Origin of the sequence: Dickeya ananatis (assembly GCF_019464615.1) — a bacterium.
Taxonomy (GTDB): Bacteria; Pseudomonadota; Gammaproteobacteria; order Enterobacterales; family Enterobacteriaceae; genus Dickeya; species Dickeya oryzae.
Genome location: NZ_CP040816.1, coordinates 2,532,396 through 2,647,738, shown reverse-complemented (window position 1 = coordinate 2,647,738; position 115,343 = coordinate 2,532,396). Strand labels below are relative to the sequence as shown.

Annotated in this window: 110 protein-coding genes, 1 tRNA gene and 3 pseudogenes (2 of these 114 cut by a window edge); 47 read left to right on the top strand and 67 right to left on the bottom strand. The window is 48.5% G+C overall.

Going from position 1 to position 115,343, the window contains the following annotated elements:
* Positions 1–293: the 3' portion of a GntR family transcriptional regulator gene (locus FGI04_RS11785; protein WP_342698784.1), read on the top strand. The gene continues 403 nt to the left of window position 1, outside the view; only the last 293 of its 696 coding nucleotides appear in the window; its start codon lies off the left edge, out of view; it ends in the stop codon at positions 291–293.
* A 370-nt stretch (positions 294–663) separates the two neighbouring features.
* On the opposite strand, the gene FGI04_RS11780 is transcribed toward FGI04_RS11785, so the two are convergent.
* The 10 genes and pseudogenes from FGI04_RS11780 to FGI04_RS11735 form a co-directional block, all read right to left on the bottom strand.
* Positions 664–1,245 (bottom strand): type 2 periplasmic-binding domain-containing protein, encoded by a 582-nt coding sequence (locus FGI04_RS11780; protein WP_342698785.1) that lies wholly within the window; start codon positions 1,243–1,245, stop codon positions 664–666.
* Positions 1,246–1,524: 279 nt separating this feature from the next.
* A pseudogene (locus tag FGI04_RS11775) lies at positions 1,525–2,147 on the bottom strand (IS3 family transposase); the annotation flags it as partial.
* 69 nt (positions 2,148–2,216) lie between these two features.
* Positions 2,217–2,843, bottom strand: a complete 627-nt coding sequence (locus FGI04_RS11770; protein WP_342698786.1) for a LysE family translocator — start codon at positions 2,841–2,843, stop codon at positions 2,217–2,219.
* Positions 2,844–2,879: 36 nt separating this feature from the next.
* The gene (locus tag FGI04_RS11765) at positions 2,880–3,851 is read right to left on the bottom strand and encodes an ornithine cyclodeaminase family protein (RefSeq protein ID WP_342698787.1); all 972 of its coding nucleotides are present in this window, start codon (positions 3,849–3,851) and stop codon (positions 2,880–2,882) included.
* Between the two features lie 15 nt (positions 3,852–3,866).
* Positions 3,867–4,412: a carboxymuconolactone decarboxylase family protein gene (locus tag FGI04_RS11760; protein WP_038903920.1), complete on the bottom strand. Its 546-nt coding sequence runs from the start codon at positions 4,410–4,412 to the stop codon at positions 3,867–3,869.
* A gap of 13 nt (positions 4,413–4,425) precedes the next feature.
* On the bottom strand, positions 4,426–5,004 hold the full coding sequence (locus FGI04_RS11755) for a type 2 periplasmic-binding domain-containing protein (protein ID WP_038903921.1): 579 nt from the start codon (positions 5,002–5,004) through the stop codon (positions 4,426–4,428).
* A 21-nt stretch (positions 5,005–5,025) separates the two neighbouring features.
* A complete protein-coding gene (locus tag FGI04_RS11750) occupies positions 5,026–5,994 on the bottom strand; it encodes a branched-chain amino acid transaminase (RefSeq protein WP_342698788.1) in 969 nt (322 codons plus the stop codon).
* Positions 5,994–7,403 (bottom strand): phenylacetate--CoA ligase family protein, encoded by a 1,410-nt coding sequence (locus tag FGI04_RS11745; protein ID WP_407321148.1) that lies wholly within the window; start codon positions 7,401–7,403, stop codon positions 5,994–5,996. Before FGI04_RS11745 ends, FGI04_RS11750 begins: the two co-directional genes overlap by 1 nt.
* A gap of 104 nt (positions 7,404–7,507) precedes the next feature.
* Positions 7,508–7,930: a PTH2-like family protein gene (locus FGI04_RS11740; protein ID WP_342698790.1), complete on the bottom strand. Its 423-nt coding sequence runs from the start codon at positions 7,928–7,930 to the stop codon at positions 7,508–7,510.
* A gap of 29 nt (positions 7,931–7,959) precedes the next feature.
* Positions 7,960–8,316, bottom strand: coding sequence for a Dabb family protein (locus tag FGI04_RS11735; protein WP_342698791.1), 357 nt, complete (start codon positions 8,314–8,316; stop codon positions 7,960–7,962).
* A gap of 163 nt (positions 8,317–8,479) precedes the next feature.
* On the opposite strand from FGI04_RS11735, the gene FGI04_RS11730 reads away from it, so the two are divergent.
* A complete protein-coding gene (locus tag FGI04_RS11730) occupies positions 8,480–8,968 on the top strand; it encodes an Lrp/AsnC family transcriptional regulator (protein ID WP_038903927.1) in 489 nt (162 codons plus the stop codon).
* A 110-nt stretch (positions 8,969–9,078) separates the two neighbouring features.
* On the opposite strand, the gene FGI04_RS11725 is transcribed toward FGI04_RS11730, so the two are convergent.
* The gene (locus FGI04_RS11725; protein WP_407337412.1) at positions 9,079–9,981 is read right to left on the bottom strand and encodes a LysR family transcriptional regulator; all 903 of its coding nucleotides are present in this window, start codon (positions 9,979–9,981) and stop codon (positions 9,079–9,081) included.
* A 91-nt stretch (positions 9,982–10,072) separates the two neighbouring features.
* On the opposite strand from FGI04_RS11725, the gene FGI04_RS11720 reads away from it, so the two are divergent.
* The 4 genes from FGI04_RS11720 (at position 10,073) to FGI04_RS11705 (ending at position 13,128) form a co-directional block, all read left to right on the top strand.
* The gene (locus tag FGI04_RS11720; RefSeq protein ID WP_407336778.1) at positions 10,073–11,089 is read left to right on the top strand and encodes an NADP-dependent oxidoreductase; all 1,017 of its coding nucleotides are present in this window, start codon (positions 10,073–10,075) and stop codon (positions 11,087–11,089) included.
* Between the two features lie 61 nt (positions 11,090–11,150).
* Positions 11,151–11,453 (top strand): putative quinol monooxygenase, encoded by a 303-nt coding sequence (locus tag FGI04_RS11715; protein ID WP_342698813.1) that lies wholly within the window; start codon positions 11,151–11,153, stop codon positions 11,451–11,453.
* 567 nt (positions 11,454–12,020) lie between these two features.
* Complete coding sequence (locus FGI04_RS11710) at positions 12,021–12,587, top strand: TetR/AcrR family transcriptional regulator (RefSeq protein ID WP_342698814.1); 567 nt, start codon at positions 12,021–12,023, stop codon at positions 12,585–12,587.
* Between the two features lie 64 nt (positions 12,588–12,651).
* Positions 12,652–13,128 carry a nuclear transport factor 2 family protein gene (locus FGI04_RS11705; RefSeq protein ID WP_342698815.1) on the top strand — a complete coding sequence of 159 codons (477 nt, stop codon included), beginning with the start codon at positions 12,652–12,654 and terminating at the stop codon, positions 13,126–13,128.
* Positions 13,129–13,319: 191 nt separating this feature from the next.
* Here FGI04_RS11705 and FGI04_RS11700 read toward each other — a convergent pair whose 3' ends face one another.
* The gene (locus FGI04_RS11700; RefSeq protein WP_407274735.1) at positions 13,320–14,057 is read right to left on the bottom strand and encodes a type 1 glutamine amidotransferase; all 738 of its coding nucleotides are present in this window, start codon (positions 14,055–14,057) and stop codon (positions 13,320–13,322) included.
* A 115-nt stretch (positions 14,058–14,172) separates the two neighbouring features.
* Here FGI04_RS11700 and FGI04_RS11695 point away from each other — a divergent pair, with 115 nt between their 5' ends.
* Positions 14,173–14,940: an AraC family transcriptional regulator gene (locus tag FGI04_RS11695; RefSeq protein ID WP_407321164.1), complete on the top strand. Its 768-nt coding sequence runs from the start codon at positions 14,173–14,175 to the stop codon at positions 14,938–14,940.
* Positions 14,941–15,216: 276 nt separating this feature from the next.
* Here the strand turns inward: FGI04_RS11695 and yajD are convergent, their stop codons facing one another.
* On the bottom strand, positions 15,217–15,564 hold the full coding sequence (gene yajD, locus FGI04_RS11690; protein WP_342698817.1) for an HNH nuclease YajD: 348 nt from the start codon (positions 15,562–15,564) through the stop codon (positions 15,217–15,219).
* Positions 15,565–16,489: 925 nt separating this feature from the next.
* Here yajD and FGI04_RS11685 point away from each other — a divergent pair.
* Positions 16,490–17,575, top strand: a complete 1,086-nt coding sequence (locus FGI04_RS11685) for a DUF4297 domain-containing protein (RefSeq protein WP_407336777.1) — start codon at positions 16,490–16,492, stop codon at positions 17,573–17,575.
* 59 nt (positions 17,576–17,634) lie between these two features.
* Positions 17,635–19,368 carry a hypothetical protein gene (locus tag FGI04_RS11680; protein WP_407336776.1) on the top strand — a complete coding sequence of 578 codons (1,734 nt, stop codon included), beginning with the start codon at positions 17,635–17,637 and terminating at the stop codon, positions 19,366–19,368.
* A gap of 157 nt (positions 19,369–19,525) precedes the next feature.
* Here the strand turns inward: FGI04_RS11680 and FGI04_RS11675 are convergent, their stop codons facing one another.
* Positions 19,526–21,943 carry a hypothetical protein gene (locus tag FGI04_RS11675; protein ID WP_407336775.1) on the bottom strand — a complete coding sequence of 806 codons (2,418 nt, stop codon included), beginning with the start codon at positions 21,941–21,943 and terminating at the stop codon, positions 19,526–19,528.
* A gap of 379 nt (positions 21,944–22,322) precedes the next feature.
* Here FGI04_RS11675 and FGI04_RS11670 point away from each other — a divergent pair, with 379 nt between their 5' ends.
* The 3 genes from FGI04_RS11670 (at position 22,323) to FGI04_RS11660 (ending at position 26,983) form a co-directional block, all read left to right on the top strand.
* Positions 22,323–23,267: an ArdC family protein gene (locus tag FGI04_RS11670; protein ID WP_407336774.1), complete on the top strand. Its 945-nt coding sequence runs from the start codon at positions 22,323–22,325 to the stop codon at positions 23,265–23,267.
* 348 nt (positions 23,268–23,615) lie between these two features.
* The gene (locus FGI04_RS11665) at positions 23,616–25,529 is read left to right on the top strand and encodes an SIR2 family protein (RefSeq protein ID WP_407336773.1); all 1,914 of its coding nucleotides are present in this window, start codon (positions 23,616–23,618) and stop codon (positions 25,527–25,529) included.
* Complete coding sequence (locus FGI04_RS11660) at positions 25,526–26,983, top strand: argonaute/piwi family protein (protein WP_323604275.1); 1,458 nt, start codon at positions 25,526–25,528, stop codon at positions 26,981–26,983. Before FGI04_RS11665 ends, FGI04_RS11660 begins: the two co-directional genes overlap by 4 nt.
* Before the next feature lie 230 nt (positions 26,984–27,213).
* Here the strand turns inward: FGI04_RS11660 and FGI04_RS11655 are convergent, their stop codons facing one another.
* The 5 genes from FGI04_RS11655 to FGI04_RS11635 form a co-directional block, all read right to left on the bottom strand.
* Positions 27,214–28,197 carry a reverse transcriptase domain-containing protein gene (locus FGI04_RS11655; protein ID WP_407336772.1) on the bottom strand — a complete coding sequence of 328 codons (984 nt, stop codon included), beginning with the start codon at positions 28,195–28,197 and terminating at the stop codon, positions 27,214–27,216.
* A gap of 172 nt (positions 28,198–28,369) precedes the next feature.
* Positions 28,370–29,107 carry a hypothetical protein gene (locus tag FGI04_RS11650; RefSeq protein WP_407336771.1) on the bottom strand — a complete coding sequence of 246 codons (738 nt, stop codon included), beginning with the start codon at positions 29,105–29,107 and terminating at the stop codon, positions 28,370–28,372.
* Positions 29,100–29,624 (bottom strand): hypothetical protein, encoded by a 525-nt coding sequence (locus FGI04_RS11645; RefSeq protein ID WP_407336770.1) that lies wholly within the window; start codon positions 29,622–29,624, stop codon positions 29,100–29,102. Before FGI04_RS11645 ends, FGI04_RS11650 begins: the two co-directional genes overlap by 8 nt.
* A gap of 263 nt (positions 29,625–29,887) precedes the next feature.
* Positions 29,888–30,634, bottom strand: coding sequence for a MobC family replication-relaxation protein (gene mobC / locus FGI04_RS11640; protein ID WP_407336769.1), 747 nt, complete (start codon positions 30,632–30,634; stop codon positions 29,888–29,890).
* A 9-nt stretch (positions 30,635–30,643) separates the two neighbouring features.
* Positions 30,644–32,503, bottom strand: a complete 1,860-nt coding sequence (locus FGI04_RS11635) for a type IV secretory system conjugative DNA transfer family protein (protein WP_407336768.1) — start codon at positions 32,501–32,503, stop codon at positions 30,644–30,646.
* Positions 32,504–32,611: 108 nt separating this feature from the next.
* On the opposite strand from FGI04_RS11635, the gene FGI04_RS11630 reads away from it, so the two are divergent.
* Positions 32,612–33,052: a hypothetical protein gene (locus FGI04_RS11630; RefSeq protein ID WP_407336767.1), complete on the top strand. Its 441-nt coding sequence runs from the start codon at positions 32,612–32,614 to the stop codon at positions 33,050–33,052.
* Positions 33,053–33,198: 146 nt separating this feature from the next.
* Here FGI04_RS11630 and FGI04_RS11625 read toward each other — a convergent pair whose 3' ends face one another.
* The 13 genes from FGI04_RS11625 to FGI04_RS11565 all read right to left on the bottom strand — a co-directional run bounded on the left by FGI04_RS11625 (position 33,199) and on the right by FGI04_RS11565 (position 43,663).
* Positions 33,199–33,501 (bottom strand): TrbM/KikA/MpfK family conjugal transfer protein, encoded by a 303-nt coding sequence (locus tag FGI04_RS11625; protein WP_038908373.1) that lies wholly within the window; start codon positions 33,499–33,501, stop codon positions 33,199–33,201.
* A 40-nt stretch (positions 33,502–33,541) separates the two neighbouring features.
* The gene (gene virB11 / locus FGI04_RS11620; RefSeq protein ID WP_407336766.1) at positions 33,542–34,558 is read right to left on the bottom strand and encodes a P-type DNA transfer ATPase VirB11; all 1,017 of its coding nucleotides are present in this window, start codon (positions 34,556–34,558) and stop codon (positions 33,542–33,544) included.
* The gene (virB10, locus tag FGI04_RS11615; protein ID WP_407336765.1) at positions 34,548–35,750 is read right to left on the bottom strand and encodes a VirB10/TraB/TrbI family type IV secretion system protein; all 1,203 of its coding nucleotides are present in this window, start codon (positions 35,748–35,750) and stop codon (positions 34,548–34,550) included. Before virB10 ends, virB11 begins: the two co-directional genes overlap by 11 nt.
* The gene (gene virB9 / locus FGI04_RS11610) at positions 35,747–36,640 is read right to left on the bottom strand and encodes a P-type conjugative transfer protein VirB9 (protein ID WP_407336764.1); all 894 of its coding nucleotides are present in this window, start codon (positions 36,638–36,640) and stop codon (positions 35,747–35,749) included. The genes virB10 and virB9 overlap by 4 nt, the downstream gene beginning before the upstream one ends.
* The gene (locus tag FGI04_RS11605) at positions 36,637–37,320 is read right to left on the bottom strand and encodes a VirB8 family type IV secretion system protein (protein ID WP_407336763.1); all 684 of its coding nucleotides are present in this window, start codon (positions 37,318–37,320) and stop codon (positions 36,637–36,639) included. The genes virB9 and FGI04_RS11605 overlap by 4 nt, the downstream gene beginning before the upstream one ends.
* Entirely contained in the window at positions 37,313–37,453 is a 141-nt protein-coding gene (locus FGI04_RS11600; protein WP_162942923.1) for a hypothetical protein, read from the bottom strand. Before FGI04_RS11600 ends, FGI04_RS11605 begins: the two co-directional genes overlap by 8 nt.
* A gap of 88 nt (positions 37,454–37,541) precedes the next feature.
* Positions 37,542–38,552, bottom strand: a complete 1,011-nt coding sequence (locus FGI04_RS11595) for a TrbL/VirB6 family protein (protein WP_407336762.1) — start codon at positions 38,550–38,552, stop codon at positions 37,542–37,544.
* Between the two features lie 75 nt (positions 38,553–38,627).
* Positions 38,628–38,903 (bottom strand): EexN family lipoprotein, encoded by a 276-nt coding sequence (locus tag FGI04_RS11590; protein ID WP_038900923.1) that lies wholly within the window; start codon positions 38,901–38,903, stop codon positions 38,628–38,630.
* 10 nt (positions 38,904–38,913) lie between these two features.
* On the bottom strand, positions 38,914–39,633 hold the full coding sequence (locus tag FGI04_RS11585; protein ID WP_407336761.1) for a TrbJ/VirB5 family protein: 720 nt from the start codon (positions 39,631–39,633) through the stop codon (positions 38,914–38,916).
* A 24-nt stretch (positions 39,634–39,657) separates the two neighbouring features.
* Positions 39,658–42,405 (bottom strand): VirB4 family type IV secretion/conjugal transfer ATPase, encoded by a 2,748-nt coding sequence (locus FGI04_RS11580; protein ID WP_407336760.1) that lies wholly within the window; start codon positions 42,403–42,405, stop codon positions 39,658–39,660.
* A 10-nt stretch (positions 42,406–42,415) separates the two neighbouring features.
* A complete protein-coding gene (locus FGI04_RS11575; protein ID WP_407336759.1) occupies positions 42,416–42,697 on the bottom strand; it encodes a TrbC/VirB2 family protein in 282 nt (93 codons plus the stop codon).
* 6 nt (positions 42,698–42,703) lie between these two features.
* On the bottom strand, positions 42,704–43,360 hold the full coding sequence (locus tag FGI04_RS11570; protein ID WP_407337411.1) for a lytic transglycosylase domain-containing protein: 657 nt from the start codon (positions 43,358–43,360) through the stop codon (positions 42,704–42,706).
* A gap of 69 nt (positions 43,361–43,429) precedes the next feature.
* Entirely contained in the window at positions 43,430–43,663 is a 234-nt protein-coding gene (locus tag FGI04_RS11565; RefSeq protein WP_407336758.1) for a hypothetical protein, read from the bottom strand.
* 533 nt (positions 43,664–44,196) lie between these two features.
* Here FGI04_RS11565 and FGI04_RS11560 point away from each other — a divergent pair.
* A complete protein-coding gene (locus FGI04_RS11560) occupies positions 44,197–44,949 on the top strand; it encodes a DUF2971 domain-containing protein (RefSeq protein ID WP_407336757.1) in 753 nt (250 codons plus the stop codon).
* A gap of 168 nt (positions 44,950–45,117) precedes the next feature.
* On the opposite strand, the gene FGI04_RS11555 is transcribed toward FGI04_RS11560, so the two are convergent.
* The 5 genes from FGI04_RS11555 to FGI04_RS11535 all read right to left on the bottom strand — a co-directional run bounded on the left by FGI04_RS11555 (position 45,118) and on the right by FGI04_RS11535 (position 47,258).
* A complete protein-coding gene (locus FGI04_RS11555; protein ID WP_407336755.1) occupies positions 45,118–45,327 on the bottom strand; it encodes a TraR/DksA family transcriptional regulator in 210 nt (69 codons plus the stop codon).
* Positions 45,317–45,901, bottom strand: coding sequence for a DUF2857 domain-containing protein (locus tag FGI04_RS11550; RefSeq protein WP_407336753.1), 585 nt, complete (start codon positions 45,899–45,901; stop codon positions 45,317–45,319). Before FGI04_RS11550 ends, FGI04_RS11555 begins: the two co-directional genes overlap by 11 nt.
* A gap of 16 nt (positions 45,902–45,917) precedes the next feature.
* Entirely contained in the window at positions 45,918–46,112 is a 195-nt protein-coding gene (locus FGI04_RS11545) for an AlpA family transcriptional regulator (protein ID WP_042857869.1), read from the bottom strand.
* A gap of 496 nt (positions 46,113–46,608) precedes the next feature.
* Positions 46,609–46,866 (bottom strand): helix-turn-helix transcriptional regulator, encoded by a 258-nt coding sequence (locus FGI04_RS11540; RefSeq protein ID WP_012769229.1) that lies wholly within the window; start codon positions 46,864–46,866, stop codon positions 46,609–46,611.
* Positions 46,867–46,979: 113 nt separating this feature from the next.
* Positions 46,980–47,258 (bottom strand): helix-turn-helix domain-containing protein, encoded by a 279-nt coding sequence (locus FGI04_RS11535; protein ID WP_038904895.1) that lies wholly within the window; start codon positions 47,256–47,258, stop codon positions 46,980–46,982.
* A 133-nt stretch (positions 47,259–47,391) separates the two neighbouring features.
* Between FGI04_RS11535 and FGI04_RS11530 the strand changes: the two genes are divergently transcribed.
* From FGI04_RS11530 to FGI04_RS11505, 6 genes are all read left to right on the top strand, one after another.
* Entirely contained in the window at positions 47,392–47,661 is a 270-nt protein-coding gene (locus FGI04_RS11530; RefSeq protein ID WP_012884169.1) for a helix-turn-helix domain-containing protein, read from the top strand.
* Between the two features lie 703 nt (positions 47,662–48,364).
* The gene (locus tag FGI04_RS11525) at positions 48,365–48,883 is read left to right on the top strand and encodes an Hcp family type VI secretion system effector (RefSeq protein ID WP_407336388.1); all 519 of its coding nucleotides are present in this window, start codon (positions 48,365–48,367) and stop codon (positions 48,881–48,883) included.
* A 112-nt stretch (positions 48,884–48,995) separates the two neighbouring features.
* On the top strand, positions 48,996–50,849 hold the full coding sequence (locus FGI04_RS11520; RefSeq protein WP_407336389.1) for a type VI secretion system Vgr family protein: 1,854 nt from the start codon (positions 48,996–48,998) through the stop codon (positions 50,847–50,849).
* A gap of 13 nt (positions 50,850–50,862) precedes the next feature.
* Positions 50,863–51,270, top strand: a complete 408-nt coding sequence (locus FGI04_RS11515; protein ID WP_407321191.1) for a DUF1795 domain-containing protein — start codon at positions 50,863–50,865, stop codon at positions 51,268–51,270.
* A gap of 11 nt (positions 51,271–51,281) precedes the next feature.
* Positions 51,282–55,586, top strand: coding sequence for an RHS repeat-associated core domain-containing protein (locus tag FGI04_RS11510; RefSeq protein ID WP_434964866.1), 4,305 nt, complete (start codon positions 51,282–51,284; stop codon positions 55,584–55,586).
* Between the two features lie 9 nt (positions 55,587–55,595).
* Positions 55,596–55,946, top strand: a complete 351-nt coding sequence (locus FGI04_RS11505) for a hypothetical protein (protein WP_153508804.1) — start codon at positions 55,596–55,598, stop codon at positions 55,944–55,946.
* Between the two features lie 247 nt (positions 55,947–56,193).
* Here FGI04_RS11505 and FGI04_RS11500 read toward each other — a convergent pair whose 3' ends face one another.
* Positions 56,194–57,120 (bottom strand): hypothetical protein, encoded by a 927-nt coding sequence (locus FGI04_RS11500; protein WP_407339954.1) that lies wholly within the window; start codon positions 57,118–57,120, stop codon positions 56,194–56,196.
* A 1,021-nt stretch (positions 57,121–58,141) separates the two neighbouring features.
* On the opposite strand from FGI04_RS11500, the gene FGI04_RS11495 reads away from it, so the two are divergent.
* Positions 58,142–58,453: a DUF736 domain-containing protein gene (locus FGI04_RS11495; RefSeq protein ID WP_038926124.1), complete on the top strand. Its 312-nt coding sequence runs from the start codon at positions 58,142–58,144 to the stop codon at positions 58,451–58,453.
* A 159-nt stretch (positions 58,454–58,612) separates the two neighbouring features.
* Here FGI04_RS11495 and FGI04_RS11490 read toward each other — a convergent pair whose 3' ends face one another.
* The gene (locus tag FGI04_RS11490) at positions 58,613–59,896 is read right to left on the bottom strand and encodes a tyrosine-type recombinase/integrase (RefSeq protein WP_407336751.1); all 1,284 of its coding nucleotides are present in this window, start codon (positions 59,894–59,896) and stop codon (positions 58,613–58,615) included.
* 564 nt (positions 59,897–60,460) lie between these two features.
* Here FGI04_RS11490 and FGI04_RS11485 point away from each other — a divergent pair.
* From FGI04_RS11485 to FGI04_RS11440, 10 genes are all read left to right on the top strand, one after another.
* Positions 60,461–61,324: a DUF6387 family protein gene (locus FGI04_RS11485; protein WP_134526787.1), complete on the top strand. Its 864-nt coding sequence runs from the start codon at positions 60,461–60,463 to the stop codon at positions 61,322–61,324.
* 147 nt (positions 61,325–61,471) lie between these two features.
* Complete coding sequence (locus tag FGI04_RS11480; RefSeq protein WP_005969708.1) at positions 61,472–61,690, top strand: helix-turn-helix transcriptional regulator; 219 nt, start codon at positions 61,472–61,474, stop codon at positions 61,688–61,690.
* Positions 61,691–61,722: 32 nt separating this feature from the next.
* Positions 61,723–62,037, top strand: coding sequence for a hypothetical protein (locus FGI04_RS11475; protein WP_134526784.1), 315 nt, complete (start codon positions 61,723–61,725; stop codon positions 62,035–62,037).
* A gap of 80 nt (positions 62,038–62,117) precedes the next feature.
* A complete protein-coding gene (locus FGI04_RS11470) occupies positions 62,118–62,414 on the top strand; it encodes a hypothetical protein (protein WP_134526781.1) in 297 nt (98 codons plus the stop codon).
* A gap of 82 nt (positions 62,415–62,496) precedes the next feature.
* A complete protein-coding gene (locus FGI04_RS11465) occupies positions 62,497–62,733 on the top strand; it encodes a hypothetical protein (protein WP_407337410.1) in 237 nt (78 codons plus the stop codon).
* Positions 62,734–62,772: 39 nt separating this feature from the next.
* A complete protein-coding gene (locus tag FGI04_RS11460) occupies positions 62,773–63,123 on the top strand; it encodes a hypothetical protein (protein ID WP_249652008.1) in 351 nt (116 codons plus the stop codon).
* 69 nt (positions 63,124–63,192) lie between these two features.
* Positions 63,193–63,438 (top strand): H-NS family histone-like protein, encoded by a 246-nt coding sequence (locus FGI04_RS11455; RefSeq protein WP_191931183.1) that lies wholly within the window; start codon positions 63,193–63,195, stop codon positions 63,436–63,438.
* 822 nt (positions 63,439–64,260) lie between these two features.
* Entirely contained in the window at positions 64,261–65,025 is a 765-nt protein-coding gene (locus FGI04_RS11450) for a hypothetical protein (RefSeq protein ID WP_249652007.1), read from the top strand.
* Between the two features lie 162 nt (positions 65,026–65,187).
* Positions 65,188–65,499 (top strand): hypothetical protein, encoded by a 312-nt coding sequence (locus tag FGI04_RS11445; protein ID WP_122095477.1) that lies wholly within the window; start codon positions 65,188–65,190, stop codon positions 65,497–65,499.
* 64 nt (positions 65,500–65,563) lie between these two features.
* Positions 65,564–65,869: a hypothetical protein gene (locus FGI04_RS11440; RefSeq protein WP_407336748.1), complete on the top strand. Its 306-nt coding sequence runs from the start codon at positions 65,564–65,566 to the stop codon at positions 65,867–65,869.
* Between the two features lies 1 nt (position 65,870).
* Here the strand turns inward: FGI04_RS11440 and FGI04_RS11435 are convergent, their stop codons facing one another.
* Both FGI04_RS11435 and FGI04_RS11430 read right to left on the bottom strand, forming a co-directional pair.
* Positions 65,871–66,635 (bottom strand): hypothetical protein, encoded by a 765-nt coding sequence (locus FGI04_RS11435; RefSeq protein WP_122095475.1) that lies wholly within the window; start codon positions 66,633–66,635, stop codon positions 65,871–65,873.
* A 365-nt stretch (positions 66,636–67,000) separates the two neighbouring features.
* The gene (locus tag FGI04_RS11430) at positions 67,001–67,378 is read right to left on the bottom strand and encodes an SEN1984 family lipoprotein (protein WP_407336746.1); all 378 of its coding nucleotides are present in this window, start codon (positions 67,376–67,378) and stop codon (positions 67,001–67,003) included.
* A gap of 621 nt (positions 67,379–67,999) precedes the next feature.
* Between FGI04_RS11430 and FGI04_RS11425 the strand changes: the two genes are divergently transcribed.
* Entirely contained in the window at positions 68,000–68,554 is a 555-nt protein-coding gene (locus FGI04_RS11425) for a membrane lipoprotein lipid attachment site-containing protein (protein WP_407336744.1), read from the top strand.
* A gap of 15 nt (positions 68,555–68,569) precedes the next feature.
* Positions 68,570–69,229, top strand: a complete 660-nt coding sequence (locus FGI04_RS11420; protein WP_249652004.1) for a hypothetical protein — start codon at positions 68,570–68,572, stop codon at positions 69,227–69,229.
* Positions 69,230–69,338: 109 nt separating this feature from the next.
* On the opposite strand, the gene FGI04_RS11415 is transcribed toward FGI04_RS11420, so the two are convergent.
* Both FGI04_RS11415 and mobQ read right to left on the bottom strand, forming a co-directional pair.
* Complete coding sequence (locus FGI04_RS11415) at positions 69,339–70,436, bottom strand: hypothetical protein (RefSeq protein WP_407336743.1); 1,098 nt, start codon at positions 70,434–70,436, stop codon at positions 69,339–69,341.
* A gap of 221 nt (positions 70,437–70,657) precedes the next feature.
* On the bottom strand, positions 70,658–72,049 hold the full coding sequence (gene mobQ / locus FGI04_RS11410) for a MobQ family relaxase (RefSeq protein ID WP_407336742.1): 1,392 nt from the start codon (positions 72,047–72,049) through the stop codon (positions 70,658–70,660).
* Positions 72,050–72,779: 730 nt separating this feature from the next.
* On the opposite strand from mobQ, the gene FGI04_RS11405 reads away from it, so the two are divergent.
* The 8 genes and pseudogenes from FGI04_RS11405 (at position 72,780) to FGI04_RS11370 (ending at position 79,381) form a co-directional block, all read left to right on the top strand.
* Positions 72,780–73,061, top strand: coding sequence for a DUF3892 domain-containing protein (locus tag FGI04_RS11405; RefSeq protein ID WP_249652001.1), 282 nt, complete (start codon positions 72,780–72,782; stop codon positions 73,059–73,061).
* A gap of 285 nt (positions 73,062–73,346) precedes the next feature.
* Positions 73,347–73,586, top strand: coding sequence for a hypothetical protein (locus tag FGI04_RS11400; RefSeq protein WP_249652000.1), 240 nt, complete (start codon positions 73,347–73,349; stop codon positions 73,584–73,586).
* Positions 73,583–73,936 (top strand): conjugal transfer protein TraD, encoded by a 354-nt coding sequence (locus tag FGI04_RS11395; protein ID WP_407336741.1) that lies wholly within the window; start codon positions 73,583–73,585, stop codon positions 73,934–73,936. The genes FGI04_RS11400 and FGI04_RS11395 overlap by 4 nt, the downstream gene beginning before the upstream one ends.
* Before the next feature lie 477 nt (positions 73,937–74,413).
* Positions 74,414–75,499: a DUF4297 domain-containing protein gene (locus FGI04_RS11390; protein ID WP_407336740.1), complete on the top strand. Its 1,086-nt coding sequence runs from the start codon at positions 74,414–74,416 to the stop codon at positions 75,497–75,499.
* 59 nt (positions 75,500–75,558) lie between these two features.
* Complete coding sequence (locus tag FGI04_RS11385; RefSeq protein WP_407336739.1) at positions 75,559–77,292, top strand: hypothetical protein; 1,734 nt, start codon at positions 75,559–75,561, stop codon at positions 77,290–77,292.
* 107 nt (positions 77,293–77,399) lie between these two features.
* Positions 77,400–77,938: pseudogene (locus FGI04_RS11380) on the top strand (IS1 family transposase).
* Positions 77,939–78,060: 122 nt separating this feature from the next.
* Positions 78,061–78,990 carry a ParA family protein gene (locus tag FGI04_RS11375; protein ID WP_249651996.1) on the top strand — a complete coding sequence of 310 codons (930 nt, stop codon included), beginning with the start codon at positions 78,061–78,063 and terminating at the stop codon, positions 78,988–78,990.
* Between the two features lies 1 nt (position 78,991).
* On the top strand, positions 78,992–79,381 hold the full coding sequence (locus FGI04_RS11370) for a hypothetical protein (RefSeq protein ID WP_249651995.1): 390 nt from the start codon (positions 78,992–78,994) through the stop codon (positions 79,379–79,381).
* Between the two features lie 65 nt (positions 79,382–79,446).
* Here FGI04_RS11370 and FGI04_RS11365 read toward each other — a convergent pair whose 3' ends face one another.
* The 5 genes from FGI04_RS11365 to cuyB form a co-directional block, all read right to left on the bottom strand.
* Entirely contained in the window at positions 79,447–80,715 is a 1,269-nt protein-coding gene (locus FGI04_RS11365; protein WP_407336737.1) for a tyrosine-type recombinase/integrase, read from the bottom strand.
* A 180-nt stretch (positions 80,716–80,895) separates the two neighbouring features.
* Positions 80,896–80,971: transfer RNA gene (locus FGI04_RS11360), tRNA-Asn, on the bottom strand.
* Between the two features lie 214 nt (positions 80,972–81,185).
* Positions 81,186–84,296 carry a beta-galactosidase gene (locus FGI04_RS11355; RefSeq protein WP_407321199.1) on the bottom strand — a complete coding sequence of 1,037 codons (3,111 nt, stop codon included), beginning with the start codon at positions 84,294–84,296 and terminating at the stop codon, positions 81,186–81,188.
* A 189-nt stretch (positions 84,297–84,485) separates the two neighbouring features.
* A complete protein-coding gene (locus FGI04_RS11350; RefSeq protein ID WP_342701395.1) occupies positions 84,486–85,559 on the bottom strand; it encodes a LacI family DNA-binding transcriptional regulator in 1,074 nt (357 codons plus the stop codon).
* A gap of 87 nt (positions 85,560–85,646) precedes the next feature.
* Positions 85,647–86,363 (bottom strand): cysteate racemase, encoded by a 717-nt coding sequence (gene cuyB, locus FGI04_RS11345; RefSeq protein WP_342701394.1) that lies wholly within the window; start codon positions 86,361–86,363, stop codon positions 85,647–85,649.
* Between the two features lie 150 nt (positions 86,364–86,513).
* On the opposite strand from cuyB, the gene hypT reads away from it, so the two are divergent.
* Entirely contained in the window at positions 86,514–87,404 is an 891-nt protein-coding gene (gene hypT / locus FGI04_RS11340) for a hypochlorite stress DNA-binding transcriptional regulator HypT (protein ID WP_407337409.1), read from the top strand.
* 59 nt (positions 87,405–87,463) lie between these two features.
* On the opposite strand, the gene FGI04_RS11335 is transcribed toward hypT, so the two are convergent.
* Positions 87,464–88,753, bottom strand: a complete 1,290-nt coding sequence (locus FGI04_RS11335) for a dicarboxylate/amino acid:cation symporter (RefSeq protein ID WP_342701393.1) — start codon at positions 88,751–88,753, stop codon at positions 87,464–87,466.
* 913 nt (positions 88,754–89,666) lie between these two features.
* Here FGI04_RS11335 and flhA point away from each other — a divergent pair.
* Complete coding sequence (flhA, locus tag FGI04_RS11330) at positions 89,667–91,835, top strand: formate hydrogenlyase transcriptional activator FlhA (protein ID WP_407273705.1); 2,169 nt, start codon at positions 89,667–89,669, stop codon at positions 91,833–91,835.
* An 86-nt stretch (positions 91,836–91,921) separates the two neighbouring features.
* On the opposite strand, the gene fdhF is transcribed toward flhA, so the two are convergent.
* Together fdhF and FGI04_RS11320 are read right to left on the bottom strand one after the other, a co-directional pair.
* Positions 91,922–94,072 carry a formate dehydrogenase subunit alpha gene (fdhF, locus tag FGI04_RS11325; protein ID WP_016943623.1) on the bottom strand — a complete coding sequence of 717 codons (2,151 nt, stop codon included), beginning with the start codon at positions 94,070–94,072 and terminating at the stop codon, positions 91,922–91,924.
* Between the two features lie 34 nt (positions 94,073–94,106).
* Positions 94,107–94,649 (bottom strand): 4Fe-4S binding protein, encoded by a 543-nt coding sequence (locus tag FGI04_RS11320; protein ID WP_016943624.1) that lies wholly within the window; start codon positions 94,647–94,649, stop codon positions 94,107–94,109.
* A gap of 272 nt (positions 94,650–94,921) precedes the next feature.
* Here FGI04_RS11320 and FGI04_RS11315 point away from each other — a divergent pair, with 272 nt between their 5' ends.
* Positions 94,922–95,614, top strand: coding sequence for a GntR family transcriptional regulator (locus tag FGI04_RS11315; protein ID WP_342701391.1), 693 nt, complete (start codon positions 94,922–94,924; stop codon positions 95,612–95,614).
* On the opposite strand, the gene FGI04_RS11310 is transcribed toward FGI04_RS11315, so the two are convergent.
* The 4 genes and pseudogenes from FGI04_RS11310 to FGI04_RS11295 all read right to left on the bottom strand — a co-directional run bounded on the left by FGI04_RS11310 (position 95,611) and on the right by FGI04_RS11295 (position 99,881).
* On the bottom strand, positions 95,611–96,924 hold the full coding sequence (locus tag FGI04_RS11310; protein WP_342701390.1) for an aspartate aminotransferase family protein: 1,314 nt from the start codon (positions 96,922–96,924) through the stop codon (positions 95,611–95,613). The two genes, FGI04_RS11315 and FGI04_RS11310, sit on opposite strands and share 4 nt — an antisense overlap.
* 37 nt (positions 96,925–96,961) lie before the next feature.
* Positions 96,962–97,999 carry a phosphotransferase gene (locus FGI04_RS11305; RefSeq protein WP_407321200.1) on the bottom strand — a complete coding sequence of 346 codons (1,038 nt, stop codon included), beginning with the start codon at positions 97,997–97,999 and terminating at the stop codon, positions 96,962–96,964.
* Positions 97,992–98,726, bottom strand: coding sequence for an SDR family NAD(P)-dependent oxidoreductase (locus FGI04_RS11300; RefSeq protein ID WP_342701388.1), 735 nt, complete (start codon positions 98,724–98,726; stop codon positions 97,992–97,994). Before FGI04_RS11300 ends, FGI04_RS11305 begins: the two co-directional genes overlap by 8 nt.
* Before the next feature lie 126 nt (positions 98,727–98,852).
* A pseudogene (locus FGI04_RS11295) lies at positions 98,853–99,881 on the bottom strand (ABC transporter substrate-binding protein).
* 534 nt (positions 99,882–100,415) lie between these two features.
* On the opposite strand from FGI04_RS11295, the gene FGI04_RS11290 reads away from it, so the two are divergent.
* Complete coding sequence (locus FGI04_RS11290) at positions 100,416–101,144, top strand: hypothetical protein (RefSeq protein WP_342701387.1); 729 nt, start codon at positions 100,416–100,418, stop codon at positions 101,142–101,144.
* Between the two features lie 157 nt (positions 101,145–101,301).
* Here FGI04_RS11290 and hycI read toward each other — a convergent pair whose 3' ends face one another.
* From hycI to FGI04_RS11235, 11 genes are read right to left on the bottom strand one after another with little or no spacing between them, the layout of a single operon-like run.
* The gene (gene hycI / locus FGI04_RS11285) at positions 101,302–101,802 is read right to left on the bottom strand and encodes a hydrogenase maturation peptidase HycI (protein ID WP_342701386.1); all 501 of its coding nucleotides are present in this window, start codon (positions 101,800–101,802) and stop codon (positions 101,302–101,304) included.
* Positions 101,795–102,193 carry a formate hydrogenlyase maturation HycH family protein gene (locus FGI04_RS11280; RefSeq protein ID WP_342701385.1) on the bottom strand — a complete coding sequence of 133 codons (399 nt, stop codon included), beginning with the start codon at positions 102,191–102,193 and terminating at the stop codon, positions 101,795–101,797. The genes hycI and FGI04_RS11280 overlap by 8 nt, the downstream gene beginning before the upstream one ends.
* Positions 102,193–102,981, bottom strand: coding sequence for an NADH-quinone oxidoreductase subunit B family protein (locus FGI04_RS11275; RefSeq protein WP_038908496.1), 789 nt, complete (start codon positions 102,979–102,981; stop codon positions 102,193–102,195). The genes FGI04_RS11280 and FGI04_RS11275 overlap by 1 nt, the downstream gene beginning before the upstream one ends.
* Entirely contained in the window at positions 102,978–103,547 is a 570-nt protein-coding gene (hyfH, locus tag FGI04_RS11270; RefSeq protein ID WP_407321202.1) for a hydrogenase 4 subunit H, read from the bottom strand. The genes FGI04_RS11275 and hyfH overlap by 4 nt, the downstream gene beginning before the upstream one ends.
* Positions 103,548–103,557: 10 nt before the next feature.
* Positions 103,558–105,285, bottom strand: a complete 1,728-nt coding sequence (locus tag FGI04_RS11265) for a hydrogenase large subunit (RefSeq protein WP_042869751.1) — start codon at positions 105,283–105,285, stop codon at positions 103,558–103,560.
* Positions 105,278–106,924 carry a hydrogenase 4 subunit F gene (locus FGI04_RS11260; protein WP_016943633.1) on the bottom strand — a complete coding sequence of 549 codons (1,647 nt, stop codon included), beginning with the start codon at positions 106,922–106,924 and terminating at the stop codon, positions 105,278–105,280. Before FGI04_RS11260 ends, FGI04_RS11265 begins: the two co-directional genes overlap by 8 nt.
* Positions 106,925–106,928: 4 nt before the next feature.
* Positions 106,929–107,579, bottom strand: a complete 651-nt coding sequence (gene hyfE, locus FGI04_RS11255) for a hydrogenase 4 membrane subunit (protein WP_012885275.1) — start codon at positions 107,577–107,579, stop codon at positions 106,929–106,931.
* Between the two features lie 9 nt (positions 107,580–107,588).
* Entirely contained in the window at positions 107,589–109,028 is a 1,440-nt protein-coding gene (locus FGI04_RS11250; protein WP_019844846.1) for a hydrogenase 4 subunit D, read from the bottom strand.
* Positions 109,029–109,044: 16 nt separating this feature from the next.
* Positions 109,045–109,992, bottom strand: a complete 948-nt coding sequence (locus FGI04_RS11245; protein WP_342701381.1) for a respiratory chain complex I subunit 1 family protein — start codon at positions 109,990–109,992, stop codon at positions 109,045–109,047.
* A gap of 11 nt (positions 109,993–110,003) precedes the next feature.
* Positions 110,004–112,043: a hydrogenase 4 subunit B gene (gene hyfB / locus FGI04_RS11240; protein ID WP_210175307.1), complete on the bottom strand. Its 2,040-nt coding sequence runs from the start codon at positions 112,041–112,043 to the stop codon at positions 110,004–110,006.
* Positions 112,040–112,666, bottom strand: coding sequence for a 4Fe-4S dicluster domain-containing protein (locus FGI04_RS11235; protein WP_407336735.1), 627 nt, complete (start codon positions 112,664–112,666; stop codon positions 112,040–112,042). The genes hyfB and FGI04_RS11235 overlap by 4 nt, the downstream gene beginning before the upstream one ends.
* Before the next feature lie 407 nt (positions 112,667–113,073).
* Here FGI04_RS11235 and hybG point away from each other — a divergent pair, with 407 nt between their 5' ends.
* A complete protein-coding gene (gene hybG, locus FGI04_RS11230; RefSeq protein WP_342701380.1) occupies positions 113,074–113,352 on the top strand; it encodes a hydrogenase maturation factor HybG in 279 nt (92 codons plus the stop codon).
* A 44-nt stretch (positions 113,353–113,396) separates the two neighbouring features.
* Here the strand turns inward: hybG and FGI04_RS11225 are convergent, their stop codons facing one another.
* On the bottom strand, positions 113,397–114,191 hold the full coding sequence (locus FGI04_RS11225) for an FkbM family methyltransferase (RefSeq protein ID WP_342701379.1): 795 nt from the start codon (positions 114,189–114,191) through the stop codon (positions 113,397–113,399).
* A 292-nt stretch (positions 114,192–114,483) separates the two neighbouring features.
* On the opposite strand from FGI04_RS11225, the gene cbl reads away from it, so the two are divergent.
* Positions 114,484–115,343, top strand: the 5' portion of a protein-coding gene (cbl, locus tag FGI04_RS11220; RefSeq protein WP_407321203.1) for an HTH-type transcriptional regulator Cbl. It continues 94 nt past the right edge of the window; the window shows 860 of its 954 coding nt (coding positions 1–860); it begins with the start codon at positions 114,484–114,486; the stop codon falls past the right edge of the window.

Genomic DNA, 115,343 nt, shown 5'->3' with positions numbered 1-115,343 from the left:
ATAACCGGCATAATCGTTTCCACGTTGCACTGAGCGCTGCATGTCCAAATGCGTGGTTGCTTCGACTGCAGCGAAAGCTATTTGAACAAAATGAGCGATACCGGATGCTCTCGGTCAACCTCACCGCTGGGGTGCGAGACCTGAACTCAGAGCACAAAGCACTGATGGACGCGGCGCTGGACAAAGATACCCAACGAATCAAACAACTGATGAATCATCACATACAACAGACTACGGATGCACTGGTCGGTTTATTTGATGACAATGGCATATTCGCTGCTTTGCCAGATTGAGATAGCACCATCGTATTGACACGCACAGGGAAAACAGCCTGAAATTCACTATGGGTGCTTAAACTAGGTGCTATCTGGTTATTGGCCTGCTACCCATTTTAGAAAAGATAAGGCTGTAGTGCGACCAATCCCTGAAGCACCGCCCGTTACTATGACGGTTTTTCCTGCAAGACCTTTCATTTTGTTTCTTCATGTATGGTCTTAAAAAACCGATTTTCTAAAGAGTAATTTTCACCTTTTTTTAATATTTTAATATCTATCGCAATAACTTCCTCATTAGTCCTATTTTCCCATTAAATCAGAGTTGATTTCGGGAAGATTTTCATATATAAAATTATTGTAGTGTATAAGTTAACAAATGGTAGCGAATTCATGCTCTGCCAAAAAGTGACCAACTCATTGGAATCTTCTTAAATTCATGCACAAATCTCAGACCAAATTTTTTCACGGCTTCTTCATTTGTTATAGCTAAGTTGAAATTGCCATTAGAAATCAATTCAGCAGCCTTACTGGTTGAGTTTACTATATAGAAATTGGTTTTTGTTCCGAGGTAGTTAGTCACTAATTCCAGAGGTGCTGAATGACTCACTATGACTTGTTCTTCAAGGTCTTTGTTTTCAAATGAATAATCTTGCCTTACGGCTACACCATACATAGGTGTATCACATTGAAATATCTCTATCAGAGAGATGAGCGGATGCATATAAAAATCATTTATTTTTTTATAAGCATGAGGACAGATTATATAATTTATTGAACCATCAAGAAGTTTTTCTTTGGCTTCTTCGAAAGTTTCATATAGCTTTATTTCACATTCCGTATTATTGCTTTCCAAATGATTTCTTATGAATTTTTTAGCCACGTATTCACTACTGGTTCCTTCTGGGCCGAGTGTACCAAGACGGATGTGTGAATCACGAATACTATTAATCTGATCACTGACAATAATCATGATGATAGATCCCTTCCATGAGACAGTAATGTAAGAATACTTTATAAACCTAAATGCCTGAAATCGTTACCACTGTTAGTCCATTAAATCAATAGTGGAATTTTAACAATTAACTAAGGTTCGTAGTTGTAATTTATTATTTATAATTGTAAGTATTCCTGTAAATAGAGCGATTCATTTTTAGAGATCTTCCGACATGTCCTATTGAGGAGATTGCTATGCGCAAGGCTCGATTCAGGGGAATGCCGAAATCTGTATTTATTACGGCGTTCAGTCCATATCTGCCCGGCAGAACCGCTGCCAGTCGTCACTGCTGTACTGGCTACCCTGAGCGCTGTGTACTATGAGCTCGCTTTCTGGTTTACATCTCCATACGGCTATCATCAGCGCATCCAGTATCAGTTCACGTGAGAGGGGGCATCGGTTTTACCACGGTAAATTCACGCTGCATACGATTTGGGGCGACAACAGAAGGTCTGCCTGCGATCCGGCGTGGCGGTTTATAGCCACGTACCGCTTTGATCCGGTTCAGTTGTATTGATGCGACCTACACGATTTTTACCGCAGGTTTCACCGATTTCATTCAGATCACCATGGACCCGACGATAGCCATACACACCACCGCTCAGGGCGTACGAATCGCGGATGAGAACCAGCAGGCGCTGGCTATCTTTATCGCGTGCACAAACCGGATTATGCAGCCATGCATAAAATCCGGCCCGGGCGGCATTCAATACCCGACACATCGTCATGACACCCCATACAGAACGGTGTTCATTGATAAAGCGATACTTCACTGTACTTCAGTTAGGCTCCCTCGCAGAGTACTGCGCGGCCTTTTTCAGAGTGTCCCGTTCTTCTTCGGTACGCTTTAACTGTGCCCTGAGTTTCAGGATCTCACTTAAGACTACCCGATTATTTCCATTTTTATGAGATCCCAAATCTGTTAGTAGACGCCGGGGAATGGAACGCTAAAGTGTCTTTATCACCATACCAAACGCAGCCAGCATCATAATGAATCCCGCCGACCGAAAAAGGAGTCGTTGTGCATTTGCACTGGTGAGGAAGTGTCGTATTCTGAGTGCTGCGAGAATAAAGGCTGCTCCAACAGCCAGAAGGACGAATATGGTAATCGGCACCAACATTCCTCCCCATATTTGTAATGATACATTATCCAGGGAGATAACAAGAGGCAGTATTGCCAGATAGAAGGCGATGGTTTTAGGATTCCCGAGTGTAATGGTCAACCCTGAAAACCAGGCAGATGCTAATTCTCGTTTGGTTGCTCTTTTGGCAATGTTTATTGCCTGGGGCTGGTAGCGCCAGAATTGCCATGCCAGCATACATAAATAGAGTGAAGCGGCCCAGTTAATCAGTGTGAAAAGAGATGTATAAGTATGTGCGATTACCGCCAGACCAAATACCGCAATAGATAAATAAATCAAATCCCCGATAATTAATCCGGCCAGCATCGTAAAACCGGTTACTACACCACCACTTACGCTACGGGCGACTAATGCAGTCATTCCTGGTCCTGGGATTGCGGCAGCTAAACCGAGTGCAGCAATGTAAGATATGATTTGAGCAGTTCCTAACATGATTTTTCCTGTCGAAATTAAATACGGGGAAGAGGATTATTTAAAATTGTTGTTCATAGATATTTGGGTGTGAGCAACAACGGCTCTTGCAAAGACCAGATCCTGAACGGCAAGCCCAACGGACTTAAATAAGGTTTTTTGCAGCTTACGTGCTGTCGGGGGAACTTCTGAAGTGAGCAATTCTCCTATTTCAGTCCCCATATTGTCTTGAGATATAAGTCCTTGTTGCTTTGCCTGTTGCAGACAGGTTGATGAATTCCAAACCGCATCTTTGCAATCAACGTACAGTTCCACCTCCGCATAGATGTTGGATCCTAGCTCCTGAAAATTGGGTGCCGATGCGCCAACGGCATTAATGTGGCAACGATCAGGAAGGTCATGGGAATGGAGAAACGGTTCTTTTGATGCCGTTACTGTACAGATGATGTCAGCATTTGAGATGGCTTGGGCAGGGGTCATCGCAACTGTTACTGGCAGCCCTAAATGTTGCCGACACCAGCCGGCAAATGCAGACGCACCTGTTTCACTTCTTCCCCAAATTGAGATATGTCGGAAAGGGCGAATGGTCATTAGCATCTGGACGTGCTTTTTGGCCTGAACCCCCGTACCTAGGATAGCAAGATGGCTGGCATTCTGAGGAGCCAAAATATCCGTAGCCAGAGCTGATGCTGCCGCTGTACGTAATTCTGTTACTGAGGCAGCATCAACAAGGACCATGTCGCCCTTATCTGAAGCATCATAAAGCAGAATGCAACCCTCATGGGACGTATGCTGATTATTGTGGCTAAAGTCTACTTTGACTGTTTTGAGCCCGAATCCAGCATAGGGCCCTTCTTCAATGTAGGCGGGCATGGTTCCCATGAGACAGCCTTGTTCGGAAGAGATAACGCTCCGTAACGCCTGTTTAACTTTTCCCCTGCTTACCAGAGCGAAAGCATCCCGGCTCAACTGTAGACATGTTGAAGGAGATAAAGCTTGTTCCACCTGCTTACGACTAATGAATTGCATGATGAGTATCCATGGTTATCGCGTCGGAACAGACTGAAATTGAGGTTCTATCTGAGTATGTGCGATGCTATTAAGCAGCGTTGACATCGTTTTTTGAGACACACCTAAAATCACGTCCAGTATATTTTGCTGGCTATATCCTGCGGCCAGCATCTCTTCTACTGCTTGTTGAGGTATCTGGCCCTGCGCTAGAGCAACCTGATGAGTAAAGTGGTATAACGCTGCCAGCTTGCCAGGAAGGGCTTCTGGCTGGTTGGTCAGTGTATTCAGGACTTCTGGTGATACCCCTTTATGTTGCGCGATCCAGGTATGTGCCTGAACTGTGTAGGCGCACTGGTTTATGATTCCCGTTGTGATCCACACGATTGCACGTTCCTCTTCGTTTAGCGAGCACTGGGAGAAGGCGTCATGGGCAAACTGGTAAGATGACAGCAGTGCGGGTGACTCTGCCATATAGGCGCTTTGCCAGGGAATCCAGCCAAAACCGTCAATTGAACTTTGAAGTAATGGACGACTAGCTGACGGCGCACTGTCGAGCGTATGCATTTGCAGTATTGTCATTTCCTATCCTCATTCAAACATTAGAAGCGAACACAGACCAGAGCATGTGTATAGGCCGGATTCGCGAAATAAAGTTGAGCTTGTGTATCCTGGCTGCAATTTCGGTAGTTAACGCGACATCTACTTCACCGGATACTACAGCCTGTGCTGCCGCACTAGTGGATGACATCTCAATAACTTGCTCAATGCGTAATCCATCAGGGAGTAACTCTCCAATTAATGGGATCGGCGCAGGATGAGATGCGACATACAATGGCCTGTCGGGCAGTGTTTTATTAGCTACCAGTCCATAAAGTGGCGTATCATAAAGAAATGTTGCTAGTATTTTTAAACGAGTATCCATATAAAAATCATTAATTTTCGGATACGCATTGGCCACAATTAGCAAACCCTTTTCATCCTCAATATTATTTCTTGCTAATTCATATGAGTCATTAAGGTGAATTTCGTGATAGCTATTCGCATAGTTATCACTCATCCATCGATGAAAAAATTGAGAGGCATATTCACTGCTTGTTCCCGAAGGGCCTAAGGTGTGAACTGGGCAGTTCACGGCATGACTCAGCCCCATGTCCATAAAATGATAGCTCATCGTTTCACCTAAATGTATTATTTAGTAGACCGGCGTTAACCAATGATCGAATACGTCTAACTCCCCACGAACTGACTGTTCATACAGAACTTTGATGGACATTGATATACCATGGATATCCATACTGTTAAGCTTGCGATGGTCAATCTGATTTATAGGGGATATTTCTACTCCTGTACCTGTTAAAAAACATTCATCAGCGGTCAGAAGCTCTGACGGTAAAATGTCTCGTTCTTCTACTTTCAGGTCAAGGCAGGTTTTCGCAAGCGTAATGACTGTGTCACGTGTAATCCCTTCCAGGATATGTGCTGTAACCGGGGGAGTTATTAACTTCCCATTTTTGACCATGAATATGTTAGATGTGGTCGCTTCTGCAACATAGCCGTGATTATTTATCATAATGGCATCGTTATATCCACCTCGCTGGGCTGCTTCCATTGCAAGGGCTGAGTTAACGTAACTACCTGTGATTTTGGCTCTTGCTGGAATAGCGTTATCAGCAACACGACGCCATCCTGAAATTGTGCATGCTATACCGTCCTGTTTCACATAAGAGCGCATATTAAGGCTATTAACTGATAATCCGTTACTGACGCCTGAAAGCTTCACACCAAAGCCGCTGCCAGGCAAAAGGTGGTGTTTATATGCAATTGGTCTGATGTAACAGTCACTGCTGGCTTCATTTCTCCTCAAGAGTGATAGTATTAATTCTTTTAAAGCCTGATGCTCTGGTAGATCATCAATTAACAGTAGTGATGCTGACTGACAAAGCCGTTTAATATGATCATCTAATCGGAAGATATTTACCCTTCCAGTAGAGCGATTCGTGTAGCCACGAATGCCTTCAAACACAGCGGTACCGTAATTAAATGCCTGTGTCGTAATAGGTAAGACAGCTACATTCGCTTCAATGAACTCGCCATTTAGGTAACTCCAACGGTGGTGTGCCGGTTTTATTTCACTGATTTTATCGGGGTCAACTGCATTCATTATTTAAACCCCCGATTAATCAGTGCAAGGGCCGCCTCACGCTCATGATTGTCTGCTGCTGGTCGTAAATCGTGGATACGCGCCGCTTTCCAACTGACCATAGCCGAAGTTGCTGTTACGCTACTCGTTTCCCCATTGATAAGGTTTACCTTGATGCCTGCAATCGTCTGCTCTATATGCGTCTTAACGTCATCGAGAACTGAGGAGATATTTGATTCCTCATTAAACATCTCAATCGTGATATTAAGTACATCGACACCTTCGTGTTTGTCGATTTGAATCGCGTAGTCTAGGCAGCCTTTCAGTCGTTCAAGAAGCGCAGCTTCTAAATCCCAGGCACAGTAAGCAGAGCCATTGAGGGTCAGAACATCACGCACACGGCCAATCGGCACGATTTTTTGGCTGCCATCAGGCATGTAGGTTGAACGTACCATGTCGCCGGTACGATAACGAATAAGTGGTTTTTGTGCTTTATAGAGATGTGTTATGACCAATTCCCCAGTAACCTGGCCCGCTGTTGCGTCGTAGGCTACACCGGTGGAAGGATCAATGATCTCGTAATAGTTGTTTAGGGGAACGGTGTAAAGGTGACTGTCCTTCGCACAGACGGCGAGAATAGACGACTCCTGAGAGGCATACATGCAGCTATATACTTGTGCTCCCCATATATCACCAATGTTCCTTAACAGTGATGGTGTTGTTAGTTCACCAACAGTAAGGATCAGCCTCACGCTTGTAGCTGACGGATCCTGTCCCGAATCTTTAATAAAACGTGCGACTGAAATAGCCACTGCGGGCGTGCAGACAAGCGCGGTTATCTGCAATTCGTTGATCAAAGCCATAACTCGTTTCATTCCCACGACAGGTGAACGAGGCCACATTTTTACAACGCTATAGCCAAGGCTACGAAATACATCTTCGAATGTATCACCCGTTGAATGAAGTTCACTTGGCCCCATTACCCCTACAATATGATCTGAACCATGTTGTTCAAATATATCCCGATAATGAATAATAAGAGGTGTGTTATTATGGATTGAATCAGTCTCGTTACGGGGGCAGGGCGTTGGTTTCCCTGTTGTTCCGGTTGTTTCGTAATAAATCCAGCTTTGGTTAAGGGGGGCAGATGCTAATGACGCACCATGATTCCTTAGGTCATCCTTGGTCGTGAATGGAAGAATATTTATTCTATTTGTCGTCAATGTTTCAATGTCAGTTGAGGTCAAGCCTTTTAAATGTTCACGATAGAATGGAGAGTTTTTAGTAGCGTATTTAATTATTTCTCTAAATTGATTGTTCTGGTGGCTGTAAAGTTTTTCTAAACTGATGTTACCTGTGCTAAAGGCACTGTGCTGATTATAAACTTCTTTTGCTTTTTCGATGATTCCTTCTTTAAAAATAGCATACATATTGTCTTCCTCAGCTAAGAAAAAATTAGATTAATATATTATTTGTGTGCAGCAACGTAATCAGCAGTATATCTACTGCTGACTTTTTAATTATTGACGGTAAATTATTTGTAGAGTGGGAGATTTCCTGTCATTTTTGTTATTTTCTTTTTTGGGCCAATGAGTCCAATTGCTACCAGTTCAATATTTTTACTATTGACGGAAGATATTCTTTCTCCATACTCATCATACGTCTTGCATGACTGTGCCAATGCACTGAATGGCATAATATAAATATCATTGTCATTCTCTGCATTAGCCTGTATTTCATGAAGATATTCACCTGATGACAGCAGAACAGGAAGTGGGCTGTAAATAACACCAGGATAATTGACGTTGTCAAGACTTTGCATATCAGGACCAACAAGGTTTTCAATCATACGTCCAAAACTGATTCCAATGACGCTTGCTGCATTCATAGCAAGACCCGTTGGCAGATCTTTATCAATAATAATCGTACAGCGATGTTGGCTGGCATCAAATTTCATCTTTTATCCTCAATTATGTAGAAAATATTTCAGTGAATACTGGGGAGGTCATTTAATACAGATAGCAAACCACTATTCAGTGTAAAATCACTGGGCAGATCAATATCAACAACCTTCCAGTCTGCAATAGATTTCCATTTTATAACCCCTTTCTGATGATCAGGATGAATAATGTAGGAGTTAAGATCTTCACGTTTTTCAAACAGACCAATCACCACGAAATCTGCTGCAATATCTCGCTTTGTGGTATTCCTGCCACAGCTCCATCCTTTTATTTCGCTGATGTGATTGGGGTGAGCACGCGTTGCTCTTTCGGCATCAATAGCTTCCAGGGATGACCAGCTCCATGGGCTCCTGAATGTAAACATGACTATATGCATCAACATATGATTCAGCGGTTCCCTTATGCTGTTTGTAATAATTTATCGAAGAAGTACATATATTATGCAGCAGCTAAATGGAAAATTGTTACCTATATTATTTACTTGTTCGTGATTTTTAGGTAAAGATTACCTTCTGGTGTTTAAAAAAAGAAAGGAGTTTTCCATTATGGCGCTTAGCCCGATAGATATGAAAATCCTCAAGCTGTTACAAGACGATGCGCGTGTAACTAACCAGGTACTGGCTGAAAAGATAGGCATGTCAGCGTCTCCTTGTTGGCGCAAAGTGCGCAAGCTTGAGGAAGATGGGGTGATTCAGGGCTACCGTGCTGTCCTTGACCGTAAAAAGATCGGTCTGGGCGTGATGGTTTTCATTCGGGTCTCGATTGATAGCCACAGTGAAGCGGAGGCAAAAAAATTCGAAGAAGAGGTCACTGCATTGGCAGATGTGGTTGCTTGCTATAGCATCGGCGGAGATGCAGACTTTTTGCTACAAGTTGTGGTATCGGATCTGGACTACTATGCTGATTTCGCCATGTCAGTTGTACGCCGCTTACCGGGAATTAAAGAAATGCAGAGTATGTTTGTCCTTAAAGAAATCAAACCATTGGTTACTTATCCAATAAAAAAACTGTCCGAGAATGATCTTCCCCAGTAATAATGGATACCAGGCGTAAAAACCCTGCTTCAGCAGGTTCTCATACACCAGCAGACCATGCTCACGGTAACGCTCACAGTGCCGTATTTGTTATCGCCGAAGGCAGGCAATTAAGCGTATTTAAGCATATGGTCCAGAAAGGCGCGTACCGCAGGATTTGAATGACGGCTTTCATGCCAGACCGCTGAAATATTGCGACGCTCTACAGCAAAATCAGAGAGTACAGGCACTAATTTTTTCTCCCTTACCAGAGACGCGGCCATAAAATCTGAAGCCATGCCTATTCCGGCCCCAGCAGCAATTGCTGCGATGACCGTTTCGCTTACATCAACAATCACTGTTGACGGCGGCACTATTTCAACCTCCCGCTCCCCGATGCGGAACGGCCAGCGAAAAAGTTGCCCCGTATTTTGATAACGTAGGTTAATCGTCGTATACCCGTGCAAGTCATTAGGATGTTGTGGAGGCACGTGACGGGCTAAATATTCAGGCGAAGCATAACAACCTATCTGATAGGGCGGGAGGCGACGCAACAGGAGGTTTGAATCTGCAAGCTCGCCAATTCGAATGGCAATATCAATATTTTCATCAACGATGCTTACTACCTGATCGCTCAAGCGTAAATCAATCGTCACTTTTGGATGAAGTACGCAAAATTCCGCAAGCACCGGGGCAATCATATGGATGCCCACCGGTAACGATGCTGCAATGCGCAACATCCCTGTGGGCTCCGCGCGCGTGCGCTTCGCTATCTGCTCTATCTCCTCCGCATCCCGTAATAACCGCAAAGCCCGTTCGTGCAGCTCACGCCCTTCGGCAGTCAATACGAGCGAACGTGTCGTTCGGGTGAATAAGGTCACGCCGAGATGCTTCTCCAGCCGTTGAATACTCTTACTGATGGCTGAAGGCGAAACGGAAAGCGAGCGGGCAGCGGCAGTATAGCTACCCAACGCGCCTGCGCGCGCGAATGCAATGAGACCCGTGAGTCTTTCAAAACCTATTTGTTCCTTCATGGCATAAGTAAAGCGAAATTCAGCCATATTATCAACCATGAATATTGGTCGTATGCTCTGTCACCTGAGTACCTTTTAGATCGAGATGGTAATGACTGAAATGATGAAAGCAGTACAGCTACATGCGTTTGGCGGGCCAGATAACCTGCTTTATGAAGACATATCCATGCCACAGGTGGGAAATGACGACGTTCTTGTCCATGTGCGGGCGGCCAGCCTTAACCCACCAGACTGGTATCTGCGTGACGGTTATCGGGCACTGCCGCCGGAATGGTGGCCAAATCCCACTTTTCCGCTCATTTTAGGTACTGACGTATCAGGCGTCGTCGCAGCAGTCGGTAAAAATATTACAGAGTTCAGCATCGGAGATGAGGTTTATTCGATGGTGCGTTTTCCTAAAAGGGTGATGGCGGGCAGTGGTGCCTATGCAGAATATGTCAGCGTTCCTTCATCAGAGCTGGCGCTGAAACCTCGGGGAATTGGACATGTTGAAGCTGCGGGCGCACCGATGTCACTCCTCACGGCCTGGCAGTTTCTTATCGAGACGGGGCATGATGCACCGAATCCTTTCCAGCCTTTTCCTCACAAAGCGGTGCCATTAGCAGGTCGGACCGTATTGGTTAATGGGGCCGGCGGAGGCGTGGGACATCTTGCTGTGCAGCTTGCTCGCTGGAAAGGGGCGCGGGTGATTGCTGTGGCGTCTTCGCGCAATGAGGCGCTGTTACGCAACCTGGGTGCTGACGAATTTATCGACTACACCAAAACAGCGGCCGAGAGCGCAGTGAAAAATGTTGATCTCGTTCTTGATGCGGTTGGTGGCGCAAATATGGAGCGCTTTCTGCGCTGTATAAGACCTGGCGGTGCATTATTTCTCGTTAATCCTTTGGGTTTTTCCGCAAGGAGTGAGGCCGCCCAAAAAGGTATTTTGGTGTCATCAACGCAAGTACGTTCCAGTGGCACGCAATTATCTGAAGCAGGTCATCTTCTGGAAAGCGGCATTATCCGGGTCGTCATTGATAGCACTTATCCGTTAGCCATGGCATCTGCTGCTCATCGGCGTGCTGCAATGGGAAGTATTCAGGGCAAAATTGTGCTGACAAATTTTTGATAATCACTTTCCCTACCTGCCCTTGTATGACGGTCGGGGAGTAACAGAAAAGGCAAAGAATATGCTCATCATTTCCGGTTATGTGGTGATTGAACCCTCTTACTTACAGCAGTTTATGGCCGATATAAAGTTACTTGCTCAAACCGCGCGCAAACGTGAAGGAAACCTCGCGTATGACGTTGCAGTAGAGGATCCTCTGGTGGCAAGAGTGCTCGTATCTGAACGTTGGCAAGATCAGGATGCACTTACTGCGCATCTTGCTGCGACCAACACCCAAGCGTTTATCACCCGATGGCAGGGACGCATGAAGGGAGATGTTCTGAAATATGACGCTTTTAACGAAAGAGGTCTTTTGGATGTGTAATGACAATGTGGTAACGATGTAATGTGTTGAGAGTAACTGTATTCTCATAGTAGGAAGAAATAACATGTTAACTATTTAACGGGTCTTCTGTTTGCGTTTTCCAAAGCGTGATCATAAGTGCATCATCTTTCACAAAGATGGCCGGATAATCGTCGCGTCGTTTCAGGAAGAATTCGTAGCGATGCTGATCTCTTCCACAGGGTTGCCGCTCTGGGCAGCCCGTGTCGTTTGCTTCCCTTCAGGAAAGGGCAGACACAGACATCATCCGGATCCGTGGGCCGGTTAAACTCACTGTGTTTTCAAGAATTCAGACCGCCTTATTTTTACAGGTTTTTTTAACCTGCCTCTCCCTAACGCGTCATCCATCCATCACACTGAGATCGTACGGAACAACCCGACGGACATCGGTTTTTCGTTCCAGCACGCTGCAGCGTAATACGATTTTTTTGCCAGGATTGCATTTTATTATTGATTTTTAAGAGTTTTATAAATACATCCTGACGGTGCGCAAAAAAGGTTATCAACTAACACTTGACGGAGGTAGAACGATCGTTCTACCATGAATCTATGAACAAAAACACGACAAACACACGAGATAAAATTCTCGCGACCGCTGAAGAGCTCATCTACCAGAACGGTATTCATGCTACCGGTATGGATCTTCTGGTGAAGACTTCAGGCGTGGCCCGGAAAAGTATTTATCGCCATTTCGCGAACAAGGACGAGGTCGCTGCTGCGGCGCTGAATGCGCGTGATGTGCGCTGGATGGAATGGTTCAGAGCCGAATGTGACAAAGCGGATACCCCGCGGGATCGCATCCTGAATATGTTCACCGTGCTTAAAGGCTGGTTCGAATCGGAAGGATATCGCGGATGCGCGTTTATCAACACGGCAGGCGAAGTGGGGGATTCGGCTGATCCGGTTCGTCAGATAGCCAGACTGCACAAGCAGAAGCTGCTGGACTACGTGCTTGAGCTTACCGGGCAACTGAATACAGCGCAGCCGTTACCTCTGGCCCGGCAGCTACTGATACTGATTGAAGGCGCCATCACCATGTCGCGTGTTATGGGCGATTACAGCGCCGCCGATGATGCAAGAGATGCCGCACAGCTGTTACTGAAACAGATCCCGTAGCAGGGAGCTGAGCTCCAACGATGAAACACTCACTGAAATATCCAATTATCCTGGAGGCACCACCATGTCCGATTCACAAATCCGTCCACCACTGCCGCCGTTCACCCGCGAGTCAGCGATTGAAAAAGTAAGGCTTGCTGAAGATGGCTGGAACACCCGCGATGCCGATAAAGTGTCGCTCGCTTACTCTCTGGACACCAAATGGCGTAACCGCGCAGAGTTTGCAAATAATCGCGAAGAGGCCAAGGGTTTCCTCGATCGCAAGTGGAAAAAAGAGCTGGAGTACCGCCTTATCAAGGAGCTGTGGGCCTTTGACGGTGCCCGCATTGCTGTCCGCTACGCTTATGAGTGGCGTGATGACTCCGGTAATTGGTTCCGTTCTTACGGCAACGAAAACTGGGAATTTGGTGAAGACGGGCTGATGCATCACCGCTACGCATGTATCAATGACATGCCGATTAAAGAAAGTGAGCGCAAATTCCACTGGCCTCTGGGACGTCGTCCGGATGACCATCCGGGTTTATCTGAGCTGGGCCTGTAACTTTCCCTGTTTCCCTCATTGGATGCCCGGCTACTGTGTCCTTGCCGGGCGCTTGTCTTACCGGTGTGATGTTAAATCGTACCAGTTAAAGCGAAATATATTTCACCTTAAACAAACCGGGTACTCGTCTCGGGGGCGATACGCCTGAGCGTTTCCTCACGTAAATAGTGAGCCGTTTAATAGCGAAAGCTTTAATAATGAAGCGACTCCTGTGACTGGACGTAGCGTTTTTCGAGCTTGTCGAGGAAGGTGAATAAGCACCTGTTCATTTCACTGTAGTCATTGGTTCGTAATTCTTCGCGTGACTGGACGAAGCGATAATCCGCAGCCCGGCGTAAATCCATTTCGGAATGTGCAATCAGTAAGTCGACGACGTCTGGAGTAAGTTCCATATGACACTGAAAGCCGTAAACCAGCTCGGAATAAGCAACTATCTGACGCGGGCATCCTTCGCTGTAGGCGATGATTTCCGCCTCAGGCGTGAGCCCCGGCATATCGTTATGCCAGTGCCCGACATCGAGCTTGTTGCCGAAATGAGAAAACAACGCGTTCTTCTTGCCCCTGTCGGTCATAAGAATCGGAAACTTGCCGATCTCCTTTTCCGGACTGTGAGCAAAGGGGGCACCTAATGCTTCGCCAATCAGTTGCGCGCCCAGACAGACACCGATGATGGCTTTACCCGATAGCGCTGCAGCGGCAATAAGGGCCTGCTCAGCTCTGGAATCAAAATAGGGGCATTCATCAACAGTGACGGAAGGATCCTGAGGTCCGCCCATAACAATTAACAGATCGATGCCCCGCGTATCTTCGGGAAGTTTTTGACCCGCATAAACGCGGGAAAAAGTGACCTCATGACCGCGAATCACGGCCCAGGTTTCGAAAGCCGCAGGCGCTTCGAAACTTTCATGCACAATAAAATGAACTCGCACTGGCATATACTCCTGGAATGCTTGTTAACTGTTTAATTCAGTGCCCGTTGCCCCGGCAAAATTCTGACCGGGTGACGTCAGCCAGTTCATGTTAAACCTAAGGCTTTAATCTGAGATGCCAGTAAACTTTGATAAAGCGCCAAGACACGATGACGTAACGGGCTGGTCAGCTACGGCCATTTCTTACCAGCGCGGAGAGTGTGATCCCCCCCATTACCATCTTGAAGGGCAGTTATTGTTTGCGACCACAGGCGTTATGCTTGTTGAAGCCGCAGACCGGCGCTGGGTTATTCCCCCTCAACGCGCGCTGTGGATCCCGCCGTTGATGGAGCACTCATACCGACTTTTATCGCATACGGAACTGCGTGCTGTTTACGTCAGCAAGAGCCTTCTTTCAGCGTGTCCGGATTTCACCCGTAACGGTCTGGTTCATGTGATAAACGCGACTTCACTCGTGAAAGAGTTAATTGCCGGCCTGTTCTCGGGAGAACATCACGGCCAGATAAAGCGAAAAATGGTACTTTTACTGCTGGACATGCTCTCCGAGGCACCATCCGCGGTTGCAGAGCTTCCGGTGCCGCGAGATGAGCGATTATTCCGTGCCACAAGAGAGCTGATGCTCAGTCACCGCTGGGAAGCATCCTTAACCGACATGGCCTATATTGCCAACATGTCTGAAAGGTCTTTTTCTCGCCTGTTTTTGCGTGACACCGGGTTCAGCTTCAGAACATGGAAGCAGCGAGCCAGGATATACACATCGCTGGATCTTCTCTCTGAAAACATCCCTGTCAAACAGATCGCCTGGCAGCTTGGTTTTTCCTGTCCTGCTGCGTTTTCCACTGCATTCCGTGCAGTGATGGGCATAACGCCTGGTGATTTTTAACCTGACTACAGCAGGCAGGTTGCGGAGTGCACAGCATCAGTATCGGGCTCGTTTGCAGCGCTCAGTCATGGAGGTTTCCCGGTACGCCGCCAGTCGCCGGGCCGACTCAGTGCGCGGCTTTTAAATGGATACGGATAATTTACCGCTGTTGGAAGAACAGACCCTGCTACGACGAGGCAAAATACTTGCAGACTCTTAAAGAGTGACATTCGCCTTTACAGATACCCTAAAAAGGTCTGTCGAATGCCTCAGTGTGTGAAGCGGACGTTGCTGGCACTATTTCTTCTTATTAAGCATCGACTTGAGATCGGCAAAGGGATTATAGGTCGCAGCGCCAACATCTTTTTGCGCGTCTTCCCCCGCCACAACGGTTGTACCGTACTGCTCGGCTTCCGTGTACTTCGAGTGTTCGTGGTCATGACAATACAGGCACAGCAACTCCCAGTTGCTGCCATCTTCAGGATTATTGGTATGGTCGTGATCGATATGGTGAACCGTTAATTCGCGTAGGTTTGAATAAACAAACTCCCGTGAGCAGCGCCCACACACCCATGGATAGATTTTTAGTGCTTTCTCACGGTAACCGCTTTCCAGCCGCGCGTAGTTTTTGGGGATCAAAACCATTGCCGATGCCACCTGTTATAAAGGGATAATTTTATAATATATCCCATATAGGGAATAGAAAAAGACGGTTCGTCGTCATCCATTTTCGATCTTAGCCGACAACCAGCATTTGACAATGCCGGCTCCATTTTATGAATATCGTTCTAACCCAGTTATTGCAGTTCAGCAAGCGTATCAATACGAAAAAACAGCAGTGCAAGGGCTTATTTTTTACGGGTCAGACACAATATAGAAAACGTACATCTGGTACTCGTTGGTATGGGCTGGTAGGTGGCTGGCGATAATTGACGGATAGTGCGTTTTGGTTTTCAGGTGATGCCCGATTTTACCGCGATGACCTGCCCGTTGGGGAACGTGATGAGCTTATCCGGGCGGTGTTTGACCCGGGCGTTATCTGGGTAAAAAAACAAAAAAGCAGATGCCTTTCGACATCTGCTTTTTCTAAATTTGGCTCCTCTGACTGGGATCACCTTCGCCAGTAACTGGCTAATAATTAAGCTAAACCTGAATCCGCTGCTTGTCAAGACCACCAGAGTGACCACCAATAATGATCACTAATAGCCTTTGTTTTTCATCACTGGATTGCTAATGCGGGCGAGGAGCAGTATTACTTTAAGATGTTCCAAAGCGGTAAGAGAGATATTTACATACCCTGTGTGCATTACTTCAGGTTGGCTACTTCTTGTTATACAGTTTGATACCCACGCTCTGCTTAAAGAACTGTACAAGAATCTAGTGACTCAGAGGACCATTAGGGATGAAACGTTGAAACGAAGCCAAGTTGCATCTGGTGGACTGCACTCTGTACATACTGTGGAGCGGGCTAAAAGCACGATTTGATAGACTTTGTGTCCTTCCTAAATTAAATTGGTAAGAAAAATTAATAGTGATTCGAGTCATCTCCACTAGAAGGATGGACTTATCAATGGAAAATAATATTTTAGGTCATGCTCAAAGAGAAACTTCAGGGGCAACCACATTCGGAAAATATGATTTCCAATATCATTGGGCTTTGTGTAGAATAATTGAAAAGCATAAAAATAATTCTGATTATGCATTATTAATTGAATATCATGAGGATGTTGTTATAGCAGACTCATTGTATGGAAGTTCGGCAAAATTTGAATTTTTCCAAGTAAAGAACACTGGAAGACCTTTCACTTCTGACGCCTTAACTAAACGAGAGCAAGGAGCTAAGGGGTCTAAAAGTTCCATTCTAGGCAAGCTATTAAGTTCATGCATAGGCACTGATTATGAAACACGCATTACGGAAATAGGTCTTGTATCCTCAAGTGGTTTCTTATTTGATCAAAAAGATAATAAGTTAAAGCTAGATGTTTTAACTTCAGGTGACCTCAGCGCAAATTGTCTATCGGGATTAATTGGGAAGTTAAAGGCTGAGATTGGGATAGATATCCTGCCAGAAAACCTAAGGTTTATCGTCCCAAAAATAAAGCTAGAGAATCAAGAAGAATTTGTTATTGGCAGATTTGCTGAGTTAGTAAATGAAATATTCCCAAATAGTCATTGTAATGCTGTCAATATTTATAGGGCAATCATTGATGAAATTCATCGAAAAGGACAGAATACTTACGACTTTACTGTGTGGGAGAAAATGGTAGAGGATAAGTCTCTTACATCTCATAAGGTAAAGGATGTCATAGCAGTTAACACAACAAGCCCAAAATTTGAAGAGTTTGAGAAAGACTTTGAGTATTTAGCTAGAAATGATATGAAATGGAGCACTTTAACATATCGAAAGATTAATAAAAAAATAAAACAACTCTTCTTACGTCGAGTCGGTCACGCTTCAGCTTTTGATATGAATATAATGAGAATAGCTCAGCAGGCGCTCATTAGCGTACCAGAAGAGGACTTTACGGAAACGAGCGATTACATTGAGTCAGTTATTGTGAAAGCTAAAGAACTGAACATTGGAAGTCAAATTCCAAAACATGACGATATACTTTGCGAGATAATTTACTGTTTTTTAAAGGTGATGCATGAATAATATAAAAAGCAAAAAAGATCACTATAAATTATTAATTCGTAACTTAAGGAACAAGAAAAATGAGAAGCTTGACATTTCAACGATTGGTTCTGATATCAGATTCGAAAAGACTTGCGAATCAGTTCACGTTCCCGAAGAGATTGAATCTAATTACCGGAGAAGATAACAGTATTGGCAAGTCCACTCTAGCCAAAAGCTTACTGTGGTCTCTAGGATGCGATCCTGTTATCGATGAAGAATGGAAATCAAATGACATTAAATCGATATTATATTTCACTATAAATAACAAAGAGTATTTTTCTTGCCGAGGAAGCCATTCAATAATTTTGGGAGCTATCGGCGGTGAAGCGAAAAAATATACACATATAACTGGTGATTTCTCAAAAGACCTATCAGAGCTTGTTAACTTTAAAATGAAGTTTCCTAATCGTAGTGATGGAGTCTTAGAGACTCCTCCGCCAGCATATTATTTTTTACCATTCTATATCGATCAGATAAAAAGTTGGAGTTCACCTTGGGATTCATTTGAAAACTTAGGTCAATATTCCAACTGGAAAAAACCGTTAATAAAATACTTTACTGGTTATTTGAAATCAGAGCATTTTGATATTGAAGAAAACATTTATGAATACAATGAGGTCAAAAAGGAATCAGAAGAAAAAAGAGAAAAATTCCAGAGCGCAGTTGAAATCATAGTTGATAATTCAGCTGATTTCCCCATAGCCTTAGATAATGAAGAGTTCAGCAGGATTCAGGAAGAAATAAACACTGAACTTCGCGAATTGATCGACTACCAAACGAGGCTTTATGATGCTCAGGCAACTATTACCTCGAATATCTATGATCTCGAAAGGCAGTATGAGTTAGCCACTAGTTCTGCAAACGAACTCGAAGAAGATTATAAGTTTGCGGTAGAGTCCATACCTACGGATAATTTAGAGTGTCCATTGTGTGGCACTCTTCACGATAACTCACTGCCTAACAGGGCGCTACTTCTTTCAGAAAAGGATTCGCTGCTTGATGAGGCAAACTCAATAGCATCTAAAATATCGGAGCTTAAATCATCATTAGCTGGATTAAATGAGGATGCGCTGTTTGTGACTAATGAAATTGAAAGAATTAATAAGAAGTACATCACTGATGGCAATGCGAGTGATAAGGGGCTCATTGCGCAAGTAATAGATACTATTTCCACTGAAAACGTCTCAAGAAACATTCAAGTTAAAATTGATAATGAAGATCTCAAAATCAGCAAAGCCAACAGTTCTATTACGGAGTTAAGAAAAGACCAGAGAAAACTTCTTTCAACCAAAGACAAGGAAGAACTGAATTCTTCTTTTATGTCAAGATTGTTGGGAAACATTGAAGCGTTAGGTTCAACAGGAATAAACCTTAGTAAAGTAAAATCACCCACTGATTACAAACAGTTGCTCGGTGGTGGTGCTGCTGAGGCTGCCAGGGGATTACTCGCTTATCAACTCTCTGTACTGCAACAAATACATGGTGCTAACACTTGCATAGTGCCTCCTTTCGTCATTGATACGCCTAACCAGCAAGAGCAGGCAGGACACCGTTATGAAACAGTCATTAAAGAACTAATGCATAGTGTCCCCCAAGATTATCAGATAATACTGTGTGCAATGGAGAATGATGCATTAAATGAATTCAAACATGATGCTAATGTTATTAAGTTAAGTTCTGATAAGTTATTGAATGGCCTGCAATATGATTCTCTACGAGCTGAATATAAAGATATTCAATTAGCTGTGAGAGATCATAGTGAAAATAATTAAATAAATATCATTTCTAACTTTTTGCATAGCGAATGACTTGCTATGTACTATATTAATCTTACTTAACGCTGCTCGAACTGCATAGGGTAGCGCTAAGTAATAATTCATGGTCTGTAAGTAGCCCCATCAGTAGTGGGGCTGCGCGGTGGAAATTTAGTCAGGAATATAGTGTTGTTTGTGAAATATTAGCAGGGCACTGATTTTTCACATTTTTAATCGCCTGTCTGATTAACGTTTCGTCTGCTAGGATTTGTTCGCTTAAAGATGCAAATACAGCATTTTCATTACTGTATTTTTCCAGAACGCTTTTAGCCAAAGAGGATAAGCTTAAGCCGTTTAAAGGAGCCTCGCTCACCAGGTTATGGAAATAATACCATGTTTTATTGTATCTTTTATAAAAGTAGCGCAGCAGTGATAGATACCAAGCCTTTGGGAATTCTAGATGTAATCTCGTGTTACATTCCTCAGCTATAACTCCAATCTCTACCGGTCTCTTTGCTCGGTGTAGAACAATCGCTGCTCTCTCCATAATCAGTGAAACAGGTTGATCTGCAAATGCAATACTTGGCACGTCATAATGACTGGCATCGATTCTGACCAAACGGTTCTCCAGCATTAGCTGATTGATATAAAACGCAGCATGGCCTCGGGAGCCTGATTTGATGACAGCAACAAGATCGTCTCGTGTTCTTGGGCCTGGTGATTTTTCAAACATCTGAACAATGGCTTCTTTCTGACCTTTCAGAATAAAATTTTCTTCTAGACTAACAGTATCTGCCCCCGATTTTCCTGCGAAGAATATCTCACGCTGCAAACCATATTCGCGCACGACATGGCGAACAATATAATAATCTTCCTGGAAAGATTTTTTCTCATAGACGTCGACCCGCAAATTAAGCGTGTCGACACCAACAGAAATAGATGACACCAGAGCCAGATAAACGGATTCAAGAATACTTGAGATTTCTTCTTCTGATAGTTGAAGGTAACAAACGTGCCGATACATACCATGTGCTGACAGATAGACCAGCCCTTCATCGACGGCCTGTGTTATGCCATGATCCTGTCGGTCCAGAGGGAAGAGCGATTTGCAGAAGCCTTGATCATTAGCGAACTGATGGATGTCACGGAAGGCTGCGCCGTTCGGGAAATAGAGTGCAGCCTGAGCAAATGCTTCTGCCTTACTCAGCGAAGTTAAACAAATCTTTTGGTTTTTTAACAAAAGTTTTTTGCTTTCAATTAGATGCTGTAAGGCATTATGTGCCTGCTGTTCCGTATAACCGTAACGCTCGCTAATTTCACTTAGCACGTCACTGATATCAATCGGTGCTTTCGTATATGCGGCAAGTTCATTGATATATTGAACATTACATTCCGGATGTAATAACTTATCCAGCTCACCTTTATGGGTATTACTGATCATTTCAAGAAAAGCTATAAATCCCTGTTTCCTTGTGAATCGGCGAGAAAGATCTGGATAGAGCTGACTTATATCTGGTCCTGCGTTTTTTCTCACATTTGACCATATATTGGCAGGATGAATACTCAGACATCCTAACAGTTCTGCACAGACATCATTCTCCAACTGGCGTACACGCTCGCGAGTTAACTTTTCCTCAAGACTATCTGCAATGCTTTGTAATGTGGCTTTTTGATAACCATCTAACCCAAATCTGGAGCGAATGATGTAGGCACTTCTTTCATCGGTATTTACCAGATAGGTGGTGAGATCGTTACTGATGATAGTTGATAGCTCGTGGGGAGTAAATTCAAGTGTGCCAATGTAGTTAAGAAATTTCCCCCCAGTTATTTTTTCTTTAAGCTCTTCATGATTTTCGCAATGAAATTCTGACAAGGCTTGATGAATACGTTTTAGCATTGGCTCGTAGACGTCTTCAAACCGTTGACCCGCTACAATACTTTTCATTATTTCCTTGTTAGTATCATAGACAATATGCGATACGGTAACTTGGTTGGCCGGTATTTCCAGTACTCTCGATATCTTTTCTACTAACTTGCGTTGTGATTCATCTAAAAGTGCATAATTCAATTGATACTCTGACAATGTTTCTTTATCAGGAAAAGGTAAGTTAAGAGTCTGTTGCTGAAAGGGTCCTGTTAACAAGTAACTTTGCATTCTTTTGACAGTATCTAATTTAGATAGACCGAAATATTCAATGCTAAGGAAGTCGTTATCATTTTTATTTAAAAATTCATTACAACTGAAATCATTACCAAAATGCTTAATCAAAAAACGTTGTAATGAAGAAAAATCGTCAGGGAAAATAATTGATGAAAGTTTTATAGTGGTAAAATCGGTGGGTTGATTTTCCAATGGGCTAGGTGATTCGGGTTCGGTTTTTACCAATATCCTCTCAGTTGGTATATCTCTTGGCGTGGGAGGAGAATTTAGAAGCTCACTCAACGCCATCATGCTTTCAAGGCCGGAGGACAGAATTCCTTGTTTTATTTTTAAAGTGTTCAGCATTTCGCTGACAGTGTTGATACCTTGACTTATATCATCCACTTGAATTTTTAGGTTCTGGGCCAACTCATGAAATGCGCTGTTGAACATATGCACAATTTCTCCTACCTTAGAGTTCGGAAAATTGTAGCTATTTTACTGTGATCTCATTCTATTCAAAATAGGGAGGCAACTTTTCTTTGTTTTTCCTCTGCCTACTAGGCAGTTTTTCCCGTTTAGTGGACTACCCCAACCTCCATTTCACCGCTGCAGCCTAAGGGGCGCTACGCCCGGCTTGCAGGGTCAGTTTTTTCTCCCGTGTTCTTTTTCGTTCCTCGTATCAGCTTCCGGTTAATCGTTTCCCAGCACAACCCGTCCCGCAAGGGTAAATGGCACGCATTCTGCGCCCTTGCGTGCCGGAACGATGCCGGGAAAGCGAACCGTCAGGCGATACGAAGACGAAAATCACACCCCTGACGGAGACAAAACCATGACCATTTCCCTGCATACCCAGACTACCGCCCCTAACACCGCAGCGGCGACCAGCGTATCCCCGCTGGAGCAGTCAGGCTCCTCAAAAACGAAATTTTCCAAAACCAAAACCGATATTTATCAGACCGTCACCGACAGCATCATCACCGCGCTGGAAGCCGGAGTGAAGCCCTGGATGTGTCCGTGGCAGCGTGTGCCGGGCATGTCTGGGTTGCCTTCCAACTTCGCAACCGGCATCGCGTATAGCGGAATGAATATCATGTTGTTGTGGTGCAGTGCGTCAGAGCAGGGTTTCGGTGATTCACGCTGGATGACCTACAAACAAGCACAGGCAGTAGGTGGGCAGGTTCGCAAAGGCGAGCACGGCACGACAGTAATTTTCTATACAACCTTAGAGAAGGAAAACGAAGACGGAGAAATCGACCAGATCCCGATGCTGAAAACCTTCACCGTGTTCAATGTTGAACAAATTGACGGCCTTCCCCTGAATACCGAAGCTGTTAGCCCCGCTGAGACGTTCGAGCTGTTACCGCAGGCTGAAAACCTATTTCACCGCAGTGGTGCCCGTATCATAGAGAAAGGTCAGAATGCCTTTTTCAAGCCATTAACGGATGAAGTCTGGTTGCCGGAACGCCATCTTTTTTCCGATGCCGCTAATTTCTACGCCACCGGCCTGCATGAGCTGGTTCACTGGAGTGGAGCAAAAACACGTCTTAACCGTGAAATGAAAGGGAAGTTTGGCAGTGAGAGTTACGCGTTTGAAGAGTTGATCGCCGAGCTGGGAAGCGCGTTCCTGATGGCGGATCTGGGGATTGTTGGAGAGGTTCAGCATGAAAGCTATATTGCTTCCTGGCTGAGAGCACTGAAGAGCGATAAGCGCTATATTTTCAAAGCCGCCAGTGCAGCATCGAAAGCGCATCGTTACCTGATGGATCAACTCTGAGCCCGGAGCTGGATAACCGCAAAGGAATGCGGTTATATGGTTTTAACGGCAACGCTGCGAGGTACAGATTGATGCTGAATTTAGCATAGCGAGTACCGAACAGTAAGGCCCTCTCAGTGGAAAACAATATTGTCAATCCTAATCATACTATACTGGCATATGTTAAATAGGGCGCTCTTACTACATTGGGCTAAATCAGCTTTGATTTTGATGTAGAGCAACGGCAATCGCAGCTGATACTTATTTTAAAGCATGTTAACCCGCCGGGAGTATGTCATTTTGGATAAGGCTTGCAATATAAGCCATTACGTATTAATTGAGGTAACATGCAACAGATTCTGAGCAAAGTTGAATCTGCAATCGTTGGAAATCATTAAATTACCTGACGAGGATATTTTGTTGATTAAGATATTCACAGGACCACAGTTTGCAAATACCTTCTGCTTGAGGCCTGAACAATTTTCCTGGTTTCTCGGTGCTGGAGCTTCGGCGTCAGCAGGTATTCCAACCGGTTACTCGATGATTTTAGACTTCAAAAAACGTTTGTTCTGTCAGTTGACCAAAATAAGCTTACGTGAAGTAGATGCCAATGATCCGTTGTGGCAACAGAGAATTGATATGTTCTTCAGTAAGCGTTCGGAATTACCTGCGCCAAACGATCCCACTGAATATGCAAAAGCCTTCGAGGCTGTGTACCCGACAGCAGAAGGTCGCCGTATCTATATAGAAAAGGCGGTCACGATGGGTACGCCATCATATGCTCACCGAGTGCTCGCCTCGCTACTGACTACTCATCGTGTTCCATGTGTCTTCACAACCAATTTTGACCAATTGGTCGAAATAGCAACCACATTGACTGATCAGTTAGTTCCAACTACTGAGCGTGCGAACCTAACAACTGCTGCGATTGATAATGCAGAACGTGCTGAACGTTGTTTACGTGAATCAAATTGGCCATTTCTGGCTAAACTGCATGGTGATTTCCAGTCGGTTGAGTTAAAGAATACAACAGAAGAACTAAGAGAGCAGGATGTTCGAATGCGTCGTGTTTTTGGTACTGTCTGCACTCGTTTGGGATTAGTGATTGTTGGCTATAGTGGCCGAGACGAATCGATTATGGCAGTGCTAAATGAGGTATTAGAACAGCCAAATGCCTTTCCGGGAGGAATCTACTGGGTTACACCTTCTGCCCATTCCGTTCTACCTGCTGTTAGAGAATTACTTGATAAAGCTATTCAGAAAGGAGTAACGGCAGCGATTGTCGAATCCCCTACGTTCGATGAGTTAGCCGGATACATCATCGATGAAATAAGTTTGCCGCCATCTTTATTTCAGTATGTTCAGATGGAACGTGCGGCTCAGATTTTAGCAGAGATACCACTTCCTGTGCAGGAACAACGCAACTTCCCTGTGTTGCAATGCTCTGCATTACCAATCCTCTCTATGCCGCAGCAAGCCCGTCGTATTGAAATCAATACTGCAATAACGACGGTTCGTGCTCGAGAACTGATTCGCGACGCGAAAATAAAGGCTATTGTAGCTAGTATTGGTAGCGAAATTGTCGCCTTTGGTAACGATGCAGAATTACTTAGCGCATTCTCATCAGTTGGAGGACGGCTTGCAGGTACCGTCGATCTTCAACCCGAAAATGACAGTTGGGCTTTGGGCCTGCTGTACGATGCTTTGGTTTGGGCTATTAGCAGAGGTAGGCCGCTGTTACCACGTTTGCGGCGAAAAGGTCATGCAATTATAGTGACAAATGGCTCTTCCAGAGACAAACCAGAACATGTTGCATCGCGTAAAAAGGAGTTATCTTCTCTTCGACAAGCATATTCAGCACCATTGACAGGGAAAGTGGATGGATACGGCTATCCGTTCAACGAAGGAGTGCAGATTCGATTGGATTTTATGGCAGAGCGTTGGTGGTGTGTATTCGAACCTTTTACTTGCGTTGAATTACCTCGCCAAGAGCGTGGTGGAGAATCAAGCCCTGGTGAAAACGTTTCATCATTTGTCCATGTGGCAAATCCCTCAATTGATTGGCAAAGGGAACGGTGGGCTGGTCGACGCAATAAGGAATGGTCACGCATTATTGCTGGATGGGCAAAATTTTTGCCTGGAAATAGCGGTGGTCTTATTAAAGCTATTGGTTTTAAAGATAATTCTGGATCAAGTTTGGACGCAGAATTTCAGCTGTCTCCCATTACAGCATGGAGTAGGCCCAGCCATGAGCATGATTACTTCCAACGGAGCGGGCGATGAATATGAGCTATAATACGTCGAAACTGCCACCTTTTTCTTTGTTGGAAGAGCCTCTGCTTACTTTTAATTCAGAAGATACGCTACTAGACGTGAACCCCTTAAGGGGAATTGTTCAGAACGGAGCGTACAGCAGTTCGATTTTTCCAACTTATACTCCAGAACTTCGAATAGCGACGATAGGGCCTGTAAGTAGATGGAAAAACTTACGTACTTTGGTCGATACGCTGCGCTCAAAGCACGCTCCAACTGATCGAAAACAGTATGTACCAGAATTTCGCGGCTTTGAGAACACATTTAATGTTCCGCTGGTCGCTGCCAAAATCAGTGAAGCACACATCAGATTGCCGGATGATCTTGGAGCTTTAGGAGCGGAAGGTCCACCACATATCCGTTTGTTAAATGCGTTACGAACAGGAATGCAACGCTTGGCATTAGTACGCGATCACTTCGATGTTGTGTTAGTGCATCTTCCCGATGATTGGCAGACCGCATTTCGCTCTCCCGGTTTTGATGTACACGATACACTTAAGGCAATTGGTGCAGGTTATAGTATTCCGACTCAGGTTATCAATGATCGGGTATTCTCGTTTGGTTATAAAGCATCGTTAGCATGGCGTTTGTCAATTGCACTCTATGTAAAGGCTGGAGGAATTCCATGGAAGCTAGCACCATTGAAAGGTGTACCAGAGAATACGGCATATATTGGATTGGCTTATGCACTAAGAGGGGACCCAAAAGATGCCCATTATGTGACCTGTTGTTCGCAGGTTTTTGATGCCGATGGTGGTGGTATGCAGTTTGTTGCTTTTGAAGCACGGGACCCTGTCAAGGATATTGAAGATGCGCGTCGAAACCCCTTTCTTAGTCGAAGTGACATGAGGGCAGTACTGGCCCGCAGCTTGGCCCTTTACCAAAGCCGTAATGGTGGTTTGCTCCCTCGACGCTTGGTTATTCATAAGACAACATCGTTTAAATCAGATGAATTGGAAGGAGCCTTAGACGCGCTTTCTGCTATTCGTGAAGTTGAGTGCGTGGAAGTATCGAGTAATGCTGGATGGCGAGGGGTTTGGCTCCAGGAAAGCCGTAATCCTACACCTCAGAAAAGAAGTGAACCTGATGGCTACCCTGTGCCGCGTGGCACTATGCTACAACGTTCAGGGAAATCAGCCTTCGTTTGGGTTGCGGGCAATGCACCTCGTGCCGCATCGCATGGAGACTATTACCAGGGTGGTAAAAGTATTCCTCGACCACTCAATATTGTACGGCACACGGGGGTGGGGCCGATTGAATTAACTGCATTCGAGGCACTTGCATTGACAAAGATGGATTGGAATAATGATGCGTTATATGACCCTGTTCCTGTTACTATTCGGTATTCACAACGTTTAGCAAAAACTATAGCTAATGTCCCCTCATTGCCTGGAAGCGCATATGCCTATCGATTGTTTATGTAGGTTATAGACTTGTGGTGATTTACTTTCATCCATCTCTCTTATCGCTGCTGTGAGTGATTTTCAATTGCAGGTTCGTGCTAAAATGGGCAAGGACGTAAAAAGTAGCAAATCTATCATTAATAATTAACCTAATTATGTAGATGGTGGCTTTAGTATAATTTTTATAAAGAGGGAGTTGGTTGCATTGTAATTTCGAATGTTACATTCATAGTGAACTATAAACCAGTGGCTTAATTTTCATCATTTAACTTATCAATGTGCTTTCCATAATTTACGTGTCCACGAATTCGATTTAAATCAGATTCGATAATCTTTCCATTGCGAAGAAGATGCTCATATGTTCTCAATTTGTTTCTATACCCCTTAGTCAATCTCGGTTTGACATCATGAACAAGAAAACCATGAACTTTAAGTCTATTTGGTAACTTGGAAATTTTTAACTTTTCAGTTGCGATGGTCCAATTTTCATTTTCCAGTAAGTTAATAATATTTTGCTTTAAATTTTCAACATCAATACTAAGGTCATCGCTAGAGAATGTTAGATCATCTGCATAACGTGTATAGATAATTTTCTTATCCGCAATAATATCATTAATCTTATCATCAGTGTCTTTAAATACTATATTTGATAATACTGGACTACTTGGAGCACCTTGTGGCAATCTATTTTTGTAAGTAACAATAGCTGCTATTTTACCGGATTGTTCAAAAGTATACCCAGTATTTTTCAACCCATTGATAACCCTGTCAAAATCTATAGAGTGGAAGAAATCACGTAAGTCAATTGATAAAACCCACTTTGCATTACAGTGCCTGAAAGCCGCTTCATAAATTCCATTTTTACCAGGTATGAATGCATATGCCGAATCACTCACTGGAATATTATCATTAGTCGCCAAGTGATATGCTAACCATGATTGAATGATTTTTAACCCAACCTTTGGGGATTCAATGATTCTTACTTTTTTACCTTTCCCCTTTGCGATTGGGAAAATACGATAATATTTATCTTTATTCTTTATAATTGAATTAATAAAATGTGGGCTAACACCAATAGCTACTGATAGTACGCCCCATGACACGACAGGTGGTAATCCCCTGTCAAACAATCTATTAATTTCAGGGGAATATACGTCACGAACGTCAGGAGACAATGCGCCAAGAAATTGTTGAGCATCATTATATGAGAATAGAAGCGGTAGTGGCGTTTTCATCCAGGTCAGTCCTTAAGCAAAGCTGATTGGGCTTTCGTTGATGACGCCTGTGAAGCAGCAGGCGTTTCGAAGGAGCGCCTGCTGCTTCACAGGCGCACATTCTGTACGCGACCTTCACAAATGGGTATGATACACACCCTCGTGAACGCCACTACCAACGTTAAAAATAACATTATAAGTGTTTCTTTGCAAGATACAGAATTCTATCGACATCGGAACTTTGTTTAGATCTTGTAACCGGAACTAATTCTAGACCCAGATATGTCATTCTGTAGGTGCCTTCACGATCTCTTATAATTAGATTTTTCTTTCTCAATGAATCTAGTTTTTTATTTAGCCAGTCTGACGACTCTATATGATATTCCTTATCTTCCAATGCCTTTTTCATTGTAGGTAAATCGCATGGATATAATACTTTCATTGTTCTCAACATCATCATTAATGTAGGTTCTGGATTGTTCTTCTGCTCATACATTAATGCATTTAACTTTATATTTAGACTGCTAAAATAATCTCCCGCTAGTAATCCCCATTTTTCTTTATCCTCATCAGACATATTCATAGAAAATATATATACGCTGGCATTTTTAACATCTTTAAATGAGACGTCTAAATCGATAATCTTCTTTCCTTTGAAATTAGCTTTTGCAAGAGCTTTTAAACCTGCTTCTATATCTAATTTACTCTGCGATGTTGAATAAGAAACGAGTACTTTAACCGATAATTCAGATTCAATTTTTTTTGTAATATTTGACACTTGTCGCTTCGTTATAAAGCCATTTTTTGCTGCTGGTGATAATCTATTAATAGGGATGTCTAATAAAATAGTTTCGCTAAAGTCATTCACTTCCCTTACGGAAATCATTGGGTATTTGCCCAAGATATATTCTAGCATCTCTTTGCTATACAATCCCCACCTCCTGTAAGATTCTTTTTATCTTTGCTTCTTCAGTTTTTATAGTAATTAACCATCCTTTAGCTTCAGCCACTGATGTGGCATTAATTGAAAATGCACCTTCATTAAACATTATTTTTATCTCAGGTTCATAATCAACTATACCCCTCACAATATAAGCTAACGACATTGTAGATGCCATGATCTCAAGGGATGTAAGAACCATACTTTTTTTTGACTGATATCCACCAGGTGTAAGAATGCCGATTTTTTCCCCTTTCTTTAACTCTGCATCAATTTTTTGTTTGACATTATTTCTGAGTAATTTAGGAACATCGAGGTGTGCAACATTGGACCATTTGGCCTCTATACTGCTGACAAAGGTTCTTATGCACAAAAAACACGCATAATAGTATCGGTTAAATGCTGAGCGGGCAAAAGCATCAGCAAGAACTATCGTTTGCGCACCTTTTCTATGACTAGCTTTAGCCTGCTTCGTCAGATGTTCTGCGACCTCATAGAGTGCTGTCATAAGATTACCAATAGAATTTTTAATATCTTATAAATCAATTTTGTCGCTATTTCCACCACTTGTGCGCTCTTGTTTCCCCGCCGCTTAGTCCACTTTATCTTTATGTAGTTGCTGTCGTTAACCATATTTACATAAGCAAAAGCCTATCAGTACTGGTTAGCCTCAGCAAGAATGCCCCTTAAACGATAAGGTTGCTTTCTTCATTGATTGTAATGACCGCTCCGATCAGACCCAGTTGTTTAGATGACTATAACTTATGCAGCTTAGGCGTAGTGCTTCAAATCCAATTTTTGAAGTTCGGCAAGAGTATAGATGTGGAAAACATGGCGATGACGCTCTTTCAGCAGAATATGCTGATGATTGATGATGACATGCCTGATGCTGTCAAACAGTAGTTCAAGCGCACGCTTCTTCTGTAGATCGGGCACAACATAAAATACGTAAATCCACTGCTTGCGGGTACGGGCCAGTAAGTGGCTGGCAATGATCGACTGATAACGGGCTCGGGTTTTCAGGCGGCGCTCGGTTTCAATGGCAATAACGTTACCGTCGGGCAGCGTCAGTAATCCGTCCGGGCGATGTTTTACCTGATACTGGCTGAGAAAGCTGGCCCGGTCGCCGTTAATCCATCCCGAAGCGCCTTTCTTCTCCAGAATAAGCCTGGCGGCCTGATTATCAAGATGGTGCTCCAGCGTCCAGCCGGTGATTTTTGATGGTTCAAACCGCGCAGGAAAGATTCTATCATTCGGGGTCAACACCACCGCCAGCCCGTCGCTGGTGATCCCCCATAATGAGATTTTCATTGTCCGTGATTCAAGCATATGCTTCTGGATTAACCCCATTCGCTCCGTTTTTGCCAGCAGCGAATAAAGCGACTTATGATCCCGGAAACCAAATAACTGCATCAGCGTTTTAAAATCACTGTAGGTTTCTTCTTTCAGGAAGTTCAGCAGTTGTTTTATTTTCTCATTGTTGCGCGTCTGGCGCTCATGAAAGGATGAAATCAGCATAAGCGCTCCTTAAAAATCCAGCGGGGACGGGTATTCCTCGTCATCAGGTTTCGGCTTTGCCAGTTTTACTTCGCTTTCGTCGAAGAAAATAGCCGGGTGCGTTGTTATCACATCCGGCATGGCTGGTTTATCATCCTCGCCAAAATCCAGCATGATCTTCACCGGGGCTGCTGCGGCGGCAATATCAGGGGAAACTGAAAAGATTTTTAGCTGACGCTTTCTGACCTTTATTGGCGAGATCAGTGAAGCAGAAGGTAGCGTTTTTGTCGTAAAGATAAAGCTGACAAAATCGGGCAAGTTCAGGATCATATTGCTGTCAATAAAGAAACGTTCGGCCTGGCGGATTGTACGCTCACTGTCGATGGTCTCCGTCAGCATATTATCCGTTTTAGCTTTACGGAGTTCATCATCTACCAGAATAGTGCCTGACATTCTCGCTACCCATTCCTCCGTATCCGGGTCCATAACCCGGTAAACCAGTTTGAACTTGGCATTTTCAACGACCGCACCGACAACGGCGTCACCTTTCAAATCTGCCGGGCAGTCTTTTAAATCGGCAATGGACTGGTGGTCCATAATAATATGCACGCCTTTATCCCGTGCCGCGCCTAATCCCTCCAGTGCCGGCCTGGATAAATGGTATTTCAGTTCGGAAAGATAAACAGCAATGGGGCGGGGGACGTCTGTTACTCGATCGCGCTTTTCTGCCAGCTGGTAAATGCGAACCAGCAGCATGCGCTGGGCGGTAATAATTTTGCTGTTTCGCATGGAGCCGACAACATAACAGCAGCCGCCCTCATCAAATATGTGCTTAAGCGAAAAGCCTTCTGGTGAGTTAATGGCATTGAGTAATGCCAGTTCCTCAATCTTCCCAAAGAACGCTTTGATTTTTTCGGCAATACCCTGAACGTAATCACCGTTATAAACATCACGGAGAGTTGCCGATGGGTTATCACTGACAAATTGCGCGGCCATACGGGCGGCTTTTCGGTCATCAATACGATAGAAGTCCGATTCCTGCCCTTTTTCTGCCAGGCTGAAACCGGCAACAAACAATTCTTCCAGTTCATCGGGCGTGATATCTTCAATCAGGTTTAACTGGTATTGCTGTTTTCGCAGGTCAATTAAGGCAAAGGGTTTTCCTGCATCCTCGCAGGCTTTCCGGTAAAGATGCGGTGCCCATTCATCATCCTTGGGGTCCATCACAAACACACCTTCACCGGTCAGAATGCTTTGATAAAGCAAAATGCCAGCGGCAACCCCTTTACCGGCTCCGGTGGTACCGATAATATCCGCGTGTTGTTTCTGCCAGTCCTTTAACGGGAGATACATCGGTTCATTCTCCCTGTCCATGCCAGTAAATATGCCTTTATTCAGGTCGATATAATCCAGCGGGTTATAATGCAGAGTTTCCGGCAGAAGGGATTTTACGGTGCGGACATCAGTGCGCAATTCCCGTTCAAGGGTGGTCTTTTTAACAAGGCGTTTCTTTATTCTGTCCAGTTCCGGCGTGAATACCCGGCGAAGCATAATATGAAAAATAATCCCGGTTACAGTGAAAGCAATCCGTACTGACCAGGCCAGTGCTGAATTATCACTGGTGAGTCTGATTTTATACAGCCACTGAAAGGCTCCGATAACTATCGGAGCCAGTGTGCCGGAGAGAAAACACAGCAGGGAAAAAGCCATAATCAGCTTTTTCCAGAGCGGGGCTTTCTGCCGTTCATCGCTTTTCATTGATGCAAAAAACGGCATCGTCAGCCCCGCTAATAATGCCAGCATCAGTTGTTGCTGTTGTATAAAAGCGAGTAGCGCCAGCATCTCGTTCACTATCGGCGACAGTGAAGCGGCAAGATTATTTAAAATCATCGTGCCTCCTTCGTCAGCCATTCGCTCCATGACATCGCCCCATCAATTCGCCCCACGGTGTCGGGCGAAAAGGCGGGGCGAGCGTATGGGGTAAAGAAGGTGGCCGCTGTGCGGCCATGTGCAGAGAAGCATGCTTCCCTGCACGAAACGGCGTGCGCCAGTACATGCGGGCTGGACGCCCTTATTGCCTGGCACATGGGGGTAATGTCGTGGCTGGACGCCACGCCAAAACCCCCAGGGTCAAAAGCGGCACACCGTCGCCCGCTACGCGCGACCACCCCCTTTGAGACGCCGTTTTTCGCCTATTTTTTCTGTTGTCCGTTCCGGCCAGCGAAAAAATGGGAAAACGCCTTCAAAGCGGGTGGTCGCGCCACGCTACCGGCTTTGGGCCGGAGACTTAGCCGCGACGGTGTGCGGGGCACGCCCCCCACAAAAACCGGCGCGTGGGCGCGCCTATTTGCTCGCTGGGGCGGCAAATTTTTTGCGGCTCCCCCCGGCCTGCAAAAGCCGCGTGGGCGCGGCTGTTTGCCGGTGAGGCGCGGTGCCTGAAATATTTTCGCGCCTTAATCCGCGAAAATATTTCTGTCCGCTGCCTCATTTTTACGGCCCGTTATTTTTCGTGCCTTAATTCGCGAAAAATGGGCGGGCCGTAAAAACCTGAAAACCGCCACGCCTTTGCGCCCGGTTCGTCAGTATTAGCCACGAACGCGGCCATATTTACCGATAATCTGGCTGATCGCGGCCGGGTCAGCCGAATCACATTCGTTTAAAAAGGATTGCCTGGCATCGGCAGTCTGGCCGGGGAGAAAACCGTGCCGGTTCTTTTTCACAATAGAAAAGAAGGCGCGTTCAGCCGACTGACAGGTATGTCCACCGCTGTTTCCGGTGGTTTTACCGTACAGACATAAAACAGCTTCACAGGCATCAGCGGCTATCACTGAGGCCGGAAATAATACATTCATGCCGAGAAGAAAGGCGGTGAGTATGACGGTTTTCATATTGAATACCTTTACTGGGTGGCAGGGGGGGATGGTTCGTCTATCTGAATATTTCCTTCATGTGATGAAGGTGTACCGGTTTAAAATAAATATCGCTCATCCGGCGAACGTCGCCATGGATATCAATACTGACGATCACATCAATGCTTTTTAGCACCTTGCGTAACAGCACATCGAACGGGATATTGTTGCAGTCCGGGTTTTCATAGCAGCGGTCGATGAGTCCCTCAATACACTCTTCCGGGCTGCCCGCGTGCAGGGAGGTAATAAGCCCTTCATGGCCGGAGCCGATAATTTTCAGTGCGTCCCAGGCTTCCCGCCCGCGAATTTCCGCCAGCAGAATTCTGTCCGGGTTCATTCGATAATTCGCCCGTATCAGCCTGCCGGGGGTGACAATCGCCTCGTCGGTGGCCTCTGCCGGGTAAAACAGATGCACATAATTGGTGTGGTGGTAAAACCGGATTTCAGGGTTGTCTTCAATTGTCGTCAGCCTGAGATGCGACGGAATATAGTGCAGCAACGTCTTCATGTAGGTGGTTTTACCCGAGCCGGTTTCCCCCACAATAAAGAGCGTTTTGCCGTACTCGACGGCTTTTTCAATAAAGTGGGGAATGTCCCCGTTGTTGTAATATCGGGTCAGTTCCTCGTCTTTGCTTTCAGCCTGCTCCTGACCGGTTACGCGGTGATAAAAGCCCGCCTCAATCCACGACTGATGCCTTTTCTGCGTATATGACGGCTTGCGCAGCGTAATGGACACGGTATTCCGCTCGCAGGCCGGGGGAATAATGGCCTGAATTCGTTCGCCAGACTCCAGCGTGGCGGACAGAATCGGCGACGTGTCATCAATATTATCGTCATGCCATGAGGCCAGCGCGTTGGCAAAGGCATGGCACTGACGCAACGTGACTGGCGATTCATGTCTCTGCCATCGACCGTTTATTTTGGTGTGGATCTCACCAGGGCGGTTAATGGCGATTTCCGTCAGGCCTGCCAGTGGCAGAAATTCACCAAATAGCTGATGTTTCATGAAATCAAGCGACAGGTTTTCAGCGTTCATACCACCTCTTTTTCAGACGCAGTTGATAAACGGAAGAGAAATCGATATCCGTGCCGGTCATGATGCCGATCACCTCCCCCTGATTGATGTACATCGTGGGCGGGATATTGATGCTGTTTTCCAGTGCCGTTTTTGCCATCTCCGAGGCGGCAGCACGCGTATTCTCGGTGTAGTCGGTATTACGGTCTTTCCCCGGCGCTGTATTCGCCGCCGCAGCGGCGACGTCCTGTACCGTACTCAGCATTAACGCGTTGCCGAACCGCTCCCAGAAATGGGTATCGATCCTGCCGCTAATCCCGGCTTCTCCCAACGGGCCGCTGGCCTCGGTATCGGTCAGCGGAATGTGCAGGCTACCGGGCTCTGGTGTGCGTAACGCCGTCCAGATGACAAACATTCGGCTCCGGCCCTGTTGCAGTGCGCCGGTACGATAGACGCCACGGGCGACCGTGCCTGCCGGGAGCAGCTTCACATGATGACTGGCGCTGTAGACATCCTCGCTGATGAGGCAGGAAATCCGCCCGCCGACATCGGAAACAAAGCGCTGCATCATCGAGCAGGGAATGTAGCTATCAACCGGTAGGTAGAGATCGGGATCGAGACCGAGCCGCCGGATGTGGGTGACTGTTACCACGCCGGGAGCGGCGTCGTTTATCTCCGGGTCAGGCGCGGTAGTAGGCTTTTGCTTGTCAGTGCCGGAGGCGGTGACGTGGGAAGCCGATGCGGTATCTGACACCTGGCTTAACCCGTCGGCCAGGGCGGTGGCCTTGTTTAACGCGGGCGGTGCTGGCGGTGGCGGGGCAACCTGCGTCTGGCGATGATCCGTTGTGGTTTCCGGTCTGCTCTGCTCGAACAGACCGAACGGATGACTGTCCATACCGAGGTTTTTACGCGCAGGCGGTATTACACCGGTCGGCGGCTGGGTCTCCGTCGCCTTGTCATCGCTGTGTTTGACTGCGCCAAAAAAGCGATCCCCACTCCATGCCAGCAGCATCAGCACCGCCAGACTGAGCAGGCTGACCAGCAGCGTTCGGCGACTGGCGGGTTTTTTAAAGCGGGTGACTTCCGGCTGACCGGGCGGTGTGTTGTGCGCCGGTGTCTGGCTTTCTCTCGCGGCTCTGGCGCGTTCACGGGCTTCGGCTTCCCGTTCAGCCACGTTTTTTTCCACTGTATCCGGGATGGGATGGTCTGTCATTTGGCCTCCAGCGTGACGGCGGGCGAAACGGTGTCACCAGCGCTGACGGCGACGTTGCCGAATGCGGTATTCTCAATGCCGACCACGGCGCGTCCATAACGCAACACCAGATGCGGCGACATGGCCCGCACGACCATCACGGTGTAGTTCCCGTGTTTGGTGATTAGGGGCGTGACGGTCTGCTCCTGCTGGTTAACGACCCGAAACAGTGACGGCAGAATTTTGGTGGCTGAAAAACCGAGAGTGATAAAGCGGCTATCATCGTAGGCAAAATCCGGTGCAATTGTCGCCGAACCCGCCGCGACCCGCTTGATATAGTGCCAGTTTCGCGGTGTGGTGGCCTGCTCGAAAGCGGCCACAATCTGTTGCTTTTCCTGTGCCTCACGCAGGCGTTGCCGGTGGGCGGCATCGGCGGCCGCTGATTGCCTGCGCGCTTCATCGGGATAGTGAAAACGGATAATGAAGGCCTGCGAGGGCGAGTCGTTATCCAGCACGTTAAGCTCCAGACTGTACTCGCGTTTGGATGTCACCACCAACAGGTTGGTTTTCCACTCTTTGGCGGTCGGCAGAAACACCTTGTTGACGTTATTGCCGTTGTCCTCCGTTACCGGCTGGATGACAGGGTTGGGGCTGACGTCCACCCGGTTATCGCTTTTGGTCACTCGCCAGCCTTTGGGAAAACCGGTCTGGGCGTCGAGCACCGCTTCATCGTCATCAAACAGGAGAGTGGTGAGGTAGCCGGGGCGGGTGTTGACGACGGTGGCATTCTGGCTGTCATAGGTGACATGCTGCATGCGGCTGTCATAGGCGCTACCGCGAGGTATCGCGGCCCCCCAGACAGCGCATGATGCCAGCATCAGCCCTATCAGTACGGTGTTTTTCAGCATCATTCCCCCCTCAGTTCTTTATCGCGCTGGTAGCTGGTGACGATGAACCCCAATGGGTTCACTTCTCGCTGGCTGTCCGTCAGTTGTTTGCGGGGGAGGTAGCGATAAGTCAGGCGGATGTTCCAGATATCCGTTTTGACCGTGTTATCCTCAATGCGGCGGATTATGCGTTTAACGCGCAAGGTTGCCAGGTGGTCAGGGGCGGTGGCGGGGGCGTGAATGTTGGAAATAATTTCGACAGACACGACGTATTCCGCTTTATTGAACATGACGTCAGGGGCCTGATTGCCGTTAAACTCATCGAGGTAATCCCGGTTCACGCTGTCGCTGTTGAAGAGCTGCACGTCGTCATAATCGCGCTGAAGTGCAAAATAGTTATAGCCTTCGCGCAGCCGGACGTACTGGGCGGATAGCGCATGAGCCAACGCGGCTTCGGTAGCGATATCCTTCTCCTTGAGACGGGTCATATATTCATAGCGTCCGGTCTGTTTATCCACCGACCATAATTCGATGTCGGTGGTTTTCAGCGGCAGCAGAATAATCAGCGCGGTTATCGTCAGCGCTGCCAGCGCAAACCCGGTTGCCGCCATTCGCCACGCGCGCTTTTTTTCCCGTTCATCTTTTTCCAGCAGAACCGCTTCAAAGGTGCGGGATGACGCAATGAGGTTTTCTGTTTCAGACATGTTTTGTCAGCTCCTGAATAATCGCGGGGGAATTGACCGGTTGAGGATCGCCGGATACCGGCGGGAGGTCGTGTTGATGCCCTGCGCAGCCCGTGAGGATGCACAGCATCAGAAAGACAATGCTGGATTTCATGGAAAGCCCTTGTTAACGGATACAGATATACCGTACCGACGGCGATTGCCTCGGCACCCTGTGACGAGTTGGGGGAGTGAGAAAGAAATTAGCGAGGACGCTGCTGGTTAAGGCGCTTCATACTCTCAATGGCGGCGGCACGCTTTTGCCATGCGGAGATGGCGTTGCCGGTGCCCGTGGCGATGAGTGTCCCAGCGGCCAGCCGGGCCGCCGCCACCCCGGTTTTCATCGCCGGTTTTGCTGCTTCAGATGACGTGCTCGCCAGACCGCATAAGCCGCTCATGGCCGCACCTTGCAAGGCGGCCTGAACGGCGACACCGCTCAGTGCGTTGGCTATCTTTGCGGAAAACCAGACGACGGTACCTGATGCAATTCCGGCCAGTAAACATTGTGCTGCCAATGTCACCATGTTGCTTTCAGCGGATGTTGTTGTTGCGGCATCCAGTATTTTATTCAGGTAGTTGATGACGATTCGGATAGATAAGGCGGAAAACATTATCGTCAATATCGCCGTAAAAATAGTTTTCAACCAGTTATCAAACATCGGTTTGAGAAAACCGTAGAGCAGGCAGAAAATAAATAATGGGGAGGTTGTTGTCATTAACAGTATGGTGATTTCAGCCAGCAGGTTTACAAACGTCGCGGCCAGTAAAAGAACGATGACACCGCCCCAGACCAATACTTCGGCCAATCCGCCATTCAGTTTGACGTAGGTTGACGTATCCAGGTTAAGCAGCATTTGTCCCAGTGTCTGTGCCTTTGCCCACACGGTATCAAGTAGCGCCCAGATATTATCATTACCGCTAATACCATCTTTAAGTCCTTCAATAGCTGCAATACTGGTATCCAGCCAGCCATCGAGGTTTAACACGAAGGTAGTAATCAGCAACATGCGACCCACATCCCAGACAACATCTTCAACGGGCGTCTGGAGTTTGCCACCAAGCGTCTGATAACCGCGATACAGAATAAATAACGTGAAGGAATTGACAATAATAACGCTGATCATGGTGCCGTATGTAGACGACTGACCAGCTAATACGGCGTTGAGCCCATCCATGATGTTTTTGTCCATACCAACGAAAATACCACCAGACATGGTGCCTCTCTTGAAACAGGAACAGACAGAAAATAAGAAAACAGGGAATCATCCCTGTTTTCGTGGGTGGGGATATTACTCTGTGACGGCTTTTCTCTTTTGGGCTTCCTGCTGGAACAGTGTCTCGAATTTTTCCTTGATACCTGGTTTTCCTGTCTGGGCAAACATCAATGCTGCCCGGTGGGCGAACTCGCAATTATCACTTGCCTCACCATCCTTGAGGCATTGCGTATAGACTTGATATGTTTCATCAGGATGCTCTTTGTACCAGGCTTCAGATCTTGTCTCTTTACAGCCGGATAGCGTAATAATGGCTGAAATGACACATAAGATTGATACGGGTTTTAACATGCGAACCTCCCTATATATTGTTCAGATCGGCAACGGGGGCAGTTAATTGCTGTTGCTCAAAGGCTTTCTGCTTTTGCTGCTCCAGCAGTATTGCCCTCTGCTCCGTCTGCCGGACAGACATCTCCCACTGGCTGGTTAGGGCGTTCAGTTGCACGCTTTTGGCCGCAACGGTATTCGCCAGGTCCTGTGACTCTTTCGAGTCTTTGGCATTGGCGATGCGGTCAGACAGGTCTGCGATGTCGTTCAACGTGCTGGTCATCCTGTCCTGAACCTCACGGGTATTCTCAATCGCCAGCGCCTGATTGAGTAACAGCTGTTTGCAACTGTCCTGATAACGCAGGGATGAACGGGACGGGTTACAGCTATCAAACGATTGGTATTTTTTATATAACCCCTGAAGCGCGGAAGAATAGGAACCGTCTGGATTGGTCAGCAGGTCATCCAGTGAAATACCGTTCTTGCGAAGCGCGTCGATATCGTCTTTCAGGCTTTTTGCCTCGCGGAGAAACCCCTGAATATCCCGTATCCCGGTTGCCGTCGCCAATTGCTGTTTATAGGCATCCAGCTCGTCTTTATAGTGGGTAACGGTTTCCTGCCATTGTTTGAGTTTTTGCATCCATTGATTAATCGACTCGGCATTGTTGACGGCATCAAACACCGGGATACCGGCGCTTATCGCCGGTGCGGACAGCCATAGCGAGAACGCCAGAAAGAGATATCGGGTCTGCATGGTGATTTACCTCCGAAGTGAATCTCAGATGGCCTGTTCAAGGAAGGCCGCTTTCCAGTCGTGAGGGGACATACCTTCCTGATAAAGCGCATCAAACCGTTTCAGGTTGTCTTCGCTTCCGCTCAGGATTTTGGTGAGGTTGCCGATGCCCGATAAATCCATTCTTGCCAGGGCGACAAAGGGCCGGGTTTCACCGGCGCGCAGCGGTGTTTTCATGATGACCATATAATGCTCGCCAGGGTCCAGACGACGGACGGTGTCATACACGCTTTCGGGGACGTTCATTTTCTCTACGTAATCCGCCCGGCTGGCTTTGGGATTGGCGAGAAAGATCTGCGTGCTGCACTGTTCAATAATCGCGGGCGCGATGGGGTGCCTGACAATTTCATCGGGGGACTGGGTGGCGGGGATAAAAATGCCGTTCAGTTTACGGATCACCTTGAGCATATTGAGGGAGAATCTGGAAAACTCGACATCCGCCAGCCATTTCCAGAATTCATCCATGAACATCACCAACCGGCGACCGTCCAGCAGGCTGGTGACGCGGAACAGCAGGTAAAAGGTGATCGGGCCGCGAATGTCGTCGTCATCCAGAAATTCTGTTCCATCGATGCCGATGTTATCGCTCTCGCCGATGTTAAAGCTGTCTTCCGCGTTATCGAAAATCCAGCCGAATTCGCCTCCCTGTGCCCACTGTTTCAGACGGATGCGCAGCCCGTTGGTTCTGGCCTCGCGGGTCGGCGGTTCGGGCAACACCTCCAGCAGCCGGGTAATGCCATAACGGCGCAATTCCGGCGGGTAGTCCTGCATCAGGGTATCCACGGCGGTGCTGATGCGCGCTTCATCGCGTGGGTCGAGTGGTTTGCTGCTGCGACGGCACAACATGCGGACCAATTGCTTGATAAAGCTGATGTTGCGTCGGGTTGGCGCAAGTGAAAACGGGTTAAACCCGGCAGGCGTACCGGTGCGGATGCGAAAGTAACGCCCGCCCATCTGGCGGATCGACATCTCGGCGGCCCGGTCTTTATCAAAGTAAACGGTAGTCAGCCGTTTACCGGGGGCCGCAGCGGAAAATGTCGCCGGGTGGCGGTACTTCTGCATCAGGTGTTGCATCATCGTCATCAGCAGGGTCTTCCCTGAGCCGGTTTTGCCGATGATGGCGGTATTCCCCGGCGTTTTCTCGTTGAAGTCATCCCGCCCGACCTGGCTGTCGTGCAGGTTCAGGTAATAACCTCCGCCGCCGGGCGATGTCAGAATGGCGATGGCGTCACCCCACGGGTTGCCGCTGCGTTTGTGAGGGTGAAAGTTATGCAGGCTGCCCAGATCCGCGTAGTTCTGGCTGCTGACGACCACCAGCCGGGGGCGAAAGGGATACATGCCGGGCAGTTGAGCCAGATAGGCGGCAGGTAACGACAGCGTGGACAGCGAGGTCATGATACCGAGGTCGGTAAACGGCTGGGCCAGCGCGTGGGTCTCCCTGACCACCTGATCGGCACTGGCCGAGGACACCAGCAGGGAAAAATGGTATTTGCCGCAGGACACATGCCCGGACTGGAGCAGATCGCGCAAGACAACCAGCTCTTCACGCTGTGACAGTGCGTCATCGTCGGTTGCATTCAGCCGTTTTTCCGCCAGTCGGATATAGTGTTGCGCTTCATCCCGTGCCATGCAGGTGAAAGACTGCGTCAGTACGTACTCGCTTTCGGCATACAACAGCGCATCCAGCAGGCCGGTCGCGGTCTCCGGCGAATAGTCCTTAATTTCCAGACTGCGGAAGAAACGGGAGCCGCCGACGGTCTGGCATTCGGCGGTATCGGTGGTAAAAAACACATCCGGTGTACTGAGCGTGAGGTAAAACGGTGAACGTGTCACCGCCACCGGCTGCCATTGGCCGGTGATCAGGCGATGGTAGAACGCCAGTTGCGAGGAGTAGACCCGTCCTTTCTCCTCATAGGTTCCCAGAGGGGTTGCCATATAGCGTGACAGTGCGCTGCCGAGTGCGGCATGGTGCTCCAGCATGACCTTCAGCGCCTGATCCAGCGCCGCCTGCCTTTTTCCGGCGGGCTGTGTCTTCATGGCCTTTTTCTCCAGTGCGGAGAAGGGCGCATAACAAATGGTGAAAAATAACCGATGCCGCCAGAGCGGCTTCGCGTTGAGTGCCCGGTAATAGCGCGTTGCGACCTCGTCGGAAAACGGAATACCCGAGGTTGCCTCAAAGGCATCCTGATAGGTCTCCCGTATTCGGTGAATATAGAACGTGACCGGCAGCCCTTCATAGGCGCGGATCAGGTTGTTGAGATGGCTTGTCATCAGCGTCAGGTGATGTTCATCCTCACATTCAAACAGGGTGCCGCCCAGCTCCCAGGAGGCGACGAAATCACCGTGGCGGTTTCTGATGACGTGCGGGTGAAGGTGGGAAGAGTAGGGGATGTATTTATCCAGCGTGATGCGCGCGTTTAATTTCATCTTGTCGGTAAACTCCGAAATATCGACGGCGTCATACTGGTTTGCCAGCATCGCCGTCGCGCCAAAATGCCGGTTCGTGGCAAACCGGCCACGGGTTTTAAACGCCAGCCATAACAACCCGAAATAATGGATATCGGCTCGGGCCTTCGCCCGCATTTCCAGCCAGGCCGGGATCAGTAATAGCGCCAGGTAATGGCTGACATAGACCGACAGCAGGACGATGGCCCCGCTGACGAGAACGAACGGGACGAGGGTGATGCCCATGATCGCGGCGGGCCGGGTGAGCGCTTTATTCAGGGTGGTCATCGGTTTTCCCCTAGGATGCCCAGTACGCGCCAAAGCCGGATGCACCGACGATCAGGATCGCCCCAATAATGACGTTGCGCATGTCATGCAGGCTTTTACCGTCAAACAGCACCTTGTAACCCACCCACATGGTGGCCAGTGTGATGGTGACGGCGGCCAGCCCCAGCAGGCCGGTGGACGTGTTACTCAGCGTGTCATTGGCTTTGGTAAATCCGCTGCCTGCCGCCAGCGCCTGGCCGGAAATGAAGACGGGAAAAAAGGCAGGTAAGTATTTACGTTTTTGCATCGTCATCTCTCCTCATGGGGAACAGGGGGGGGATACATCGCCGCGAAGGACGGCGTTGGGGTAGCGCAGGGTGGTCGAAACCGGTGTGGTGGTGTCGGCAAGCTCACCGCGCAGCACGGTGGCCGGATAATGAGTCTCTGACGTGGCCTGGCTGGCGTGCCTACGCGCGCGGTCTTCCCGCGTTGACGGGACGGCATAGCCAATACGCTGGAGATAGCTGGTCTGGTCGAAGGCGGATTCGGGCTGCTGACCAGCAGTGAAATTACCGGCGTAGTAGCAACTGAGTGCGCGTTGCAGCGTGCCACCGCGCTGATAGCAGTCGGTAAGGATGCGCTCAAAAACAGACAGATTGGTACACGGGTCTAACAACGCCTGGGCCGTCACGCCGTAATGCTGAAAATGGGTACTGGTGATTTGCATCAGCCCGACCGAATAGCGGCGACCCCTGGCCTCTATCCGGTTGATGATATTGACGGCCGTTTCATGGCGGGTGGGCTGATGGGAAATAACACCTGCGCTGCCGGGCATTCTCTCGTCGTTTGGCACGATTTCAGCGATGGCGTAAGGATTAAAGCCGGATTCCACCTTCGCCACATCAAACGCGGTGGACGGGTGAATGCTGGCGGCACACTGCATCGCCGCCGCCAGAAAGGCTGTCGGAGAAAGCATGGTTGCCTCAGTGACGTCATTCAGGCTACAGATTGCCATCAGGCTGTTCAATGGCGGGGGAAAGGTGCGTTACGGCTGGGCGTTCATCGCGCCGGGCTCGGGTGGCGTGTCGCCGTCATCCCGGGGTTCGAGAAGCACCAGCTTACCGGAGACGGCAAGGCCGGGTGTCAGGACGATATTCAATCCGGGTTTACCATGATGGGCGAAGGCCACGCCGACCTTGGTCCAGAATGTGTTTCTTTCTCCGCGTGAATCGGGCGGGCTTTCCTGCGTGACAAATACGTGATAGGTAGGTTTTCGCATGGTATTTCCTTTAATCAACAGGAATAATGAGTTAAACCGATAGGTCACATCCCGATTCTGCATTCCGGTTTCAACGGGTTAGCGAGAACATTCAGCGGCACCCTGAATTGTGGTTGCGTGACAGCCCGACCCAACTTGTTAAAGAGCAATACCGGCCCCGGACGACTACACGTCCATCACGCTCGCCAGGGGAAGGTGGCAGGGTTAGCGTGCAATAGTTCATTCGGGTGGGAAATGGGAAAATCAAAAAGGAAATAAGAGAGAAAATGTATAGTGTGGTAATTATTTGAATGGTGGGATGTATTAGCTTGGGGGTGAATGACAAGTTTTTGTAGAAGCATCTAATGATGTAGACATGGCTTATCACGAAAGGCATCTGAAGTATTATTTCTTTGACTATTATAAATCTATGCGCATATAGTAATATGGGTGCTGATCGAGGGAATTTAATTGACTAATGGTTGAGTTATATCTTTAATTCATACCTTAAAATTATGCTGTAGAATCTATTTTTTTTGACAGAAAGGTATATAATGGCTGCGACTGCTGATCACCCATGCTTCCCCCAACCAATTTCTGATGATGTTTCGCTCTGGAAATACATGGACTTTACTAAGTTCATGTCATTAATAACTTATCAAAAAATATTCGCATGTCGATCTGATTTGTTTGATGATCCTTATGAAGGAACGTACCCCAGAAGAATTGTAAAATCTTTACAAGATGTCGAGGGAAATGATTCTGGCAATAGCGACGCTAAAAGTCTCAGATATATTTATGATTTTAATTTAAACTTAAGAAAACACACTTATATAAGTTGTTGGCATGCAAATAATTTTGAATCTGCAGCTATGTGGGATTTATATAGTAAAAACGATGCTTCAGTAGCAATTGAAACCACATATGCTGATCTGAGAGATTTATTACCACCCGAGGCATTTATTGGGTTGGTTAATTATATTGATTATGATAAGGATATATTTCCAATAAATAATGCATTTTATCCTTTTACTCATAAAAGAAAGTCATTTGAGCATGAAAGAGAAGTCAGGTTTTTAATTCAAAAAATACCTATTGATGTGAAAAGAAATAGAGTTGATTTTGATAATTGCGTTGCACCAGCTGTAATTTCTATTGATGCAAATATTAACTCTTTCGTTAAAAAAATTCATTTATCGCCCCGTGCACCTGAATGGATGCTGAATTTATTGCGGGATGTGATTAAAAAATATTCAATTAATGTGGAGGTTAGACGTTCTAATCTTTATATATCACCAATCTATTAAATAAAAAATATAAATAGGTAGATGAATTTATTTGCACTTTATCTAAGGTAGTATCTGGTAGTTTGTTTTTTGCTCAGTGATTTAACGCTTATCATAAGTATGATATTTATTAAGATAATAAAGAATGCGCAGAGAAGATCATTTCTCTGCGCGTATATTTGCATACTATCAGCGCTGACGTTGCTCAATAATAGCCTGGCATTCCGTACAGGTCGTCACACCCGGCAGAGTCTGCCGCCGCTGCTCGGGAATCGGCTCACCGCACAAACGACAGTAATATAATGAGGACGTGCTGGCTGGTTTAAAACGATTCTGTTCAATCATCTCTTCCAGTCGTTGCTCATTAAATTCCTGATCGCGATCGATTTCATCTGGCATGTGATGTCCTCCTGTTCGGTGCTTCCTTTTCGCAAAGGGTGATACGGTTCCAGACAACGGTGAGCGAAGGCCCTTCCTTCCGTGAGGACAACGCTTCGGTGATCTGCATCATCCCTTCCAGTGCGTCAGGCGTTTCCAGGTTTTCAGGTCGGCTTTTCTGCCATAACCGCCAGATTTCGGCATCAGTGGTTTCATCGGGGATAGGCGTGCGGCCATAAGGGATGGTGACACCCAATAACCGACGACGAGTGCAGACCTCGTTTGAGGTGAGGCCAAAAAAGTGGTGCAGGAGAGCGATTGATCCTCCCTGCCTGATGGCACGGTTAATCTGTTGTTGGCGCTGCGCCTCCTTGCGGGATAACGTCAGAATCTGCTGTAGGACGTCATGGCGGACAGTGACCGCCATAAATTGCGCCGATGTCCGGCTGACGATAAACAGTTCGTCGAGGGAGAGCTGATTGAGGGCATTTAATTCGTCAAAGGTGAACCCTAACGTCTCACAATAACGAAAATTACCGTCCTTAAGCGCAGCAAGGGCGTGTGTTAACACTGCGTAATTCAGTGAGGGGATCATAAGGCGATATCCTCCATCAGCGCGTTAAGCGGTTGGCTAATTTGAGGTTAATCCACTCGTCAATTTCAGATTCGAGCCAGGCGACGCTGGCGGGACCAATCTTTATTGAGGCCGGAAAGGTTCCGTCTTTCATATACAAATAGATTTGCGAGCGCTTAAGGCCAGTTTTTTCTTCCACTTGTCTCAGACGTAATAACTGATGAGATGACATAGGTTCCTCCAGTGCAGAATGGCGTATGCCCGGAGAAGACAAAAAAACACAGCGAGGGAAGGAGTGAAAGTTGATGAACCCGTATTACGGATATCACCATCCGTAATACGGGTTTTTAGACAATATCGCGGAATTGTTTTTCTATAACTCAGCGTTTATTTAACCAGAGGAAGTCTTTCACGTGGTTCGGCGCAATTTTTCCGATGACGGCTGGGTACCGATGACCTTTCTGCTATCACGATGTTTATGGCAAACTCTTTATAGGCGGTTGTATTGTTGCCACCCGGGTCATATTGATCTGACAAGGAATGTTTATTGACTGGTCGGCCATTATCGCCAGCCTGGCAGGTGCGGAAGTCGGGGTGAATACACGCTGGGGGGGAGCCTGACGCTGAACTCGCTATTGGTGACCAGCATGTTCTATTGACTGATGAAAGCCAGTACCTGCTATACGCTGAGAACCGCTGGTTGCCAAATTAAAAGACAGAACCTAATCCTAACCACTCCTCTTGCTTCGAAATAACTCAAGCACGTCTTGCGCAAACTGATCGTCCACTATATAGAAATAGCATTCCGGTACGTCCAGTACGCGAGCAAACTCGCACACCAGCTCGAAGGTCGGCTTGTGCGTACCGTTTTCATAATGAGACAAGCGTGAGTAAGCCGTAGCTTCTTCAAGCCCAGCCAGTACACCCAGTTTTTCCTGAGTGAGTTTAGCGTGCAAGCGTGCTTCTTTGAGTCTTTTGGGGATCATGCCGTGTTCCCAATGAGGATTTCACGGAGATCTTTAGCATTGCTCAATAGAATTTATCTTTAGAGTTCATAAAGATGATGATTCGTATTTATAGGGATCGCTAATTTTTTCAATTAATTAGATTTGTTTTTTCTCCACTGAACCAGCTCGCCAGCATGCAACTTCAGCATGGCTTCAGCAAAGCTGTCATCCAGCGTGTAGAAGTATCCTTCCGGTACATCCAGTATTTTGGCAAACGTGCATATCAGCTCAAATTTTGGTTTGTGCCTGCCATTCTCATAGTGTGACATTCTTGAGTAGCCTGTATCCTCAGAAATCCCGGCGGCTATCGCCAGTTCTTCCTGTGAAATCTTTGCACGTTCTCTTGCGGCTCTTAGACGCTGCGGAACCATAACGTTTCCTGTTATTGGTTATATTGACATCATCTTTAGCATTCCTTAAGATGAATCATCTTTAGAGTTACTAAAGATAACATTCATCCACTTATCCTTATTGGACTTCAAGTCTTTGAATGAGGTAAATAAAATGGCTAATATCGACTGGCATTCTGCCGACATTATTGCCGGGCTTCACAAACGGGGAACTACGATGGCCGCCGTGTCGCGGGCGGCGGGGTTGAATTCCTCAACGCTGGGTAATGCGCTTAATCGCCCGTGGCCTAAAGGGGAGCAGCTGATTGCTGATGCACTGGGGGTACCGGCCTATGAGATTTGGCCGAGTCGCTATTTTGACGAACAGGGGCAGTTAATCCCACGCACCCCACGCTCTCGCCCCCGGTATACTCAGGATAAATGATCGTTAGCTGTGCCTGCGGCAAAGCAGGCAGAGAAGGGCAGTGATAGGGATATCCCTTTCATGTTTAAATCACACTCATTAGCGTGATTTTCATTCACTTTTATCCTGTTTACCTCTGTTCTTTGTGGCCCGATGCTATCGGGCCAGTCTTCATGCATGATACGCAGATATACCCGTTGGTTTTCGTCGGACTCAATAAGTTGAGGGGTGGATGCCGCAAGACATGGCGGGTAGGGTGCCGACACTATCTTTACCTCTTGAGTGGGTCTTTAGTCTCACAAATCAGCATGATGAAGCCGGATTATCTGGTGCTGTCTTTCCCCGTGCCGGAATGCCTTTCTTTATCACTCGACGGGATATCTGGCACAGCAATATGCGGTAAACACATTGGCATCCCAGCGTTCATAAAAATCAAAAACGTGATAACAATCACAAAAAACAGGCCACTAATAGTTCGAAAAATAGTCACCCGCAGAATGATCGCAAAATCTGCGCAACTTCTTGCTCAGTTATCAGCATAAACCCCTGTTTGCGCAATGGATGCCGTTTTTTCGGGAGGTCTGCGCAATTTTTTGCTCAAATTTGACTTAGGGAAAATGACGATATGATTTTTCCCTTTTAAAACAACCAAATAAAAAGTGGCATAGTCATTGCTTTATGAACCGTGAAGTCAAACACATGTTCAACAGCGAGGAGCAAGACTATGCCAACTCCATGCTATATCAGCATCGAAGGTAAAACCCAGGGCAATATCACCGCCGGTGCCTTCACCTCCGACTCCGTCGGCAACATCTACGTGCAGGGCCACGAAGACGAGATGCTGGTGCAGGAATTCAAACACATCGTCACCGTACCGACCGACCCGCAGTCCGGCCAGCCTGCCGGTCAGCGCGTGCACAAACCGTTCAAGTTCACCGTGGCCCTGAATAAAGCCGTACCGCTGCTGTATAACGCGCTGGCCTCCGGCGAAATGCTGCCGACCGTGACCCTGAAGTGGTTCCGCACCTCTGTCGAAGGCAAGCAGGAGCATTTCTTCACCACCAAACTGACCGACGCCACCATCGTCGACATCAACAACCAGATGCCACACTGCCAGGACCCGTCCAAGCAGGATTACACCCAGCTTATCGAAGTATCGCTGGCGTACCGCAAAATCGACTGGGAGCACACCGTGGCCGGGACCTCCGGCTCTGACGACTGGCGCGCGCCGGTCGAAGCGTAATCACGCCGTCACCCGGACTCCGGTCCGGGTGTTGTCGTTTTCAGCCTGCCCTGAGCGATGAAAGGGGTCATCGCTGAGTGCGGACGCAGACAGGGAATAAGGAGGAAGTCAGGTGGCCAACAGTACCGGATTGCAGTTTACCGTGAAGGTCGGCGCGTTGCCGGACACCACCTTCGCGGTGGTGGATTTTGAACTGAGCGAGGCGCTGAACCAGCCGTTCGCGCTGTCGCTCAATCTGGCCAGCAGCCAGCCCGGCATCGATTTCGGCGCGGTGCTGGACCAGCCGTGCGAGCTGCTGGTGTGGTATGAAGGCGAACTGCAGCGCCGGGTCAGCGGTATCGTCAGCCGCTTTGCCCAGGGTGACACCGGTTTTCGCCGCACCCGCTATCAGGCAGAAGTGCGCCCGGCGCTGTGGCGGCTCGGTCTGCGTACCAACGCCCGCATCTTCCAGACCCAGAAGCCGGACGCGATTATCAGTACCCTGCTGGAAGAAGCCGGGATTACCGATTATGCCTTCGCCCTGCGCCACGACCACGCGGTGCGCGAGTACTGCGTGCAGTACCGCGAAAGCGACCTGGCGTTCATCCACCGGCTGGCGGCAGAAGAAGGGCTGTTCTACTTCCACGAGTTCGACGCCGGTAAGCACCGGGTGGTGTTCGCCGATGACGCCGGTGCGCTGGCCAAAGGCCCGGAACTGTTCTTCAATCTCGCCACGCAGGGGCTGAGCGAAGGGGCGTATGTGCGGCGTTTCCGCTACGCCGAAGCGGTCAGTACCGCCGAAGTGGCGCTGAAGGATTACAGCTTCAAGACCCCGGCCTACGGGCTGCTGCACAACAGGATGAGCAGCGAGCTGGACCATCAGCGTGAATCCTACCAGCACTTTGACTACCCCGGCCGCTTCAAGCAGGACCCGAGCGGCAAGGCGTTTACCGGCTACCGGCTGGACGCGCTGCGTGCCGGGGCAATGACCGGGGCGGGTGAATCCAACGCTGCCGAACTGATGCCGGGTGGCACCTTTACCCTGACCGAGCACCCGAACCCGGCGTTTAATCTGGCCTGGCAGGTGGTGGCGGTGACCCACAGCGGCCAGCAGCCGCAGGCGCTGGAGGAAGAGAGCGGCGGCGAGCCGACCACCATCAGCAACAGCTTCGAGGTGGTGAAAGCCACCACCACCTGGCGTGCGGCCATGCCGTACAAGCCGATGGTGGACGGCCCGCAGATTGCCACCGTGGTCGGCCCGGCGGGTGAAGAAATTTACTGCGACGAGTTTGGCCGGGTGAAGCTGCAGTTCCCGTGGGACCGCTACGGTGCCAGCGACGACCAGAGCTCGTGCTGGGTGCGGGTCAGTCAGGGCTGGGCCGGTGGTCAGTACGGGCTGATTGCCATTCCGCGCATCGGCCATGAGGTGGTGGTGAGCTTTCTGGAAGGGGACCCGGACCAGCCCATCGTCACCGGTCGCACCTTTCACGCCACCAACCCGTCGCCGTATCCGCTACCGGCCAACAAGACCCGCACCTCGCTGCGCACCAGTACTCATAAAGGGGCCGGTTTCAACGAGCTACGCTTTGAGGACCAGGCCGGGCAGGAAGAGGTGTTTATCCACGCCCAGAAGGACATGAACACCGTGGTGCTGAATAACCGCAGCACGGCGGTCAACGCCAGTCATACCGAGAATGTCGGCGGCGACCAGACCGTGGTGGTGCAGCACAATCAGACGGTGTCGGTGAAGGAAAATCAGGTCACCGAAATTCAGGGCGAGCAGACCGTCGCCGTCACCAAAAACCGCCACACCACCGTTGACGACAACGAGTCGCTGCAGGTGAAAAACAATATCGCCATCCAGTCCCAGAGCGGCGACATCCTGATTGCCACCGCGGGTGGCTTCATCGCCATTGACAGCGAAGGCAACATTTCCATTACCGGCAAAGGACTGGTGCTGAACGGCACCCGTATCGATTTGAACTGAGGGAGCAGCACGCATGTATCAGATGAACGAAGGCATCCTGGCTATTCCGACGGGCTGGCGCGACGAGTCGCTGCACGTGTTTGTGCTGCCGGGCGATACCGCCAATCTGGTGGTCAACCGCACGCCGATTGAATTCGGCCTGTCGCCGGACACCGTCTATGAACAGACGCTGTCACAGTTTTCCGCCCACCTGAAGGGCTATCAGGAGCGTGCCGCCTGGGAACTGACGCTGGATGGTCAACCTGCACGCGGGCTGGAGTACAGTTGGCGCTCGCCGGAAGGCCCGATGCACCAGGTGGTGGTGATGCAGGTACGCGGCGAGCTGCTGCTGACCTTTACCCTTACCGCCGCCGGTGAACTGCAGGATGAACAGAAAGCCGCCCTGCTGGCGGTCATCGAGACGTTTAAAGCCGCGTCCTGAAGGGAGTCACGATGCTCAACGATATTCTGAGCCGGGTGGCCCGGGTAGGGGCCATGCATGCCGGAAACCGTCCCAACCCGCCCGCCGACCGGCCGCAACCCTGTCAGGGTAAACCGCCAACGTCGCCGGGCAAGACCATCAAGCACAAGAGCTTCCTGGGTGCACTGGCGGGTGCCGTGGCCGGGGCGCTGGTGGCGGCCGCCGTATTTACCGCCGCCGCCGCCGTGGCGGGCGCTATCGCCGTCGCCGTGGTGGGGACTGGCGGGATGGGGGCGGCGCTGGTGGTGGGGGCGGTAAAACTGGCCGCCGGATTTGGTGCGGTCAGCCTGCTGGGTGGGCTGATAGACGCGGTGTCCAGCAAGGTGTCGGCGATGGTGGACAGTGCATCACCGGCCTTCGGGCCGGTGGCGTCTGGCTCGGGTAACGTGTTTGTCGAAAAGCAGCCGGTGGCCCGCGCCACGAAAGATACTGTCGCCTGCACCAAGCACAACAGTCCGCAACTGATTGCCCAGGGCAGCGAATCCGTGTTCGTGAACGACGCACCGGCCGCCCGTATCGACGATAAAACCGTGTGTGGTGCTACCCTCAAGGAAGGGGCCTCGACGGTATTTTTCGGTTCCGGGCAGGGCACCTATCTGGAGATAGCCGACGAATTCAGCTGGTGGGAAAAGGCGCTGCTGATTGCGGTGGAGTTTCTGGTGCCGCCTAGCCGCGGCATGTTCAAAGGGCTGGGGAAACTGTTCACCCGTGGGCCGATGTGGGTTCTAAAAGGGATGCGTGTCGGGGCGCTGAAAACGCTAAAAGGACTGAAAAGCGCCGTTAAATGTGCCAGTGAGGGGTTTCGCAACAACAAGGGATTGTCGCGTGTCACGGAAGCGGTGCGCGGTTTCCTCAAAGACCCGGTTTATATCGCCAGCGGCGAGGTGATTGAATCCCGTACCGATATCGCGCTGGGCCAGACGCTGCCGCTGGTGTTCGAACGCACCTACCGCTCCGCCTCGGTACATGTCGGGCTGCTGGGCCGCGGCTGGCACGACAGCTGGAGCGAGGTGGCGACGGTAACGCGCGACGGCCTCAACACCCACGTGGTCATCACGCTGGCACAGGGCTACGACATCGATTTTACCTTCCATCAGGACGTACAGGCGGTGTACTGCCCGCACTACCCTGAATTTACCCTGCACCGCCGGGGCGAGGGTTTCAGCCTGTGGCACCGCGACCAGCAGACCTGGCGCGACTTTAGCGTGGTGCAGGGCGAGCGACGGTTGCTGTCGGCCATTCACGATAGCCACGACAACCGCATCGAACTGGTGCGCGACCCGAAAGGCTACCTGCGCCAGGTGCGCCACAGCGACGGCGTCACCCTGCTGCTGGTGTGGCAGGGTGAGTACCTGTACCAGATACAACGCATCGATGGCGGCCAGAAAACGCTGCTGGCCGTGTACCGCCAGGACGAACAGGGCCGACTGGTGGAAGCGGACGCCACCCACGCCTATCACCTCTACTACGAGTACGACACCGCCCATCGGCTGACCCGCTGGCACGATAACGACCAGACCTGGGCGCGCTACGAATACGACGCACAGGGGCGCTGCGTCTACACCACCTGCGCCGACGGTTTCCTGACCGCCCGCTTCGACTACCTGCCCGACCGGGTGGTAATGACCGACGGCCACGGCCAGCGCAGCGAATTCGGCTTTAACGACCTGCACCTGATGAGCTGGGAAACATCCCCGCTCGGTCACGTCACCCGCTACGACTACGACGAGGTTGGCAACCTGCTGCGGGAAATCTCGCCCGCCGGGCGGGTGGTCGAATTCGGCTATCTGGACGATACCGGGCGGGTCAGCACCTTTACCGACGCCAGCGGCCACCAGTGGCAGTACGACTACGACGACGCGCTGCGGCTGTGCGGCGTCACCGACCCGCTGGGACGCGAGTGGGGCTGGGTGTATGACGCCGAAGGCAACCCGGAGCGACTCACCGGGCCGGATGCCAGCGAGGTACGATTCACCTGGAACCGCTACGGCCTGCTGACCCAGGTCAGCGACGCCGCCGGTGAGGTGCAGGCCCGGTTACAGTACGACCACCGCCAGCGGCTGCTGAGTGCCACTGACGCCGAGAGCCGTACCCAGCAGTTACGCTACGACGGGCAGGACCGGGTGGTGCAGTGGCAACGGGCGGACGGTGCCCGTTTCCGGCTCGGCTACCGCCGGGCCAGCTGGATGCTGCCGGAGCAGCTGATACGCCCGGATGACAAGGAAGAGCAGCGCCAGTACGACCGCCACAACAACCTGCTGAGCCACGTGGACGGCAACGGCGCGCTGTGGCGTCAGACCTTCGGCCCGTTCGACCTGCTGACCGCGCGCACCGACGCCGAAGGCCGCACCTGGCACTACGCGTACGATAAAGAGAGCCAGCAACTGACAACGGTTATTGCCCCGGACGGCAGCCGCTGGCAGTGGTGGCTGGATGCCGACGGGCGGGTCATCCGCGAGCGTGACATGACCGGCACCGAGACGCACTACAGCTACGACGAGGACGGCCTGTGCGTCAGCGTGCGCAACGGCGAAGGCGACACCCGTCACTTCCTCTACGACGCCCGCGGCCTGCTGTTGCGTGAAACCGCGCCGGACGACACCCTGCACTACCGCTATGATGCGGTGGGCCGCCTGACCGAGGTCTCGTCAGCCACCGCCCATGTGCAACTGGACTACGACCTGCGCGACCGGGTGGTGCGTGAATGGCACAACGGCACGCTGCTCACCCGCCAGTACGATGACGCGGCCCGCACCGTCACCCGCACCCTGACCTGGGACGGCGACGCCGGGGACACCACCGGCCCCCTCGCGCCGCTCACCAGTCTGTTCCATTACACCCGCACCGGCGAGCTGCGGCAGGTGCAGTTGCCGGACGGTGCCGACCTGACCCTGACCCAGGATGCAGCGGGCCGCGAGTCACACCGCGGCGGCAGCGGCTTTGTCCAGCAGCGGGAGTACGACGTGATGGGCTGGCTGACGCGGGAGATGAGCGGCGCACAGCACGACGGCCACCTGCTGGCGGCACAGACGCGGGAATACCGCTACGACGGTGCCGGTAACCTGACCGGGGTGCGTCACAACCGCGACGCCGAAGGTTATCGTCTGGACGCCACCGGCCGGGTGCTGGATGTACTGAGCGGCGGTGCGGGCAAACCGGTGGACACCACCGCCCGCTTCCACTACACCCGCAGCGGCCTGCCGCAGGAGGCAGGTCGCCTCACCGAGTGGCAGTCTGGCCGACTGGTTCAGCACGATGACACCCATTACCAGTACGACAGGGCCGGACGGCTTATCCGTAAACAGGTGGTGCAGCCGGGCTACCGCCCGCAGGTGTGGCAGTACCGCTGGGACAGCCGCAACCAGCTGCGGGTGGTGGATACCCCGACCGGCGAACGCTGGCTGTACCGCTACGACCCGTTCGGTCGCCGGGTAGGCAAACGCTGCGACCAGAAAGCCGAAGAAATTCGCTACCAGTGGGACGGCGACCAGATAGCGGAAATCCGCCACTATCGCCACGGCCAGCTCGTGGCCCGCCGCCACTGGGTCTACAACGGCTGGGAGCTGGTGGTCCAGCAGCGCCAGCACACCGGTGGCGACTGGGAAACGGATTTTGTCACCAGCAGCCAGAACGGCACCCCACAGGCGCTGTTCACACCGGACGGCACCCTGCGCTGGCAGGCACCGAAAGCCACCCTGTGGGGCCAGCGTCAGGCAGAAAAATCGGAAAGTCCGGACCCCGGCCTGGCCTTCGCCGGGCAGCTCCGTGACAGCGAAAGCGGGCTGTGCTATAACCGCTTTCGGTACTACGACCCGGCCGGTGGGTGCTATGTCTCGCCAGACCCGATAGGGGTGCTGGGCGGGTTGAACAACTATGCCTATGCTCCGAATCCCCTAACGTGGATCGATCCTTTAGGTCTTGCTAAGTGTGGGACTGGTGAATATAAAGATGTCGGTGGACATCACGTACATGCTAAAGCTGGTTTTAAGAGTAACCCCAAATATGATCCTAAAAAAGGATTCTCAATTAGTCAGGATTACATGGATAAGATGGGGTTAGACCATCAAGCTATGACTTCATATCAAAGGCAGGCGTTCAAGGAGCTTTATAATAGTGGGCGGCCTAATACTCTTGCAGAGCATACGAAAATAGCAGTCAATGCACTAGAATCAGGAGGAGCAACGACACAACAAGCAAGAAGTCTTGTTGCTGAATCGTTATGGAATTTACGCTCTCAAGGTGCAATCTCTCCCTCAAATATCCCTTGGTATAAGTGAGTTATCGCCATGACAGATAAAGAAATTTTAGATGAATTTGGTTGTGCCGTTATGCATATGGTTCGTGACCGTTCGATTGATAGGTTTGAAAAAATTCAATTAGGAACATTAAAATCACAGAGAGCTATAGAGCTGCATAATCTATTGTCGGATTTTGATGAAAAACAAAAAAAGGTAATTAAAGATTTAATTACCGAGTGTGTTGATAACACTGTATTTAATTTCCTTTTTATGTTTGAGGAAGATGAAAATAAGAAAATATTATCATCAGACGTTAATGTTAACGAAATAAGTGATGGTTTATCCGGTGAGCTTTTTACAGAAGATGGATGGATAAATAAATTTAGCAAGAAGAAATAATAAAATAAGCCGGAAGCGATCCCAACGATCCTTCCGGCTGCTTCTTATGCTGTTTAGTTCAACGATCATATATTAGGCTGTGTCCCTTAATTCAGATTCACTGGTGATGGTGAAGAAATGTATTGAATTCGTTCGTTTATGAATCAATTTCGTATATTTCCACTGCCATCACCTGTAAGCGTTATGTGATTTTCCACCACGCAGGTGATTAAGAGACACAGCCTGGATTGAATGAGGACGTACTCTATTAACCAGATCCTGAAATGGATGTGGGGGATCCTCGCTCCAGTGCCGTTTTTAGTGTGTCACCACTTAGATGGTCGGTGATACCATCAGTTGATGCCCATTGCTCAAAAATGGACAACAGTTTATAGGGCTGCCTGATTAATGGGCTAATGGCCTCATTATGTTTGCAGGCGAGCCAGAATAATCGTGATAACGGCGTGGATATCCGTGTGGAAGATGACGAGGATGTTTGGTTTTTGGTCGGCATGTTGATTAACTTTTCCAGTTCAGTATGCCGGATGACAAAGCAGGCATCTTGCGGTAGGTCGTGAACCGGAAAGTAATCCTTTCGGAGGTTTGGATTCATGCATTGTTGTTGAATCTCTTGATAAATATCAGTCCACATCTTCTCAGGGAGTCGCATGATTTTCTGGTTTATTCTTTCCTGCCATGTGAACTTTTCGAATACCTGAAATATCTCTCCTGAAAGAGTTACCGATATACCGTAATTGATCTCATTCTCACCGATGTGTGGTAATGGAATGTGCAGGGAGCGGGCAAGCAAGCGTTGTACTATAACGTACTCATGTCCCGCTAATAGTGTGTCGATAATTGGCTGGGTGGGAGTAATGTATCGTCCCTCGGTACTGAGAATAAGATTTCGTTTGCCAAGGAAACTGTTTCTATCGAGCAAACAAAGTCGGTCGATGAATGAGTGTCCGACCGGGCGTAGCTTCAATTTATTATCCAATGTTCGTATTTTTCGTAAAACAACCGGTGACTGGAAGTAGATGGAAAGGCTGATATTGCCATATAAAGCATGGCGATAAATATCACTGTCCGTCAGTTCTGTTTTTGTTGTTTTCTTCGTTATTCTGATAGCCTCCTGTATCGTCATCCATTCAGGCATACTGCTCTTTGTGTTTAAAAGGAAGGTCTGTTTTTGCATGATGTAATCTCCTTCAGCATGACAACCTTTCCTGTGCGTAGGGAATAACTGGGGGGTTAATAAAATTACCGTGTATGACGTTAAACTTTTATATATAAATTTCCATGGCGTGGAAGAGGTTTAGTTAGAATGACCAGAGTATGTCATTTTTATTTTTTTATCTTTTAAGAAAAAAAATAAAAATCCACAAGGAATGAGATAACCTTGTATCACAAGTGGGCTACCGCCTGCAGTGGTAGCACCACCACAGCATCTGAGATACGTATTGTTTAGTTTTATGAATGGATGTCATCACAGTGTTTCACTGGCATGGACAGCCCATAACTGTTCTGCCAGATTGAATTTATAGAATGAAATTTTTACTTAAAGTGATGCAGTTTGTCATAAAAATAGATGTACTGCTGTCATTATTGGTTATTACGTGTTAGCTCCGGTATTTTTGCGTGTATAGAAAGGGTAATTGGCATCTTTTCAGTCTTAAAAGGTTACCCATCGTAATTGGCGGGGCGTTTTCGTTTGCCATAGCTTGCTGCGTCAGGTTGCATGGATGCTTGCCATTTTTGACACTGGCGATGATGGTGTCGCGGTCATGAAGGATGCGTCACCAATATGCCGTCCGGCCTGATGACCGGGTTGACGCCATTGGCTGTTTGCACCGAGGGACTGGCAGCAGGGCATGTCGCCTGTCGCGGGGATGATGGCCTTGATCGAATCAGGAGAGGAGCCGGTAAAGCTGTTGTGCGGGGAAGCCGGGTCAGTCAGTGCGCCTTTCGGCCTGGTCAGCCTGTGCGTCCTTGAGCTCGTTGTGAATCCTGGCAGGAGCCGGGCTTTATGGTCGCAACCGGAAGAGGCAAACAATTTCCCCGGCGCAAACGCCTTCCTCGCGCAGCAAATTCTTTGCCTCTTCCGGTCCTTCACGGTGTTACGGTCGCAAGCGATGCGGCCAGCCCGGCTCCTTCCATTCGGATCACCACAAAGGACGCGACAGGCGCGACCTTGAAAATCCGAAAGGAGCAACATCATGGCTAACATCGGCACCTTCACCACACAAAACAACGGCTTCACTGGCACCGTCCGCACTCTGACTTTGAATGTCAAAGCCAGGTTCATCCCCTGCGACAAAAGCAGCGAGCACGCCCCTGACTTCCGCATTCAGACCCTCGGTGGTTATGACATCGGCGCAGCCTGGCGGAAAATCAGCCAGGCCGAACGGCCTTATCTGTCGGTGACGCTCGACGACCCTTCTTTCCCGGCAACCCTCTATGCCCGCCTTATCGAAGAAGAGAATGGCAAGCACCAGTTGATCTGGTCGCGCAGCAAACCGTCGGCCTGACAGCCAGACACCTCGCCCCGCCAGTCACGGTGGGGCACACTCTGTTGACTCCGGCAATAAGCCTGTGGTTCATTGCGTTTTCGTGGCTCTTGAGATGGTCAATACTGAATGTCCCCTGTATCAATCAATGCACAGGGGACATACAGCGAATACTTTTTGCTAACCGATGATAAAATTTACTGCGTGCTCCCTGCATTCTCGTGCATAAACATAGGGCGCAACGTATCCCTCCCGGTTCATATCCAGATAATCCGACCACCATTGCATCATCGCTTGTCGGGCATCAAGGTATTTCGCTTTATGGATGTAAGCCGCCCGCACGCTGTTGCGCTCCTGATGGCTCATCTGGCGCTCAACCGCATCCTGTAACCACAGGCTGGATTCCATCAGCGCGCTACAGGCCATAGCCCGGAATCCGTGACCACAGATATCATTTTTTGTGTCATAGCCCATCAGGCGCAGCGCCTTGTTGACCGTGTTTTCGCACATCGGTTTATACGGATTGTGAGCGCCGGGAAATATCAGCACCTGATGTCCGGAGATTTCCTGTATCTGTCTCAGAATAGCGATGGCCTGCCGGGAGAGGGGAACGATATGTGGGGTACGCATCTTCGCGCCACGCCCGGAATAACGTACGCCGGGGATGGCTTTGCGGGTAGCGGGAATAGTCCAGATGTGGTTTCTGAAATCAATTTCCGACCATCGCGCGAAGCGCAATTCGCTGGAGCGGATGAACAGATGCAGGGTGAGCGATACGGCCAGCCGGGTTAATTCCCGTCCTTGCCGGTAGTCCTCAATGCGCGTCAACAGTTCCGGTAGTTGCTCCAGCGGCAGGGCAGGGTAGTGACGTTTAACCGGCGGGGCGATAATACCGTCCAGATTGGCCGCCGGATTGTGTTCTATCAGTTCCTGATGCACAGCATGACGCATGATGTTGCACAGGTGCTGCCGGGTACGGGCTGCCACTTCCAGTAAACCTTTTTTCTCAATCCCTCTCAGCAGACCGATGCAGTGACGGGGTTTCAGCTCCGTGACGGGCAGGTGCCCGATAACCGGAAAGAGATGGTTGTTCATGCTGGCGAGCAGGCGAGTGGCATGGCTCTCTGACCATATCCGGTTGCTCTTGTGCCAGTCCAGGGCTACATCTCTGAATGATTTTTCTGGTGAACGGGGCGCTTTTTCAGCCGCCCGATGGTGCGCGGGGTTGATATTCTGCGCCAGCAGTTTACGGATGCTGTCACGTTGTTGACGCGCATCAGCCAGCGATACATCGGGGTAGGTACCTAAACCAAGGCGGGATTCTTTTTTATTGATACGATATTTGAGATACCAGAGACGTGAACCGCCGGGATTAATCAACAGGTACAGACCGTGAGAATCGGAAACTTTGTAGGGTTTTGCAGATGGTTTTAAGTTGCGGATTTTTGAGTCATTAAGAGACATGTGGGGGTCACTCCGTCATCGAACTAACCTGACCCCAAATCTGACCACCAAATTCTCCCGATGCAGAGGGAAAACTGAAAATGCACCGGGAAGACATTTCACGCTAACTTATTGAATCCGAATTACATAAGGATTCGCAAAGAGGCATGAAAACAAGAATTTGGCTCCTCTGACTGGACTCGAACTTCATCTGTATCTCCTGTTGTTACTGACTTTGTTAAAGTTAAATATATTTTTACCAGCATATTTACCATCATTATTATTTTCTTGTCAATTAAATATCAATTAAAAACAATTGGTTGTTGTCTTAACCATCTAACTATAAGCATCTTACTTTTATTTGATTATCAACATGGTATTGTCGTTATTATAGTTAAAGTAATTGATATAAAACAATTGGTTAATTATTAGTAAAGAAAGAATGTTTAGTCAAGGCTAAAGCACTTACATCCAAGATTACTTATCTGCTCTCACACCATTCTGAAAAACCGCACCTCTTTTCCACTTTCTCTATCATGTTGAATGGGTTAACTTTTATGAAACACAAAAGCAATCGGTAGAACAATGACTACACAAAAAGAAATAGAAGAAATCAGGACTGCGTTATCTTGGTTTGATGTACGCCGATATGATGGCCTGAAAGACCTCACCCTAGAACAAATCTATGCAGAGCTTGAAAGACGGATGTTGGCTTACAAAACAAGACAACAATGGGAAACAGCAGGCAAAGATAATCAAATGCAAGCTATATACCATGATGCCAAAATCAGATGTGGTGATGTGATACTTCAATCGGACTGGATTTCAGACAATCACAGACTGTCGCATAGCTATGCTGTAAGACCAATGACCAGAGTTCAATTGTTCAACTATGGGCGGGCTATGTATCGGCTGGAGACTTCAGAGCAAACAGATCCTGTTGCAGTGAGTTCCGACTACATCTCTGAGTATCTGAAACAGGGGGGGATGAACCCAGCTAACAAGATGCTGATTGAAATTGACTTGGAAGAAGCCAGCAGTGACGATCTCGCAGAACACCTGCAAGTGCTGATTGCTCTATGGCAAAAGCACCTAAAAACGCCTAAACCCCCGAAACGAAAGTTTAGGTTTGGTCATAAGACCTTTGAAAGAATACTTGATTACAAAGTCATCCCTTTGATGGATTTGATCTCATGGGAACAGCTCTACAACGAAGGTAAGAACATACCTTTCACCATTTTAGCTGACATATTGCATGGTAATAATGGGATCAGAAGTAGTGAGAACATCAAAGATACTGATTATGGTTACGCGAAAAGTTATCTTGATAATGATGAGTATTTCAAGGTTTTAAATGATTTTTATATTAAAAACAATATGTTAAAGGATTGGAATGTCATTGACGTAATAACATTTAACGATAAAGCCTCGGATAAAAACAAAAAGTAAACACAAGGGATGTTCACAATCTGCGAACGTCCCTATAAAGAGTATCCCTCCAAAAATTTCCGCGAAACTCACGGTTGGTGAACATCCCTAGTTTAATACTAGCCAAAATCCTAGAATTATCTCCATCGAACAACACAGGAGATAAACATGGTTCAAAACAAAACAGATAAACATCCAAAACTTATTCGGTTGCCCGAAGTAATAAGGAGAACGGGATTTGGAAAGACATGGATTTATACACTTATTAAGGCTGGTCGCTTTCCATCACAGGTTAAAACGGGTTTAAGGTCTATTGCCTTTATAGAAAGTGAGATTGATGCATGGATTGAGAAAATCATTTCTGATTCACGTCCTGTATCTGAATAACAAATATTTTAATAATAACAAGAGTAAATAAAATGAATAATCAAGAAATGGAAAGTATCAAAAAGTTATCCACAAAAACATTTTATGATATGACAAAGTATCTTTATGTGGCTGGGATGCTGATATATAAAGAGCAAGGAGATAATGAGTTAGTCGCATCTATTATGTTAGATAATAATAGAACGGAATCGTATCTTTCACATGTTAAAGATCATCTGGCTAAGCGTTTTGATGGATATATGGAAGAAGCTGGTAAGAGAGAAAGACTGATTTATGTTGATATGGATAAAGTTATATTGGAAATGAAAAATGTCCATATAAATGCATTACTTTTTGGCATGAGCTAACAGCAGAGTATTCGGCCTCGAAAGGGGCTAATAAAAAAACAAAATGAATTAAATAAGCATTTAACTATGAGGGTGTAAATATGTCTAAAGAAAAGATAGGTTTCAATAAATCAACCGAACTGTTCTATGAGCTTGCTTGTAGGTCGTTTACCGCAAGCTGGAATATGTTCATGGAAGTAAATGGCGATGGGGATGCTAATGATTATTTGGATGATCCAGATTTTATGAGTCCATTTATTATCCATGTGATTAATCATATTCAGAACAACTTTGAAAGGTTCACTGCCCAAGAAGGTAATAGTGGTGATATTAATCAGGTTAACTTTGAACTGGTCGCTTCCATGTTAGTCGAGTATTCAGAAAACTTTAAAAAGTAAAAAAAATAATCTTGCCCCGTAAGGGGCTAACAAAAGGTATAAGAGGAAAATATAAATGATAAACAACAACGAACAAAGTTCTATGACAAATAAAATGTCTGTAGTTGTAAGCGTGTTGTGTGATGGACCTCCAGAAGTAATGAATACTATTCAAGAGCGTTTTGAAATATTTATTGCCATTACTGGGTATTCAGTAGAAGAAATCATGGATGATAAAAATATATTTGATGAGTTAAATCGATTTATTAATAACGAGCTAGTGGATGATTTGGGGTTGGATTATGACTGTGTCGTCATAAATATCGGTTATAACAACTAATGTTTTACTAAATATTAACTGAAAAGTGAGGGTGAAAAAATGAAAGAGATTGTATTGAACAGCTATGATAAAACAAAAAATGAACTTGTTGCTGACATCTTACAAGGATTCTGTAATGAGATATATAATATTTATGAAAATGATCCTGAAACAGCAATCTATATTATGAGTTGGGGTAAACTTTCAGAAGTTATTTATGATGTGATTATAACTCGTGAGATAATGAAATACTCTATTAAAAATGATGTTTCTGGTACCAATAAAAATGATTTAAAGGATGAAATTTTACATTGGCATCTTGAGCATATCATTGAACTTGTTTCAAGAAATATAAATCAGGATGAAAATCAAGATCCTGTTTACTGGAAGCTGAAAATGACAGTTGTTTGATTTTTAGATGGTATGAGTATTCCCTCGAAAGAGGGAAATAACATGAACGATAAAAATAAGGCGTTCAATATGATTGATGAATTCCACGTTATGTTTATGTATAGAAAAATCCAAGCTGAAGCGGCTAAAACTGATTTAAAAACCTTGAATCAACTGTTGAATAAGTTCCGTAAGGTAGTAGCGGAGCGCCGTGAAGAATACTATCTGGAGATTGGTGAGAAAAAGGCACAAGAGCTAAGGGGTGAGAGGCTACAAAAAATATGGGGGAAAATGAAACGTGACAGAGTTTTACCAGAAGATCTTATTGACAGGTAATAACCAGTCACAATAACGTATTTAACTGGCGGCTACGCCGCTATTCTTTATGGATAAATCCATCATCAACAGGGGTGAACCCTGTTCCAGCAATGTGATTGTCTTGAACAATCACTAAGTGCTGATTCTGTGAATATATTTCATATGTTGAAGAGTAAATAACCTATTTTATAAACTTAACACTAAACTCTATCATGGGATCGGTTTTACAATAGAAAGATGAAACGATCCAAATCCGATCCTTTTCGACTTTCCTAGCCAATATGAAAACTAGCTTATCAAGGTGAAAATATATTAATGTCAGTGTTAGGGCGTAGCCGTGCTTCAGCACATGAGCGTTAGCTCATAGAGGATGGTGATTTTCAAAAAGATGTTAATGCAATAGAAAGGAAACGGTGAAATAAAAAATAAATTACGCTCAGACATTACTGATCATTTTAATATCGAAACCCCATATGGCGATCATGAAAATCGCCCGGTTTCTCTATATCCTCTTAAGTATTATCTCTTACTTCTTGCAAAATTAAATTAAGACAAAATCGGCTTGTAGCCCTTGCGGTATAAGGCTTATGAAGAAAATACGCGACTGACCGTACAGTGAGCTTTCTTGACTCTGTGGTCAGTATTCCTGACTGTACAGTGAGCTTTCCTGACTCTGTAGTCAGTTTCTATGTCATTTTATAGACTAAAAATGACTGTGCTTTAAATTATAGTCACTGGAATACTTGCGCTTTTAAAAATATTTTCGCAAAAAAACTTGATATCTGTTTTGTGCATGGTGTTTAATTTATTTCAAATAAAATAACAAGAGGTAAGAATAAAATGAATGAAATAGAAGTTGATTTAGATTTAGGCTTAAATCCTTTTTGCTTTGAGACCGAGCTAAAGATTGAAACAAGAAAAAGAAACCTGACTGTTTCAAGAGGAACAGAACTTATTGAAAGGAAGGATACCAGCAAAACTTATTTTGCCAATATCGTACATACCCAAGAGGTCGATAAAGAAGAGTTCATTAAACTCTACACCTCCCAGATAAAAGCGTACTTTGATTTAACGAAAACAGCTTACAAAGTGTTTTTTATCTTTTTACGTATATATCAGGATGCGATTGGAAAAGATCACTTTTATCTGAGTTGTAAAAAAGCAATGTCTCTCGCAGAAAAAATAGATCACTTTGCTTTGTCTGAGTCTATTTTTTACAGGGGGATAAAAGAACTTATAGAGAAACGTATTATTGCTAAAACTAATGAAAAAAACTGGTATTTCATAAACCCAGCCATTGTCTTCAATGGTGATCGTGCTCGCTTTGTGTCAGAGATTGTAAAAAAGAAAGAAGTGATGGAAGAACAACCCGAAAGTGTTACCAGCACTGACCGAAGAAATAAAAATATTAAAGAAGAAGATAGATCAATTGAGTCAGTCATAGAATACGTAAGTAGCCAAGAAGATATAGATTTGTTAATCGCAAGATTACAGGCTAAAAAGCACCAAGGAGCGATGATGAGTAAAAGCATGGGAGGATGTATCGCTGTTGAGGCAGCAACTCTTTTACCACCAGAAAAACCGTTAGATTGGGATAATATTTAAAGGTATTAACACAGATGATGTGTAGTGATTGAGTAAATAAGATGATCGGGAATGCTTAATATACAAGCGTTGTATGAAATATTATTTATACAACTTAAGTTAAATTTGATTTTTCTAAAACAAATATGGTATTAAAAATAAAACAAAAAGGAAAATCAAACAATGAATAATATTAAAATCATTACGCTCTTTAACGCCAATGAAAACATACCATTTATGACCTGTATAGTTAAAGATGTTGAAGAGAATGAGTGCGGGATAAAACTTACTCTCGAAAATGACAATAACATCTTTATCAAAGATTACGGTTCATTCTTTCTGTCCGAATCAGCAGATGATTACGATAAGGCGCGAATGGTAAATGTGTATGGAAGATTGATTTCTGAACTCAGCCAAGTCAGTGAAGAGACAATAAAATCATTAATGTCAGAAAGCAAAACCTATAATATTCAGCATCCTAACACACTCTGTTAGTGTTCTGGATGATTACCATTACTGTGGCAGAGTAAAAGCTAGCGCACCAGACGAACCCGCATTAATGAATTTTCTTGGCCTGCAGGGTCTGCGTGAGGCCATAGCTGAAAATAACTTCTTATCTGAACTGGAAGCCTTTGGCGGTATCGTACTTCACACCGATATGGGCTATCCAGTTGCAGAATACAAAGGTACAGACATCAGAATAGCTATCGAGCCGATAAACCTTACCCATATGCGAGATCTGACCAATGGCTATGTGGTAATGTTCAGGGACGGTGAGTTAAGGCATGAGATTGAGGGCGATCTCTATGAGGCGTTATCTCAGGCTGTTGATAGGCTTAAGATCGCTGTTGTCGCTACAGATTAATTTAGGAAATATCAACTTTTAAAACATATCTTGGTACCGCTTTTTTATGACACATGGTACCTGAGAATTTGCTGACATTTATATAACCACCCATTTCAGTTCTACCTCGTAAAGTTAAAGTAGCCCCAGATGCAAATAAAACTTCTTTCTCGTGGCCTAAATTAGTTCCACTATGTCGGAAAACAAATACTTTTGTTTGAGGATTAATAACATTTAGAACTATCAGAGTTAGTGCATTCTCTTCATATGCTTTACCCCCCCAAAGTGCATTAGATTGAGCGACTACAGGGCATAAGGATGTAGATAGTGGCCTTTTCATTTTTAAAATTGTTCCGATAGGTTCATTGTTAAAAATATTTCCACCATGAACTAGTTGTTGTTTTTGAGTGAGTAACTTCCCGCAAGAAATTATCTCTTCATCAACATCATCAAAATTCATGTCTCGAGAATAAGATTTTTGATAAAATGCCAGCGTTTTTGGTGTTCTTGAAGGCATCAGCTCTCGCCACTTTTTGTATTCATTAGAATTCGTTAAATTATTATCAATATGATTACCTAAATCATTAGAAGCGCTGCCTGCTATAATTAATCTTGCGGCATCATGCATGTTTTCGGCATATTGTATCAATTTTATATTTACTTTTGGCGATGAAAAATGTTTATTTTTATGATAGAAATCCATTAACTCATCATGTGTAGGGTCTCGTTGTTCCCATATTTCAAATCTGGGTGAGAATTGCTCAACAATTGGCAGGTAGATTGACATTTATTTTCTTAATCCATATGAGAAATAAATAGTAAAATAATGATATTTTATTTTCATGTCAAGCCATTCAAGTGTTAAGATAAGTCGCCTATATCATTACCGAATGAATAACAAGGTTTATTATTTTTTTTTGTGATGTTTTTGTATTATTTTGAAAATAAAAAAGAAAGTAACTTGACTTTTAGTGATTGATGTATTTTTTTAAAAAAACTGTAGTCTGATATAATATTTATTATGATTCGTTTATTTTATTTGGCTAATAAATAACAGCATTAAAAGGCTATAATTCAGCAATAATAAAGCCAGAGTAAATCCAGCTTCATTAGCACTATGATAATTAGATGACTCGTTTGGTTTTAATTAAATTAATCCAACAACCCACGAGAAACCTTACTCACCGTCTGGCTGAAATTATATCGCTCAACAACATTACCTTTGAACCAGATCTCAAGTGAGTTCATGTGAGCCGTGTTGCTGTTCTTCAGCAGGGCCAATCCGGGAATGTAGTTCGAGATCTGGCTTTCGCCTGACATGCTGGAATAGGACCACATTTCCTGACCATCATTGGTGGCTCGCGCCTGAGGCTCACCGAATGCGTTAATAACATCTTGCTGGGTAGTTTTCCCTTTAACGATTTTTACTTTTACGGTTTGTTGGGATTCGTCTTTCAGGGATTTGTTGCCATAAGTAGTGCAAGCGGTAAGGGGCAGGATCATCAGTGCCGCGATAAACAATTTTTTCATGTTAACTCCATATGAACAGTAAAACGTAAAAATAGGCGTAAAGAGTTCTTAACCAGCGCTGTATTGTCGCTGGGGATCAAAAAAGTTTTGTCAATTGATAGTGAAAGAAGCCTATGACCTTTTTATCCAATCAGCTAATGGCATCTTTCATTGTGGTTTTCCCTGATGTTGCATTAATCAAAGCTATCTAAAGGCCATAAATCGACATTAACCGCTTGTCTCATGGTTCAACGCTCTATCCACTTGAATCAGCTCGTAAACTGTCTGGTGGTCCTCTGGTTTACTTTACTCATTAACGATTCCTCTAGCAAGAAAATGATCGGTATTGCAGATCGATAATAATTTATTGATAGATTATAACGATTGAAAATGTTTTATCGATCGGTGTTTTAATTGATATTATCGATCGATGTAAATTTAACGATAGGTGATATCTATCGTTATTTTGTTTTTGATCGTTACAAACGATATGACGGACCACAAAAATAATTGAATCCTATCAATTGGTTAATCAGGTGGTTTTGCTTCGTTATGTCTGTCAAAGCAAGCTGTGACGGCTACTGGTGCGCAGCAGGCTACCTCTACATAACAGCATTTTTGATTATCGGGATGGATAGGAAGATGAAGAAGATTTTACTCGTTGCTGGCACAGCTCTTGTTCTGGCGGGATGTGGTGAAAAAAGCGATTTTGAGAAAGCTATCAACGCGAAAATTTCAAAATCGAAGGTGTGCTACTCCCTGCAGGACAACGACATTGTATTCAACAAAGGTTTTCCGGTTAAGGTTAATCGCGGCTACCGTTCTGCCGGATACAGTGCCAGTGATGAAATCCTTAAAGGACTTGCTGAACAAGGGCTGCTCACTGTTTCACAACAGGCAAATGGCTTTAGTAGTGTTGATGCTCTGGAAGTAACAGATAAAGGCCAAGAAGTTGAGTTTTGGGACCGTGAGAATGGTGCCTGTGTCGGTCATCGTACTGTTGCTGAGATTACAAGCTGGACTGAACCCAGCGAAGGTAATGGCGTTAAAATGACGCAAGTGATCTATACGTGGAAACTCGATGGCGTGCCGGGCTGGGTGGATAAGAAAGCCTTCTCTGGCGTGAAAGGGATGTCTGAACCAGAAGAAGCCAAAATTGTTCTGGTGAAAACCAATAACGGCTGGACTGCTCGGTAATTACAGGAAAAAGCTATGAACTCTATCTCTTGGGTGATTTTCACTGGGCTGCTGATAAATATACCATCACTGGCTCCGGTGCTGTTTCTCCGTAAGACTCAAAAGAACGTGAAGATATCTATTTCGATCAGACTGTTTCTACTTAACGCTTTCTTGGTGCTGTCCCTTGTGACGCTATCGCAGAATATCACGCAAAAATACGGGCTGTTTCCAATATGGCTGGTGTTAGCTGCAATAGTGCTGTTTGCGGTCACGCTAGTACCAACGGTAAAATTAGTGCGTAAGCATTTGACTGTTGGGAAAAGTCGGGCTGTTATCCTCTCATCATTCCTGATTGTCTATGCTGTCAGGTTTCATGGCGTGTTTTCAGATTTGAATGGACGTGGATATACGATTAACGGCTATAACACAGTATGGACATTCTTCTTCCTGTTTGCCTGTCTACTGGCTTATCTCGGTTGTGCTGGACGTAAAACGTATTCTGGTTCTTCTGAATCGTCATCTGCACCACAGTCAGATTATTTTAAGCCGAACAAAGAATATGAAACACAATCTCAAATTGACTACGATATTGCGGTAAAGGGGCGGAGTGTTCTGTCTGATCCCAATCTGAGTATTGTTGAGCAGCAGCGTTATCGAGACAGTATTGATAGAAATAATGAAAATGGAATTTAAATATTATCATAAGTATTTTTATATCATAAACTCTATGATGATTGAATTTTAATATTTACCAATAGGCCGGAGGAGTTACAACTTTTTCGGCCTATTGGTATGAAATAATTTACCAACGACTATCAATGGATAATAGATACGAATATGGACTCTCGGCTTTGATTTTTCTTCGCTGCTGAATTGACTGAATAGCAGTTGCTGTTAATGATATCCCGGCTCCAGCTACTAATGCTATTGTGCTTGGGATTCCAGCAAGAACTGCTGCAGAAGTTGGCGCTGCAGTGAAGCAAGACACTTTCAGAAATCCACTGAGTCCATCACCCCAACATTGGGCTTTTAACGATTGTTTGAGGCTATTCATCGCAGGTAAGACATTAGATTGATATTGATCTGATACCGCTTGCCGCAATGCTTCTATCGGTAAGTCATGTGGAATATCAGAGGTAAGACTAGCAACTTCACGACGAAAAATAGCTAATTCTTCAATATGGTCATTCTTAAACTTTATTATCTCCTGAACTGTTAAATTTTCAGGCAGAGATATACCTTGAAGCATGAGGTCAACTAGCAAGCTTTGAGTAAGTTCTTGTGGTAATACTCGTCTTGGACCAGATGCATCGAAGTGGCGTCCCCTCTGTCTGGTGGGATTACTGGTTGGTTTACCTTTGCGTACCGAGATCGCTAGTTGATCTGCAGAAGAAGATTCAGTTATTAAGCTTAGGCCTAATCGTTCTGATAACTGAGTTGCAAGCAATGTCATATAAAATTTGGCAAAGACGGGTTCAACGTGAAGCCATCCATCATCGCCAAGCCCTTGCTGAAGGTCATCCATAATACTATATGCAAATTTTTCAGGGTGTATTCTTGCTAATCGAAGTAGTTCTCTTGGTATCTTGTCATTATGAATCAGGGTTCTTGGGGAATGATCAATATCGTAGATAACATTGGCCGAAGCAGGATCCGTGATAAAGTTGAGAGCTTTCTCTGCTACGTCTTCTATTTCCTCCATGTCTGGAGAGACACGAACAGGCAGTAGTATTCCTTCATCACTAAGAGAACGAGTAAAATAATTTGCATAAGGCTCTCTGTGAGAGATTGGAACAATTGTTCGTATTGAATCCCAAAATAAAATAGCACTCCGTAGCCAACGCTCATTTTTTATATCAATGTGTGGATAATAAAGTGCGGAAGAGAATGCTGTGGCCATTATAATCCCTCTATGCCTATGTGGGAGTTAATATATATTAAGGTTGTTGTGTGCTACTGTGATTTTTTATTTTCCGGAGCCAACTATGTACGCTCGCTAGTATGAAAAATATTGCTATAAGTCATGTTAACTTGCATCAACTACAAGTTTCTGTTTATGTCAGTGACCTCCATCGCACAAACAGAATGGTCAATGCTGTATAGCAATTATTTTCAATCTAATCAAGGCCCCGGTAGTTTTAATTTAGGCACTGGTTTTTTCCTGTTTGCCGCGAGTGTTGGTATGTAGTCAAGATTGCTATCTGGCAGTTCTGGCTTAACAGGACGACTTGGAAAACGCCTGATGTCATCCGGTGTTGGCTTGTAGTCATCTTGGTTAAACTTAGCTCGTTTCTCATACTCAGCGCGTGGCACATAGATACCTTGAACCTCATCAAAGACATAGTTTTTGGTTATACGCTCATCGTGTTCCGCATCAACTGAAACAGGAGCTGGCTTCTTCTTGGCCCAGACGAGTTTCTCTCTTATGTAATCTACAACCAGTAAGATGAAGAGCTTGAAGATCCCATCCTGACGGGGTTTAACCTGTTTTCTCTTACTTTTAACAGGAGCGCGTTTGACTGCTCTTGCCGTTGATGTGGATGGGGTTTTCAGTGCAGTGCGTGTATGAGGTGCCGGGGCAACCAGAACAGGTTTTTGCGAGTCTGTAGATGAAGCTTTCCCTATGTTATCCGGGATAACAATTTCCTCCGGTTCAGCCAGTGTATGAACTCTAAAACTGGCAACATCAACAACGATGTCTAATGGTAGATCTTTAAAGGTAAAGTAGGCTTCGTCAGCTTCTTTCTTCTGTTCATCACGTGTAGCTTGCTCTGCAGCACGTTGTTCCTGAGCGGCTACAGTTCCCCAGCGGTCACGAGGAATATGAAGTATTGGATCGCGGTTTGTTTCAATCGCTTTAGCCAGCCAGATTGCTTTCTCTTCGTTTGTAGCGGCTGCGGTAGCCAGTTCAAGGGCTTCCTCATACTGAACCCTGATAGAACGGTGATCAACGCGTTCATCATGACCATACAGCTCAAGGAAGCCATTACAGATGTTCTGCCAGCCTTTACGCCAGCTATCAAGGGTTTCAGGTTTATCCCACTCACGGACCTTTTTACCAAAGCCGGTAGATAGAATCTCACGGGTTGTTCCCATGATATGAATATGCGGATTATGACCATTGATATCGTGGATAACAACATCAGCAATGATGCCTTGCTTGGTAAAGTGCTCAAGAACAAAAGCAGCAGTGAGTTCAATGCTCTGTTCGGGTGTTAGCTCAGCGGGGAGGGCAATCTTAAACTCTTTGGCAAGACGGGCATCTTTTCTCTTCTCTGAGGTTTCAACAGCATTCCAGAGTGTTTCACTGTCAACAATCAGGGAAGGAGGGGTATGTTCGGGGGCAAAAATCTGCGCAAAGGCAAGGTCCTTTTTATGCGCTGTTTTGCGACCACAAACTTCACCTGTTCTGTTATCGAAGAAAACTTTACGATGACGATATGCAGCAGAGTTAACCGAAGACTGACCTTCGCCTCTGCTGATGTTCTCCATTTTAAAACTGTATATCGCCATCCAAATATTCCTCAATGCCAAATGCTGCTTTTCGTTTTACGTAAGGAAAACGTTGGGGTTGACGTTGACCTTGATTTTGTTTCCGAAGGAAACGGTTTTAGCCTGCGGCAGGCAACCGTCGGTAGACCCCACGGCATTAGAGCGAAGCGATAATGCGTAAGTGGGCATTGCTTTATTTTTTATCGCCATAAATGGCTCAAAAATAACGGCAATGTATAAGGCTTGCCTTTATTAATTAATACTAAATATATGAATGACTGTAAAACAAACCGCCGAATTAAGCGGCGCAATATGGATGGGCGGGCGAAGTATTCCGCGATATTACATGGATTGGGTTTTGATGGCGTCCGTAGGGAAAAAAGAGTGTTAATTTATCCCGCCGTAAGGCGGGAAAGCACTAAAACATAATAAAGTAGTTAAAGGTAATGATGACTTCTTTGTTATAGAATTAACAGGTGAAGATCGAAAGCTAGGGAGGGGGTAGTTGAAAGGTAAAATGAAAATCACGTATAAACAAAAATAAGTAACGCGGTGAGTGTCAGATATTTTAGTTAGGGATTGCTATCACTTGTGTTGCATAAATCACAAAGTGTGCGATTTAGGTTTGTGTTGACTGGAAATTGTAAGGATATGGCCTAAGCTCAGTGTGCATCATTTCTTAAAGCAATTTGATGCATTGGGAATGATGATCAGTTTATTAATTACATACAGCAATTACAATGAGGCTAAAATGTCCGAACATCAAGTATCATGCATCAATAAAAGTGATCGTCAGAGTGCTCATGAAAGGATCACTCATATTGGTGGTAAGAATGCTGATGGCACCAGCTGGAAGCTCACACAGCAAGAGGCTATAAACGGAATAGAATCTGGGAAATGGAGATTTTATGTTAATGCAGGAGGGCATTCAGTGTGGGTGATTGTTGCTGTTAGCGCTTCTGGTAACAAATACTTAAAAACACAAAATGATGGCGAGCAACCCAATAATCTCTTGAGTCTTCCTGAGTGCTAAAGAAAGGGCCAAAAGGCCCTTCCTGCTTATTTACGACGATTATCAACTTCCTTAGCTACACCTTTGAACGGTGCCCCATCTTGCTTTTTGTCCATAAATTGCCCGTTATCAGTATTGTATTGACAATAACAAACCATTATCACATTTAAGAATAGCCAGTCATGTATATATACCCAGAGGCTATTAATCGAAAGGCAATAATATGAATAAATATTATTACCATGCTGTTGATTAATTTATTAACTATGGTAATTAGTGTTAAGGAAATAAATATAAGGAGGTTTTATGTATAAAAATAATGATGAAGCCATCGATCTTGAAGCAAAACGATTACTTGATAATGGAATCTATACCGATCTGGAAAAAGCGTATAGTGAAGCTGAAAAGATAATCACAGAAGTAAGAGTTGAATTTAAAAAGAAACAGTTCCGATCCCGGATTAAATCAATCAAACGTGCACTTTCAGATGATGAGTTCAGAAGTAATATTCCTTACAATCATAAGCATCAGTGGAGAAAAGAATGAATGATGATGAAATAAAAAATACCTATCTAACAGGCAATGTTTTTCAGAATAATAGAGGCAGGCCGGAAATTAAGAAAACACTGGAGCAGAAAATTGCTGGAGCACAAAATAAATTAAATTACCTTAAAGCAAAAGAAAGAAGAGATAGCAAAAAAGAAAACACACGACAAAAAATAATTCTTGGTGCAGAGGTTGCCAAGGTTTTAAACTGTGATATAAGTGAGGTAGATAAACCATTACTCTTTGGTTTATTGTTAGAAGCTCCATCATTACATACGCACGATATCGAACGGTATAAAGTAAATGGACAAATCTACATTGAAAGAGTTCTCAAGAAATTCAGACCATAAAACCATTACACGTCCGAACAGCTCTCCGGCTTAAAACTTGTTTTAGGCTGGGGAGCTGTTGAGCAAGCCCCAGAGGGCGCGGTAGCCAATTTTTACCACCATCCTTGGCAGCAAATTAAAACTCTTAATTATTTAGTGGTGTTTTTTATTGAATTTTAACTTCCATTAAGTGTCTGACTGCCCAATATATGGGGGGGTACAACCCAATTGGTTGATTTAGTTGGCCCAAGCATGGGAATATGCATTCTACCCAATGGGTAGTTCCCTCATACTCTGCACTTAGCAACACTGTTCAAGGCGTTCGGCCTTGTAGGTATATGCTGGAGCAGCAGGCTACGGTTATGGCTAGTGCTTACATGCTGTAATGGATCAACTTCAGAGCGAGTTAAGGCCACGATTGTATAGACTTTTTACCCTTCCTAAATTAGATTGGTGAGAAAGTTAGCAGCGATTCGTTAGGTAAGGGTGGGGTTTTCAATGGAACGTAATGTTTTGGGTCATGCTCAAAGAGAAATTTCAGGAGCAACCACATTCGGGAAATATGATTTTCAATATCATTGGGCTTTATGCAAAATAATTGAAAAGCATAAGTCTAATTCTGATTATGCATTATTAATCGAATATCATGAGGATGTCGTTATCGCTGACTCATTATATGGAAGTTCGGCAAGATTTGAATTTTTTCAAGTAAAAAACACTGGAAAACCTTTCACTTCTGACGCTTTAACCAAACGAGAGCAAGGTGCAGAGGGAGCTAAGAGTTCCATTCTAGGTAAGTTATTAAGCTCATGTATTGGTACAGACTATGAAGAACGCATTACAGAAATCGGTCTTGTGTCCTCAAGTGGTTTCTCATTTGAACAAAGAGATAAGAAGTTAAAATTAGACATTATAACTTCAGGTGATCTTAGTGTAGATTGCTTATCGGGATTAACTGAAAAATTAAAAGATGAGCTTGGAATAGCACTCTTGCCAGAAAATCTAAAATTCATTGTTCCAAAAATAAAATTAGAAAATCAAGAAGAGTTTGTCATTGGTAGATTTGCTGAATTAGTAAATGAGATATTTCCAAATAGTCATTGTAATGCCGTTAATATTTATAGAGCAATAATCGATGAAATTCATCGCAAAGGACAGAATACTTACGATTTTACTGTTTGGGAGAAAATGGTAGAGGATAAATCTCTCACATCTCATAAGGTAAAGGATGTTATAGCTGTTAACACAACAAGCCCAAAATTTGAAGATTTTGAGAAAGACTTTGAATACTTAGCTAAAAATGATATGAAATGGAACACCTTAACTTATCGGAAGATTAATAAAAAAATAAAACAACTTTTCTTGCGCCGGATCGGACATTTGTCGGCTTTTGATATGAATATTATGAGAATAGTCCAGCAGGCGCTAAGTAGTGTCCCAGAAGAAGACTTTAAAGAAACGCGTGATTACATTGATTCAGTTATTGTAAAAGCTCAAGAGCTTAATATTGAAGATCAAGTGCCAGAACATGACGATATATTATGCGAGATAATTTATAGCTTTTTAAAGGTGATGCATGAATAATATTGGAAGTAATAAAGATAACTATAAATTATTAATTCGGAATTTAAGGAACAAGAAAAATGAGAAGCTTGACATTTCAACGATTAGTTCTGATATCAGATTCGAAAAGACTTGCGAATCAGTTCTCGTTCCAGAAAAGATTGAATTTAATTACCGGAAAAGATAATAGTATTGGCAAGTCCACTCTGGCAAAAAGTTTACTGTGGTCTTTAGGATGCGATCCTGTTTTCGATGAAGAATGGAAATCAAATGACATTAAATCCATTTTGTATTTTACTATAAATAACAAAGAGTATTTTTCATGCCGGGGAAGCCACTCGATAATTTTGGGAGCTATCGGTGATAAAGCTCAGAGATATATAAATATAACTGGTGATTTTTCGAAAGACTTTTCGGAACTCGTTAATTTCAAAATGAAGCTTCCTAATCGTGGTGATGGAGACTTAGAGACACCTCCTCCAGCATATTATTTTTTACCGTTCTATATCGACCAGATAAAAAGCTGGAGTTCACCTTGGAATTCATTCGAGAACTTAGGGCAATATTCCAACTGGAAAGGTCCATTAATAAAATATTTCACTGGTTATCTCAAGCCTGAGCATTTTGATATTGATGAAAATATTTATGAATATAGTGAAATAAAAAAAGAAGCAGCACATAAAATAGAAAAATTTCAAAGTGCCGTTGAAGTTATAGTTGACAACACGGTTGAGTCGCCTATAGCTTTAGATAATAATGACTTCATTAAGATTCAGAATGAAATAAATAATGAGCTTTACGACTTGATCGATTACCAGACAAGACTTTATGATGCTCAGGTTACTATCACCTCAAATATTTACGATCTCGAAAGTCAGTATGCGTTAGCCATTACTTCTGCAGATGAACTCGAAGCAGATTATAAATTTGCGGTAGAATCTATACCTACTGATAATTTAGAGTGTCCATTGTGTGGCACTCTTCACGATAACTCACTACCTAATAGAGCGCTGCTTCTTTCAGAAAAGGACTCATTGCTTAATGAGGCAAATTCAATAGAATCCAAAATAGTGGAACTCAATTCTTCATTGAACTCATTAAATGATGACGCTCAGTTTATTACTAACGAAATCGAAAGGATAAATAAGAAATACATTACAGACGACGATGCAGCTAAAAAAGAGCTCATTGCTCAAGTAATCGATTCTATATCTACTGAAAACGTCACAAAAAATATTAAAATTAAAATCGATAATGAAGACCTTAACATCAGCAAGGCCAACAGTTCCATCAAGGCATTAAAAAAAGAACAGAAAAATCTTCTTTCTACCAAAGAAAAGGAAGAACTGAATTCGTCTTTTATGTCCAAACTGCTGGCAAATATTGAAGCACTGGGTTCGACAGGAATAAACCTTAGCAAAGTTAAATCACCCACTGATTACAAACAGTTGCTTGGTGGTGGTGCTGCTGAGGCTGCTAGGGGACTACTTGCTTATCAACTCTCTGTACTACAACAAATTCATGGCGCTAAATCTTGCGTAGTGTCTCCTTTCGTCATCGATACACCTAATCAGCAAGAACAGGCGGGATACCGTTATGAAACTGTCATTAAAGAATTAATGTGTAGTGTTCCTCTGGATTATCAGATAATACTATGTGCAATGGAAAATGATGCATTAAATGAATTTAAACACGATGCTAATGTCATTGAGTTAAATTCAAATAGACTTCTAAATGCTTCACAATACAATTCTTTGAAGTCTGAGTATAAAACTATTCAGGCAATGGTTGCAGATCTAAGTGAGAAGGGATAAATAATGAGGTCAAGTATTCAATGTGTTGATCATGCTGTAAAGTCTCGTTTTTTATATGAGTGTATCCAATGGCTAAAGTTGACGTAAGATTTACGTTTTGTTTGTAAATCGAATCAGTTAAAAAGAATGGTGTGAAAAACGCTAAATATTAGTGTTATCTGTATCGAATGTGCGGCCGGACTATCAAACTTGATTATGCTTATCGTGCCTGCATGGCATGAAAGAGCAAATTGTTGACTTTGAGATGAACAATACTGATATCCACTACACTGTGCGGCATATCAGCATTAATGCCGTTGTGCGCCTCTCACCACGATGTGTAACAATTTTTACCGCTGGATAATCGACAAATCCAACTGATCTGTGGAGTTGATGAAATGTGGTCATTTGTCTGCAATAAGTAGATACTGCGTAAGTTACTAAAGTTGCTTTCAGGTGTACGGATATCTTCCGCGCTTATGAGTTGCTGCCGAAGGCAAAACAGATTACTTGCTAGCTTTACACACAGCTCATCGAACGTTAAAACTTGAACCTCAGGAACAGACTGAAACGACTCAAGCGGAATGCTCTGGGATATTCAAAATCCACAGAAATGCACGACAAAGTGATTGGCACATTTTTTGAGCGAAAGTATTACCTACAATAACAGAAATCAACACATTGAATACTTGGTTAAAATGTGACATGAAGATATGGTTTTATATCTTATATTAACTATAATAAATGGTTTATTCATTATCTTACTAAAATCAAAAGGATATTGCTCTTATGAAAATAATTTCGGTTATAAACTATAAAGGCGGTGTAGGGAAAACGACTGTTACAGCAAACCTTGCTGCGGAGTTAGCAAAAAGGGGGGCGCGAGTATTGGTATTAGATATGGATGCGCAGGCTAGCCTAACATTTTCTTTCATATCGCCTGATTATTGGGATGCATCAATAAAAAATACGCACACAATAAAAAATTATTTTGACAATATAAGTCAGGGGCATCAACCTATAAGTTTATCCCAATTGGTTTGTAAACCTTTTAATGTTAACAACTGGCTTTCACAGGTAGGTTCAACAGGATGTGTAGATCTCATTAGTTCCCATTTGGGACTTATTAATGTAGATCTTGAATTGGCAACATTGCTGGGTGGTGCTAATCTTAATCAGGCGAAATTAAATTACTTGAAAATACATGGAAGGTTGCGTGATTCCATTAGGGATTTTGCATCTCATAACTATGATGTTGTTTTAGTTGACTGCCCCCCAAACTTTAATATAGTTACAAAAAATGCGCTTATAGCTTCTGATCAGATATTGATTCCGGCTAAACCGGACTATTTATCAACGCTAGGAATTGATTACTTAATAAGAAGTGTGCAACAGTTAATTCGGGAGTTTAATGAGTTTGCTTCTATGGATAGCAACATTTTACCTTCTAAACCTGAAATGCTGGGTGTTGTTTTCACTATGATACAAATATATTCTGGCGTGCCTATTGCCTCACAAATGCAGTATATAGAACAGACAAAACGATTAAATATGCCAACATTTCAATGTTATTTCAGAGAGAATAAATCTATTTTTGCATCAGCACCACAAGATGGAATTCCTGTAGCTTTGCATGGATATAGCAATGGAACATATTCTGATATAGTTGATGAAATCAATTCATTTGTGAGTGAGTTTATCCAAAAGGCGGGAATATAATATGAATACAAGAAAGATTGTATCCTCTATTTTTCTTGAAATACAAAAGGAAATTGAATCTCTATCTGATGTTGATATAAAGAAAATAGAAAGTGGAGATTTTACTATTGCTATAAGGGTTGTAAAAAACACAACCGTACAGAATAATGACAAAATATTGTCAGAGAAGATAGCTAATGAGCTATTAAATGAATTGAAAGGGTGTAAAAATAGAGAGATTGGTTATGAAATTCTATCGAATAAATTTAAAACTCGTAAGGAATTAGAGTTTTTTGCAAAAAAAATTAATGTTTATATTATGAAACAAGACAAAATCGATAAGGTAAAAGAAAAAATAATAGAGGGAGTGATCGGTGCTTCGCTAAGATCTAGTGTTATTCAAGGTGAATGACAATTAATATTTTGAAAGCCAGTACTTTTGAAATTGAGTGCTGGCTATTAATATATTCTGGCTAGTTATTTATCAAACTCAAACGGCCTGACCATATCGTTGCTGTTTGCATCAATGAAATCAGCCCACCATTGGAGCATCAGGCGGCGCTGTTCGAGGTGTTTTGCCTTGTGGGTATAAGCAGCACGGACACTGTTGCTTTCCCTATGGCTCATTTGAAGCTCTACAGCGTCTTCTGACCACAAACCTGACTCAATTAAGGCACTACAGGCCAGCGTGCGAAAACCGTGTCCACAGATGTCCTGCTTCGTGTCATAGCCCATATTGCGAAGCGCTTTGTTGATTGTGTTTTCACTCATGGGTTTAAACGAGTCATAACAGCCAGTAAAGATTAATCCGTCATCATGACTTTCTTCATAAGTCAGTTGTCGGATCTCTTTCAATATCTTCATGGCCTGCTTACAAAGGGGAACGAAGTGCTTACGTTTCATTTTGGCCCCACGAGTCGAATGTTTGACGTTTTCAATTGCTTCCCGCTGTTCGGGTATCACCCATAATTTACTTTTGAAATCAATTTCAGACCAGCGAGCGAAACGCAGCTCACTGGAACGAATGAAAATCATCAGATTGAGCTGAATAGCCAGTATGGTTAACCTGCGACCTTTGTATTCGGCAATTTTTTTCAGTAGTTGGGGTATTTCTTCCAGCTCTAGTGCAGGGCGGTGTTCAGTCTGAGGTTTCTGAACAGCACCTTCCATATCATAGGCAGGGTTATGGCGTATGAGTTTCTGCTGAACAGCATGACGGAGGATTGCCGTAATGTATTGTTGAATACGCATGGCAACTTCAAGATAACCAAGTGCCTCAACTTTTTTCACCGGAACCAGCAGATCACCTGTATCCAGTTCGGCAACATCTTTGTCACCAATTGTCGGGAAGACATAGGTTTCAAGGCGTTTCCATACGGAATCACCATAATCTTTAGACCATTTTGTTTTCGTGGAGAACCAAGCTTTAGCTACAATACTGAAAGAGCGTGTCTTATCACGCTTGGCTTTTAGCTCTTTAACCTCTGCCTGTTTCTTTGCATTAGGGTCAATGCCCTGAGCAAGAACCCTTCTGGCATCATCACGGCGTTGTCTTGCGTCAGAAAGAGAAACAGCAGGGTAAACACCAATAGAGAAGAGTTTTTGTTTCCCTTCAAAACGGTAGGCCATTTGCCAGTATTTCGAACCTTTAGGAGTAACACGAAGGAACATACCAAAGCCATCAGTTAGCTTGTATTCCTTCTCAAGGGGTTTTGCATTTTTTGCTTTAATATCAGTCAGTGACATGAAAACATCCCCTCGGTTGTTGGTAAAAGGGAAATCGAACCAGCATTACCAGCATTTTTACCATCAAAATGATATGGCTTCGAGTGGTTTTTAATGAACGAGGGTGAACGACTGAAGAGGGATAACCAATTGATAGAAATGCAGAAAGCAGACGCTAGTGAACGTCTGCTTCCCTTAAATTGGCTCCTCTGACTGGACTCGAACCAGTGACATACGGATTAACAGTCCGCCGTTCTACCGACTGAACTACAGAGGAATCGTTTGAACGGGGCGCATAATAACGGGGTCCGTCGCGCATGTCAAAGGTGTAAACCACATTTTTGATGCGTTTGGCGAGGGAATGCGCAATATGCCGTTTTTTTCACACGATTGCGGCGACAAAGCCGCATTTTCGTGGCGTGGTGATGGAAAAACAGCAGGCTGACAGCAACAGCATGCTGCCAGCCCGCTGGGGCTGAAGGGGATAAAAACTACTGTAACCGCAGTTGCAACTGGTAGTGGTAGCGAGGGGCCGTCAGCAGGAAGTCTGGTGCAACGCTGGGGCTCCAGGAGTCGTCACCGCCAACGCCCATGTGGAAGCCATCCAGATTAAGCCAGGTTCCGGCTTCTGGTTGCAGCAGATGGTGATGGGTGCATGACATCAGTTGTTGCTGGCTGTAGCGGCCGATGCCGAAGTGGAAATCCCCTTCGACAAGCCAGTCGCCGTAGCGCAATTCCTGGGTATGGCAGCGCAGGCCGTTTTCCGATGGGAAAATATAGGGCGTGTGCATCGACTCCAGCGGTTGTTGCCAGCGACCGTGTAGCGCGGCAAGGCGCCGATCGGGGTAGTTTTCATGCGGGCCTAGCCCCAGCCAGCTGACCTGTGGGTTGACTGCCGCCAGTTGAACGGAAAGGCCGATGCGAGCTGGCGAGGGCAAGTGACGGGCAATCTCGACATCGGCATTCACCGCCAGGACGCCACATGCGTTGATTCGCCACTGTTTACGGCTGATGAACAACACCTGCTGCTGATAGTGGCTGATGTGCTCAGTGGTGATCAGTACGCTGTCGCTGAGGGTGTCGGCGTGGATGTACTGACAGTCGGTGTCGTACTGGTACAACCCGGCCAGTTTCCAGCGTTCTACCCAGGCATTCGGGTCAATACGATCGACTTCACTGATGCCGATGTCGTTATCCAGTGCTGCGCGTGTCACATTATCCTGCAACGGGCTGAGTAACTGGGGTTGCCCATCGCGCCACCACTGTGTCAGCAAGCCGCTATGGCGGTTAAACACCCAGCGCTGTTGGCCGAGTGTAACCTCGAATTGCTCATCGGTTTGGCTCAATGACGGGCACCTGCCATCGTGAACAGGTGGCAGCGGACGTGCCAGCGGCATCGGCAACTGCCATTGATCCCAGGCGCAGCGATGACCCGCCGGTGACCAGTCGGTCGCCTTCGGCTGAATCACCTCTACGGTCAGCCACATATCGGCGTGGTGCTGCGGGGCAGGCACCTGTTCCAGCAAGGTAAGTGTCTGACTCCCTTGCGGTGCGATATCGAGCGGTACGCGGCCTGATGCCAGTAGCACGTCATCCTGCATAATGCGCCAGTGCAGTTCTTCATTATCACTGTGGCGGAACAGGTATTCACTGGTGACAGTCAGCGTCAGCGGGGCATCGTCATGGCGGCAGAACTGGAAAAATTGCTGGGCGCGCTGGGCTTCGTACAGCGCCGGGTGAGGTGTGCGGTCAGGGAACACCAGGCCATTGAGGCAGAACTGACGGTCGTTAGGTTTATCACCAAAGTCACCGCCGTAGGCCCAGTGTGTTTTGCCGTCTTGTTCACGCAGCAGCGCCTGATCCACCCAGTCCCAGACAAAGCCCCCCTGCAGGCGTGGATACTGGCGGAATGCCTGCCAGTAGCGGTCAAAGCCGCCAAAACTGTTGCCCATCGCGTGCGCGTATTCGCACAGGATCAGCGGACGGTGTTCACCCGGCAGGCCAATCCATTTTTTGATGGACCATTTCGGGACGGCGGGGAAGGGCTGGTCTTGATCGACGCGGGCATACATCGGGCACAAAATATCGGTCGCTGGTGTATTGGCACCGCCGCCTTCGTATTGCACCGGTCGGGTGGGATCTTGCTGTTTCACCCACTGGTAAAGCGCGCTATGGGTATGGCCGTAGCCAGATTCGTTGCCCAACGACCAGATAATAATGCAGGGATGATTACGGTCGCGTTGTACCATGCGAGTGACGCGTTCGGCATAAGCGGGTAACCAGCGCGGGTCGTCGGACAGGCGGCTCATCGGCTGCATGCCGTGGGTTTCGATGTTGGCTTCATTGACCACGTACAAGCCATAGCGGTCGCACAGCCGATACCACAACGGATGATTAGGGTAGTGGGAGCAGCGTACCGCGTTGAAGTTATGCTGTTTCATCAACAGGATATCCTGCCGCATGGTCGCTTCATCGATCGCTTGACCGTGCTGTGGGTGGTGCTCATGGCGGTTGGTACCGCGGATCAGCAGCGGCTGTCCGTTGAGCAACAACAAGCCGTTACGGATGGCGACCTCACGAAAGCCGACGTCATAGGCTTCTGCTTCCACCAGCGTACCGTCGCACTCCAGCGCCACCACCGCCCGGTACAGATTGGGTTCTTCCGCGCTCCACAAGGCGGGCTGTGCCACCTCCAGTTGCAGACTCACCCTGTCGTGATAGGCACCACGCTCATCTATCGCCGGGGTGCCGAACGGTTTGCGCTGTTCACCCACCAGACGTTCGCCCCGCCATAACTGTACTGCCAGTTGCCAGTGATCAGTCTGGTCTTCCGGCAGGTTGGCGAGGGCCGTCACGCACAATGTCCCCTGAGTGTAACTGTGTCGCAGTGGGGTAGTGAGTTGCACGTCGCGCAGGTGTACTGTCGGTTTATGCAGCAGGTAGACATCGCGATAAATGCCGCTCATGCGCCACATATCCTGATCTTCCAGATAGGTGCCGTCAGACCAGCGCAGCACCATCACTGCCAGCCGGTTTTCTCCCACCTGCAGACAGGGTGTCAGGTCGAACTCTGCTGGCAGGCGGCTATCCTGAGAGTAACCGACCCATTGGCCGTTGCACCACAGATGAAAAGCAGAGTTAACGCCGTCGAATACGATGCGGGTCTGCCCTTGCGCCAACCAGTCGGGATTGACTGAAAATGTGAGCGAGTAACACCCGGTAGGGTTGTCTTCTGGTACGAATGGTGGGTTGACGGGAATGGGGTACTTAACGTTGGTGTAAATCGGCGCGTCGTATCCTGCTAGCTGCCAGTTAGAGGGGACGGTAATCGGATCGACATCGTTTAAATCCTGTGTCAGCCACTGTTCTGGTACTGCTTGCGGGCGAGTAAAATAGCTGAAGGTCCATTCGCCATTCAGTACCTGACGCCGGTCGGAAGAGGTATCGTCACGTGCAGCATTCAGGTCGCGCCAGCTGGAAAAAGGCGGATGAGCGTCCAGACGACGAATGTGCGGGCAGGCCGGGTTTTCCCAGTCGCGTCTGGCCAGAATATCCGCCAGCGAAATGCCAGATAGCGGAACATAAGCGGAAACAGTGGACATAAAACAGGCTTTCCTTTTATTGGCTGAGTTGGCTGCAAGTGAATGACTAAAAACAACTGATGAGCGGATAAATGAAATTGTGATCCGCTCACAATTTTACTGTCAGGATCGCGGCTTGCCGAATATGAGTAAAGTGCAGCGATGCCGGAAAGTGGTATCGATCACAAAACCGGCATCCGCAGGGAGCGGCTAACGCTGTAACTGCCGTGCCAGACTAATCAACTGCTGGGCGACATCCTGCGGTGTCAGGGTAGAAGGGCGCCAGGCCGCAGTGGTTTGACGTGGTATCAGGGTCGTTTTTAACCGCAGTGGGGCTGGTGTGTGCGGGTGTTGCAGGCAGTCCAGCAGCCGGTTGACGCTTTCCCGGCCCAGTTGCCTGAAATCCTGACGGATGGTGGTTAACGGCGGCTGGAAATAGGCGCTGTCACGCGTATCGTCAAAACCAATGACCGAGATCTGTTCCGGTACGCGCAAGCCGTATTCATGAATCGCCCGCAGAACGCCCAGCGCCATTTGGTCGTTGGCGACGGCGATAGCAGTGGGGCGGATTGAATTTGCCAGCAGTAAATGTGCCTGCTGATACCCTGAACTGGCGCTCCAGTCGCCTTCGGCGATGGCACAAGGGGTTAACAGGTTGGCGGCTAGTGCTTTCTGCCAGCCTTCGTAGCGCAAACGTGCCGACACCGAACTTTGCGGACCGGTCAGCAAGGCGATGCGACGATGTCCCATTTCTACCAGATGGTCGATAGCCAGCTTCGCACCCTGCTGCGGGTCGAACATCACGCTTGGCAGGTTGGTGGTAGGTGCCGTGTCGAGAAACAGCGCCGGTGTGGCCGCGCACAACTGATGGATGTGCTCCGCCTCCTCTTGCTCCAGCGGGACGTTGATGATCACGCCATCTACCCGCTGTGACAGTAATTCGTTAACGGCGCGCTGGACGTCATTACCATCGGCCGCACGTAACATGGAGATCACCACCGTGAACCCCAGTTCGCTGGCGGTCGTTTTGATGGCGGCGGCGATTTGGGATGGCGCATGCAGCGATAGATCGATTGTCGCCAGCCCAATGGTCGTGCTACTGCGGCGCGCCAGTTGCTGTGCTACCCGATTGGGGATGTAGTGGAGCGCGGCCATCGCCTGCTCCACCTTTTCCCGTGTGCGTATCGAGACGTGAGGTGCCTGATTCAGCACCCGGGAAACGGTTTGGTATGACACACCGGCGTAAGCTGCCACGTCATTGAGCGTTACTGGTTTTGCTTTCATGATGCTCTGTCAGTCGGTCTCTGCATTGTCACCTGACGTTATCATAACAAATGTCGGTGAGTGCATACCGTGGTCAACAGAGAAAAATTACGCCGCAACGAGGGGATGCGTTACTTGTCGGTAATACCAGGCAATAGTTTGTTTGATCAGCGCATCGGTGGCATCCAGGTAGGCATTGGGTGTGGCGCTCGCTTCTGCCTCCAGAATCAGCGGCAGCTCGGTGCAACCCAGAATGATTTTTTCTACCCCTTGCTGACGTAGCGAGTCGACGACCGGCAGCAGTAGTGCGCGAGACTGGCTGAAATCGCCCGCTTTGTAAGCATAGATACTGTTCATGACCGCCTGCTGCTGTGCATCATCAGGCAGGGTGCAGCGTACCTGCTGACCGCTGAGTGCATGCTGGTAGATATTGCCGCGCACGGTGGCGGTCGTCGCCAGAATACCGACGTGATGGACGCGTTGTTCGGCGACCTGCTGGCAGGCAGCATCAATGATGCTGATCATGTCTACCTGAGTATGCCGCTTCAAATCTTCGAACCAGTAGTGCGCGGTATTGCAAGGAATGATGATGCAGGTGGCCCCCGCGTTTTCCAGAATTCTCATGTACTCAATCATCTTTTGCAGCGGTGACGGGCTGTGATTGAGAATGCACTGGGTACGGTCCGGAATATCCGGGATAGACACGGCAATCATCGGAATGTGTTCCTGATCCTTACGTGCCGGGGTTTGCCGGATAAGTTTTTGCATGGCGTCGACGGTGGCACCCGGCCCCATGCCGCCAAGAATTCCGATTACAGGGTTCACGTTTTCCGCCTCACTGCGAGTAGTCTGGAGTGGGAAAATCATCGCACAGCGCCTGGAAATGTGAATTGCGAAATTCCCATCCTCTATGTATGTTTTGCATAACGCCACACACATTATGCGTAGAGTGCGTTTTCAAAACGGCGGTTGATGATGCTAAACAATATTGAAACCAAATGGTTATATGATTTTATTGCACTGGAAGAACACCGTAGTTTCACCCTGGCGGCGGAGACACGTAACATCTCACAGTCATCGTTCAGCCGACGCGTTCGAGCGCTGGAAGAGGCCGTAGGGTTTGACCTGTTTGATCGTCGTGCGCAGCCGTTGCAACTGACCGAGCAAGGTAAGATTTTTCATGCCCACATCCGCAATACCCTCGACGATCTGGAATATCAGCTTCATAAGCTGCACGGCGGCAGCCACTATAAAAATAAGATAACGATTGCCGCGGCGCATTCGCTGTCGGTGTTTGTGATGCCGGAATTGCTGAAAAGCGTGCCGGATGTGCAAGAGAAAATCTTCTATGTCGAGTCCATCGATGTCGATGATGCGGTTCTCAACCTTAAAGAGGGGCGCAGTGACTTCATTTTCTCCTTTTATAACGAGGAGTTGATGTCAGAACCGTTTCGTCATACCCGCATCATGGATTCTACCTTGTATCCGGTGTGCGCCTGCGACGCGCTCGGCAAACCGCAGTTTGATGTGCGTGCCGCCACGTTGCCGTTACTCAATTATACCGATACCAGTTACATGGGCCGTCAGGTCAATCGCTACCTCTCCACGCTGGCATCGGAGCGTTTTACTGTGAGTTTTGTCTCCTCAATGAGTGATTTACTCAAACGTATGGTTAAGCAGGGGCACGGTATCGCCTGGCTGCCGGATTACTCGATCCGCGATGAGCTGGCGAACAAAGAGCTGACGGTGTTGAAGCTGGATAATGCGGTGATGAAGATGCAGGTGTATCTGTATCGGTTGGATGCGCGGCTGAATGTGGCGTCGGAATCATTCTGGCGGGCAATGACGGCGTTGCGAACGGCATAATAAAAAACAGCGGCCGGGTGGCCGCTGTCTGCGTTCAAATGCTGGATATATGGACTGGATCAGGCGTCTTGTCTGGCCTGCTGCAATACCACTTCCGGCGCGGTTTCCTCTTCGTCGTCGGTGATGTCTTTTTCCAGACTGGCCACCACGGCGGTAGAGATACTGTTGCCGATAACGTTGGTCGCGGTGCGGCCCATATCCAGGAACTGGTCGATGCCCAGAATCAGCAGGATGCCGGCTTCCGGCAGGTTGAACATCGGCAGTGTGGCGGCAACCACGACAACAGAAGCACGTGCAACGCCCGCCATCCCCTTACTGGTGATCATCAGCGTCAGCAGGATCAGGATTTGCTGGGTCATGCTCAGATCAATATTGTAGGCCTGAGCGATGAACAGGATGGCAAATGACTGGTACATCATAGAGCCATCAAGGTTGAAGGAATAACCCAGCGGCAGCACGAAGCTGGTGATTTTCTTCGGTACACCGAAACGGGTCAGTGCATCCATGGTTTTCGGATAGGCGGACTCGCTGCTGGCGGTAGCGAAGGCCAGCATGGTGGGTTCACGAATCAGGCGCGCCAGCACGGCAATAGAGCGGCCGAGGAAGGCGTAACCCACCAGGAACAACACCGCCCACAGCAGCGCCAGACCCAGGTAAAACTCACCAATCAGCTTACCGAAGTCATAGATCAGCCCCAGACCCTGAGTCGTGATGGCAGAACCGATAGCGGCAAAGACGGCGATAGGTGCCAGCGCCATCACGTAATCGGTGACGCGGAACATCACTTTAGCCAGTTCTTCGATGGTAGAGAGAATGAAGTTGGCCTGTTTGTTGTGGTGCTTGACGTAAGCCAGCGCCGAGCCGAAGAACAGCGAGAACACCAGAATTTGCAGGATCTCGTTGTTAGCCATCGCTTCTACGATACTTTTCGGGAAGATATGGCTGATGAAGTTCTTCAGTGTGAAACCATCGGTATTCAGACCGGTAGTGACGTGGCTGGCCGAGGCCACCAGGTTCATACCGGTGCCCGGCTGGAAGAAGTTCGCCAGCATCATACCTATCAGCAATGATAGGAAAGATGCGGTAACAAACCAGGTCATGGCTTTGAGACCGACGCGACCTACGGCAGAAGAGTTACCCATACTGGCCAGGCCGGAAACCAGAGTTGCGAATACCAGCGGTGCGATGATCATCTTGATCAGACGCAGGAAAATATCGGTAACCATATTAAAGTACGACGCCACTTCTTTGGCGCGGGCGCCATCCAGATAAGTGTGGCATGCCCAGCCAATCAGAATACCGAGCACGATCGCCAGCATTATCTGTATTAATAACTTCTGCCTTTGCATATAAACCTCATGTTGATGAATGTACCCAGACAACACCAGTGTTATTGCAGCGTAGCGGTCAGATATGCCGTAAGACATACGTGGACCGATACCCTGATTTGTTTGTGGGGTGCTGTGTCTGCCGCGCCGAATATTACAACGAATTGCGAGCTTTTCCCTTTTTTTCTGCGAAGAAAATGAAATGCATCACTTAATCGGGCCCAAAATACGCTATTTTCCGGTTATTCATCACGAAAACCTTAACCGGACGCCACTGACGTCTTGCCAATAAAGTCATTATTTTCAATTTGTTATGATTTGTTTTGTTGTGTGGTAAGGTGATTTTTGCACTAATCATAACTTTTTCTTATATCTTGGCTGGAGTCAGCAATATCACCAATAATTACCGGGGGATTTATCGCTAAGGGAGGATGAAGGTATTATTGATTGATAACGTGTTGGATTAATAAACAGGAATTACCCTTCGTATTTATAAAAATATAATTAGCCCCAGGACGAAGAGTGATGTTGACCATGAAATAAAAATGACAGTAATTTTAATCACCTGCCTGTATTGCGTAAAAATGGAACGCAAATGTTGTTTTCATTCTCCGTATGTAATTGGAATGTTGCGATGGGGTGTTGATGTGGTGGAATTTTATACACTCAGCGCGAGAAGAGAAAACACGAAACCGTACTTGCCACCCGGTGAGAAGGTGATGATAATCACACCATTCGCACCCTTAATTATAAATAATTCTTACTATTATCCATCTGACCACTGATCACCGCTCATCGGATAACCGGTTGTGGCTCGTTAACCCCGGTTTAGCACGATTCAGATCAAGCTATTGGTGAGGTGACGTGTCATTTCACCAGTGAAGCACTTACACTATTTCCCCACACTATCTATGGAGATTGGATTACGGTGGTTATGGCGACACGACTGACAGACTCCCCGTCCCGGCTGTCTATTCTCTGGCAGGATGCCTTGTTGAAAATTTCTCAGTCGCTGTTGCAACAGCGCACCCTACCCGATCTGCTGCAGTGCCTGGACGGTGTGTCGTTCTCGGTGGTGCGGTTCGGTCGCGTCAACGTTATCCTGCTTGACCCATTACGTAACCAGATGCATTTTTACCGCCACGATCGTGACTCCGGGCGGACGCTGTGCAGCGAAGAGGCGATTCTGCTGGCCAATGGCCCCGGTGGTGTCGTGTGGAGCACTCAAACCGTGCTGCACTGTGACCGGACACACTTTCAGCGCGATTTCCCCCATCTGACCGATCTGCCCGCCTACGCCGGATTAAGCGACTATTGCCAGTTGCCGCTGCGTGGCACCCAGCGAGTACTGGGCGGGGTCGAATTTCTCAAGACCGACGGTAGCCGCTTTACTGACAGCGAACTGGATTTCTTTCAGGCGCTGGCAGGTGTGGTTGCACTGGTGGTGGAAAATATTCGTGAGCGTGAGCAAGTGTTGCAGGAAGAAGAACGGTTGCGCCACGAGCGGGATCACCTGCGTATTCTGGTTGATGTCACCAATACCGTGATTTCCAAACTGGAGCTGAAAGCACTGGCGCTGGAGGTGTCGCGCGAGATCCACCGCTTCTTCGGTATCGATTTTATTGCACTGGTGCTGAAAGACGGCGAAGAGCAGGACAACCCACTGAAGTATCTTGCCACGGTGTATCCGGCATCCGGCGCACCCAAAACCGTACAAGGCGAAGTGGAGCGAGCGCAAACACTGGCTGACAGCGTGATGGCGCAACATCAGCCGCAACTGATCGAGGTGCCGACACGTCTGGCGGCTAAAGACCCACGTCCACTTTGTCAGTGGTTTGACCGTGAGTTGTCTCATGTGTGTTTGCTGCCGCTGGTATTCGGGAATCGCACGCTCGGTGTGCTGGAACTGGCGCATCGCACCGCGCTTGCTGTGAGCGAGGCGGACCTGCGGCTGCTGCGGCAAATTGCTGCCCGTATCGCCATTGCGTTGGATAACGCACTGGCCTATGAGCAGATTACCCGGCTGAAGGATTCGTTAATCCATGAAAACTTCTACCTGACCGAGCAACTGACTGAACACATTCATCAGCGTAGCGGTGATGAGTTTGGCGAGATTATCGGCCGCAGCGCGGCGATTCGGCAGGTACTGGAACAGGTGGCGATGGTCGCCGCCAGTGACAGTACGGTGTTGATTCTGGGAGAAACGGGCACCGGTAAAGAGTTGATTGCCCGCGCTATTCATAGCCTGAGCCAACGTAAATCACAACGCATGGTGAAAATGAATTGCGCCGCGATTCCTTCTGGCCTGTTGGAAAGCGACCTGTTCGGACATGAGAAAGGGGCGTTTACCGGCGCGACCAGCCAGCGTCAGGGGCGCTTTGAGCTGGCGGATAACAGCACGTTATTTTTAGATGAGGTTGGGGATATTCCGCTAGAGTTGCAGCCCAAACTACTGCGGGTGCTACAGGAGCGGGAGATAGAGCGGCTGGGTGGCAGTAAGATCATTCCGGTGAATGTGCGGTTAATTGCCGCGACTAATCGTGACCTGAAACAAATGGTGGCGGACCGTGAGTACCGTAGCGATCTTTACTATCGCCTCAATGTGTTCCCCATCGTTATTCCGCCGTTACGTGAGCGACCGGAAGACATTCCGCTGCTGGTGAAGTTTTTTACCCGCAAGATAGCCCGTCGTATGAACCGTACTATCGACAGTATCCCTTCCGATATGTTGCGTCAGTTGAGTCGTTTGCCGTGGCCCGGCAACGTGCGGGAACTGGAAAATGTGGTGGAGCGGGCGGTGATCCTGACACGCGGCACCACGCTCAACTTGCATATGGATGAACTCCAGCACCATTTGTCGCCACTGGATGTGCCCAAGCCCGCGCACCATGAGATTATGCCGACAGTGGAACCCGCTCCTGGGCCGCTGGAGGCCGACGATGAGTCAGAACGCGAGCGCATCATCCGGGTTTTACGGGAAACCAATGGGATTGTCGCTGGCCCGAAAGGTGCGGCGGCACGCCTTGGCCTTAAACGCACCACGTTATTGTCACGTATGCAGCGTATGGGGATTTCCGCCCGGGAAATTGAAGGGATTTCGTAATGAAGACGGTGGCAGCGGAAAGACGGTGAGCGGAAAAGGAAAGGGACGCATAGCAGCCCCCTCCTGACGGAGAGGGCTGAGAGGGATTAACCTGCTACTTCGGCTTCTTTACGCAGACGGGCTTTCAAGGCGCTGTATTCCTGTCTGACATAGTTTTCCGCCCAGTTCTGGTCGGCGATCGGTTCCAGTTTCACCGCGCAGTGTTTGTACTCTGGGGTTTTGGCGATCGGGTCAACTTCATCCAGTGTCAGCTCGTTACAGGCACCAATCCACCACTGATAAGTCATGTAAACCGCACCTTTATTGATGCGTTCACTGACCATCGCCCGGCTGATGACTTTGCCGCGGCGTGATGCTACCCAGGTGAGTTGCTGGTCACGGATGCCCAGTTTGGCAGCGTCTTCCGGGTTCATCTGCACGTAACCCGGTTCGTCTGCCAGTGTTTGCAGCGCGGTACAGTTACCGGTCATGGAACGGCAAGAGTAGTGGCCCACTTCACGCACGGTAGAGAGTACCAGTGGGTAATCAGCGTCGGTTTGCTCCATCGGCGGGTGCCATTCTGTTGCAAACAATAGCCCTTTACCGTTCGGGCGGTCGAACTTGTTACCGGCGTACAGCCACGGTGTGCCGGGGCTGTCTTCGGTCAGACACGGCCACGGTATATAACCCAGTCCGGCCATTTTCTCGTAGGTGGCACCGTAGTAAAGCGGGCACAGGTTACGCAACTCATCCCAGATTTCCTGGGTGTTGTTGTAATGCATCGGATAGCCCATGGCGGTAGCCATCAGGCTGATGATTTCCCAGTCCGGCTTCACATTGCCTTTGGGTTCCACCGCTTTATAGAAGCGCTGGAAGCCGCGGTCAGCCGCAGAATATACCCCTTCATGCTCGCCCCAGGAGGTCGCCGGGAAGATGACATCCGCCACGGCGGCGGTTTTGGTCATGAAGATATCCTGAACGATCAGCAATTCCAGTTGATTGAAGGTTTCGCGCACCACCGACAAGTCTGGCTCGGTTTGCAGCGGGTCTTCCCCCATCAGGTAATTGGCTTTAATTTTGCCTTCTTTGATCATGTGCGGGACATCGGTCAGCGAGTAGCCGATGCGGTCAGACAGCGACGGCACACCCCAGGCTTTGGCAAACTTCTCACGCACATCCGCTTCGGTGACTTTTTGGTAGCCGGGGAACTGGTTCGGCAGCGCACCCATATCGCAGGCACCCTGAACGTTGTTTTGTCCACGTACCGGGCCAACGCCGACATTCGGGCGGCCAAGGTTACCGGTCAGCAGTGCCAGGCCAGACAGGCCTTTCACCACATCCACCCCTTGTGTCCATTGGGTGACACCCATGCCCCACAGGATGGTGGCTGACGGTGCTGCGGCATACATCCGAATCGCATCACGGATTAACTGTGGATCAAGGCCGGTGATATCCGCCACGTATTCCGGGGTGTATTTCGCCACGATGGCGCGATATTCATCGAACCCTTCGGTGTGTTGCGCCACGAAACTTGAGTTATACAACCCTTCGTTGATCAGTACGTTGGCAAACGCGTTGACCAGTGCCATATTGGAGCCGTTTTTCAGCGGCAGCCACAGGTCGGCGATACGGGCGGTTTCGATATGGCGTGGGTCACAAACGATAACTTTAGCACCGCGCTCTTTCGCTTTGATGATGCGACGCGCCACGATCGGGTGAGAGTCGGCGGCATTGTAACCGAAGACTAAAATGCAGTCGGTTTTTTCGATTTCGCAAATCGAGTTACTCATGGCGCCGTTACCCAGTGTCACCTGCAACCCGGAAACAGACGGGCCGTGGCAGACGCGTGCGCAACAGTCGATGTTGTTGGTGCCGGTCACCGCGCGGGCGAATTTCTGCATCACATAGTTGGTTTCGTTACCCGGACCACGGGATGAACCGGTGTGCATGATGGCGTCCGGGCCGTATTTCTCTTTGATGGCTTTCAGGCGAGAACTGGCGAAGTCGATGGCTTCTTCCCAGGACACGACCTCAAACGGCGCGCCTTTCTGGCGGCGGATCATCGGTTGTTTGAGACGTGGGGTTAACAGTTTGGTGTCGTTGAGAAAATCCCAGCCATAGTAGCCTTTTAAGCACAGCTCGCCTTCGTTGGTCAGGCCGTTGGCGCCTTCTGCACCGACGACTTTGCCATTTTCCACCAACAGGTTAATTTTGCAGCCTGACCCACAATATGGGCAGACGGTAATCACTTTCTGCATGACATTGCTCTCCTTCATCGTACCGACGGCACGCTCAGAATTTCATTTCCGCGGCTTCATCAAGTGCTGCGCGCCGCTGTTTACGTTGGATCATCTCCTGAATGTCGTCTCTGCTTATCAGGTGCAGGGCTTTGGTGGGGCAGACTTCGACACAAGCCGGACCGTTGGCGCGTCCTTCACACAGGTCGCACTTGTGCGCTTCCGCCTTAATGCAGTTGCCCAGCGTCTGATAATGGCTGATACGCGCTACCGGTTTACTGATCACCGTCATGGCACCGTAGGGGCATGCCACTACGCAGGTTTTGCAACCAATGCATTTCTCTTGCTGCACCCGGATATGATCGCCGGCATGGACGATCGCCCCGTTAGGGCAAACATTTGCACAGGGAGCGTCTTCACAGTGACGGCACTGAATTGTGGTGCTGACATTCAGCCCCTTCACCACTTTTAGGCGCGGTGCGAAATGCTCTGCAGACAACGATGACGGGTTACCATCACTGTGGGCCAGCACGCAGGCTATTTCGCAGGTGCGGCAGCCAATGCATTTCTTGGGGTCTGCTAAAACGAACCGGTTCATGACAGGGTCTCCTTCCGCGGCTCTGGTTGACTAAAGGTTATGTCGACGGCATGGCACCGACACATCGCCATACACAAAGCAGGGTTTATGCCAGAATGAATGCTTATGATTTAGTGTTTTGATTTATAAAAGATTAAAGGCGGATGACTGATGACTGTCGGCGTGATAAATGGGCGGATGTCGAGTGTCGACGACCGCCTTCGGCAGATTTGACGACAGTAGTGCGTTATGATGGGTGGGAATAACCCGCATTATAAAAACAGGAGTAAGGCGTGAATTATCCGATTGCATCCATCAATCGTACCGGGCTGAGTTCCGGGGTGTATGCCACGTTACGTGATGCTTTGATTACCGGGCAGTTCAAACCGAACGATCGCTTGCGCATTCGCGAGTTGGCGGCGCAACTGGGCACCAGTGTCACCCCGGTGCGTGATGCTATTTTGCAGTTGTCGAAAGAGCAGGCGCTGGAGTTGCGTACACCGCGTGACATCCGGGTACCGGCATTAACGCTGGATCAGTATCTGGAAATTCGCGCCTTGCGATTGGCCATTGAAGGCATGGGGGCAGAAAATGCCGCTCGCTGTGTGACACCGAGCGCGCTAGCGCAGGTTGAAGAGAACATCGAGCATAACAAAGCGGCGATTAAACGCGGCGACTTTACCGAAGCGTTGCGGCTGAACAGCGAATTTCATCTGTTGCTGGCGCATACGGCGCAGATGCCACTGCTGTGCAGTTTTATCGACAGTTTGTGGATGCGTACCGGGCCATTGATAGCACAGGCGTACAGCCATTTTTCCGAGCGTATGGCTGTCGGCCACCACCAGGAGGTGCTGGTGGCGTTGAAAAACGCCGACCCGGTAGCCGCGCGGTTGGCGATTCAGGCAGACATTCAGGACGGGCATCAGAAAATGGTCGAATTCATTGCTAATGTTCACGGAGAAGCCGACGAACAGATAAGTTCTTAATCACCGATGGATGAACGTCTGCTCAGGGCGTTATCCAATCCGTGCAACAACATATCGGCGTGTTCCGGCTGGAAAATCAACGGCGGCCGGATTTTCAAAATATTGCCGTCAGGCCCGGTGGCGCTCAACAGAATTTGGTGTTGCCGCAGGTCATTGACTACGTGTACCGCACCTGTCGTATCCGGCTGGCGTGTTAACCGGCTGGTCACCAGCTCGACGCCGATGAACAAGCCATAAACCCGAATGTCGCCAATGCAGTCGTGTCGCTCGGCCAGTTTGCGTAACCCTGTCTCCAGATAGCTCCCCATTCGCAGGGCATTGTCTTGCAACTGCTCACGGCGCAAGATGTGCAACACGGCATGGGCAGCTCGACAGGACACGGGATTGCCGCCAAAGGTATTAAAATAACGCTGATTACGCCCGAATGCTTCAAACCACGCTGGGGTGCCGACCACTGCCGCGACCGGATGGCCGTTACCCATCGGTTTGCCCAGCGTCACCAGATCCGGCACCACGCCATACGCGCCAAATCCCCAGCGGTGGCTACCGGTTCGGCCAAAACCAGCTTGTACCTCATCGGCAATAAACAATCCGCCCGCTGAACGTACCAGACGCACCGCTTCTTGCACGTCCTGCGCTGGGGAGCTGAATACGCCGTCGCTGGAAAATAGGGTATCAAACAGTATCGCCGCCGGGCGTACGCCAGCCTGTTCCATTTGCGCCAGTGCCTGTTTCACACTGGTGAGCAGGCAGCCTGGCTGGCGGCGGTAACCGTCCGGTGGGTCGATAAGCCAGACCTGTTCTCCCCGCGGTGCACCGCTACCCAGTGATGGCGATAACCCGGCAAGTTGGGCGGTGACGCCATGGTATGCCCAACGGGTTACCATGACACCGCTACCGCCGGTGACGTAACGGGCGATACGCAGAGCCAGATCGTTCGACTCGCTGCCGCTGCAGGTCAGGGTAATGTTTTGCAGCGGGGCGGGAAACTCCTGTAGAAAGTCTTCAGCGAAATCCAAAATAGCGTCAGTGAGGTAGCGGGTGTGAGTATTGAGTGTGGCGGCTTGTGTGGCGATAGCCTCCACCACCGCAGGGTGACAATGCCCGAGTGAGGCGACGTTGTTGTATACATCCAGATAGCGGTTGCCGTCGGCGTCATACAGCCAGACACCATCCCCACGAACCACATGCAGTGGCTGCTGATAAAACAGGCGGTAACCTGCACCCAACAGCCGCTGACGGCGGGCCAGCAACGTTTCAGAGACTGATGCGGTTTCGGGGGATGAAGGTGAAGCGGAACGGGTATTCATGGATGATTCCTTATTTGGCTGGCTTCTCTGTATGGCGTTAACGACAGGCGTGCAGTAATTGCTCAGCTAGCCGCTGCTCGGGCTGGCGGCTGAGGTGCTGCAGGCTGCGCCAGGCGGTATCCAGGTTGCGCTGGATATAGTCGCGGTTTTCTGGGTACAACTCGCTGCGCCATTGGGTGATTGAAAGGGTTAGCGTCAGTCGGGCGGCGATAAGGCAGGGCAACAGACTGATTTCCTGCTCAGTGAGCGGCAACCGGGCGTGGTAGGCAGTGACAAACGGCAGGATCCACGCCAGTGGTTCGGACTCATCGCCAACCTGATAAGCCAGCGCGGTCGCCAGCTCATTGACCAATGGTGCGTACAACGCATCACCAAAATCGATGATGCCGTCAATGTGCGGCACTGCGGCTTGGGTATCCACCAACACGTTGTAAGGATTGAGGTCGTTATGAATCAATTGGTGGCGCAGGCTGGATTGAATCGGTGCCACGGCGGTTTCCCAGCGGGTCAACCACTGGAGGATTAACTGCCGTTGCTGCGCGTTTGCGACATAGCGCAGCCAGTCATGAATCCGCTCCAGATGGGCGATATCCCACAACAGGTCTCGCGATGCCGCCGGGTGGCTAAAGTCTTGCAAGGCGAGATCCAACTGTGCCAGCGTATCGCCGAGTCGAGCTGACAGCGTTGACGAGCGAGGCACCCAGTGCAAGGGCTGTCCGAAGGACCAGGTGATCAGCCGGATATGGTGCATCTGTCCATCAATCATCAGCGCAGGGGAGGGATTGCCCCACCGATTACTGATGATGCGAGGTACTGGCAAGGTGGTGTCGACGCGAGCCAGATGAAGCAATATCTCGGTCTGAACATCTCGTATCGGTGCGGGTTCAGCGGGGTTTATCACTTTCAGCATATACTGACCGTGTGCCGCAGTGACGAGGTGGAAGTTGGCGTCACGCTCGCCGGGCAGTGGCGTCATGCTGCCATCCAGCCCGTATTGCTGGCGCGCTATCTGCTGCGCCTGTACCGCCGAGAGTGACGGTACATCCGTAGTGAACAGGACGAGCGGATCAGACATGCTGGCCTCCGTTGACATGGATTTCCGCCCCGTTGATGTAAGACGCACCCTGGGTACAAAGGAAATAGACCAGCGACGCGACCTCTTCTGGCTTGCCCAGGCGTTTCATCGGAACAGTCTGCTCGACAATATCCTGCGTGCCGGGCGACAGGATCGCCGTATCGATCTCACCGGGTGCAATGGCATTAACCCGAATACCGTATTTCCCGAAGTCGTGCGCCATTTCACGCGTCAATGCGGCTAATCCCGCTTTGGAGGTGGCGTAAGCCGCTCCTGCGAAAGGGTGGACACGAGAACCGGCAATCGAGGTAACATTAATGATGCTGCCTTGTGCCGCATGCAGTTCATCGAATAGTCCATTAGCGAGAATGGCGGTGGAAAACAGGTTGACGTTAAATACCCGTATCCAGGTGGCGTAATCGGTATCACGTACGCCGAGTCGGGTTCCACCTTCACCTTTCGGGGATATGCCCGCGTTATTGACCAGCGCGTGCAACTGACCGCTGAGTCGCTCTTTGATCATCGGCAAGCTTGCCTCCAGCGCGGTAATATCCTCCAGATCCAGATGAATGTGATTCAGTAATCCTTCGGCCCACGGGCAATCTTCTACCCAGTTTTGGCGCGATGCGGTGAAAATCTTCCAGCCAGCGGCGTGGAAGTGTTTAACCGTAGCGTGACCAATACCCCGGCTGGCGCCGGTCAATAGTAGTGTTTTCGTGTCAGACATGATGATCGCCTTAATGATATATGATGCATCATAAATTATAGTAAACCTGGATAAGGGCAAGAGGTAAAAGACCTGCACCGTATTTTTTTGTCTTAATAAATTGAAAAATAGTTATTTTTTTAACGGTTACTTATCCGCCCAGGCGTTGAAGCGCTGTTCCAGCTCTTCGCCGTGTTCGATCCAGAAGGCGGTATCAATACCCACGGCTTGTGCCAGGTTTTGCCGGTTAGTGGGGATATCGGCGGCGATGGTTGGTGACAGCGTGTCTATAGTCTGTTTATTGGTCGGGCCGTAAGGGATGGTTTCGGCAAAGACCTTTTGATGCTCTGGCTGACTGGCAAAGGCGATGAATTGCTCGACGATGGCGCGATGTTTACTGCCTTTGACGATGGCCCAGCTATCGAGGTCATACAGGCTGTCTTGCCATACGATACGGAAATCATGGCCTTCTTTGCGTGCGGCGGTCACCCGCCCGTTATACGCAGATGTCATAACGACATCGCCAGCCACCAACCACTGCAAGGGTTGAGCACCGGATTTCCACCATTGGATCGATGATTTTATCTGGTCCAGTTTTTTAAATGCGCGATCCACGCCAGCTGGTGTCGCCAGCACCTGATAGACCTCGTCCCGTTTTACGCCGTCTGCCAGCAGGGCTATCTCCAGTGTGAACTTGGCGCTTTTACGCAGCGCTCGTTTACCGGGGTAGGTGTGGATATCCCAGAAATCGGCCCAGCTTTTTGGCCCGTTTTTCAGCTTGTCTCCGTTATAGGTCATCACCGTTGACCACAGGAAAATCCCGGCACCGCATTCGGATACCGAGCCTTTGACAAAGTCGTCTGCATTACCGAGTTTTTTCCAGTCCAGCGTCTCAAACAACCCTTCACTGCATCCGCGCACCAACTCCGGGCTTTCCACTTCCACCACATCCTAACCGGCCTGGCCGGTCTGTACCATCGCGCGGATTTTCGCCATTTCTCCGTTGTATTCTCCCGCCTCTACCGTTCCTAGCCCTGCCTGCTGGAATGGTGTGTAAAAGGCTTTTTGTTGGGCCTCTTTATTCAGACCTCCGAATGAGATGACGGTGAGCGTTTCTGCCTGAGCGGACAAGGTGGTGCCTATCAGGCCGGTGATGAACATCAGTTTTTTCAGCATGGCATTTTCCTCATGGTGTGTAATGATGCAGCGCGATTGTTTTTATGATGCATGATGCATCATATATGACAAAACCAAAGTAAACACAGAGAAATGCAACTCAACAATTTGTTTTTATTCACGTATTTTTAAAGCTCACTGTCAGTGACGACGCTAGCGGTATATCTCCATGATGCGTGGATAGCCAGTGTATGCACTCGTTTGGGGAAATAGGCGGAAGTGGGTGCAACAGCCAGTTGAAGATGTGGGGACTTTCATCGTATCATATATTATAAAATATTCAGATTAACATTGATTATCTTATGCGATTATTTTTGTCCATAAAGTCAGATTATCTCCCTTTTTCCACAAAGGAATGGTGATTTAAATTTCGATATTTTGTTTACTATGAGATAAGTTTTTTATTAGTTGGGATTATAATTAACCAATAGGGAGAAAAAATCACTGAATAGGATTGTTTCTGCGTTAAAGATAGATTTTACTGGGATTGTTTTATTTTTTCTACACAGATGTAAATATTGATTGAGAGGGAATATGAAAATTAAGATGGTATTTGCAATTTTTTCTGCACTTATGTTGGCTGGATGCTCTTCATGGGTGTCTGGGAATAAAATGTTGGCGGATAAAACATTAACGGATCAACAAATAAAAGCCAAGGTTATTGATAACAAAACAACTATTTCACAGGTTAATGCACTATTTGGTGATAAGAAGGAAGAGGGGCGAGGTTCTATTTCAAAATCATTTCCTAACGGGGTTTATAATATCACGACATATAGAGGTCATCTCAATGATCTAGGTGGCACATATGCTCATCGTAAATTGGTTGTGGCATATAATAAAGATGGTCTCGTGATAAATCATGATATTTTTGTTGATAATTTTAGAGAGAAAAACAAATTTGAAAAGGATCCTTTAAATATTAGAATTGATGCCTTTAATATTCTAAATAAAGGAGATTCCGAGTCATCCGTACTAAATTTATTAGGGCAGCCTAGGCTGAAAACTTTCGCTGACGATGGCAATGTTTTGTGGGTATACAGCAAGACTGCTATCTCTAGAGATGCATCATCGTACATTCCATTGTATAACTATGCTAAGGGTACGGAATCAGGTGTTTCGGATAGATTATATGTCGAGTTAAGCGGTGGAAAAGTCGAGAATGTATATTTGTCCTCAGTTTCTATTACTCAAGGTAGAGGTGCGGTGAATGCTGAAGAGTACAATGAAAAAATGTTAAATCTCAAAAAGAAGTATGAGTGAATAAAGTATTTTTAGATGAACTGATTAGTTATCTGAGTTATCACCACTAAGTTGATATTACTTTTAGCGCCTATCGTAGTTCGTAGGCGCTATATTGCAGTTTGTTTGGACTTATGGGGCGGGTGTATAGTGTATCCTGTCGCTGTATGTTGATGGGTCAGTGTGCGCTCAGCACCTCAAACCCGCCATTCCCTTCCCAGCCGTCAAGGCGTTGGTGTAGTTGTTCCACCGCACGGGTGACTTCCGGACTAATCGGGAAATAAAACGCCACCAGTGCTGGCTGAATACCGACGAAAATCACTTCGGGAATATCTTCCTTCAGGCTGTCGATCAGATAGTTCAACGGCAGGCTGTGGGTATTCATCAGCATGTCTTCGGCGATGCGCTCTGGGTCGACGATACGGATTTCACCTGGCGCCAGCCCCATATCGGTGGCATCCACCACCAGCAGGCGACGAGGTTTTAGTTCCCGCAGTGTGTGTGCCGCATTTTCCGGAATGGCCCCGCCGTCGATGGCTGACCAGCCCGCCACCGGATGCTGGTTCATGCGCTCTGCCAACAGCGGGCCCGCACCGTCATCCCCCATCAGGGTATTGCCGACCGCCAGCACGATATTTTCGATATACAGTGGCGCTTCATTGTGCAGATGTTCAGTCATCGATACGTTTCACCATCAGATAAAGAGCCGGTTCCCGTTGCATCGCGGCGAGATAGTCCATCAGTGTCGCGGTCCATTCCGGGTGACTGTCGCGTTGAGCCAACGCGCTGAAAGCACCGCCCAGCAGGGCGGTGTGGGTATGGTCGATGGTTATCTCGCCAAAGCGTAACAGGCCGAGCATTTTGCGGCGGGCTTCGTCATCGCTCAACTGGCCGACCCAACCTTCGAAATCCGCCAGCGGGCACTGCAATACTTGCTTCAGGCAGTCGATGACGCCAACGTGATGACCAATCGCCAGCGAGTAGTACATCACCTGTTGCGCCTGCTCCGGTATTTTGTCGCGGCTGTCGAGAAATTTGCGGTTCAGGGCATAGAAGCGCACTCTGCTCATCACAGGATCTCCCCATTCAACATGGCATGGTAAATGCGCAGCAACCGGCCAGCGATTTCGTTCAGCCGTGGGTCGTTGTGTTGATCAAGCCAGCCGGTAACGCGCTGTTCGAACCCCTCCAGCGGCTGGTTTTCCAGCAGGCCAAGGAAACGATCGCTGATTTCACGGCCCTGACGGTACCCCGCCATCAGACGGGCTTCCCGTTCTACCTGCACGCGTAAATCCAGCGGCAGTGCCGGATGAATCAGTGCGGCTTTCTCATTGTCGCCCTGCTGGTGGTCGCTGCCGTGCAGTTTTTGTTCCAGCAGCCCCAGTGCGACCGCAAAACCGTAAATCGTCGCAGCGGGTGTCGGCGGGCAGCCGGGGATATAAACATCGATCGGCACAATTTTGTCGCTGCCACCCCATACACAGTACAGGTCGTGGAAGATGCCGCCGCCGCAACCGCAGGCACCGTACGAAATACAGATTTTCGGGTCCGGCGCGGACTCATAGGCACGTAACGCCGGTGTCCGCATAGCACGGGTGACCGCACCGGTGAACAGCAGAATATCGGCATGGCGTGGTGACGCCACCACCTTGATACCGAAACGTTCGGCGTCGAACAGCGGCGTAATGGCGGAGAAAATTTCTATCTCGCAACCGTTGCAACCGCCGCAGTCCACACGGTAAACATAGGCGGAACGCTTGATATCTTTCAGCAGCGTTTTTTTCAACTGCTGAGTGTGTTCGTCCAGCGTAATCGGGGTGGTCTGGTAATGGTCGACCCCATTGGGCAGCATACTCATTGTGCATTCCCCTTGTGAGTGGACGGGGCGGACAGGTGCTGACTCAACTGCACATTGCCCTGATGGTTCATGTTCTGTTTGCGTTTGCAGTCCGGACAGGTTTCAAACTGATGGCGGCGTGCCTCCACCTCATTTTCCGGTACCCCAGCGTGTGCCAGCAGCGCCATGGCGTATTCCACCTCTTTTTGCGGGGCGAACGGCTGTTGGCAGACATGGCAGTTCAGTAGCCGGAAGGTGGCGCGCTGATACAGGTCGGCCTTACTGGCGACCGCCATTTCAAACTCTTGTGACAACACAATAGCGCGGGTCGGGCACACTTCTTCACAACGGCCGCAGAATATGCAGCGGCCGAGGAACAGTTGCCAGGTACGTGTGCCGTTGTCCAGATCGTTGGCCATCGTCAGGGCATTCGCCGGGCAGGCCATGGTACAAGCAGCACAACCGATACACTGCTCCGGGTCATACTCCGGTTTGCCGCGAAATCCGGTAGGCACCGCCAGTGGCGCGAACGGGTATTTCACCGTACTGTTGCCTGCTTTGAGGATGGTTTTAAACAGTTTAATCATGGGGCCTCCCTCATTTCAGCGGCGAGCGGGTACGTTCCAGCCCGTAGCGTTCGATCTCTTTATACGGCACGGTGGTGATTTTCTTTTTACGGACGTCCACCAGTGTGACGCGGTCGGTACAGGAGTAGCAGGGGTCAAGGCTGCCGATGATTAACGGCGCATCCGAGATGGTGTTGCCGCGTAACATAAAGCGCAGCACCGGCCAGTTGGCGTAGGTGGCGGCACGGCAGCGCCAGCGGAACAGCTTCTGGTTATCGCCGGTCATACTCCAGTGGATATCTTCGCCGCGTGGCGCTTCGGTAAAGCCCAGCGCAAATTTATGCGGTTGATAGTTGATGTGCTCGTTGAGGATTGGCCCTTCCGGCATGTTGTCCAGCCCGAATTCGATCATCGCCAGCGAGGTGAACACTTCGCGTACCCGCACCAGTACACGGGAGTAGACGTCGCCGCCATCCAGATGATGCAGTTCCATCGGCAGATCCAGATAGCCGGAGAACGGGTGGTCGACACGCACATCGCGCTGGAAGCCGCTGGCGCGAATCATCGGGCCTACCGGGCTGTAGTCACGCGCGACCTGACGGTCCAGCACGCCGATACCCTGGGTACGTTGCGTCATGTTGGCAGTGCCCAGCAGCATGTCCGTCAGTTGTGTAACCTCTTCGCGCATTTCACGAATCAGTTTGATGGTTTTCAGCCGGTCTTCTTTCAGTATGTCGCGACGAATACCGCCAATCAGATTCAGGCCGTAGGTTTTACGCGCACCGGTCAGCATTTCGGCGATTTGCATCGATTTCTCACGCACCCGGAAGAACTGCATGAAGCCGGTGTCGAAGCCCACAAAGTGGCTGGACAGCCCGATGTTCAGCAGGTGACTGTGCAGACGCTCCACCTCCAGCAGAATGCTGCGGATCGTGTGGGCGCGGGCGGGTACTATCACGCCCAACGCATTCTCGATAGACGAGGTATAGGCCACGCTGTGAGTGAAACCACAGATGCCGCACACCCGGTCGGACAGGAACGTGACTTCGTTGTAACCCATGCGGGTTTCCGCCAGTTTTTCCATACCGCGATGCACGTAGAACAGGCGGTAATCCGCATCAATGATTTGCTCACCGTCGACGAACAACCGGAAATGCCCCGGTTCATCGGAAGTGATATGCATGGGGCCGATAGGCACGACACGGGTGTCGCCGGTGGCTTCATTAATAAAGGTGTAGGATTCGTCATCACGAGTAGGGGCCGGGCGCTGGCGGTAATCCATGGCGTCTTTACGCAGCGGGTAGAGTTCGTCTGGCCAGTCATCCGGCAGCACCAGTCGGCGCTCATCCGGCAGACCGACCGGAATCAGCCCGTACATATCACGCACTTCACGCTCGCCCCACACGGCGGCAGGCACACGCGGTGTCACCGAGGGGAATTCCGGCACTGTCGGGTTAACCAGTGCTTTCACTACCACCCAGCACTTCTCACCCTGTTCCATCGACAGCACATAGTAGACGGCGAAATGGCCGTTGAGGGTGCGCTCGTCGTTACCAAACAAGACGGACAACCAACCGCCGTGCTGGTAGTAAAGGTATTCGACGACTTCCGGCAACTGATGCAGTTTGACGGTGATCGTCAATTGGTTGGCGGTTTGCCGTTCTTCTTCCAGAATCGCCGTCGGGAATTGCTGTCTGACATGAGCGACATAATTCGCGCCCAGATTTTCAGCGTTGGTCGCGTTGGATGAATTAATCACGGTACATCTCCTGACGGGAAGGGGTTAACGATGAAGCAGGTGCCGTATCCGGCGTGGTAGTACTCGGCGTAGTAGTGCGTGCGCTCAGCGCGGGCCAGCCCATGCTGGGTTGTCCCTGTTCACCGGCTTGATTGCCGTTCAACGCATTACCGTTCAACACAATGGCCGTAGCACGCTCAAGTAAATGGGTGACCGGTTGTGGAATGCGGGTACCCATGACCAGCATTAATACCAGCAGGATCAGCATTGGCGCGGTGGTGAGCCAGCCCAGCTCGCCTTTACTGACCGCTTCCGGCTTGCTACCCAGCACACTGGTGGCGATCATGCGTACCAGCCCGGCGAGCACGACGGTCAACAGCACCAGTAATACCAGCACCAACGGTAAATGGCCTGCATGGATACCGGCGGTTACCGTCATAAACTCGCTCAGGAACACGTTGAATGGCGGCATGCCGCCAAGCGCCAGTGCGCCACCGGCCAGCAGTGCACCGGTAATCGGCGCAACACGCAGGATGCCTTTCACCGCATCCATATCACGGGTGCCGTATTTCAGCAGTACGTTACCGGAACCACAGAACAGCAGGGTTTTCGCCAGGCTGTGATTTAAGGTATGCAGCAGTGCCGCCAGAATGCCGAGCGGGCCGCCGATGCCGAGGGCGACGGCAATCAATCCCATGTTTTCCACACTGGAATAGGCCAGCAGGCGTTTCATGTCGCGCTGCACCAGAATCAGGAATGCGGCGACAGCCACCGACAGCAGACCGAAGACCAGCAACAGCCGTTGCGGGAATTCCGGGCCGATGGCCGCACTGATCAGGATGGTGTAGCGCACGATAACCAGCAGTGCGCAGTTGAGCAGTACCGCAGAGAGCAGGGCACTGGTCGGGCTTGGTGCTTCACTGTGGGCATCCGGTAACCAGGCATGCATCGGGAACAGGCCGGTCTTGGTACCGAACCCGATCAGAATAAAGATAAATGCCAGATGCATCAGCGTGCTGTCCAGCTCACCGGCATGCTTGAGCACTTCCGTCCAGAAAATGGCATTGCCCGGTTCCGCCATCACGTTGGCAGCGTTGGCATACACCAGCACCGTACCGTAAAGACCGAACGCGACGCCGACGGTACAAATAATGATGTATTTCCATGCTGCTTCCAGCGAGGAACGCTGACCGTACAGCCCCACCAGAAACGCTGAACTCAAGGTAGTGGCTTCAATCGCCGCCCACATCAGGATCAGGTTATTACTGGTGATCACCAGCAACATGGTGAACAGGAACAGATGGAAGAAGCCGTAGTAGTGGCACAGCGTGGTAACGCTGACTTCGCCGCTGTCGACTTCGTGGCGCATGTACCCCATTGAGTAGAGGCCGGTAAGAAAGCCGATGACGCCAAGAATCGCCAGGAATAGCGCACTCAGGCTGTCGAGGTGCAGCCAGCGATGTGCTGCCAGTAATTCACCTTGCTGGTAGACAGTCCAGACTACCAGTAATGCCACCAGCAGCAGGGCGCTGATGCCTGCCAGATGAATCAGGCTCACCAGCGAGCGTGCCGCCGCGCCCGTAAAGCGGCAGGCGAACGCCAGCAGGGCGACGACAAACGGCACACCCAGCAGCAGGGAAAAAAGATCCAAAGTCGTCATGGTTTCATCCTTTCAACGCAGTCAGTTGCTGAACATCCAGCGTGTGCAGCGTGCGGTGGATTTTGCGTGCCATCAGCGCCATCACAATGACGGCGAAGATAGCGTCGGTCGCGATGCCGATTTCCACCAGTTCAGGCGCGCGGTAAGCCAGCAGCGCCAGCGTCAGGTGAGCGCCGTTCTCCATTAAGCAGTAACCAAACACCTGTTTGAGGATGTTGCGCTGGCTGACGATGCACAGCAGGCCAATCAGGAAGTGGCCGAGTGAGACCGCCAGCACCGGTTTGAGGTCATTGACCATCGGCAGTTTCACCGGTGAAACGGCAAAGTAGCTCAGCAATACAATCAAGGTGGCGATCAGTATCAATGTGGCGGTGCCAATCACACCGCCATCGGCTTTCGGGTCGGCCAGTCGGCAGAAAGCAAAGCTCATAATGGCGGGGACCATCACCACCTTGGTGATAAAGGCGGTCAGCGACCACAGATACAGCTCATGCGAACCGAGTAGTCCACCCAGCGAGATAAAGATAAGCACCAGCACCAGCGACTGTAATGCATACAGCGCGGCGGACACCGTGGGTTTTCTGGCAGCGATCACCAGCAACGAGGTGATGATCAGCAAACCTGCCAGATTATTGACGAGAAGTGATCCAGTCATGGGAGTTCCTTATTTCAGCCAGAGTGCGGCGATAACGCTGGAGCACAGCGACATCACTATCAGCACCAGCAGCACCAGGTTCATCGACATCGGCACTGGCGTCGCGGATGCCACTTCCTCGGAGGGCTCGCCCGGCACGGTGCGACCAAACCAGTAGAGGAACCAGGCAAAGCTGGCGACCGATTCCACCAGTACGACTATCATCAACGGCAGTAACCACCAGATGTCGTTGGAAAGCGCAAACCCGGCGGCAAACAGCGGAAACTTGCTGAAAAAGCCGTTGAACGGGGGAACGCCGGTGATCGCCAACGCCGCGACACAAAAGCCGATACCCAGCAGCGGCAGGCGAGCCATCATGCCGCGTAACTGTGGCAGCATGCGGGTACCACAGCTGTAGCTGAGTGCACCGGCCACCAGGAAGAACAGGCTCTTGGCGTAAGCATGGTTGAAGATGTAGGCCATACCGGCGTCAAAGGCCATGCGTGAACCGAAGATGGACAGCGACAGCGCCAGGAAAATGTAAGCCAGCTGGGTGATGGTGGAGTACGCCAGCAGTCGCTTCATGTCTTTTTGCGGCAGATACATCAGGAAGCCGTACACCAGTGTGATCGTCGCCATGATGACGCCGACCACGCCGATAACATGTGGCACCTCAACGGCGGACAAAATCGCGCGGGCGAAGATATACACGCCGACTTTTACCATCGACGCGGCGTGCAGATACGCACTCACCGGTGTCGGCGCTTCCATCGCATCCGGCAGCCAGACATGCAGCGGCAACTGGGCTGACTTGCCCCAGGCCGCGAACAGAATGCCGCTGAAGACGATGATTTTGCTGCTGTCGTCCAGTTGCGCGATGGCACTGAGCGCGAAGGTACCGGTGGTGGCGAACAGCCAGGCCGCCGCCAGATACAAGCCAACGGACGCGACATGGGTCACCAGCAGCGCTTTGAGCGCGGAACGCAGTGACTTCGGTTTCTGGTAGTAGCCGATCAACGCCCAGGAACAACCGCCGGTAATTTCAAAGAACAGCAGTTGACCAAGGATGGTGGATGACAGTGTTAACCCGGCCATCGCGCCGATAAACACCAGCAAAAACGCGTAGTAGCGATTGCTGCCATCGTGCGGATGCTCGCGGTTGCCCAGTGTCAGGTAGCCGCAGGAATAGAGGCTCACCAGGAAACCGAGCGAGACCACCGCAAAGCCTATCAACAGGCTGATGCGGTCGAACACAAAACCGAATAAATCTGCCTGACCGTAACGATAAAGCGGCACGACCAAATCGGTTTTTCCGCCATCGAAATAGCGCCAGGCCAGCAGCGCCATGCCGAGCGTCGCCAGCAGGGCGAACAGCGTACATAACCCTTTGGCCAGGCGCTGCGGCGCAAACGCTATTAGCAGCGCGCCGAGAAACGGCAGCAGTAGGGTGGCAAGAGCAATATTCTCCATGATGGATGTCGACTCCTTATAATCCAGTCAGGTAGAAAACGAACGCCAGCGCCGCGACACCGAATCCGAGCCAGGTGACCCGGCCGGTCAGCAGGAAGCGCCCGCGCGCCAGGCTGTTTTCGATAGCTGCGGCGATGACAAACACCACCACCAGCTTGATGAACAGCGCCAGCGCACCCCACAGCAGGCAGGCAACAGACAACGTCTCTGCTTTGCCGAACGGCACGAAAATCGATAGAAACAGCGTGGCGACCACCACTTGTTTGAGGCTGATGCCCCATTTCACCAGCGCCAGCCCGGCACCGGCGTATTCGGTCAGCGGCCCTTCCTGCAGTTCCTGTTCGGCTTCCGCGACATCGAACGGGATTTTGCCCATTTCAATGAAGGTGGCGAACGCGCAGGCCAGTAAGGCCAGTACGGTGGCGGTAGGGGAGACCCAGTGGCCGCTCGCCAGCTTGACGCTGATGTTGCCAATATTGGTGGAACCGGCCACCAGAGCCACCACCAGCAGCGCGAGCATCAGGATAGGCTCTACCAGAATACCGAGCGTCAGCTCGCGGCTGGCACCGATACCGGCGAAGGTACTGCCGGAATCAAGACCAGACAGTGAAAAGAAAAAGCGAAATACCGCAAACAGGTACAGCAGGGTGATGACATCTCCCGCCGCACCGAACGGCGACGCGTCAGTCATTGCGGGCAGCGTCATCGCCACCAGCAGCATGGTGCCGAGCAAGATGAATGGCATCAGGCGAAAGACGCCGCCGCTGTGCTGGGGCGCCACTTCCTGGCGTCGCAGCAGTTTGACGATGTCACGATAATCCTGCAGCAGCCCCGGTCCCTGCCGGGAGTGCATTTTGGCGCGCAGCACGCGCGACAGACCGGACAGCAGCGGTGCTACCGCCATCAGCAGTACGGCTTGCAACAGCGCGCACAGCAGCGGAAATATGAGTGAAACGTGAGTCATGTTCCGTCTCCTTAAACCAGAGTGACCAGCAGCAGGGCCACCAGCGCCGCCACGACATACAGGCAGTACACCCGGAAATCACCGTGCTGAATCCATTGCACCGCCCGACTGATGCGTTGCACGATGCTGACGACCGGCATGACCACATGATCGTCCCAGACAGGTTCGGCACGCGCTGCCGCTTGCGTGGTTTTCTCCAGCGCCTGTTGCATGGCTGGGGCTGGGTTGAGGGTTTTACGCACGCGATAGAGTGGGGCGAACATCACTCGCAACGGCTGGGTAAAGCTACCGGCAGACGCTGACATGGCTTGTTCGTAGCCGTAGCCGCAAGCCCAGGGCGTGCCTTTCTGACGAAAGTCGAGGCGCGGGCCACGCAGCAGGCTGTAAATCATCAGCGGCAGTAACGGCAGTGCCAGTAGCAGGATGAAGATCAGCGGGGTGTTGAGGCTGGTCTGCTGGCTGTCGCCAGGGAATACGCCCAGTCCTTGTGCCATGGCGACCGTCGGGGTGTGTGCCAGGTCGGCGGCGATACGGGTAATGACCGGTGCGACCACACTGGCACCGATGCCAAGCAGAATGCACAGCAGTGCCAGCAGCAGCATGGCGAGTGTCATCGGCCAGGGGACTTCACGGGCGTGCGAGGCTTTTTCGCTGCGCGGTGCGCCACAGAAGCTGATGCCATACACTTTGACGAAGCACATCGCCGCCAGCGCACCGGTGATGGCCAGCATCACGATGGCGATCGGAGCGACCAGCCGCAGACCAATGCCGCCGTTATGGCTGAGGGTGAACAGTGACTGGTAGGTAAACCACTCACTGACGAAGCCGTTAAGTGGCGGCAGGGCGGAGATCGCCATACAACCTACCAAAAACGCCAGCGCGGTTTTCGGCATCAACCGTGCCAGTCCGCCCATTTTTTCCATATCTTTGGTGTGGACGCGGTAGATAACCGCACCGGCACCGAGGAACAGCAATCCCTTGAACACCGCATGGTTGAGCAGGTGATACAACCCGCCCAGCAGGCCAAGCAACGCCAGCAGCGGATGATGGGTGGCGATACCGATCATGCCGACGCCGACACCCATCAGAATGATGCCGATGTTTTCTACCGTGTGGTACGCCAGCAGACGCTTGATGTCATGTTCGGCCAGCGCGTACAGCACACCTAACACCGACGATACCGCGCCGAATGCCAGCACGACGACGCCCCACCAGGTTTCTGTCGCCCCGAGTAAATCAATACCGACTTTGATGATACCGAACACCCCTATCTTCACCATCACACCAGACATGAGCGCGGAGGCGTGCGATGGGGCGGCCGGGTGTGCGCGGGGCAGCCAGCCGTGTAACGGCAGCATCCCGGCTTTGGCACCAAAACCGAAAAACGCCAGCAGGAATACCGCGGAAGCTTGGGGAGCCGACAACGACGCGTGGCGGAAATCCGCGAAGTCGAGGCTGGCGCTGTGACGGTAGAGCAGAAAGAATGCCGCCATAATCAGCACGGAACCGGCGTGGGCAATCAGGAAGTAGAGCAACCCGGCGCTGACGGCCTCGTCATCCTGATCGGCAATCACCAGGAAGTAGGAGCTGAGCGACATCACCTCGAACAGCACAATGAAGTAGAACGCGTTATCCACGATCACCAGCGCGACCATCGAGGCGACAAACAGGTTCATGAAGAACCCCATCGCCCAGGCACCACGCCCGCGATACTCTTCCAGATAGGCCAGTGAATACAACGCAGATACCGCTACCAGTAGCGAAATCACTAACGTCATAAATGCCGCGAGTGTGTCAAAGCGCAGCGTCAGGTGAGCGAAGGCGTCAAACGGCCCGGCGAATACGGCAGTCAGCACATTGCCGCCAAGCAGTACCGGGGCGGCAGCCAGGACGCCGGCACACCCCCCTGCCAGCGCACACAGCCCGCTTAAGCGGATAGCCAGCGACTCCTGACGGCAGCACAGCAGTGAAAGCACTGCACCTGCCAGATACAGCGCCAACGACAGTCCCAACCATTGCAGTGGCGTGAATAATTGCAATGAGGTCATCATAGGTTTTGCTCCCTGTCAGCCCCTATGGGAGGGAAAGGGACGTTGCCCTGCGGCCATTGTGCGGCCTGACGGCGTTTAGCGGCGATAGCATCGTCCAGCGTGGTGTCATCTACCAGATACAACGCGTGGGTCGGGCAGACGCGTACGCATTCCGGCCCTTGTTCGCGAAAATCACACAGGTCGCATTTCACCGCGATGCTGCGAACCCCGGCGTTCCACGACAGCATCGGATGCACCGACGGCAGGCTGACGGGAACATCGGACAGCAGTGTCAACGGAATGTGTTGATCAAACGCCGTCGGTGTCGCCAGCGGGGTACTGCCAGATGGCGTGATAGCACCAAACGGGCAGGCGATGGCGCAGAGTTTGCAGCCGATACAAGTGTTTTCGTCCAGCAACACGGCGTTGTCCTGATGCGTGATGGCATTGACCGGACAAACTTTCGCGCAGGGCGCGTCTTCACAATGGCGACACAGCACTGGGGCGGTGCCTCCGGCGTCACGCTCAACGGTCAGTCTCGGATGAGACTGCAACCCAGCCTGTCGGTGCACTTGTGTACAGGCCGCCATGCAGGTGTTGCATCCGATACAACGTGTTGGCTCCGCAATGACGAAGCGGTTCATAGCCATACCCTCCGGGGTGATAGAAATGTTTACTGCGCCGCAAGCATATTCCATGCCATAAGAAAAATATGGGTTTAATGTATTTAATAATCATGTGGTTATGATTTTCGTGTAATGATATTTATCCCTGATGACCGTTGCCGTTCGACATTAGTGACGATGTTTTTCGACGAACCACCAGGCGACTGTCGTCACCCTCGACAGTGCGTTAGCCCGGTCGACAGGAAGGTAATTGCCGACAGATTTGACGAGTAGCCCGGTGTGCAGCGGCCTGATGGCCAGGTGAGAGACAGCTGACAGTGGTTCGATTTCGCGACAGCGCCCAGGCTGCGCAGGATCATGTCAGCTGGCATCAAATTTGCTTAAGCTGTCAGGGAGAAAGGTGACTAACGAACAGGATGGGTGTTATGTGTCTGGGAATTCCGGGGCAGGTGGTGGAGTGGGCATCATCGGATCATCAACTGGCATGGGTTGATGTCTGTGGCGTACGCCGTGAAGTGAATGTGACGCTGGTGCAGGACGAGGGGCAAACGCCTGCCACATTGATAGGCCAGTGGGTGCTGGTACACGTTGGTTTTGCCATGAGTCGGCTGGATGAACAAGAAGCGCGCGACACGCTGGATGCGCTGCGGCAGATGGAAGAAGTCGAGTCAGATGTGAGCGATTTTTTGATCCGGTCGATTTGAAGGAGCAGAGCCATAACTGACATTATGGCTCTACTGTCGTGTGCTCACTTCGCTCGACATACGGACAGTAACGTTCCGTTGCTATCCCGATTAAAATCTACTTTCGCGTCATTTTTTGGGTGATGCGCAATATAGTCATCGTTATAAATGTGCTCTATGGTGTAGCCCATATGCGTTATAAAGGATAGCAGTTCTTGTTTTTTCTCTGCGAACCAATGGGTATTCCAGGCTTCAAATGAGAAGGGTGGAAAGTGGTTATGCTCCAGAAAACCGACCGCACCTTTTAGTACGTCTAACTCCAGACCTTCTACGTCTATTTTCACAAAACGAGTTTTTTCGTTAAACAGAAGGTCGTCGAGCTTGATGACCTGCACGAAATGCGTTTCTTTCGACATGCATCCGCTTATGCCATTACGCGCTCTATATTCATCAACTATTGAAAATGTGCCGGTATTAGCCATTTTCTGGTAATCAGGAATAGGGATTTCAATGACTCCATCCTCACTACCAACGGCCTTATTGAGCGCGGTGACGTTACTCAGCCGGTTTAAGAAGATGTTGCCGCATAACTGGTAATACACAAATTTTTGCGGTTCGAACGAATAAACAACGCCATCTTGTTTTTCTATTTCGTTTGCGACCGGCACAGTATAAGCCCCCAGATTAGCACCAATGTCAAAAACGACCGGGGAATCGAATTCCGAGGTAAATTCATTAGTGACGAGACATAGCCATTTTTCCCATTCATCCTTGGTTGTAAGATGCTGCGTTATCAGATCCTGGCCTAGTGTTAAAAAACTTCCTTGCGATGAATTAACTAAATGAACCCTCGGTAACATAAAGCCGCCTTAGTTACGGAAGCGTAAAGTAAAAGGTAACTCGGCATAAGCTTAGTAAAGGGTGGCGAGAATGCCACCACGATAACAGACTACAAATTGTGTAGAGCGTAGTTTTGGTGTCTTAATTCACCATGCTTTTGTTCACAACGCCTTTTTCCTGTCGAGTAGAAAGGGGAATAATGCGTGTTGTTATAGCTCAAAAAATTATAAATAGTAATTTTTCTTTATTTGTATGGAATAAAAATACTTCGTATGAATAGTGCTAACAACAGAAGTGACAAGGGACAAGGGCGTGAACTTTCAACAATTGAAGATCATCCGCGAATCGGCGCGATGCAACTATAACCTGACCGAGGTTGCCAATACCCTATTCACCTCCCAGTCTGGGGTCAGTCGTCATATTCGCGAACTGGAAGAAGAGCTGGGGATTGAGATATTTATCCGTCGCGGTAAGCGCTTACTGGGGATGACGGAGCCGGGCAAAGAACTGCTGGTAATGGCCGAGCGTATCCTTAATGACGCCAACCACATCCGTCGGCTGGCGAACCTTTTTAGCGATAATGATGTCGGGCAACTGGTTATCGCCACGACCCATACTCAGGCGCGCTACAGCCTGCCGGGAGTCATCAAAGCATTCCGCGCACTTTATCCGCAGGTTCAAGTGGTGCTGAATCAGGGAACACCCGACGAGATTGTCGCGATGCTGGAATCCGGTGAAGCGGATATCGGAATCGCCACTGAACAGCTGATCAATGTCACCTCACTGGCGGCATTTCCCTGGTACCGCTGGCATCACGCTATTCTGTTGCCGGAAGGCCATGCACTGGAGCAAGAGCCGGTCATAACGCTCGACAAATTGAGTGCAGTCCCGTTGATTACCTACCGTCAGGGCATTACCGGCCGCTCACGCATTGATCGGGCGTTCACTGCCGCTGGCCTGACACCGCATATTTCTATCAGCGCGCAAGACTCTGATGTGATCAAAACCTATGTTGAACTGGGGTTAGGTGTGGGGATTGTGGCGGATATGTCGTTCGACGCCACACGTGACCCCGGTCTGGTTCGATTGGATGCCCGCCACCTGTTTGAAGCCAACACCGTCTGGCTTGGTCTTAAGCGCGGTCAATTGCAGCGTAACTACACGTGGAAGTT

Excerpts from the sequence above, each read along its gene's own strand:
- FGI04_RS11780 (WP_342698785.1), bottom strand. The coding sequence starts at position 1,245 with ATGATTATTGTCAGTGATCAGATTAATAGTATTCGTGATTCACACATC.
- FGI04_RS11770 (WP_342698786.1), bottom strand. The coding sequence starts at position 2,843 with ATGTTAGGAACTGCTCAAATCATATCTTACATTGCTGCACTCGGTTTA.
- FGI04_RS11765 (WP_342698787.1), bottom strand. The coding sequence starts at position 3,851 with ATGCAATTCATTAGTCGTAAGCAGGTGGAACAAGCTTTATCTCCTTCA.
- FGI04_RS11760 (WP_038903920.1), bottom strand. The coding sequence starts at position 4,412 with ATGACAATACTGCAAATGCATACGCTCGACAGTGCGCCGTCAGCTAGT.
- FGI04_RS11755 (WP_038903921.1), bottom strand. The coding sequence starts at position 5,004 with ATGAGCTATCATTTTATGGACATGGGGCTGAGTCATGCCGTGAACTGC.
- FGI04_RS11750 (WP_342698788.1), bottom strand. The coding sequence starts at position 5,994 with ATGAATGCAGTTGACCCCGATAAAATCAGTGAAATAAAACCGGCACAC.
- FGI04_RS11745 (WP_407321148.1), bottom strand. The coding sequence starts at position 7,403 with ATGTATGCTATTTTTAAAGAAGGAATCATCGAAAAAGCAAAAGAAGTT.
- FGI04_RS11740 (WP_342698790.1), bottom strand. The coding sequence starts at position 7,930 with ATGAAATTTGATGCCAGCCAACATCGCTGTACGATTATTATTGATAAA.
- FGI04_RS11735 (WP_342698791.1), bottom strand. The coding sequence starts at position 8,316 with ATGTTGATGCATATAGTCATGTTTACATTCAGGAGCCCATGGAGCTGG.
- FGI04_RS11730 (WP_038903927.1), top strand. The coding sequence starts at position 8,480 with ATGGCGCTTAGCCCGATAGATATGAAAATCCTCAAGCTGTTACAAGAC.
- FGI04_RS11725 (WP_407337412.1), bottom strand. The coding sequence starts at position 9,981 with ATGAAGGAACAAATAGGTTTTGAAAGACTCACGGGTCTCATTGCATTC.
- FGI04_RS11720 (WP_407336778.1), top strand. The coding sequence starts at position 10,073 with ATGACTGAAATGATGAAAGCAGTACAGCTACATGCGTTTGGCGGGCCA.
- FGI04_RS11715 (WP_342698813.1), top strand. The coding sequence starts at position 11,151 with ATGCTCATCATTTCCGGTTATGTGGTGATTGAACCCTCTTACTTACAG.
- FGI04_RS11710 (WP_342698814.1), top strand. The coding sequence starts at position 12,021 with ATGAACAAAAACACGACAAACACACGAGATAAAATTCTCGCGACCGCT.
- FGI04_RS11705 (WP_342698815.1), top strand. The coding sequence starts at position 12,652 with ATGTCCGATTCACAAATCCGTCCACCACTGCCGCCGTTCACCCGCGAG.
- FGI04_RS11695 (WP_407321164.1), top strand. The coding sequence starts at position 14,173 with ATGCCAGTAAACTTTGATAAAGCGCCAAGACACGATGACGTAACGGGC.
- yajD (WP_342698817.1), bottom strand. The coding sequence starts at position 15,564 with ATGGTTTTGATCCCCAAAAACTACGCGCGGCTGGAAAGCGGTTACCGT.
- FGI04_RS11685 (WP_407336777.1), top strand. The coding sequence starts at position 16,490 with ATGGAAAATAATATTTTAGGTCATGCTCAAAGAGAAACTTCAGGGGCA.
- FGI04_RS11680 (WP_407336776.1), top strand. The coding sequence starts at position 17,635 with ATGAGAAGCTTGACATTTCAACGATTGGTTCTGATATCAGATTCGAAA.
- FGI04_RS11675 (WP_407336775.1), bottom strand. The coding sequence starts at position 21,943 with ATGTTCAACAGCGCATTTCATGAGTTGGCCCAGAACCTAAAAATTCAA.
- FGI04_RS11670 (WP_407336774.1), top strand. The coding sequence starts at position 22,323 with ATGACCATTTCCCTGCATACCCAGACTACCGCCCCTAACACCGCAGCG.
- FGI04_RS11660 (WP_323604275.1), top strand. The coding sequence starts at position 25,526 with ATGAATATGAGCTATAATACGTCGAAACTGCCACCTTTTTCTTTGTTG.
- FGI04_RS11655 (WP_407336772.1), bottom strand. The coding sequence starts at position 28,197 with ATGAAAACGCCACTACCGCTTCTATTCTCATATAATGATGCTCAACAA.
- FGI04_RS11645 (WP_407336770.1), bottom strand. The coding sequence starts at position 29,624 with ATGACAGCACTCTATGAGGTCGCAGAACATCTGACGAAGCAGGCTAAA.
- mobC (WP_407336769.1), bottom strand. The coding sequence starts at position 30,634 with ATGCTGATTTCATCCTTTCATGAGCGCCAGACGCGCAACAATGAGAAA.
- FGI04_RS11635 (WP_407336768.1), bottom strand. The coding sequence starts at position 32,503 with ATGATTTTAAATAATCTTGCCGCTTCACTGTCGCCGATAGTGAACGAG.
- FGI04_RS11625 (WP_038908373.1), bottom strand. The coding sequence starts at position 33,501 with ATGAAAACCGTCATACTCACCGCCTTTCTTCTCGGCATGAATGTATTA.
- virB11 (WP_407336766.1), bottom strand. The coding sequence starts at position 34,558 with ATGAACGCTGAAAACCTGTCGCTTGATTTCATGAAACATCAGCTATTT.
- virB10 (WP_407336765.1), bottom strand. The coding sequence starts at position 35,750 with ATGACAGACCATCCCATCCCGGATACAGTGGAAAAAAACGTGGCTGAA.
- virB9 (WP_407336764.1), bottom strand. The coding sequence starts at position 36,640 with ATGATGCTGAAAAACACCGTACTGATAGGGCTGATGCTGGCATCATGC.
- FGI04_RS11605 (WP_407336763.1), bottom strand. The coding sequence starts at position 37,320 with ATGTCTGAAACAGAAAACCTCATTGCGTCATCCCGCACCTTTGAAGCG.
- FGI04_RS11600 (WP_162942923.1), bottom strand. The coding sequence starts at position 37,453 with ATGAAATCCAGCATTGTCTTTCTGATGCTGTGCATCCTCACGGGCTGC.
- FGI04_RS11595 (WP_407336762.1), bottom strand. The coding sequence starts at position 38,552 with ATGTCTGGTGGTATTTTCGTTGGTATGGACAAAAACATCATGGATGGG.
- FGI04_RS11590 (WP_038900923.1), bottom strand. The coding sequence starts at position 38,903 with ATGTTAAAACCCGTATCAATCTTATGTGTCATTTCAGCCATTATTACG.
- FGI04_RS11585 (WP_407336761.1), bottom strand. The coding sequence starts at position 39,633 with ATGCAGACCCGATATCTCTTTCTGGCGTTCTCGCTATGGCTGTCCGCA.
- FGI04_RS11580 (WP_407336760.1), bottom strand. The coding sequence starts at position 42,405 with ATGACCACCCTGAATAAAGCGCTCACCCGGCCCGCCGCGATCATGGGC.
- FGI04_RS11575 (WP_407336759.1), bottom strand. The coding sequence starts at position 42,697 with ATGACGATGCAAAAACGTAAATACTTACCTGCCTTTTTTCCCGTCTTC.
- FGI04_RS11570 (WP_407337411.1), bottom strand. The coding sequence starts at position 43,360 with ATGCTTTCTCCGACAGCCTTTCTGGCGGCGGCGATGCAGTGTGCCGCC.
- FGI04_RS11565 (WP_407336758.1), bottom strand. The coding sequence starts at position 43,663 with ATGCGAAAACCTACCTATCACGTATTTGTCACGCAGGAAAGCCCGCCC.
- FGI04_RS11560 (WP_407336757.1), top strand. The coding sequence starts at position 44,197 with ATGGCTGCGACTGCTGATCACCCATGCTTCCCCCAACCAATTTCTGAT.
- FGI04_RS11555 (WP_407336755.1), bottom strand. The coding sequence starts at position 45,327 with ATGCCAGATGAAATCGATCGCGATCAGGAATTTAATGAGCAACGACTG.
- FGI04_RS11550 (WP_407336753.1), bottom strand. The coding sequence starts at position 45,901 with ATGATCCCCTCACTGAATTACGCAGTGTTAACACACGCCCTTGCTGCG.
- FGI04_RS11545 (WP_042857869.1), bottom strand. The coding sequence starts at position 46,112 with ATGTCATCTCATCAGTTATTACGTCTGAGACAAGTGGAAGAAAAAACT.
- FGI04_RS11540 (WP_012769229.1), bottom strand. The coding sequence starts at position 46,866 with ATGATCCCCAAAAGACTCAAAGAAGCACGCTTGCACGCTAAACTCACT.
- FGI04_RS11535 (WP_038904895.1), bottom strand. The coding sequence starts at position 47,258 with ATGGTTCCGCAGCGTCTAAGAGCCGCAAGAGAACGTGCAAAGATTTCA.
- FGI04_RS11530 (WP_012884169.1), top strand. The coding sequence starts at position 47,392 with ATGGCTAATATCGACTGGCATTCTGCCGACATTATTGCCGGGCTTCAC.
- FGI04_RS11525 (WP_407336388.1), top strand. The coding sequence starts at position 48,365 with ATGCCAACTCCATGCTATATCAGCATCGAAGGTAAAACCCAGGGCAAT.
- FGI04_RS11515 (WP_407321191.1), top strand. The coding sequence starts at position 50,863 with ATGTATCAGATGAACGAAGGCATCCTGGCTATTCCGACGGGCTGGCGC.
- FGI04_RS11510 (WP_434964866.1), top strand. The coding sequence starts at position 51,282 with ATGCTCAACGATATTCTGAGCCGGGTGGCCCGGGTAGGGGCCATGCAT.
- FGI04_RS11505 (WP_153508804.1), top strand. The coding sequence starts at position 55,596 with ATGACAGATAAAGAAATTTTAGATGAATTTGGTTGTGCCGTTATGCAT.
- FGI04_RS11500 (WP_407339954.1), bottom strand. The coding sequence starts at position 57,120 with ATGCAAAAACAGACCTTCCTTTTAAACACAAAGAGCAGTATGCCTGAA.
- FGI04_RS11495 (WP_038926124.1), top strand. The coding sequence starts at position 58,142 with ATGGCTAACATCGGCACCTTCACCACACAAAACAACGGCTTCACTGGC.
- FGI04_RS11490 (WP_407336751.1), bottom strand. The coding sequence starts at position 59,896 with ATGTCTCTTAATGACTCAAAAATCCGCAACTTAAAACCATCTGCAAAA.
- FGI04_RS11485 (WP_134526787.1), top strand. The coding sequence starts at position 60,461 with ATGACTACACAAAAAGAAATAGAAGAAATCAGGACTGCGTTATCTTGG.
- FGI04_RS11480 (WP_005969708.1), top strand. The coding sequence starts at position 61,472 with ATGGTTCAAAACAAAACAGATAAACATCCAAAACTTATTCGGTTGCCC.
- FGI04_RS11475 (WP_134526784.1), top strand. The coding sequence starts at position 61,723 with ATGAATAATCAAGAAATGGAAAGTATCAAAAAGTTATCCACAAAAACA.
- FGI04_RS11470 (WP_134526781.1), top strand. The coding sequence starts at position 62,118 with ATGTCTAAAGAAAAGATAGGTTTCAATAAATCAACCGAACTGTTCTAT.
- FGI04_RS11465 (WP_407337410.1), top strand. The coding sequence starts at position 62,497 with ATGACAAATAAAATGTCTGTAGTTGTAAGCGTGTTGTGTGATGGACCT.
- FGI04_RS11460 (WP_249652008.1), top strand. The coding sequence starts at position 62,773 with ATGAAAGAGATTGTATTGAACAGCTATGATAAAACAAAAAATGAACTT.
- FGI04_RS11455 (WP_191931183.1), top strand. The coding sequence starts at position 63,193 with ATGATTGATGAATTCCACGTTATGTTTATGTATAGAAAAATCCAAGCT.
- FGI04_RS11450 (WP_249652007.1), top strand. The coding sequence starts at position 64,261 with ATGAATGAAATAGAAGTTGATTTAGATTTAGGCTTAAATCCTTTTTGC.
- FGI04_RS11445 (WP_122095477.1), top strand. The coding sequence starts at position 65,188 with ATGAATAATATTAAAATCATTACGCTCTTTAACGCCAATGAAAACATA.
- FGI04_RS11440 (WP_407336748.1), top strand. The coding sequence starts at position 65,564 with ATGAATTTTCTTGGCCTGCAGGGTCTGCGTGAGGCCATAGCTGAAAAT.
- FGI04_RS11435 (WP_122095475.1), bottom strand. The coding sequence starts at position 66,635 with ATGTCAATCTACCTGCCAATTGTTGAGCAATTCTCACCCAGATTTGAA.
- FGI04_RS11430 (WP_407336746.1), bottom strand. The coding sequence starts at position 67,378 with ATGAAAAAATTGTTTATCGCGGCACTGATGATCCTGCCCCTTACCGCT.
- FGI04_RS11425 (WP_407336744.1), top strand. The coding sequence starts at position 68,000 with ATGAAGAAGATTTTACTCGTTGCTGGCACAGCTCTTGTTCTGGCGGGA.
- FGI04_RS11420 (WP_249652004.1), top strand. The coding sequence starts at position 68,570 with ATGAACTCTATCTCTTGGGTGATTTTCACTGGGCTGCTGATAAATATA.
- FGI04_RS11415 (WP_407336743.1), bottom strand. The coding sequence starts at position 70,436 with ATGGCCACAGCATTCTCTTCCGCACTTTATTATCCACACATTGATATA.
- mobQ (WP_407336742.1), bottom strand. The coding sequence starts at position 72,049 with ATGGCGATATACAGTTTTAAAATGGAGAACATCAGCAGAGGCGAAGGT.
- FGI04_RS11405 (WP_249652001.1), top strand. The coding sequence starts at position 72,780 with ATGTCCGAACATCAAGTATCATGCATCAATAAAAGTGATCGTCAGAGT.
- FGI04_RS11400 (WP_249652000.1), top strand. The coding sequence starts at position 73,347 with ATGTATAAAAATAATGATGAAGCCATCGATCTTGAAGCAAAACGATTA.
- FGI04_RS11395 (WP_407336741.1), top strand. The coding sequence starts at position 73,583 with ATGAATGATGATGAAATAAAAAATACCTATCTAACAGGCAATGTTTTT.
- FGI04_RS11390 (WP_407336740.1), top strand. The coding sequence starts at position 74,414 with ATGGAACGTAATGTTTTGGGTCATGCTCAAAGAGAAATTTCAGGAGCA.
- FGI04_RS11385 (WP_407336739.1), top strand. The coding sequence starts at position 75,559 with ATGAGAAGCTTGACATTTCAACGATTAGTTCTGATATCAGATTCGAAA.
- FGI04_RS11375 (WP_249651996.1), top strand. The coding sequence starts at position 78,061 with ATGAAAATAATTTCGGTTATAAACTATAAAGGCGGTGTAGGGAAAACG.
- FGI04_RS11370 (WP_249651995.1), top strand. The coding sequence starts at position 78,992 with ATGAATACAAGAAAGATTGTATCCTCTATTTTTCTTGAAATACAAAAG.
- FGI04_RS11365 (WP_407336737.1), bottom strand. The coding sequence starts at position 80,715 with ATGTCACTGACTGATATTAAAGCAAAAAATGCAAAACCCCTTGAGAAG.
- FGI04_RS11355 (WP_407321199.1), bottom strand. The coding sequence starts at position 84,296 with ATGTCCACTGTTTCCGCTTATGTTCCGCTATCTGGCATTTCGCTGGCG.
- FGI04_RS11350 (WP_342701395.1), bottom strand. The coding sequence starts at position 85,559 with ATGAAAGCAAAACCAGTAACGCTCAATGACGTGGCAGCTTACGCCGGT.
- hypT (WP_407337409.1), top strand. The coding sequence starts at position 86,514 with ATGCTAAACAATATTGAAACCAAATGGTTATATGATTTTATTGCACTG.
- FGI04_RS11335 (WP_342701393.1), bottom strand. The coding sequence starts at position 88,753 with ATGCAAAGGCAGAAGTTATTAATACAGATAATGCTGGCGATCGTGCTC.
- flhA (WP_407273705.1), top strand. The coding sequence starts at position 89,667 with ATGGCGACACGACTGACAGACTCCCCGTCCCGGCTGTCTATTCTCTGG.
- fdhF (WP_016943623.1), bottom strand. The coding sequence starts at position 94,072 with ATGCAGAAAGTGATTACCGTCTGCCCATATTGTGGGTCAGGCTGCAAA.
- FGI04_RS11320 (WP_016943624.1), bottom strand. The coding sequence starts at position 94,649 with ATGAACCGGTTCGTTTTAGCAGACCCCAAGAAATGCATTGGCTGCCGC.
- FGI04_RS11310 (WP_342701390.1), bottom strand. The coding sequence starts at position 96,924 with ATGAATACCCGTTCCGCTTCACCTTCATCCCCCGAAACCGCATCAGTC.
- FGI04_RS11305 (WP_407321200.1), bottom strand. The coding sequence starts at position 97,999 with ATGTCTGATCCGCTCGTCCTGTTCACTACGGATGTACCGTCACTCTCG.
- FGI04_RS11300 (WP_342701388.1), bottom strand. The coding sequence starts at position 98,726 with ATGTCTGACACGAAAACACTACTATTGACCGGCGCCAGCCGGGGTATT.
- FGI04_RS11290 (WP_342701387.1), top strand. The coding sequence starts at position 100,416 with ATGAAAATTAAGATGGTATTTGCAATTTTTTCTGCACTTATGTTGGCT.
- hycI (WP_342701386.1), bottom strand. The coding sequence starts at position 101,802 with ATGACTGAACATCTGCACAATGAAGCGCCACTGTATATCGAAAATATC.
- FGI04_RS11280 (WP_342701385.1), bottom strand. The coding sequence starts at position 102,193 with ATGAGCAGAGTGCGCTTCTATGCCCTGAACCGCAAATTTCTCGACAGC.
- FGI04_RS11275 (WP_038908496.1), bottom strand. The coding sequence starts at position 102,981 with ATGAGTATGCTGCCCAATGGGGTCGACCATTACCAGACCACCCCGATT.
- hyfH (WP_407321202.1), bottom strand. The coding sequence starts at position 103,547 with ATGATTAAACTGTTTAAAACCATCCTCAAAGCAGGCAACAGTACGGTG.
- FGI04_RS11260 (WP_016943633.1), bottom strand. The coding sequence starts at position 106,924 with ATGACGACTTTGGATCTTTTTTCCCTGCTGCTGGGTGTGCCGTTTGTC.
- hyfE (WP_012885275.1), bottom strand. The coding sequence starts at position 107,579 with ATGACTGGATCACTTCTCGTCAATAATCTGGCAGGTTTGCTGATCATC.
- FGI04_RS11250 (WP_019844846.1), bottom strand. The coding sequence starts at position 109,028 with ATGGAGAATATTGCTCTTGCCACCCTACTGCTGCCGTTTCTCGGCGCG.
- FGI04_RS11245 (WP_342701381.1), bottom strand. The coding sequence starts at position 109,992 with ATGACTCACGTTTCACTCATATTTCCGCTGCTGTGCGCGCTGTTGCAA.
- hyfB (WP_210175307.1), bottom strand. The coding sequence starts at position 112,043 with ATGATGACCTCATTGCAATTATTCACGCCACTGCAATGGTTGGGACTG.
- FGI04_RS11235 (WP_407336735.1), bottom strand. The coding sequence starts at position 112,666 with ATGAACCGCTTCGTCATTGCGGAGCCAACACGTTGTATCGGATGCAAC.
- hybG (WP_342701380.1), top strand. The coding sequence starts at position 113,074 with ATGTGTCTGGGAATTCCGGGGCAGGTGGTGGAGTGGGCATCATCGGAT.
- FGI04_RS11225 (WP_342701379.1), bottom strand. The coding sequence starts at position 114,191 with ATGTTACCGAGGGTTCATTTAGTTAATTCATCGCAAGGAAGTTTTTTA.